The following is a 111,279-nucleotide window of genomic DNA, read 5'->3' on the forward strand; positions in this document are numbered from 1 at the left end:
ACGAGGGAAGACGGTGTCGGCGGCAATGGCCGCAGACGGCGCGGCTCCGGGCAAGCGAAGCGCGCAGGCCCGGATCGCGGGACGGGGCCGGAGGTGTCAGGGATGGAAGCCGGCAGGGCGAGATGCCGAAGGTGGCTCGATGCGTAACACGAGAGCCCGACCCCGCCTCATGTCATGAAGCAGGGGGACACACGATTCCGGCAGAGGTGAGACGGGGAGGGATAGCTTGACTGGTGGCCGGTATTACGCAGACGATATGCCCCCCCATAACGGAAAATAACGGGATCACATGCCACGGACCACAAAAAAAAACAGCGTCATCAGGGGATTTGCGGTCAGGCCCAAACCGAAAGTTGAGAAACCCTCGCTGAAAGAGCGATCCGAGACCTTGAACACCATGGCGTCACTGGTTTACAAGGTTGCCGCGGCGATCGGGGCAGGTATCGTTTTTATCTATCTGTTTGAAATAGGATTTTTTCCGACCGGCCTGACTGCTGCGGAAGTGGTTTTCTTTATTTTTGTGGCGTTGGGTTTTGGCCTGGTCTATCCGATCCTGCTGGGTTTTGGTGCCGGGGCGGCAATATGGCTGTTCCAGCTGATGGTCTGGCTACGTGATTGTCAGGTGTTCCCGCGGCGGCGCGGAACGGCAGGATGGACGGGCGGACGTATTCCGGGAAACCGTGTAGCCCGGTGGATGCATCGCGTCAGGTTCCGGAGTACGCGCTTTGCACGGCGAGGGTTTCACCCCCGGTACGCCGAACTGCGGGGCAGGGCTTATACACTCATCTCGCTTCCGCTCTGCGCGGTTTTCGCTTCGCTGACGATACTGGTCGGGCCGGGGTCCGTGAAGCGGTTGATGATCGGCCTTTTCGTTGGCGGGCTGGTTGCGCTTACGCTTTCTGATAGCGGCAGGAGAAAGAGGTCGGGGCGTTCGGCAAAGAATCGCTACTGGACTTCTCCCTGGTCTCGCCTGCTGCTGGCCCTGGTGTTGCCGCTGGCTTTGCTGGGCAGCCTTCACAGTGGAATGGAGATCGTTCATCTGGTGTTCCAGCAACTGGGGATCCGGATACTGAATGTCAGTGTGGAAGTGCCGGCCAGTGAACTGGATTCGATGGAACGGATCTCCGATGCACTGAATCGCCCGCTCCTGGATTGCCATCGTTCGGGCAAGGAGGACCGGCTCCTGATCCATCATGCCAATGTGCTCTGGACCGGCATCGGCAGTGTCACTGACCTGTCGTTTGAGGTAGGCCATCCGGCATCTGCCGGATGGTTCGCGCCGGACCCGAAACCATCGCAGCAGGCGACGCTGCGGCTCGATACCAGTTCGCTCCGTATTCTTGATGCACGGCCCCCACTGAATCCGTGCTTTGACCTGCCGAATGACATGTTGTTTGGAACGGCCGAGTATGACCTTACGCCTGAGGCTCAGGCCAGACTGAAAGCCCTTGTGTCGCAGATACAGGACGATGGTCGGGTGGCAAAGATTGTCGTGCGGGGCCACAGCGATGCACGCCGTATCGATGGCAAGATGGCGCGTGACGTGGGCGATAACCAGCGGTTGTCGGAGCGACGCGCACAGGCCGTGGCCGATGCGTTGGGCAAACTGCTCGCAATGCCAGACGTCAGTATCGCCGCTGAGGGAGCCGGCAGTCGCGAACCGAAGGTTAACTGCCCGGTCGGTCTGGCGACAACGCCTTATGAAGCGCAGCAGTGTAACGCGCCCAATCGCCGTGTCGAGATTCGTGTCACCTATGCGCCGGGTTCGGCACAGCCCGCCGCTCAGGCGCCGCGGGTCTCGCCGTAACCTGCGGCCGCGGTGACAAGCCGGTCGTCGGGGCAGGCAGTCCGAAGCGGTTCGACGCGAAACACGGGCGCCCGACCTTGCCCCATGTCATGAGGCATGGGGACTTCATAATGCCGGTGATCACGTTTGATGGTGCCGGCGTGGGATTGCGTTCGTGTATCGGGATTGGATAGCTGGCTGGCCGGTGCGATCACGTGTCAATGCAACGGGCGAGCTGCTTGACGCTCTCTACGCAGGATGATTCAGTAACCGGCACGATCGAAACAGTTTGACGTATCAGGAATCGGGGTATCGAGAAAATGGATAAAGAAAAACTTGAAAAAATAAAAAAAGAGACGCAGTTCATACACAAAAAGTATGTTGCACACGTCGCCGACCGGGTAATCCAGCGTGTCGTTGATTTTATAAATCAGACGATGTACAAGGCGATCGGTAAGACGATGAGTTTTAGTTGGGCTGATAAACCCTATTTCAGGGCCTATGCGCATCGTGAGACGCCGGAGCATCATCATGTTGTGATCAGCTATGGTTTTGCGATTGAACTGTATCGTGATGCGTTTGTGCTCAGTAAATTTGCGCACCTTCACTTCTGCGAGCCCAAATATGAAGGCATTTTCGGAAAATCAAGTGCTGACCGGGAGGGGGTGTTGCCGCCCGGCGTCAACGAGCATCAATGCAAGATGCTGATGTTTGAGACGACCCTGGAGTGGGTGTTTTTTCATGAGTTGGCCCATCTTGCCCAGGGGCATCTTGAGATAAGGGAGCAGCGGGCGCCAACTGGCCATACGGATATGGTTGAAGAAATGCTGGCCGATGGCAGCGAGCCATTACAGGGCGTCGCCGCGCTGATCTCCCATGTGACGGAAATCGCCGCGGATGTCGAAGGCTTTACGACCTACATTCAATATCGTTATCTGGCGACCAGCGGAAAAATTCCATACGCTGTCGTTTACATGATGGTCTGTGGATTGACCTGTCTGTTCAATCGGTTCTTCGGTCCGTCAGGGGACGATTTCGATCCGGTGCCGCGTGGTTCGCATCCTAATCCAGCCCTGAGATGGGAGCTTCTGTTACCGACCATCTATGGATATTTTCTGGATGACCGGGTGAAGGGCAGAATTCCAGCCTGGGAGTACAGTCGGGAAGAATTGATCGTTCAACTGACTGAGGCAAGTATGCTCGCAAACATGTACTGGCATATTCGTTATCTGGAAGAACGGGGTGGCCTTCCGAATTTCATGCGGGCGGCAAGCATGGACAGTCCGGCGGTTCGATCGTATTTGCGGGAAGTTGTTGCGACCCTGGATGAAATAACGCCGGACATCGAGCGACGTTATATTTTCCCCATACGACCATCGCTTCCCGTCTTTACCCCGGAATGGCGGGAACGGTTGAGTGAGACATGAGCTCGATGCCCAGTGATGGAGCGGCGCGGAAATGTTGTCTGACGGTGCCTCGATCAGGGGAGGATAAGGGCGTTGGGCGCGATTCGGGCAACCGGCTGGCCGGCAGGCTGGGCGGGCGCAGCTGCCGGCGCGGGTCGGGGCTGGGCTGGCGGGAACGGGTAGACTGGTGGCTGGGCGGTCGCGAGGCGGGCAGGTGTTGCCGGATCCAGAACCTGATGGAGTCCGGAACGGCCGTTGCCCAGCGGCGCCATGAAGGGGGCGATGTGCGGCCATCCTCGTAAGTCCAGCCGGGCGTAGTAGCGGAAGATCCAGTAGGCGATGCTGTCCGCGAGCTGGATAAGCCGCGTCGACCGGGAGTCGACAAACATAGGGACTTCGGCGAAGTTACGGAGTCGGCCTCCGGCGTGTCCGACCTGCTTGAATGTTCGGTGCAGCGCCTGCATGTCCTTTTCTTCGACCGCCCGTTTTTGATCCAGCACAAACAGGCCGCGTTGGGCGTCGTGGCGGTTGCGCTGAAATTTGAGTGCCAGATAGTCGTCGAACTTGGACGCCAGAATTTCGTAGCAGTAGGGAAGGATGTCCGCCGTGCGCAGCATCTGGCTCTGTTCGACGACGGCCGCGAAAACGTTCAGCTTCGGGCGGATGCCTGTGAGCACGCCGATGACGTCGGCCGCGGCCTGGGAGCGTTCCTCGGCACTGAATTGTCCCCAGCCTTCCTTGCCGGAGAACATGGGGGAGGCATGGAGCTCGAGATAGGTGCCGGCACGCTGCTCGAAGGGGGCGGCGATGGCATCCAGTGCCTGTTCGAGCCAGTGCGTCTGACGCTCGAAGACCGAAACCCCGGCCAGCACAAAGAAGGGCGTGTTCAGGTCGCCTGGCGAACCCGATTCGTCCAGATACGTCAGGTACATGCATTTTCCCCGTAGCAGAAATGAAAACGGGCTGCCGAAGCAGCCCGTCGTATCTGGTAAGCCAGGTGGAACAATCGTCCAGCGTGTCGCAACTTCACGGCACTCCCGACTCGGCAGCAATCATACCAGAAATCTCCCGGAAGGCAATCCGCCCGCGCTGCCTGATTGACGCTCGTCCTGCCGGGAGGCGGGTTCCGATTTTTCCTGCACGGGCCGGATAGGTGGGGCATCGCACCGGAGGTCGTGGTGCTCGTGACGTTGAGGCCGCCCGTCCGGCCGGAAATTCGCGCAGTCATAAGTGACTTGAGGCGGAATTTTATGACCAATCAGGCAGTGAGTCTCGCGTCGATATTATCGGAATCCAGCCAGGCTCGACGGACCGTGGCCGGAGGTTGATAGCGATGCGCGCTATGGGGCCGACACTCCTTGTAGAACTGTCGCCAGCGTTCGATGAGCACCTTGGCCTCGGCTCGGCTGCGGAACCATTCCTGGTTCAGCAATTCGTCACGCAGCTTGCCGTTGAAGCTCTCGACGAACCCGTTTGCCACGGACTGCCGGGCGCAATGAAGGCCGGACCGATGGCAGCATCTCGCAGCCAACGCATGACCTTGGCAGCGGTAAATTCGGCGCCGTTGTCCGACCGAACGAACGCTGGCTTGCCGTACGGCCGCATCAGTCGCGACAGTGTCAGGATGACATCCTGCGATCTCAGGCTGGCGCCGACCTCGATCGCCAGGCACTCGCGGGTGTATTCATCGATCACGCTAAGCATCTTTAACGCCCGTCCGTCTACCGACTGGTCATGCACGAAGTCGTAGCCCCATACCGAATTGGGTTGTGTCGCACCGGGCAGGCGAATGTCGTTTCCGCAACGACGACGGCGAGGACGCCGCCGCGGAATGTTGAGTTGCAAGGCTCGCCACATTCGCCGCACGCGCGATTCGCCCATCGCCAGCCAAGCCGACATTCGCCGGTAGCCGAAGCGCGGCACTTCCTGGGCAGCCGCTATCAGTCGCTCGCCCAGGCTGCGATCCTTCTCCGGTTGCTTGAGCGTATAGGTTGCTACCCGGCGACTCAACCCGAGATAGCAACATGCCTTGCGTTGCGATAGCTCCCGCCGAGTCAGGACTTCCAGCGCTTCGCGCCGGCCCGTTGGGGTGCTCATTTTTTTCGGCTGAATTCCTTCAGGCCGTCGATGAACAGCAATTGCTCAGCAATCAGGCGCTTGAGCCGCTCGTTCTCCGACTCCAGATCCTTGAGCCGGCGGGCGTCGGCCACATCTATGCCCCTGAACTTGTTGCGCTAACGATAGAACGTCTGTTCCGAGGTGTTGTGGCGCTTGCACAGATCCTTCACCGGCTCGTCCCGCCTCTCGGCCTCGCGCAAGATTTGGATGATTTGCTCGTCGGTAAATCGCTTCTTCATCGAGTTCTCCTTGCCTCTAGGATAAAAGAGAACTCACTTGCCAGATGGCTACAAGAAACGTCTCAGGTCAGGGCGTGCATGGCCGTATATCGGGCTCTGGATATACGGAAGGATATACATTTTTCTTCCGGATTGCCTGAATCATCTTCGGATCGCTTTGGAAGAAAACCCCTGTAAACAAGCGGCATACAGCCATTTCTACGGACGCTACCGGACCCCCTCGGACAACAATTACGTTATCAGGTGGCGATTTTCATGGTCTTCGTGCATCCGTGCTGGTCGATTGTGTCCTGATGATGAGCGCGCGGCCGGCGCCGCCCGCGATGGCCCGCATCGCATTGCGTCGGACGGTTATGCGGGGCGCTCTCGTGATCGAATGCGATCTTAGCGCATGGGCGCGGATCGCTCTGTCTACCGGATAAAATCGAAGGTAGGTAGCCGGCCACGGGATATCGTAGGCAACCGGCCGCGGGAAATCGATTCGAAGATAAAGGAGTGCGAGAGATGGACAAGAAGGGCTTCACCACAAGCGTCGTTCATGGCGACAGAATCGCGGGTACCGAGCACGGCGGCGTTCGCCAGCCGATTCATACGTCCGTGCAGTACGGTTTCGAGCGTGTGGAGGATCTGATCGGCGTGTTCCAAGGCACGAAAAAAGGCGGTTTCAACTACGCGCGCCAGGGTACGCCCACCACCGCGGCGCTCGAGCGCAAGATCACGAACCTGGAAGAGGGGATCGGCACGATCTGCTTCGCCACCGGAATGGCCGCCATCACGGCGACGTTTCTCACGCTCTTGCGCGCAGGAGATCATCTTGTCTCGAGCCGTTACGTGTTCGGCAACACCAATAGTTTGTTCGGCACATTGCGTAGGCTCGGTATCGAGGTCACGACCGTCGATGCATGCGACGCCGAGAACGTGAAAAACGCGATTCAACCGAATACGCGGATGGTGTTCGTCGAAACCATCGCGAATCCGGGCACACAGATCCCCGACTTACAACGTATCGGAGACGTATGCCGCGAGCACGGCATCGCGTATGTCGTCGACAACACGATTACTTCTCCGGCATTGTTCAAGCCGAAGGCGGTGGGTGCGAGCCTCGTGATCAATTCGCTGACCAAGACGATCGCGGGCCATGGCGCTGCGCTCGGCGGAGCGGTGACCGACACGGGGCTCTTCGATTGGAGCGCGTATCCGAACATCGCGGACGAATACCGGCGTTCCGCGGCGAAGGAACAGGGGCTCTTGCAGATTCGTAAGAAGGGCCTGCGGGATATGGGCGCGGCGCTGTCTTCCGAACAGGCTCATTCGATTGCGATGGGGATGGAAACGCTTGCTTTGCGCGTGAAGCAAAGCAGCGACAACGCGTTGGCGCTCGCGCAGTTTCTGGAGGGGCACAAAGCGATCGGCAAGGTCTGGTATCCGGGTCTTAAGAGCCATCCGCAATACGACATCGCGCAAGCGCTGTTCAAGGGTGCGTCGTGGTTGTTGTCGTTCGAATTGCTTGACGCGCAGCGCATGATCGAAGTCGTCAACGCGTTGGAACTGCCGATCAAGGCAACCGGGCTTGGCGACACGCGTACGTTGATCATTCCCGTTGCGCCGACGATCTTCTTTGAAGCCGGCGCGCAAACGCGCAAGGCGATGGGCATCTCCGACGGCATGCTGCGGCTGTCGGCAGGGATCGAAGACATCGACGACCTCATTGCAGACTTCTCGCAAGCGCTGAAGCTGGCGGTGTGACGCGCCGGGATGCGGCTAGGTGCGGTTCATCGTCGCTCTCCATTGACACATATCAACGGCATACCGACGCAACCGGGGAAGATGGAACCTCGGAATCAGGTGTGAGCGTTTCGCGACGGCGGCGCGAAAGCGGAACGCGACCGCTCCGGATCGAGGCGCAGCCTTTCCGGGCGAGGGAGGGCAATGATGCGGGCGAAATTTCGAATTGGATTGGCGACATTCGCGATATTTTTCGCCATTCTCGGCATTTTTGCAGCCATTCACGGCCTCTTTTTCGAACAAGCCCGGATCGTTCGTTATGGTGCCGCGGCCGTCACCCTCGGCGTAGCGGCGTTTGTGCTGCTGCTCAATCCGCGAACGGGCGTCGATGGCGACTCGAAGACGGATCGACGTAAATGAAAGGGATTCTGCGGCTCGCCTTCAAGCTGCTCGTCAATGACAACGCAAAGTTTACCGCGTTGTTGGTCGGCATCACATTTGCGGTCTTTTTGATGATCGAGATGACTTCCCTGTTTGCCGGCATTCTTAACAAGGCGTCGGCGACGGTGACGAACATCGGTGCGAAGGTATGGGTCATGGACCCGGCCGTGCAAACGGTGGCGAATAGCATCGCCATGCCCGACTATGTCATCGACGCGGTGCGCAGCATCGATGGCGTGAAGTATGCGGTGCCGCTCTATTCGGGATCGGCGCTGCTCAAGTTGAAAGACGGCACTTATCAAGCAGCGACCGTGATCGGCTTAGACGACGCTACCCTGTATGGCTGGCCGAACATGTTAGAGGGGCGCATAGAGGACATCTTTGCGGAGAACGGGTTTATCGCGATCCGCGATTCGGAGTTTCGTAAGCTCGAGAACCCCAAACTCGGGACCGATTTCGAACTGAACGATCACCGCGCGATTGTCGTCGGTATCGCTAGCGTGCCCAGTAGCGGCTTGTTCGGCACGCCGACGCTCTACACGACTTATCACAGGGCAGTTCAGTACATCCCGTCCACGCGATTCACTACCTCATACATCCTCGTCGAGCCGAAATCCGTGGCGGATATCGCTCGAATCAAGCAGCAAGTTCATGCGCTGGGCTACGTCGCCTATACGCGTGCGGAATTTATCCAGCGCATCTCGGATTTCTACAAATACCAGACGGGACTCGGTACCAACATTCTCTTGATGACCGTGATCAGCTTCGTGGTCGGTCTGTCGATTTCGGGGCAGACGTTTTATACGTTCATCATCGAAAACTTGGACAAATTCGGTGCGCTCAAGGCGATTGGAGCGAAGAGTCATGAACTCGTCGCGATGATTCTGTTTCAAGCGACGTTCACTGCATTGGCCGGATATGGAATAGGCATCGGCTTATGCGTGGGCTCGATCAGTCTTGCAAGGCTGCGCGTTCCGGATTATGCCGCACTCGTTACCTACCGAAATTTAGCGACAGCTTTCGCGATGGTGGTCGTCATTTCGGCGGTGTCGAGCTACCTGGGTGTGCGCCGTGTCTTGCGCATCGAGCCCTTTGACATTTTCAGGGGCTAGCGATGACGGACGTCGCTATCGATGCGAAATCGCTCAATAAGGCGTTCGGCGAGGGCGATGGGCGTACGGTCGCGCTCAAGGACGTGTCGCTTCAAGCGAAATTCGGCGAGCTGTTGATGATCGTCGGGCCGTCCGGCAGCGGCAAGACGACGTTGCTGAGCGTCATTTCGGGCGTGCTGCGGCCCGACAGCGGCGACGTGACGGTGGCTGGCACTGATCTTTGGAGTCAGGCCGGCGACTCGATTGCGGAATTTAGATTGAATCATATCGGCTTCGTGTTTCAGGACTATCACCTTTTTCCGCGCTTGACGACCGCGGAAAACGTGGCCATTCCGCTCATTCTCAAGCGTTGGGACTGGGGGGACGCACTGAATGAGGCGCTCAAATACCTCGAGATCGTGGGGCTCAAGAGCCGGGCGGAGCTCGCTCCTGTCAAACTTTCTGGCGGCGAGCAGCAGCGGGTCGCCATTGCCCGCGCGATGGTGAGCCAGCCAGACATACTGATTCTCGATGAGCCGACTGCGTCGCTCGATGGCGATACTGGGCGAGCCATTATCGACTTCGTCGCACGTCAAGTGCTGAACGACAGACGTTGCATCGTAATCGTCACCCACGACGCGCGAATCTTCGACTACGCAGACCGCGTTGTGCATATGGAAGACGGGCAGTTGAAGTGCATCGATCAGGGAGGTGCGCAATGAAGTATCGACTGCTATTTCTGCTCGCCATTGCAGGTTTCCTTGCGGGGATTGGGGCCGCGTATGTCTCTGGCGTTCAGCCGCCGACGCGCCCGCCCGTTTTCGACCCCGCGTCCAATCCCTATGCTCACGGCGTATATGCGGAAGGAATTGTGGAGAGCGACCAGGCAAGCGGAGAAAACATCAATCTCTATCCCGATGTCGCGGGACCCGTCACACGGATTCTCGTTCGCGAAGGCGAGGCGGTGAAGGCAGGGGCGGTGCTGCTCACGATCGACGACTCGATTCAGCAAGCCACGGCGTCGCAACTCGAAGCACAGGCCGAGGCTGCGGCAACGATGCTCGACGAATTGAAGGCCCAACCGCGGCGCGAGACGCTTGAGGTCGTACAAGCCCAGGTTGGGGCGGCGGCCGCCAGCCTCAAGATGGCGCAGGACCAATACGACAAGCAGGAGCGCGCTTATGCGATCGACTCAAAGGCGGTCAGCAAGGATGTGCTCGATAACTTGCGCAACAATGTGAAGGTCGCGCGGGCGAATCTCGAAGTGGTGACGCGTCAATTTCAACTGACTCGCGCGGGTGCGTGGAATTACGACATTCGTAATCAAGAGCGGCAAGCGCAAGCGCTCGCGAAGGCGGCGGCGGCGTCCAATGCACTGCTGTCGAAGTACACGATCCGCGCTCCGGCCGACGGCGTGGTGCTCTCGATCAACGCCGCTCTCGGCTCATACGTCTCGCCGCAAGGCGTATATGAAAGCTATGCGCAAGGTCAAGCGCCGATGCTGGTCATGGGCTCAGCCAATACGCGACTCGCCGTGCGCTGCTATGTGGACGAGATACTCATTCACCGCTTGCCCGACGTTAAGACATTTAAAGCGCGTATGTTCGTGCGCGGTACGAACATCGAATTGCCGCTCGAATTCAGCCGTATCCAACCTTACGTGTCGCCCAAGATCCAGCTTTCCGATCAGCGCACGGAGCGTGTCGACGTGCGCGTACTGCCGATGATCTTCCGGATCGCACAGTTGCACGGCACTCGCCTTTACCCAGGGCAGTTGGTCGATGTCTACATTTCGACCGAGTGACCGCAGGCAGCGGTTTGTACCTTGCGTGATCGTTGCGATGGTTGCTGCGTTAGCGGTCGATTGCGCGTTGACGAGTTGCGCGGTTGGGCCGGATTTCGTCGCACCGACGGCACCGAATGTCGCTCAATTTGTCCACGGAAAACCCACGCAAGACTTGATTGGGGCCGAGCGCGGATCGCAAAGATTCGACGCCGGGGGAGCGCTCCCCACGGATTGGTGGACGCTATTCGGTTCGCGTGCCATTGATACGGCGGTTTCTGAGGCACTGGTGGGAAACGCGACGCTGGAAGAGGCGCAGGCCTCGCTCCGGCAGAGCGAGGACGCCATGCGGGCGGGCGCGGGCGTGTTCTTTCCTCAGATCGATGCCGGATTCGGTGGCTCGCGCGAAAAATACTCGCCCTTGCGGGTCGGTCAAGATTTGCCGCCGACGATCTTCAACCTATTTACGTTGACCGCGTCGGTCAGCTACGTGCTCGACCTCTGGGGTGGGGAGCGCCGACTCGTCGAAGGGCTGCGCGCGGAGACTGACGTGGCCCGATATTCGCTGCTGGCGACCTATTTGACGCTGACGACCAACGTGGTGAACGCTATGATCGCTCGCGCGGCTTATACCGACGAAATCGCTGCGATGCGCGAGACGATCGATCTCGTGCGCGAGCAAGTTCGGATCGCTACCACGCAAGCAGAGGCGGGGACAGCGGCCTATTCGGCCGTGCTGACGCTCGAGAGCGAGTTGGCGACGATGGAAGCGTCCTTGCCTTCGCTCGTACAAAAGCGCGTGCAGACGGAGGATTTGCTCGCGACGCTTGCGGGCCAGTACCCCGCCGATTGGCACGGCGATACGGTGAGCCTATCCGATATCGCGGTGCCGGAAGACTTGCCTCGCGCGGTGCCCTCGGAACTCGTACGCCGCCGGCCCGATATCCTGCGAGCCGAGGCGGCGTTGCATACCGCGAGTGCGAACGTAGGCGTAGCGACGGCCAATCTGTTTCCTAGTCTGACGTTGTCCGCAACAGGCGGTTACGGCAATTCATCGATGGCGGCGCTGTTGCGCGCGGGCGGACAAACCTGGAGCTTCGGCGCCAGTATCACCGCGCCGATCTTTCATGGCGGTTCGCTTTGGTATCAGCGGAAAGCCGCACTCGCCGCGCTCGACGCATCTCGCTCGGCTTACCGGCAGATCGTCCTCGCGGCATTCGCGCAAGTCGCCGATACGTTGCGGGCGCTCGAGCACGATGCGGCAACGCTCGATGCGCAAGCGCGCGCACTTGCCTCCGCGAGGGAAGCCCTACGGCTTATACGGGTGAATTACGAGGCCGGCACGGTCGACTACGTACAGATCCTGCTTGCGGACCAGCAATATCATCAGGCGAAGATTGCCTATTTGCAGGACGTTGCGCAGCGCTTGCAAGATACCATTGCGCTTTATGCCGCCCTCGGCGGAGGTTGGGGGACGGCGGATTGACCGTCGGCGAGATCGGCCCATCCAAGCGGTGCAAACATATGTCCGCCCGCAAGCTCCACGGTCTGGACGACGCTCAGGAGCGTCGAGCCTGCCATGATTTTGAGCGGTGGGCCGCCGGCATAACTCTCGGTGCGCAGCCAAGGAAACTTACCTGTGTTGACATCGAGCGCGCTACAGACAATGCGGTCGATGCCTTCGTTCGGGGTGAATAGCGGCCCGTCATAGGCGAGCACGAGGATTTGATCGGGAAAATCGCAATAGGGGTTGCCGGCATACGTTTGGTAAGGGGCGGCTTCCCATCGATCTCCCCATTGCCTCTCGAGCGGGATGTTCGTGAAGAAGGCCCAGGGCGCACGCACGAAACAGAGTCTATACCGGTCGCGTACGCCCTCGAGATTGGTGATCAGTCCCATTGCGGTAGCCTCGGTTCATGTTCGCGATTACGCGAGGTTCATAGGCCAATTCAAGACTAGATGTTTCGTTCGATCGACGGTTGACGCGCAAACCGAGGCGCCGATGGCGGCGCCATTGATATGTATCAAGGGCCTCTCGACCATTCATTTTAGTCTGCCAGCATCGGCCGATGAGGGCTGGAATCGTTGGGAACGCGTATGAATCAGCCACCCGTAATCGAGACGCACGAGCTGTCGCGCAGCTTCGGTCCGTTGACCGCCGTGGACAAATTGACGATTGCGGTTGCGCCGGGCGAAATCGTCGGGTTGCTCGGACGCAACGGTGCGGGTAAATCAACCATCATCAAGATGCTGACCACGTTGCTGCGGCCTACGTCGGGGAGGGCGACCGTCGGAGGTTTCGATATCGTGCGCGAGGCTGCATCGGTGCGGCGCTGCATCGGGTATGTGCCGCAGGCCCTCTCGGCGGACGGCGATCTGACAGGATATGAGAACTTGCTCGTATTCGCGAAGCTTTACGACATTGCGCGCCACGAGCGGGATGGTCGCATTCGCGAGGCGCTTGCAATGATGGGGTTGACGGACTTCGGCGATAAGCTTGTGAAGACCTATTCCGGCGGTATGATCCGGCGGCTCGAAATCGCTCAGTCGACACTGCACCGGCCACGCGTGTTGTTTCTCGACGAGCCGACGGTCGGCCTCGATCCCGTGGCGCGCCTCTCGGTATGGGAGCAAGTGCGCCGGCTTCAAGTCCAGGCCGGCAGCGCGATTTTACTGACGACTCACTATCTGGAGGAGGCTCAGGCGCTTTGTCGGCGCGTCGCTATTTTGTGCAGGGGCCGTGTGGCTGCAATCGGGACCCCCGATGAATTGAAGGCTGCCGTCGGCTTGGACGCAACCTTCGAAGATGTATTCGAGCGGTTCACAAGCGGGGAAGCGGTATTGCCAGGAGCCTACGATGAGACCTCCCAGACCCGACGCGCCGCCCAGCGCCTCGGTTGAGCTGCCGCGCGCGCACTGGTCCTCGTTGAAGACGCGCTTGCCTGCGCTCATGTCATTTGTTCCGAAGACGTTTGCGATCGCCGATATGGAAGTGCGTAAGCTGCGGCACGATCCGACTGAACTCGCGACCCGCGCGATCCAACCGGCATTGTGGTTATTGATATTCGGGCAGGTGATGGGGCGCGCTCGTGCGATCGATACGGCCGGGCAACCATACCTCGATTTCCTGATGCCCGGCATCCTTGCGCAGAGCGTGCTTTTCATCGCTATCTTCAACGGCATTTCGATCATCTGGGAACGAGATTTGGGCATCGTCCACAAGTTTCTGGCGAGTCCTACGCCGCGCGTATCGCTCGTGCTTGGGAAAGCGCTCGGCGGCGGTGTGCGCGCATTGATCCAGGCGGCCGTCGTGCTCGCGTTGTCGGCTACGATCGGGGTGCACATGCGAATCGGTCTCTTAGCGCTCGGTGGGCTTGTCGTTTTCGTCGCACTGGGAGCGGGCGTGTTTTCGAGCTTCTCACTCATCATTGCGTGCCTCGTCAAGACGCGCGAGCGCTTCATGGGCGTCGGCCAATTGTTGACGATGCCGTTGTTTTTTGCGAGCAACGCGATCTATCCGACCTCGATGATGCCTCGAACGCTTCAAATCATCTCGCACTTGAATCCGTTGACGTATGAAGTCGACGCGTTGCGCGTGCTGCTGTTGCCCGGGTTCGGCGCAACCGCGCACCTGGGGATCGCGATCGACCTCGCCGTGCTGATTGGTACGTTCTCTGTCCTAGTGGCACTGAGCGCCCGTCTGTATCCGCACATTGCCGAATGAGCGTGGGCATCGTCGTCGATGACAGTATTGTTTGACACCCCTGCGAAACTCCCATATAATTTATTTCTCTGACGCGGGGTGGAGCAGTCTGGCAGCTCGTCGGGCTCATAACCCGAAGGTCGTAGGTTCAAATCCTACCCCCGCAACCAATACGAAAACCCGTCCTCTGTGGCGGGTTTTTGCTTTTGCGGCGCTTGAATGTCGCGTCTCTCGTTGGTGGTCGACATCCGCTGCGCATCTTTGCGTTCCGCACCCCTGTCTGTTCTTCCAGTGCGCGAGTCCGTCAAGGGAAAAAGAGGACGGGGTTGTAATAAGCTGGGTTATTGCCCAATACCTTTCCTTCATAGCGCATGCGAAGGGCTCGGTCCGCCCATCCGGCCGGTAGGTTGTCGCGCTTAGCGATGTCGTCCCATTCGTCGAATAGGCGGGTCAACACCTCGGGCAAACGAATACTGGAGTTGACGGGCCCGTCGAAGCCGATCACCGGCTTGTTGATCGCACGCGCGAAACGTTGTGCAAATGACGCTGCGCCATTTTCTCCGCTATGGCATGCGATTAGACGTACCACGGCGTGGCCCGACACGTCGCCGATGCGTGCGGCCAAGGCTTCGGGACCGATGAGGATCATGGAGTCGCCATTGGTGAACGCAAGATAGGGTTCGTCGCCTTCGACTATGCCGTGGGCTACGATGTTGAACTCGTCTCCCAGCTCGCCGAAGCTGCCCTCGAATGTATAAATCTGCGCTCGCCTGCCGTCAATTTCCCAGTGCAAGCGGGTGGCGTCGAAGGCTACGCGTGGCTTCGGGGATTGCCAGACGGCGTGTCTCACCTGCTCAAACACGGCATCGCCCGGAAGCAGGCCATGTGCGTTTAAGTGAGTCGCCATTTCGTTGTCGTCCGCAAGGGCATCGAAGTTTTTGACCACGGCTTTTGTTGCCAATTTCGTGAGGCTTGCCACGGCGGCTATCGAGGCGCTGATGCCCACGTGTCCCGATGGATCGGTGTAATTCGTAGGATCTCCCTCGCAGTAGAGGTACGGATGGAAGCCGCCGGCCCCGAACGGGCTCATCGTATCGGGCTGATTGAAGCGCATCAGCGCTGGTAGATACCAGCGGTATCCGTTGCCGAGAGGATACGCGCAGGAGATGCCATCTCCGGAGGAGGCAGCGAAGCCCAATGACATCTCGCCCATGATTGCGTGCCGGTGGAGGTCGGCCTCAGCGTACATGACCCACCGATCCGTCGCGCTGGAAGACTTCATAGGTTACGGAATTCCGACCTTCCGATACTTGAAATGAGTACTGTGTTTTTGTACAGTATCGTTCATATTGAGCACGAGCGCGCCCACTTTTCCCCTATCCATTCCCGCTCCAGCAGGTGCGGCGGCCGCGCTCGCCCGCAAAATCGTTCACTGCGATTGCGATTGCTTCTACGCGTCGGTCGAGATGCGCGACGATCCGAGCCTGCGGGGCAGGCCGCTCGCGGTCGGCGGCCGGCCTGAACATCGCGGCGTAATCGCAACGTGCAACTACGAGGCGCGCCGCTATGGCGTGCATTCGGCAATGTCCTCGGCGCTGGCGATGCGCAAATGCCCCGAGCTCTTGATCATGCCGCCGTCGATGGAGAAATACCGTGTCGCCTCGCGGCAAATCATGGCGATTTACCGCGACTACACGCCGATCGTCGAGCCGCTTTCGCTCGACGAAGCCTATCTCGACGTCAGCGCGGCCACGCGCTGCAAGGGCAGCGCAACATTGATGGCCGCCGAGATTCGCGAGCGCGTGCGTGAGACGGTGGGCGTGACGGTTTCGGCCGGTGTCGCCCCGAATAAGTTCGTGGCCAAGATCGCCTCCGATTGGAACAAGCCGGATGGCCTGTTTGTCGTCCGCCCGCACGAGGTCGACGCGTTCGTGGCGGCATTGCCCGTGCACAAAATCTTCGGGGTGGGGAAGGTGACCGCCGCGAAGCTTAAGCAACTCGGGATCGAAACGTGCCAGGATCTGCGTGAGTGGTCGCTCGTCGAGTTGCATCGGCGCTTCGGCGCATTCGGCCGCAGGCTCTACGATTTATCGCGCGGCATCGATCACCGCGCGGTGCAGCCCGACCAAGAGCGCAAGTCGGTCAGCGTCGAGACGACCTACGTGACCGACCTGCAAACGCTCGATGACTGCGCGGCGCAAATCCGCCAACTCGCCGAGCAACTGGACGCCCGCATCGAACGCGCCGGCGCCGGTGCGGCCATTCGCAAGCTCTACGTCAAAATCCGGTTTGCCGATTTTCAACGAACGACGGTGGAGTGCGTGGCCGGGGCGACCCATGTGCCGACGTTTCTTGCGCTGCTCGAAAAAGGCTTCGCTCGCCGTGCCCATCCGGTCCGCTTGCTGGGCGTCGGCGTACGCCTCGAGGAGGACGATGCCTTGATGTCGGGGCAGTTTAGGCTCTTCGACGAAGAAGACCCGCAAGACGGCGGCGCTCGCTAGAATCGGCGATCGACAACATGCATCGCGGCGCATGCCGCCACGGCCGGTATCGAGCGCCGGCATTCTTCCGAGGAGCCTAAATGGATCTCATCATCCGCCGTGCGGCGTTGACCACCCATGAAGTGGGGCGCGACGCCCTCGTCGACATCGCGATCGATGCGGGACGTATCGTTGCTGTCGAGCCGAATCTTGCCGCGGCGGGAGGGCAAGAGTTCGATGCCGCCGGCGCGCTCGTCGTCCCGCCTTTCGTCGATGCGCATTTCCACCTCGATGCCACGCTTTCCTACGGTCTACCGCGTGTGAACGCGTCGGGTACGTTGTTGGAAGGGATCGCGCTGTGGGGCGAGTTAAAGCCCACGCTGACGCAGGAGGCGTTGATCGAACGCGCCTTGCAATACTGCGATTGGGCCGTTGCGCGCGGGCTGCTCGCGATTCGCACGCATGTCGACGTTTGCGATCCGCGCTTGCTGGCGGTCGAGGCCTTGCTCGAGGTCAAGCGTCGAGTCGCGCCTTATCTCGACCTGCAATTGGTCGCGTTTCCACAGGACGGGTTATTGCGTTCGGCAGGGGCGTTCGAGAACTTGCGGCGGGCGGTGGCGATGGGCGTCGACGTCGTAGGCGGCATTCCCCATTTCGAACGCACGATGGCGGACGGCGCGGAATCGATTCGACTGCTCTGCGAATTCGCCGCCGAAAAAGGGCTGCCGGTCGACATGCATTGCGACGAATCGGACGATCCGCTTTCCCGCCATATCGAAACGCTTTGCAAGGAGGCGCATCGTCTCGGTCTCGGTGGGCGTGTGGCCGGGTCGCATCTGACGTCGATGCATTCGATGGACAACTACTACGTGAGCAAGCTGTTGTCGCTGATGCGCGAGTCGGGCGTGGCCGCGATCGCCAATCCGCTCATCAACATCACGCTGCAAGGGCGGGCCGATACCTACCCGAAACGGCGCGGCATGACGCGCGTGCCGGAAATGCTGGCGGCCGGCATCGATGTGGCGTTCGGCCACGATTGCGCGATGGATCCGTGGTACAGCCTCGGTTGCGGCGACATGCTCGAAGTGGCGCATATGGGGCTGCACGTCGCTCAAATGACGGGCGTCGAGGCAATGCGCGCGGCATTCGATGCCGTCACGGTGAACGCGGCACGGATTATCGGTTTGGAGGATTACGGCATCGCACCGGGCTGCCGCGGCGACTGTGTCGTGCTCGACGCGCGCGATCCGATCGAGGCGATCCGATTGCGCGCGTCGCGCTTAGCGGTCGTGCGTCGCGGCCAGATCGTTGCGCGCATGCCGGCGGCGCGCGCGACGCTATCGTTGCCGGGACGCCCGCCCGAAGTGGATTTCAAGCTGCGCCGCTAACGCTAACGCTGCGGCGCAGCGCCGCGTCAACTCGCCGGCGTTTCGGCCATGCCGTTATGGCGCAGCAGCGCATCGATCGTCGGCGTGCGGCCTCGGAACGCCTTGAACGATTCCATCGCCGGACGGCTGCCGCCCACTTCTAGAATCTCGCGGCGATAGCGCGTACCCGTCTCGGCATCGAGAACGCTGCCTTGCGCCGCCTGGGCGGCATCTTCGAACGCTGCGTACGCATCGGCCGACAGCACTTCAGCCCATTTATAACTGTAGTAGCCGGCGGCATAGCCGCCCGCGAAGATATGGCTGAACGTGTTGGGCCACCGCGAGAAGCTCGCTTGCGGAATCACGTGATAGCGCTCGTTGATTTCGCGCGCGAGTTCGTTCGCGCTTTGCGCGCCTTGCGGGTCGAAGCTCGTGTGCAACCGCATGTCGTACATCGAGAAGACGATCTGCCGCAGCGTCGCCAGGCCGCTTTGGAAGTTCTTGGCGGCGATCATTTTGTCGAAGAGGGCACGCGGCAGCTTCTCGCCGGTATCCACGTGCGACGACATATCGGCAAGCACGTCCCACTCCCAGCAGAAGTTTTCGAGGAATTGCGACGGCAATTCGACGGCATCCCACTCCACGCCGTTGATGCCCGAGACGCCGAGTTCGTCCACGCGGGTGAGCATGTGATGCAAGCCGTGTCCGAATTCGTGGAACAGCGTGATGACCTCGTCGTGCGTGAAGCAGGCGCTCTTGCCGCCGACGGGCGCGGAGAAATTGCAGGTCAGGTAGGCAACCGGCGTTTGCAGACTGCCGTCGCTACGCTTGTGCCGCGAACGGGCATCGTCCATCCACGCGCCGCCTCGCTTCCCTTCTCGCGCATACAGATCGAGATAGAACTGCGCGCGCAGTGTGCCCGCTTCGTCTTCGACACGGAAAAAGCGGACGTCGGGATGCCAGATGGACGCTTCGTCGCGACGGATTTTCACGCCGAACAGCGTCTGCGCGACCTTGAAGAGCCCGTCGGTCACGGCTTGTTCGGGGAAGTATTGCTTGACCTCGTTTTCGGAGAACGCGTAGCGGTTTTCGCGCAGGCGCTCGCCCGCGAACGCGACATCCCACGGTTCGAGCTGGCTCAGGCCGAGCTCCTCGGCCGCGAATGCGCGCAGCTCCGCCCAATCCTTTTCGGCGTAGGGCCGGGCGCGTTTAGCCAAATCCTCGAGAAACGTGGAGACCTGATCGGGCGTATCGGCCATTTTCGGCACGAGCGAGACTTCGCCGAAATTGCGGTACCCGAGCATGCGCGCTTCTTCTTGGCGCAGCTTCAAGAGTTCGGCGACGTTCCCGGTGTTGTCCCATTCGGGCTTGCCGCCGCCGTACGTGCCGCCCAGTTCCGAGGCGCGCGTGACGTAAGCGCGATACATGGCCTCGCGCATCGGGCGATGCGTCGCGTACTGCATCACAGGGAAATACGACGGGAAATGCAGCGTGAATTTCCAGCCTTCGATGCCGGCTTCTTGCGCTGCCTCGCGCGCGGCTTGGACGACGTCCTCGGGCAGCCCGGCCAGTTCGCTTTCCGTTTTCGCGACGTAGGCGTAGGCGTTCGTTGCATCGAGCACGTGGTCGGAGAACGCCTTGGCAAGCGCTGCCTGGCGTTCCTGCAATTCGGAGAAGCGCGGCTTTTGATCCTCGGGCAGCTCGGCGCCGGACAAGCGGAAGTCGCGCAGCGCGTTTTGCAGAATCTTTTTGCGTTCATCGCTGAGTCCGGCATAAGCAGGGCTCGCGACGATCGCCTTGTACTTCTCGAACAGCGCCAGGTTTTGGCCGACGCTCGACCAGAACTCGGTTACGCGCGGCAAATTCTCGCCGTAGGCAGTGCGCAATTCGGGCGTATCGGCGACAGCGTTCAAATGGCCGACGATGCCCCAGGCGCGCGAAAGGGGCTCGGTCGCGGCCTCGGTGGCTTCGACGACATCGCGCCAATCGGCCGGCGTGGCCGGATCGGTTGCATGGTCGATCGCGGCTTGGGCCTGCTCCAGCAGGATGTCGAGCGCCGGCGTGATGTGTTCGGGGCGGATCTCGCCGAAACGCGGCAGGCCGGAAAAATCGAGCAGCGGATTGTCGTCTTGGACACGTTTGTCGGTAGAGCGGGACGAATCGGACGTATGAGAAGCCATAGCGCTGTTCCTGTCTGTTGGTGTCGCTGTCGAGAGGGCGAGGGCGCCCCCTATACCGTCATTATTAGGGCGCGGCACGCCGATTCCAATCGACGGTCCGCATTTTCGTTCTTTTCTTTCTCGCGCCCCGCAGCCGCCGTGCCGCTTAGCCGCCGTTCGCGTCGCGTTCGGCCGCTTCGATCGTATTGACGAGCAACATCGTGATCGTCATCGGGCCGACGCCGCCGGGTACCGGCGTGATATGGCCGGCCACGGCCGAGACGCCGGCGAAATCCACGTCGCCGCACAGCTTGCCTGCGTCGTCGCGATTCATGCCGACGTCGATCACGGTCGCACCCGGTTTGACCATATCGGCCGTGAGCAAGTTGCGGCGGCCGGTGGCAGCGACGACGATATCGGCTGCGCGCGTATGCGCGGCGAGATCGCGGGTTTTGCTGTGGCAGACCGTGACCGTGGCGCCCGCATCGATCAGCATCATCGCCATCGGCTTGCCGACGATGTTCGAACGGCCGATCACGACGGCGTTCGCGCCTTGCAAGGCGATGCCGTAGGCGTCGAACATCTTCATGACGCCGTACGGCGTGCAAGGCCGAAACAGCGGCTTGCCCGTCATCAACGCCCCAGCGTTCGCGACGTGAAAGCCGTCGACGTCTTTCTCGGGCGCGATCGCCTCGATCACCTTGTGGCTATCGATATGCGCGGGCAGCGGCAATTGAACGAGGATGCCGTGAATGCGCGGATCGCGATTGAGCGCGTCGATTCGCGCGAGCAAATCGGCTTCGGAAAGCGTGGCCGGATAGCGGTCGTACGACGAGTAAAGGCCGTTGTCCTCGCATGCCTTCACTTTGTTGCGCACGTAGACTTCGCTGGCCGGGTTGTCGCCGACGAGCACCACGGCAAGCCCCGGCTGGTGTCCACGCGCGGCAAGCGCGGCGGCACGCGCGGCGACGTCGGCGCGAAGAGTCTTGGAAAGGGCGAGGCCGTCGATCAGTTTGGCTGTCATGGTGGTCGGTCGAGAATGAGACGATGAAATGCGGCGGTCGCGCGAAGTGCAGGGCATGGCGCGTCGAGTCGAGCGATGAGCGATCGAGCCGGCGGCGTGCATGCGCCGTTCGCTCCGGCGGCGAGGCGGTAGGCGAAGCCGCGACGAGCGGGCGCGTGATCCACGCGCGCGACAAAAGCGTAATTATAGCGTCGGATGCAAGGCCGGCGCGGGGAGGCGGCCCGGACGGGAGAGACCGGGCGAGGGCGGGGCGACGGCAGGCGCCAAGCGCGGGCGCTTGCCGCCGATGTTATGCCTGATTGGCGGGCTTGTTCGACAACGCGAGGCGCAGCAGGTCGGCCACCGTGTTGACGTTGAGCTTTTCCATGATGTTGGCGCGGTGCGCTTCGACCGTCTTGATGCTGATGCCGAGGTCGTCGGCGATCTGCTTGTTCAAGCGGCCCGCGATGATGCGTTCGAGCACCTGATGCTCGCGCGCCGTCAGCTTGCCCAAGCGCTCGGCCGCCGCGCGCTGCTGCTGCACCGTGCTGCTTTCGCTGCGCGCCTTGTCGAGCATGCGCTCGACGAGCTTGCGCAATTCGGCTTCGTCGAACGGCTTCTCGATGAAATCCATCGCGCCTTTCTTCATCGTCGAGACGGCCATCGGCACATCGCCGTGACCCGTGACGAAGATGATCGGCAACGAGGCGTTTTCTGCGATAAGGCGCTCTTGCAACTCGAGCCCGCTCATGCCGGACATCCGTACGTCGAGGATGAGGCACGCGATCTGTCCGGCGTGCTGCGCGGGCTGATAAGCCTCGAGGAATTGCTCGGCGCTCGAGAAGCACTGCACCCGATAGCCGTTCGCTTCCAAAAGCCAGCGCAGCGAATCTCGGACGGCTTCGTCATCGTCGACCACGAAGACGGTTTCTTGACTGGTGACTGGGCTGCTCATAGCTCTCCCGTAACGGTTTGTGGTCTCGGCGCCTCGACCGTGCCGCCGTGGCCCGGATCGCTAGGTTCGCCGATCGGCAGACTACAGTGAAACGTGGCGCCTGTGATCTTGCCGTCGCTATCGACGTTGTTGACAACCCACAGACGACCCCGATGCGATTCGATAATCGAGCGGCAAATGTTAAGGCCCATGCCCATGCCGTCCGACTTGGTGCTGTAAAACGGTTCGAACAGCCGTTCGATCGCCGCTTCGTCCACGCCCGGACCTTGGTCGATGACGCTAATGCAGACGAAGCCCGAATCGAGCCGTACCAGCACGCGGATCATCGGATCGACGGCGTTCGGACGCGCCTCGTGCATGGCTTCGGCCGCGTTCTTGAGCAAGTTGACGAGCACTTGCTCGATCAGTACCGGATCGACGTAGATGACGGGCAGGCGCGAGCGCACTTCGGTCAGGATCCGGATCCGCCGCTTTCTGACTTCGATCTCGGCCAAGCCCACGGCATCGGCCACGATGTCCGATACGCGCGCGGCTTGCCGCTTCGGCTCGCTGCGCTTCACGAATTCGCGGATGCGCTTGATGATCATGCCGGCGCGTACCGCTTGCTGGGCCGTTTTTTCGAGGACGGGGAGCAGCGTGTCGGGCGTCGTGCGTCCGGCCTTCACGAGCGCGACGGTACCCGAACAATAGTTGTTGATCGCGGCGAGCGGTTGGTTCAATTCGTGCGCCAGCGACGACGCCATTTCGCCCATCGTCATCAAGCGGCTCGTGAAGTGCAGCTTTTCTTCTTGCTGGCGCGCGAGCTCCTGCGCCTGCTTGCGCGTGGTGATGTCGGTCGCGATTTGCATCTGCGCGAGGTGGCCGTCGACCCATTGGATGTACTGGCGGCGCACCTCGAACCACTTCTGGATGCTCTGTACGTAGATTTCCTGGGCGTCGGCGGCGCTTTCGGTCAGCGCGGCGGCCGGCAACCCGGCGTAGGCATCGACCATGTCGATCGAGTCGGACGACGCTTGCGCGCTGTCGAAGCCGCCGCCCGCCAGCTCCAAGTGGCCGTCCGGGCGAATGCCGAATAGGTGGCGGTAGTAGCGGTTCGCGAACAGCAATTCCGCTTCGTCGGCCGCGAGCACGGAGACGGCGGCGTCGAGGCTCTCCAGCACGGTCGTGAAGCGCTCGTGCGCGGCGGCGAGTTCCTCGCGCGCGCGCTTGGGCTCGGTGATGTCGGTCATCGACGACATCCAACCCGTTTGGCGCCCCGAACTGTCGATGAGCGGAGAGACATATAGCCGCGCGTGAAACAGCGAGCCGTCTTTACGCCGCACACGCAATTCGAACCCCGAGGAGGGCGCCTTGCCGCGCAACGTCATATCGAGCTGGCGTTGCATCTCGGGATACGAATCCCGAGGCCAGTACGGGAACGGCGCCGTTTTGCCGACGAGATCGCTCTCGTCCCAGCCCGTCATGCGGCAAAACGCCGGGTTCACGTGCGTGATGCGCCCATGCATGTCGAGCACCCGCATGCCGATCAGGACCGAATTTTCCATGGCCCGGCGGAAGAACGCCTCGGCGTACAGTGCTTGCTGCGCCTCGAAGCGTTGGCGTGTGTGCTTCCACAAGCTCCAAAGGCTCCACAGGACGAAGCACGAGAGCCCCGCGACGAGCCACACGAGCGTGTTGTTCGTGAAATTCGTGACCTGCGGAAACGCATAGACGCGCACGGTAACGCCCTGACCGGGCGGATCGAGCGGCAGGTCGTAGAAGATGTCGCGCGGCAGGCGCGGACGCGTCGAGGTGGTCGCCAGTTCGCGATTGTTCGCGTCGGTGATCGAGATCTTGTACTTGGCCGACAGCTCGGGCGGGATGTCGTGCTTGAGGATCCCTTCGATGGAGAAGACGGCCGCGATCGAGCCGAGGAACTCGCGGTCGCGATAGATCGGCGTTTGGAGCGTGAGGTAGCCGTTGCCGACGTCGTCGTAGATGAGCGGCGAATACACCTGGCGCCGCGTGCTGCGCGCATCGGCGAACGCGGCCCTGACCGCCTCGTCCATCTGAGCGTCGGTCAGCCGCGCGAAGCGTTGCCCCGCGAGCGGCAACGGGGTATCCGGCCAGCGGGGCGACTTCTGAACCGTATACCAGTTCAGATAAAGGATTTCGGGGTGCGCTTGCATGATGTCGGACGTCGACATCTCGAATCCGTGCTGATCGGAATGGCCGGCCGCGATGTCGCGAGCGAGCGCTTGCAATTGCTCTTGCGCGCCCGTCATCGACAGGCGGATTTGTTGCTGCGCCCACGCCACGTTGCGATAAAGCGTGTCTTCTTGCTGCTGCTGCTCTCGCCTGTTCAAGCTCCACAGGATGAGGCTCATCACCACCAAGAACACCAAGATGGAAAGTAAAGGCGTGAGCAAATACGAATTGGACCACCACGGTCCGTGGTGCCAGCGTGACGGCGCCGAGTCCGCCCGATTTCCGGACGGCCGCGCCGAACGTGCGAAAAGCCGATCGGTCAACATGGCTCGAATTGTAGCGCAGCGCGCCACGGCCAATTGGCGTAAAACAGGGGTATTCCAGCCTCGTTTGACGCAACTGAGCTCAGATTTATGCACGATCGCCGTCAGTTTTAGGTGCGTCGCAGCAATATTCCGCATTATGAGAAATGATCTCGTCATTCGAAAAATTGTTTGCTAAGGCACCGCAAGCCTCTTTACAATCGCCGACAGTTGCCGCGGTCCGACCCGGTCTGCGTCGTCCATTCGTCATGCATTCCCCAAATCCAGGAGACAAGAATGTCCGCTGTGCCCGACGAAGTCATGAAATATGTCGCCGCCGATAAAGACGACGACCCCCAGGAAACCGGCGAATGGCTCGACGCGCTCGAAGGGGTCATTTCTGCCGTCGGTCCGGACCGTGCGCATTACTTGATCGAAAAGCAGATCGAGTTCGCGCGCGTGCACGGCGAACACCTGCCGTTCTCCGCTAAGACGCCGTACATCAATACGATCCCGGTTTCGCGCCAGGCGAAGATCCCGGGCGATCAAGACCTCGAGCACCGCATTCGCTCGTACACGCGCTGGAACGCGATCGCGATGGTGCTGCGCGCCGGCAAGCACACGAACGTCGGCGGCCATATCGCCTCGTTCGCGTCGGCCGCCACGCTCTACGACGTCGGCTTCAACCACTTTTGGCACGCACCGTCGCCCGAGCACGGCGGCGATCTCGTCTTCGTGCAAGGGCACTCGTCGCCCGGCATCTATTCGCGCGCGTTCTTGCTCGGCCGCCTCACGGAAAACCAGCTCGACAACTTCCGCCAGGAAGTCGGCGGCGAGGGCATCTCGTCGTATCCGCACCCGTGGCTGATGCCCGATTTCTGGCAATTCCCGACCGTCTCGATGGGTCTCGGCCCGATCATGGCGATCTACCAAGCCCGCTTCATGAAGTACATGCAAGCGCGCGGCATCGCCAAGACGGACGGCCGTAAGGTCTGGGCCTTCCTCGGCGACGGCGAAACGGACGAACCGGAATCGCTCGGCGCGATCGGTATGGCGGGCCGCGAGCGGCTGAACAACCTCGTGTTCGTCATCAACTGCAACTTGCAGCGTCTCGATGGTCCGGTGCGCGGTAACGGCAAGATCATTCAAGAGCTCGAATCGGAGTTCCGCGGCGCGGGCTGGAACGTCATCAAGGTCGTCTGGGGCAGCCGCTGGGACGCGCTGTTCGCACGCGACAAGACGGGCGTGCTGATGCGCCGCATGATGGAAGTGGTCGACGGCGAGTACCAAACGTACAAGTCCGAATCGGGCGCGTTCGTCCGCGAGCATTTCTTCAACACGCCTGAATTGAAGGCGCTCGTTGCCGACTGGTCCGACGAAGACATTTGGAACCTGAACCGCGGCGGCCACGATCCGCATAAGATTTACGCGGCCTTCCATGAAGCCCAGCACGCCAAGGATCAGCCCACCGTCATCCTCGCGAAGACGATCAAGGGCTACGGCATGGGCGAGGCCGGCCAAGCGATGAACATCACCCACCAGCAAAAGAAGATGCAGGTGGATCAGCTCAAGGTGTTCCGCGATCAATTCCGCCTGCCGATTTCCGACGAAGATCTCGTCAATGTGCCGTACCTCAAGTTCGAGGAAGGTTCGAAGGAACTCGAGTACATGCGTGCTCGCCGCCAAGAGCTCGGCGGCTATCTGCCGGCGCGCCGCGAGAAGGCCGAATCGCTGCCGGTGCCGGATCTGGCCGCGTTCGAGCCGCTCTTGAAGGGCACGGGCGAAGGCCGCGAGATTTCGACGACGATGGCGTTCGTGCGGATCTTGAACATCCTGCTCAAGGACAAGGCGCTCGGTAAGCGCGTCGTGCCGATCGTCCCCGACGAATCGCGTACGTTCGGCATGGAAGGACTCTTCCGTCAAATCGGTATCTGGAATCAGGACGGCCAAAAGTACGTGCCGGAAGATTCGGACCAACTGATGTTCTACCGCGAATCGGAGACGGGCCAGATTCTGCAAGAAGGCATCAACGAAGCCGGCGGCATGTGCGACTGGATCGCGGCCGCGACGTCGTACTCGACGCACGGCGAGATCATGGTGCCGTTCTACATCTTCTATTCGATGTTCGGCCTGCAACGTATCGGCGACCTCGTTTGGGCGGCCGGCGATATGCGTTCGCGCGGCTTCCTGCTCGGCGGTACGGCGGGACGCACGACGCTGAACGGCGAAGGGTTGCAGCACGAAGACGGCCACTCGCTGCTGTGGGCGCAATCGGTGCCGAACTGCTTGAGCTACGACCCGACGTTCGGCTACGAACTCGCCGTGATCATGCAAGACGGTCTGCGCCGCATGGTCCAGAACCAGGAAGACGTGTTCTATTACATCACCGTGATGAACGAGAACTACGAGCACCCGGCGATCCCGCAGGGCGAGCACGTGGCCGAGCACATCATCAAGGGGATGTACTCGCTCAAGAAGGCGGATGCCGCGGCGAAGGGTCCGCGCGTTCAGCTGATGGGCGCGGGCACGATCCTGAACGAAGTGATCGCGGCCGCCGATCTGCTCAAGAATGACTGGAACGTCGATGCCGATCTCTGGAGCGTACCGAGCTTCACCGAACTCGCTCGCGAAGGCCAGGACATCGCGCGCTGGAATCTGCTCCATCCGACCGAGCCCCGCAAGCTCTCGCACGTGGAGACGCTGCTTAAGGATGCGAAGGGTCCCGTCATCGCCTCGACCGACTACGTGCGTGCGCTCGCCGACCAGATCCGCGGCTACGTGCCGGGTCGCTACGTCGTGCTCGGCACGGACGGCTTCGGCCGTTCGGACACGCGCGAGAAGCTGCGCCACTTCTTCGAGGTCGATCGTTACTGGGTCACCGTTGCCGCACTGAACGCGCTGGCCGACGAGGGCACGATCGAGCGTAAGGTCGTCGCCGACGCGCTCGAGAAATACAGTCTCGATCCCAACAAACCCAACCCGATGACCGTTTAAGGCAAGGCCTTCGCGTGAGGTCATGCGCGCCCGCCGCTTCATCCACGGCGGGCGCGCCTTGCGTGTGCCCTGGAGACACGAACAATGAGTGAAGCGATCGAAGTCAAGGTGCCGGACATCGGCGACTACAAAGACGTGCCCGTCATCGAAATTCTCGTGAAGGCCGGCGACAGCGTCGAAAAAGAACAATCCCTCGTCACGCTCGAATCGGACAAGGCGACGATGGACGTGCCGAGCCCGCAGGCGGGCAAGGTCAAGGAAGTGAAGGTCAAGCAGGGCGACTCGGTGTCGGAGGGCACGCTGATCGTGTTGCTCGAGCCGGTCGGCGCAAGCGCGCAAGCGGCCAAGCCGGCGCAGGCGAACGGCGCGGCGGCACCGGCCGCCGCGAGCGCGCCCGCGCAGCAAGCCGCACCGGCGGCAGCCCCGGCCGCGGGCGGCGCCGTGCAGGAAGTGAAGGTTCCCGATATCGGCGACTATAAAGACGTCCCGGTGATCGAAGTCGCCGTCAAGGTCGGCGATCGCGTGGAGAAGGAGCAGTCGCTCGTCACGCTCGAATCGGACAAGGCGACGATGGACGTGCCGAGCCCCGTGGCCGGTGTCGTCAAGGAAGTGAAGGTCAAGGTGGGCGACGCCGTGTCCGAAGGCACGCTGATCGTACTCGTCGAGGCGCAAGGCGCGGCGGCCGCTCCCGCCGCGGCGCCGGCAGCGCCGGCCAAGCCGGTGGAGGCCCCGGCCGACGCACCGCGCGATGCGACGACGCATCCCGTCCCGGCTCAGCCGTCCGCATTGGCGCAAGCGCCCGTGATTCCGGCCGGCGAAGGCGGCGCGCGCCGTCCGAGCCATGCTTCGCCTTCGGTGCGCAAGTTCGCGCGCGAACTCGGCGTGGACGTGGCGCAGGTGCAGGGTACGGGTCCGAAGGGTCGTATTACGCAAGAAGACGTCACCGCGTTCGTAAAGGGCGTGATGACGGGGCAGCGCGCGATCGCCGGCGCAGCGCCGGCCGGCGCTGCGGGGACGGGCGGCGAGCTCAACTTGCTGCCGTGGCCGAAGATCGATTTCACCAAGTTCGGTCCGGTCGATCCGAAGCCGCTGTCGCGCATCAAGAAGATCTCGGGCGCGAATCTGCATCGCAACTGGGTGATGATCCCGCACGTCACGAACAACGACGAAGCCGACATCACCGAGCTCGAAGCGCTGCGCGTGCAACTGAACAAGGAAAACGAGAAGGCCGGCGTGAAGGTCACGATGCTCGCATTCGTGATCAAGGCCGTCGTCTCGGCACTGAAGAAGTTCCCGACCTTCAATGCGAGCTTGGACGGCGACAACCTCGTGTTCAAGCAGTACTTCCACGTCGGTTTCGCCGCCGATACGCCGAACGGTCTCGTCGTTCCGGTGATCCGCGATGCGGACAAGAAGGGCCTCATCGAGATCGCCAAGGAGATGGCCGAGCTGTCGAAGCTGGCGCGCGACGGCAAGCTCAAGCCCGACCAGATGCAAGGCGGTTGCTTCTCGATCTCCTCGCTCGGCGGTATCGGCGGCACGAACTTCACGCCGATCATCAATGCGCCTGAAGTGGCGATCCTCGGCTTGTCGCGCGGCGCGATGAAGCCGGTGTGGGACGGCAAGCAGTTCGTGCCGCGCCTCACGCTGCCGCTTTCGCTCTCGTACGATCACCGCGTGATCGACGGTGCGGAAGCCGCGCGCTTCAACGCTTATCTCGGAGCGCTGCTCGCCGATTTCCGGCGCGTGATCCTTTGATCGTCGACAACAAGAAGGGGACGTGAATGAGTCTCGTTGAAGTGAAGGTGCCGGATATCGGCGATTTCAAAGATGTCGACGTCATCGAAGTCAACATCAAGCCGGGCGACGTCATCGAGAAAGAGCAGTCGTTGCTGACGCTCGAATCGGACAAGGCGTCGATGGAAGTGCCGAGCGATGTCGCCGGCACGGTCAAGGAAGTGAAGATCAAGGCCGGCGATAAGGTCTCGCAAGGCACGGTCGTGGCGTTGGTCGAGGCGTCCGCCGCCGCGCCGGTGCCTGCGCCTGCCAAGAGCGCGCCCGCGCCGCAACCGGCCGCCGCCCAGGCTCCGGCGGCAGCCGCGCCGCAAGCGGGCAGCTTCTCGGGTGCGGCCGATATCGAATGCGACATGCTCGTGCTCGGCGCCGGCCCCGGCGGCTACTCGGCCGCATTCCGCGCGGCCGACCTCGGCATGAAGACTGTCCTCGTCGAACGCTATTCGACGCTGGGCGGCGTGTGCTTGAACGTCGGCTGCATTCCGTCGAAGGCGCTGCTGCATACCGCGTTGATCACCGACGAAGTGGCGGCGCTGGCCGCGCACGGCATTACGTTCGGCAAGCCGCAGATCGATCTGGATAAGCTGCGCGACTTCAAGTCGGGCGTGGTCAAGAAGTTGACGACGGGCCTGGCCGGCATGGCCAAGGCGCGTAAGGTCGAGGTCGTGACCGGTGTCGGCGCGTTCGTCGATCCGTATCACATGGAAGTGCAGGGCGAGGGCGGCAAGAAGATCGTGAGGTTCAAGCAAGCGATCATCGCAGCCGGCTCGCAGGCGGTGAAGCTGCCGTTCATGCCCGAGGATCCGCGCGTCGTCGATTCCACCGGTGCGCTCGAGTTGCGCCAAGTGCCCCAGCGCATGCTGGTGGTGGGCGGCGGCATCATCGGCCTCGAAATGGCGACGGTGTACGCCACGCTCGGCGCGAAGATCGACGTCGTCGAAATGCTCGACGGCCTCATGATGGGCGCCGACCGCGATCTCGTGAAGGTTTGGCAAAAGTACAGCGCCAAGCACTTCGCAAACGTCATGCTGCGCACTAAGACGGCCTCGGCCGAAGCGAAATCGGACGGCATCTACGTCAAGTTCGAAGGCGAGCAGGCGCCGGCCGAACCGCAACGTTACGATCTCGTGCTCGTGGCCGTCGGCCGCAGCCCGAACGGCAAGCGGATCGGTGCCGATAAGGCGGGCGTGGCGGTGACCGATCGCGGTTTCATCGAAGTCGACAAGCAGATGCGTACCAACGTGCCGCATATCTTCGCGATCGGCGACGTCGTCGGTCAGCCGATGCTCGCGCATAAAGCGGTGCACGAAGGCCACGTGGCCGCCGAAGCGGCGCATGGCGAGAAGGCCTATTTCGACGCGTTGCAGATTCCTTCGGTCGCCTACACCGACCCGGAAGTGGCTTGGGCCGGCAAGACCGAAGATCAGTGCAAGGCCGAAGGCATCAAGTACGGCAAGGCCGTGTTCCCGTGGGCAGCCTCGGGGCGTGCGATCGCCAACGGCCGCGACGAGGGCTTCACGAAACTGATCTTCGATGAGGAAACGCATCGCGTGATCGGCGGCGGCATCGTCGGTCTGAACGCAGGCGATTTGATCAGCGAAGTGTGTCTGGCGATCGAAATGGGCGCGGACGCGACCGACATCGGCCGCACGATCCATCCGCACCCGACGCTCGGCGAGTCGATCGGCATGGCGGCGGAGTTGTACGAGGGTGTCTGTACCGATCTGCCGCCGCAACGCAAGAAATGAGGTCTGCGTGAGCCGGGTGCGCCGCTGAGCTTGCGAGCCTAGCGGCGCACGTCGATCGCGATCGAGGCGTCTTCGCGTAACAGGCGCGTCGTTCGGTGACGGCAAATACAAAAATGGCGCGCTCCCTTTCAGGAGCGCGCCATTTTTTACGTCGGCGCGGAGCGGGGCCGAGTGTGTATTACGCTACCGTCTTCTTCGTCGATGCGGCGCGCGAAGCTTGCGAGGCGGCTTGTTGGGCAGCCTTTTGCGCGGCCGTAGCAGCGGCGTTGAAGTTGCTTTCGGCGATTTCGACGGCTTGCTTCGTTGCCTTGTGAACCGTTTCGTACGTCGTGTTCGCGGCCGTGATCGCCGACTTCATGACGGCGACAGCCGTTTCCGAACCGGCCGGCGCGTTCTTCGCGACGTTCTCGACGAGCGCTTGCACCTTACGGTTTTGCTCTTCGTACTGGGCTTCGGCAACGCGCGCGAACTCGGCTTGCGTAGCCGAGGCGATTTCGTACAGATGACGACCGTACGAGAGCACCTTCTCGGCGACCGGCTGCGTCAGGCTGGCTTGCAGCGCGACGAACTCTTGCGCATCCTTGACCGACAGCGCACGTTGTGCGTTTTCCTGGCTTTCCGCGAGCGTCGACTTCACGACTTGCAAGTTCAGTTCGACGAGCTTTTCGATGCCTTCGAACGCCTTGTTCGTGAGACCGAACAGCGCTTCGAGGTTCGCTTTCTGTGCTGCGGCAAATTGCTCAGGTGTCAGCAGAGTCATGTTTTCGCTCCTGAATATCGGCCTGTTCCGGCAGACCGAAGTGGTGGAATGGCTAAACTTGCGAGGCGCTTCTTAAGATCAAACGTGTTTTGTGCGTCGCAACAACGGTTCCCATTTTAGGACGACCTGCACAAATGTCAAGCACATTTTGTGCATCGCACCATCTCGAGAATTTGTCGATAAAACAATGCGTTGCAGGCCTTAAGGGACAGCTCTAAGGAACCGTTCCCAAGGCCCTCGTTGCGCCATCGGAAGCCCGTTCGGAGGGCTTTTCGCGGATTTCGGCCGCGTGTGTTCGCCACCGCGCGGTCACATGGCGGAAAACGCTGTAAACCAAACGCAGGGCTGGCGCGTTATGCGGAAATCATCGCGCCGCACCAGGGACGCGCACGCCGTGAAGCGGTGCTGTGCCTGAGACTTGGTGCGAACCAATTCGCTAAAGTTCGGACAAACATCGCCGTTATGCGGTTATGGCCCCACAGGCGAAGCCGCGCTCGCGCAAGAATTGTGCATGTCAGGCGCTTCCCCAATTTACAAAGTGGATCAAGGACGGCCGATAAGTGCTTAATATTGCGAATTTTTCGCGGCTTTACTACACTTGCGGACAACCGTACGCCACTCCTGCTTCAGAACTTCATGAAAATCGCTCTGTTTTCGTCGCTCAATGTGATTAGAGGCGTGGCGCTCGGCACGATCGTGTCCGGCCTCGCCATGGCGACGGTTGCGACCCCGATCGACGCTTTCGCCGCCGGCGACGCCGCTTCGGTTCACCATCCCGTCCATAAAAAGCACGCCAAGAAAGAGGCGCATGCTGCCGCGACCGCGGCCGACGGCACCGCCAAAACCGCTGCCGCCGACGTGCGCACGAAGGGCGGCCGGCACGAGCGCGTGCGTTACACGCTGCGCGGACATGGACGTCATGCCGTCGTCCATCGCGTCGCGTTCGAGCCGCGCTCCCCCACGTCCGGGCAGGCCTTTGGGCTGCAAGAAACGCCCGAGGGCGTCGCGCTGCGCTCCAATGTCGCGTTTGTCGTCGATCAAAATACGTCCGAGGTGCTGTTCGACAAGAACTCGACCTCCGTCGTGCCGATCGCATCGATCTCGAAGCTGATGACGGCGATGGTCGTCCTCGATTCGAAGGAGGCGTTGACCGAGCAAATCGAGGTGACGGACGAGGATCGCGATTTCATCAAGCACACGACGTCGCGGCTGCGCGTCGGCTCGGTACTCTCGCGCGAGGATATGTTGCACATCGCGTTGATGGCGTCGGAGAACCGCGCGGCGGCGGCGCTGTCGCGCTACTACCCGGGCGGGCGGCCCGCATTCATCGCGGCGATGAATGCGAAAGCCAAGGCGCTGGGTATGAACGATACGCACTTCGAAAGCCCGACGGGGCTGACGAGCGAGAACGTTTCGACGGCACGCGATCTGGTAAAGATGATCGACGCCGCCTACCAATATCCGATGATCCGCAAGTTCTCGACGGATCGCAGCTACGACGTCTATCCGGGTAGGGGCGTGCTGGCGTACAACAGCACCAATGCGCTCGTCCGTAACCCCACGTGGGACATCGGGCTGCAAAAGACGGGCTTCATCAACGAAGCCGGCGAGTGCCTCGTGATGCAGGCTACGATCCACGGCCGTCCGATGGTGATGGTGCTGCTCGACTCCACGGGCAAGTACTCGCGGTTTGCCGATGCCACGCGTCTGCGTAAATGGCTCGACGACTTCGGCGGTCAGCGCATTACCAGCGCGGATGCCGGTGGGCGCGGCACCTGAAAATCGAAGCGTGTGGGGCGCACCTGATACGAGGACGCCCGCGAACGCCAACCTGAGCCTTGCCGAAGATGCCGTCCAGTTCACCGCTGGACGGCATTTTCACTTCCGGGGCAGAAATGGTTGTGCATTTCCCTCGCGATGCCGGCCAAAGGTCGTTCGACTAGCGTTGCGCCGAAGTGAGCTGAACGGTTTCCGAAACCCAGCGCCGCGCATGGTCCGGCCAAAATTCCTCGGGACCGTATAGGCTGCGCTCCCCATCGAATATCCACCCATGCTGCGAATGGAGGTCTCGGCCGCCGGCAAGGAATGTCTCGGCATCCAGCGGATCGCCGGGATAGTTTTGAACGAAGAGCTTTTTGCATTCGACCGCATCGAATTCTTTCCGCCAGTGATGCTGAGTCGGATGCTGGATGACGGTGTGTTCGTTACGCCATAGTCCTCGCGCGATTTCGGCGTCGCTGTCGCGATTCACATATTCGAGGCGCGGCGTGTGCACCGCGACGCCGAAGGCGCCCAATGCGGCGGCGAGTGCCAATTCGTCACATAGATCGCCGGGCCAGTGCACGTGGTCCTCGCGTGCAAGTTCGCCCATTTTCCATTCGTCGATAATGCGGATCCACGCGTCGAGCCAAGGAATGCAGCTTTCATCGGCCATGACCGTACCCGAGTTGTACCGAATCCAGAATTTCTGCTCGGGCCAGCGGATCGACACCAGCGGCGCCCGCCACGATGGCGGAATCGGAGCCACGATCCGGCACTCGACGTCCACATAAAGAACGGTTCCGAAATCTTCTACCCCTTTGCGAATGATTCTCGGGTGATTGCACCATGCCTCCAACAAGCTCGAATAATCTTCGTCAATCTCGTAAAGGTGGCTCGGGTAGCCGAATCGTTCGCAATCGGCGCGTAGATTGTGGAACATCGCCTTGTAGGGTCCGGATGCCCAGGCAATACATGTAAATTTTGGGGGGGAAGATTTTTTCATTCAAAGATTGCCGTATTGGAGATATAGGAAATAGGCTAATTTGAAGAATTCTTGCGATTAGTATTGATTCGAGGAAAATTTTTAGTCAATGCGCGTTCGGACCATGGCTGGCTCAATTACATGCGTGGGTTGTGCAAAGTGCCAAATAGTAGGATGGAGGCGTTGGATTTCTCATTTTATGCACGAGGTTTTGGGTATTCTTGAAGCGCCAAACAGGCATGCGAGCAAACACTGAGACCGGAGATGTCGATGAACATACGGGCCACTGCGACGGCGCGTGCCTACGCTTGGGGCATTCATGTCCTGACCGCCAGCGGCGTGATTTTCGGGCTTATGGCGATTCTTGCCGTTGAAGACCGCAATTGGCACGGTGCCATGCTTTGGCTATTCATTGCCTTGATCGTCGATGGCATTGACGGCCCGATCGCTCGAAAGATCAACGTGCAATCCGCGTTGCCCCGATTCGACGGCGGCACGCTCGATCTACTGGTCGATTACTTTACCTTCGTCATCGTGCCTGCCTTGCTGCTTTATCATTCGGCCTTGCTGCCGGCAACGGTACGGTTCGCCGCAGCGGCAACCATCTTAATGTCGGCTTTGCATCATTACTGCAATCGAGATATCAAGACGGAGGACGGGTATTTCGTAGGTTTCCCGGCGTTCTGGAACGTCGCGGTGTTTTATTTCTATCGATTTCCGCAGACACCTTCGATTACGGCTGCCACGGTGTTTCTATTGTGTGCACTGACCTTAGCGCCGATCAAAGTGGTGCATCCCATACGTGTCAAAAAATTCCGTGCGTTGAACGTGGCCGTCGCGCTGCTTTGGCTGGCCTTTGCGGGTATCGCGCTCGCGCTGCCGGATTTGAACGAGAGCTGGCTGTTGCTCGGAAACATACTGCCGCTTACTTACTTCGCGTGGATTAGCATTCGCCGTACCGTCGCCGGACCGGATTGGAGGGGCATAGAAACGAGCGCAGAGCATGCCGGCACAAAGCATGGCGTCTGATTCGATCGCGGCGGTGGAAGCCGATCTTCATAGGCAACGGCGCGGAAATAACTTTCCAACGACGATACGTTTGGCGGTGATCGGAGCCGGTTTCATGTCCCGCCGGCGGGTCCGGGCGTTCCTTGCCACCGGACGCGTGCAGCTTGTCGGCATTGCTGCGCGCCGCTTGTCCAGTGCTCAAACGCTAGGGGCCGAATTCGATTGCGGCGCCTGCTATGAGGACCCGCTTCGCCTTCGCGAATGCGCGCCCGATGCCGTGTTGATCGAAGTCCCGCACAGCGCGCAGGATGCATTGGCCTGTTGGACGATCGAACAAGGATGGCCGACGTTGATCGGAGGCCCCCTGTCCGGCTCCGTACATAACGGCGAACGGATTTTGCAACTCGCGCAGGCCAACAACGTTTTGGTCGAACTGGGTTTCGAGGCGCGCTACAAGGCCGTATGGGAAACCGCTCGCGAATGGATTCTCGCCGGCCGCATCGGCCGGCCGATCGCGATTCAATCGATCGCCTTGTGGGACGGGCATCCGGGCAGTTGGTATTACGACGAGGCGGCAAGCGGCGGCATGCCGTTGACTCATATGAGCTATGCGTTCGTCAATCCCTTGCGCTGGCTCTTTGGAAATCCGCTGCGCGTATCGGCATTTGCCAACCGTATCCGGCATACCGCGCTTCATCACGTCCGCGAAGAAACGTGCGTCGCCAATCTCTTGTTTCCGCACGAGATCGTCTGCTCGATGCTCGCGGGTTACGTGAAACCGGGCGGCGCCGAGTCCTGGCAGATCTCGATCGTCGGCAGTGAGGGCTTACTCGAGTTGCGTCCTACGGAAATGGATAACGGCAGCCTCTGTCTTTATCGCGGCAGCGAGGTCGAGGATCTGCACTTCGTCGATGCCCAAGACGCATTCGTTGCGCAAGCCAACGCCTTTCTTGACTCGATCGAAGGTAATCCGCGTTGCCGAAATCATCCCGATGACGCGTTGAACGACTTGCGCGTAACGTCGGCGATTGCAGACTCGGCGCGTGAGCATCGAACGATCGAGTTGTTTCGCCAAGCGGTGTCCTTGCCGTCCGCAAACGGCATACCGGCGTGAGTCGGCCGAAGCCGGCGCGAGGATCCCCGGCCGGCCCTCAGTGCGCCGTGGATTTGCGCTGGGCCTCGGCTGCTGCGGCGGCTTCCGGGTGATAGCCGAGCGACTCGGAGATGACGAGCGCCGTTTGGCTCAATTGCCCGAGCCACGAGTCTTGCAGCCGATCCGCCGGCGCCGATAACGACAAGCCGGCGACGAGCTTGCCGGTATCGTCGTAGATCCCCGCGGCAATACACCGCACCCCGAGTTCCAGTTCCTCGTTATCGCGGGCGCAAGCTTGCTGGCGGACCTGGCTCAATTCGCGTTCGAGCCGCGAGATATCGGTGATGCTGTTTTGGGTGTGCCCCGATAGGCCGGTGCGCATGGCATAGGCGCGCACGCGCGCCGCTTCGTCCGCGGCGAGGAACAGTTTGCCGACCGAGGTCAGGTGCAACGGCGCCCGTCCGCCGATCGCCCGCACGACCTGCATGCCCGAGCGTTCGGAGTAGGCGCGCTCGATATAAACGATCTCATCGCCTTGCCTGACCGAGAGATTGACCGTCTGTCCCGTCGCACGGTGCAACTCGCGCATCGGCGCCAGCGCGGCGTCGCGCACGGACAGGCGCGCTTTGACGAGGTTGCCTAGCTCGAGCAGCCGCATGCCTAGCCGGTAGGTGCCCGGGTCGGACCGATCGACCAACCGGCAGGTGACCATGTCGTTGAGAATGCGGTGGGCCGTCGACGGGTGCAGCTCGGTGCGAAGCGCGAGCTCCTTCAGGCTGACCGGGTCGGTGTGGGCAGCCAGGGCGTCGAGCAGGCGCATCATGCGTTCGATCACCTGGATCGACGTCTTGGAGTCCTGATTCGTCTCGCTCATTGGAAATCGATTGACGCGGCAATTAATGATGAACCCATTGTATCTCGTATTGTGAAAAAAGCGAACGCCGTTCGAATGCGTCCTCGGATCGCCGGTGCGCACTTTTTTCGACTTTTCGCGCCGCCAAGCGACGCAAACGTCGGATAATCCCCCTCATTTCGTTCACTTGTGGCCACCATGCGAGTCGGACTGTTCGTTACGTGTCTCATTGACCTGATGCGCCCGGAGGTCGGGTTTTCGGTCATCAAGCTGCTGGAGCAGGCCGGCTTCGAGGTTATCGTGCCGCCGGCTCAGACCTGTTGCGGGCAGCCGGCCTACAACTCGGGCGAGCGTCGTATCGCTCGCGACCTCGCCGAAAAGATGCTCCGCGAGTTCGAGCAATTCGACTACGTCGTGGTTCCCTCCGGTTCGTGCGGCGGCATGATCGTCGCGCATTACGGCGACTTGCTGCGCGACGATCCCGAGCTGATGGGCCGCTACGAGCGGCTCCGTGCAAAAGTCTATGAATTGACCGATTTCCTCGTCAATGTCGCGAAGGTGGAGTTGGCGCCCGGCTCGTTCGAGGGACCCGTCACTTACCACGATTCGTGCTCGGGCTTGCGCGAACTCGGGGTGAAAACGCAGCCGCGCGCCTTGCTCGCGCAGCGCGGCGTGGCGGTGACGGAAATGAAGGACTGCGAGCACTGCTGCGGCTTCGGCGGCACCTTCGCCGTCAAGTACGGCAACATTTCCACGGCGATCGTCGACGAAAAATGCGCCAACGTCCAGGCGAGCGGTACGGGCTGCGTCGTGCTGGGCGACCTCGGCTGCATGCTCAACATCGAAGGACGATTGCGCCGCTCGGGCGACACGTCCACGCGCGTACTGCACATCGCGCAAGTATTGGCCGGCGACGCCGAACGCTAAGCTGCGCCCATTCGAATCGAACCGATCGAGCCCCCTATGCAAGTTCAATCGATGCACTTCAAAGCGCGTGCGAAGGACAGTCTCAGCAATCCGCGCTTGCAGCAGAACCTGAAGAAGCTGTCGACGAAGTTCGTGTCGGCCCGGGCGACGGCGATGCACGCGATCGACTTTCCGACGACGCGCTCGGAACTGAAAGCGCGCCGTAACCGCGCACTCGAGAATCTCGACGTCTGGCTCGAGACGTTCGAGCGAGAAGCGTCCCGTCGCGGGACGACGGTTTTGTATGCGGAAACGACGAGCGACGCGGCGCGGCTCGTGGCCGAGATCGCGCGCAAGCACGACGTGAAGAAGGTCATCAAGACCAAGTCGATGGTGTCCGAGGAGATGCGGCTGAACGCGGTGCTCGGCGAAATGGGCGTGCAATCGATCGAGACGGATCTCGGGGAATACATTCTTCAGATCAACGACAACGAGCCGCCGAGCCACATCATCGCGCCCGTCGTTCATAAAGATAAAGAGGAAATCGCGGATCTGTTCGCGGCGACGCACGGCCGTGCGCGGCTCACGGAAATCCCCGACATGACGCGTGAAGCGCGCGAAGTTCTGCGTCCACACTTCTTGTCCGCCGACATGGGCGTGACGGGCGGCAATTTCCTCGTCGCCGAGACCGGCTCGGTCGCGCTCGTCACGAACGAGGGCAACGAAGGGATGTGCACGGTGATGCCGCGCGTGCATGTGGCCGTCACGGGTATCGAAAAGGTGCTGCCGACGCTGGAAGATCTGGCTTTGGCGATGCGGTTGTTGCCGCGCAGCGCGACAGGGCAGGTGACGGCCAACTACTTTTCTTTGCTGACCGGGCCGCGCGGTGAGGGCGATCTCGACGGACCCGAGCATATGTACGTCGTCCTGGTCGACGGCGGGCGCACGGGGCTCATCGGCGGAGCCTTTCAGGAGATGCTGCGTTGCATTCGATGCGGCGCGTGCATGAATCATTGCCCGGTCTATCAAAAGGTGGGCGGCCATGCTTATGGCTGGGTCTATCCCGGGCCGATGGGATCGGTCCTGACACCGAGCTATGTCGGGCTAGACAAGGCGCTCGATCTACCGCAGGCGGCGACGTTATGCGGCGAATGCAACGCCGTGTGTCCCGTGGGCATTCCGATCTCGGATCTGTTGCGTAAATTGCGCGAGAAGCAGGTGGAGCGGCGTTTGCGGCCCTTTTCCGAGCGCGCGGCGCTGGCGGTCTGGGGCTTCGTTGCCATGCGGCCGACCCTTTACGCACTCGTCGCAAAGTTGGCGGTGCGGGTACTCGAGCGCGCGGGCGGAAGCCGCCGGTCGATCGCGCATCTGCCGTTCGGACAAGGGTGGACGGCCACGCGGGAAATGCCGGCGCCGGTGGGACGTACGTTCCGCGAGCTTTACGCCGCGCAGCGCAGTCACCAAGGCTGAGAGAGACGGTCCGGCTGCGGGGCGCTTCATTGTTTATCGGAACGCAACGCTGAATTCGCTATTCCCGTCTTTGTCTCGATAGATTGTCTTTATAGAATACGTGCCATGGATGAGTGCGGGTGCGCGATCGGCGCGGACCCGCATCGAAAAGGGGCACGGATATGAGAACGACAAGATCGGGCTATCTTTCGCAGTATTGGCCGCTCGCACTGGCGATCGCATTGGCCGTGCTCGCCGTCTTGCGCGCGTATGGCGGCGCCGGTGCCGCGCGCGAGCCGTTGGCCGCGGAACAGGTCACGGCCGAACTCGCGCGCACCGTGTCATACGGCCTGATCGACGCGGCGCCGGCTCCGACGGCGTCGTCAGTGCGCCAACGCGTCGCGCCCCCGGCCGCTTCGCAAGCGTTGTGAGCGAGTCCTCCCCGATATAATGTCGCATTCGGCCCATGCGGCCTGGCGTCGCGGCGCCCATGCTGTGGAATCGATGAACACCGTCTCTATTTGCTTCGTTTGCCTCGGAAATATCTGTCGGTCGCCGACGGCCGAGGCCGTGATGCGAGCGCAGGTCGAAGCCGTCGGGCTGGCCGATCGTATTCTGATCGATTCGGCCGGTACGGGCGATTGGCACGTCGGCAAGGCGCCCGACGAGCGAGCGCAGCAGGCGGGGCGTGCGCGTGGCTACGACTTGGCGCCGTTGCGTGCTCGGCAAGTCGCGGCCGCCGATTTCGAACGCTTCGATCTACTGTTGGCGATGGACGAAGCCAACGTCCGCAATGTGCTGCGGCTGTGTCCGCCGACGCGCCGCGAGCGCGTGCGTCTGTTGATGGAATTTGCTCCGGCCGGCGCCGCACGCGAGGTGGCCGATCCGTATTTCGGCGGCGAGGAAGGATTCGAACAAGTCCTCGATCAGGTCGAGGCGGCGTGCGCAGGGCTGCTCGCCCATTTGCGCACGCGGCTCGCGTAGACGTAGGCCGCTGCCATGTTCGGTCCGGCACCAATACCCTGGCCCATAAAGGGGAGATACTTGACTAAAAACGTCATGTATTTATACTTGACCAAAATCGTCGAGAATTCTGGTTTTCCGTCCCTATGAGACTCACCACTAAAGGCCGTTTCGCCGTTACGGCGATGATCGACCTGGCCCTGCGCCAGGAGCAAGGTCCGGTGACGCTCGCCGGCATCAGCCAGCGTCAGCGGATCTCGTTGTCCTACCTCGAACAGCTGTTCGGGAAGTTGCGTCGCCACGAGATCGTCGAATCGGTGCGCGGGCCGGGGGGCGGTTACAACCTCGCTCGCCGTGCGCAGGAAGTGACGGTGGCCGACATCATCATCGCCGTCGACGAACCGCTCGATGCCACGCAATGCGGCGGCAAGGGTTCGTGCGAGGGCACGAAGCAGCACGACGGCCATTGTATGACGCATGAACTGTGGTCGACGTTGAACCAAAAAATGGTCGAGTACCTCGATTCCGTCTCGCTGCAAGATTTGGTCGATCAGCAGCGCGCGCGGGAAGGGTCGCCCGCGGTGTTGCGCGATAGACGCACCGAGAGTGCGGCCGTCGAGGCGGCGCGGGTCGTGCCGAAAGGACCGAATTCCGTATTCAATATCGCGAGTTCGTGAGCCGGCAACCGACGCAACGAACATAGAGCCATAACGATTTCCCCCGGAGCCATTGATGAGTAACGAGATGCCCCACCTGCCCATTTACATGGACTACAGCGCGACGACGCCGGTCGATCCGCGCGTGGTGGACAAAATGATTCCGTACCTGCGCGAGCAGTTCGGTAACCCCGCCTCGCGTAGCCACTCGTACGGTTGGGATGCCGAGCGGGCGGTCGAGCAAGCGCGCGAGGACGTCGCCGCGCTCGTGAACGCGGATCCGCGCGAGATCATCTGGACTTCGGGCGCGACGGAATCGGACAATCTGGCCATCAAGGGCGCCGCGCACTTCTACAAGAGCAAGGGTAAGCACGTCATCACCGTGAAGACGGAGCACAAAGCCGTGCTCGATACGTGCCGCGAGCTCGAACGCGAAGGCTTCGAGGTGACGTACCTCGACGTCAAAAGCGACGGCCTGATCGACCTCGACGTCTTCAAAGCCGCATTGCGGCCCGACACGATTCTCGTTTCCGTGATGTCGGTGAACAACGAGATCGGTGTCATTCAGGACATCGAAACGATCGGCGAGATTTGCCGCGAGAAGGGTATCGTCTTTCACGTGGACGCCGCGCAAGCCACGGGCAAGATCGAGATCGATTTGAGTCGTTTGAAGGTCGACTTGATGTCGTTCTCGGCGCACAAGACGTATGGCCCGAAGGGCATCGGCGCGCTTTACGTGCGTCGCAAGCCGCGCGTGCGGATCGAAGCGCAGATGCACGGCGGCGGTCACGAGCGCGGGATGCGTTCGGGTACGTTGGCAACGCATCAAATCGTCGGCATGGGCGAAGCATTCCGGATCGCCCGCGAGGAAATGGCGACGGAAAACGAACGCATTCGCATGTTGCGCGACCGCTTGCTGCGCGGCCTGACCCAGATGGAAGAGGTGTACGTCAACGGCGACATGGAGCGCCGCGTGCCGCACAACCTGAATATCAGCTTCAATTTCGTCGAAGGCGAATCGTTGATCATGGCGATTAAGGATGTGGCCGTGTCGTCGGGCTCCGCCTGCACGTCGGCTTCGCTCGAGCCCTCGTATGTGCTGCGTGCGCTGGGTCGCAACGACGAACTCGCGCATAGCTCGATCCGCTTCACGGTCGGCCGCTTCACGACGGAACAAGACGTCGATTACGTCATCAACCTGCTCAAGAACAAGATCGCCAAGCTGCGCGACTTGTCACCGCTGTGGGAAATGCATCAGGACGGCATCGATCTGTCGACGATCAAGTGGGCCGCGCACTGAGCGCTTGTGAACGCACACGCCAAACGAATCCAGGAGTTTGATCATGTCTTACAGCAACAAAGTTCTCGATCATTACGAAAACCCGCGTAACGTCGGCTCGTTCGCGAAGGACGACGACACGGTCGGCACCGGCATGGTGGGCGCGCCCGCCTGCGGCGACGTCATGAAGTTGCAGATTCGCGTGGGCGCCGACGGCGTCATCGAAGATGCGAAGTTCAAGACCTACGGCTGCGGCTCGGCCATCGCATCGAGCTCGCTCGTCACCGAATGGGTGAAGGGCAAGACGCTCGACGAGGCGCTGTCGATCAAGAATACGCAGATCGCCGAAGAGCTTGCGTTGCCGCCGGTCAAGATCCACTGCTCGATCCTCGCGGAAGACGCGATCAAGGCGGCGGTGGCCGATTACAAGCAGCGTCACGGCAGCGCGCAAGCGGCCGACGAGGCCAAGCAGCAAGTCGCGTAAGCGCACCCACGCATCATGGCGATCACTTTGACCGAAAAAGCCGCGCAGCACGTGCAGAAGTATCTTGTCCGTCGCGGCAAGGGGCTCGGGCTGCGCCTCGGCGTACGCACGACGGGCTGCTCCGGCCTCGCTTACAAGCTCGAGTACGTGGATGAGCTCGAACCCGAAGATCAGGTTTTCGAGTGCAACGGCGTGAAGGTCGTCGTCGATCCGAAGAGTCTCGCTTATATCGACGGCACCGAACTCGACTTCGCGCGCGAAGGGTTGAACGAAGGCTTCAAGTTCAACAACCCGAACGTCAAGGACGAATGCGGTTGCGGCGAGTCGTTCCGCGTATGACGCATAGGCGCCCAGCGTTCGGGCGAGAAGGCGGCGCAGGCCGCCTTTTTGTTTCTAGGCGACGCGCGTAGTGCCGCTTGCGGGCATGCTTTCAGCCCGAACGCGGCACGCTATTTCGGCGATTGACCCCATGTCCTCGATCCAAGACAGCCACTTCGATTTGTTTCATCTGCCGGCGCGTTTCGCGCTCGATTTGCAGGCGCTCGAACACGCGTATCGGACGGTGCAGGCCCAAGTCCATCCGGACCGCTTTGCCGCGGCCGGGGATGCGCAAAAACGCATCGCGATGCAGTGGGCAACGCGCGCGAACGAGGCGTACCAGACGCTGCGCGATCCGCTCAAGCGTGCAACGTATTTGCTTTCGCTGCGCGCGATCGATGTCGGTGCATCGGAAAACACGGCGATGGAGCCGGCCTTCCTAATGCAACAGATGGAGTGGCGCGAACGCGTGGAAGACGCGGCCGGCGCCCGAAACGTCGGCGAGCTGATGGCCTTGCTCGAGGAGTTGCGTGAGGACGAGCGCGTGCGCTTCGAGCGGCTTGGCGTACTGCTCGATACGGGCGCCGATCAACCGGCCGCCGAAGCCGTGCGGCAGTTGATGTTCCTCGAGCGGCTGGCCGGCGAGATCGCCCACCAAATCGAGCGGCTCGAACACTAAAGCCGGCTCGGTGGCGCGTGAAGCGCCCCGCGGCGCCGGTCTCGCGACACTGACGCAGGACGCCGAACTCGTGGCGGCAGGATAATAGACGTTCTCGTCGCAGTGGCGGCGAGGAACGAACTCATATAGATCAGAATGGCCCTACTGCAAATCTCCGAACCCGGCATGGCGCCCGCGCCGCACCAACGGCGGCTGGCCGTCGGCATCGACCTCGGTACGACGAATTCGCTCGTTGCCGCCGTTCGCAATAGCATTCCGGAGGCGCTGCCGGACGAGGAAGGCCGTGTGCTGCTGCCGTCCGTGGTCCGCTATCTGGAGCGCGGCGGCCGGCGTATCGGCCACGTGGCGAAAGAAGAGGCGGTACTCGACCCGCGCAACACGATCGTCTCGGTCAAGCGGTTCATGGGCCGGGGCAAGAGCGAAGTGGAGGGGGCCGAGAACGCGCCGTACGAATTCATCGATGCGCCGGGAATGGTGCAGATTCGGACGATCGATGGCGTGAAGAGCCCCGTCGAAGTATCGGCCGAGATTCTCGCCACGTTGCGGCAACGCGCCGAGGATTCGCTCGGCGATGAACTCGTCGGTGCAGTCATCACCGTGCCGGCCTACTTCGACGAAGCGCAGCGTCAGGCCACGAAGGACGCCGCTCGGCTTGCGGGCTTGAACGTCTTGCGGCTACTGAACGAGCCGACGGCGGCCGCGATTGCCTATGGCCTCGATCACGGCGCCGAGGGGCTCTATGCCGTCTACGATCTCGGCGGCGGCACGTTCGATTTGTCGATCCTGAAGTTGACGAAGGGCGTGTTCGAAGTACTCGCGGCGGGCGGCGATTCCGCGCTCGGCGGCGACGACTTCGACCACGTCTTGTATCGGCACGTCTTGGCCGAGGCCGGTTTGGCGCCGCAAGGGCTCGCCCCCGAGGACGTGCGGCTCTTGCTCGATCGCGTCCGCGGCGCGAAAGAGGCGCTGTCCGCCGCGCCGCAAGTCACGGTGGAAGCCTCGCTCTCCGACGGCACGCCGATTGCGGTGGAGGTTACGCAGGCGCGATTCGCGGAGCTCGTCCGCTCGCTCGTCGAACGCACCCTGGTGCCGACCAAGAAAGCGCTACGCGATGCGAAGATCGCCGCGAGCGACGTGAAGGGCGTCGTACTCGTCGGCGGCGCGACGCGTATGCCGGTCATACGCGAGGCCGTCCAAGCGTTTTTCGGGCAGCCGCCGCTGACCAATCTGAACCCGGATCAGGTCGTCGCGCTCGGCGCGGCGATTCAGGCCGATCTGCTGGCCGGCAATCGCACGGGCGACGATTGGCTACTGCTCGACGTGATCCCGCTCTCGCTCGGCGTCGAGACGATGGGCGGTCTGGTCGAAAAAATCATCCCGCGCAACTCCACGATTCCGGTCGCCCGCGCGCAAGAGTTCACGACGTTCAAAGACGGCCAAACGGCGATGGCGATCCACGTTGTCCAAGGCGAGCGCGAGCTCGTCTCCGACTGCCGGTCGCTTGCGCGCTTCGAGCTGCGCGGCATTCCGCCGATGACGGCCGGGGCCGCGCGCATTCGTGTGACCTATCAGGTGGATGCGGACGGGTTGCTGTCGGTTTTCGCGCGGGAGCAGCATTCGGGCGTCGAGGCATCCGTGGTCGTCAAGCCGTCGTATGGCCTCGCCGACGACGATATCGCCCGCATGCTCGAGGACAGTTTCCGCACGGCCGAAGTCGATATGCGCGCACGCGCATTGCGCGAGGCGCAGGTGGAAGCCGAGCGTTTGGTCGAGGCGACGCAGGCGGCACTCGTGGCCGACGGCGAATTGCTGGACGAACAAGAGCGCGCGCAAGTCGAACGCTCGCTCGAGCAATTGCGCGCGACGGCGCAAGGCTCGGATGCCGATGCGATCGAAGCGGCAACGAAAGCGCTCGCCGCCGAGACGGACGAGTTTGCCGCGCGCCGGATGAACAAGAGCATCCGTCAAGCGCTGACGGGCCGCAAGCTCGACGAAATCTAGCCCGGCGGCGCGCCGCTCTACAATGACAAGGCGAGCAGCGACGCTCGCCCCCTCGCACCATACAGTCAGAACGGAATTTCCTATGCCTCAAATCGTTGTCCTGCCTCACGTCGAACTGTGCCCGGAGGGGGCGGTGTTCGAGGCCACGCCGGGTGAAAGCATTTGCGATGCGTTGCTCGAACATGGGATCGAGATCGAGCACGCATGCGAAAAGTCTTGCGCTTGCACCACATGTCATGTGATCGTGCGTGAAGGCTTTCAAGCGCTCGAACCGTCGGAGGAGGACGAGGACGATCTGCTCGATAAAGCATGGGGCCTCGAGCCCACTTCGCGGCTATCGTGCCAAGCGCGCGTGCCTGAAGGCAAGGATCTCGTCGTCGAGATCCCGCGCTATACGATCAACCACGCGAAAGAGAATCATTAAGCGCTAGGATTGTCAGTACGAGTTTGGCAGTCGTTAGTTGTCAGTCAATAGGACTCTAGAGGAGGAGCAGCCATGAAGTGGACCGACGTACAAGAAATCGCAATGGCCCTCACCGACAAACATCCCGAGATCGATCCGCAGCAGATTCGTTTCACCGATCTTCATCGCTGGGTCATGGAGCTCGACGGCTTCAGCGACGATCCGAACCGCTCGAGCGAGAAGATATTGGAGGCGATCCAATTGGCTTGGATCGAAGACGCCGCCGAATGATGCATCGTTCGGCCGCGTGGGGCGGGTGAACACCCGCCCCGCATGAGCGCAAAAGGCGACCCGTTTATGAACAGGTCGCTTTTTTTACGTCCGGCTAAGGGAGGCGATGCGGCAGCCGGTGCGGCACGTTACGTTCCGGCCAACTAACCGGCCACAAGCGTGCCGCGCTCGATGTGCACGCGTTCGCCTTGTTGGAACGGCGGCGCTTGACGGTACGTGAAGTAGCGCAAGTGTCCGTTTTCCATCCGTACGCGGACTTGGTAGTCGGTTTCGCTACGCAAGTGCTTCTCGACCGAATTGCCGGCGAAGCCGCCGCCAACGGCGCCCAGTACCGTCATCGCCGTCCGGCCCGTGCCGCGTCCGAACTGATTGCCTAGGAGGCCGCCGGCCACTGCGCCGCCGACGGCGCCGATGCCGGTGCCGTGCCCTTCACGGCGAACCGTGACGATCGATTCGACGGTCCCGCAGCTCGCGCAATACGCCGACTGTCCGCTCGGCTGTTGGGATTGGGCGTAGGGCTGCTGGGCGAGCTGTTGCCCCGCCGGCACGCTCTGGCCCGGCGGCTGCTGTGCATAGGACGGTTGTCCGGGCTGGCCGGAATAGGGTACTTGGCCCGGTGCGCGCGGTGCGGCCTGCGCCTGCGTCGGGCTCGGCGGGGCGTTCTGCGCCACCTGCTGCTGATTCGGTGCGGCGGCCGGTGCGGCCGAATCGACGACGGGTTGCGATGCGACCTGCGCCGTTTGCGATTGATCGTTTTGAACGCTCGAACTCGACGCTTTCGGGAATACGCCGGTGATCGCGGCAGTGGCGGCGAGACTTGCGACGATGACGGTGCCCGCGGCGACCGCGATCAGCGGGTGCAGGCGGCGTGGCGATGTGGTCGGGTTGTTCATGACGTACCTCCGTCCAGACTGAAAGAGGCCTGTTCCTTGTGCGTGACGACAACGATAGTGTCCGTCATCGGATAGCTGTCGTCGTTTCAATTTGTAACGCGCAGCGCGTGCCGGAAACAAACGCTTCGGGCATCGACCCGGTGTCGATCCGTGCTGCCGCGCTGTTACAAGGGCCGGATCGAATGAAAAAAAGCCGTCCGCAACGGGGTTGCGGGCGGCTTTTACCGATCGTTACAAACTCGTTGTCGCGTCGACGCCTCAGTCCTCGCGGCGCAGATGCGGGAAGAGGATGACGTCGCGAATGCTCGGGCTGTCGGTCAGCAGCATGACGAGACGATCGATACCGATCCCGCAGCCGCCTGTCGGCGGCATGCCGTATTCGAGCGCACGGATGTAGTCGGCGTCGTAGTACATAGCTTCCTCGTCGCCGGCGTCTTTTTGCTCGACTTGCTTCTTGAAGCGTGCGGCCTGATCTTCCGGATCGTTCAACTCCGAGAAGCCGTTAGCGATTTCGCGGCCCGTGATGAACAACTCGAAGCGCTCCGTGATGCCTTCCACCGAATCGGACGCGCGCGCGAGCGGCGAGACTTCGACGGGGTAATCGATGATGTAGGTCGGCTCCCAAAGCTGGGATTCGGCCGTTTCCTCGAATAGGGCCAACTGCAACGCACCGACGCCCGCGTTCAAGAACGTGGGTTGCGTCGTATCGACGCCGAAGCGCTTCAGTTCGGTACGCAAGAATGCGGCATCGGCCAGTTGCGCGTCGGTGTAGTCGGGCGCGTACTTGCGGATCGCTTGCGTGATCGTCAGGCGATGGAACGGCTTGGACAGATCGAGCTCACGGCCTTGATAGACGATGTTGGCCGTACCGAGCGCATCGATCGCGGCTTGGCGGATCAATTGCTCGGTGAAGTCCATGAGCCACGTGTAATTCGTGTACGCGGCGTAGAACTCCATCATCGTGAACTCGGGGTTGTGCCGCGGCGACACGCCCTCGTTACGGAAATTGCGGTTGATCTCGAACACGCGCTCGAAGCCGCCGACGACCAAGCGCTTCAGATAGAGTTCGGGGGCGATACGCAGGAACATCTGCATATCGAGCGCGTTGTGGTGCGTCGTGAACGGCTTGGCCGCCGCGCCGCCCGGGATCGGGTGCAGCATCGGCGTTTCGACTTCCATGAATTCGGCGTCCGACATGAACTTGCGGATCGACGAAATCGCCTTCGTGCGCGCGACGAACGTGTTGCGCGCCTCCGGCGTGACGATCAGATCGACGTAACGCTGGCGATAGCGCGTCTCTTGATCGGAGAGGCCGTGGAACTTGTCGGGGAGCGGGCGCAGCGACTTCGACAACAAGCGCAATTCCGTGCAACGAACCGACAGCTCGCCCTTGTTCGTGCGAAAGAGCACGCCGCGGGCCGCGACGATATCGCCGAGATCCCACTTCTTGAACGCTTCGTACGTTTGTTCGCCGACGTCGGCCGGCGTCACGAAAAATTGAATTTGGCCCGAGCCGTCCCGCACCGTCGCGAAACTTGCCTTGCCCATCACGCGCTTGAGCATCATGCGGCCCGCGATGGCCACGTTCAGCGCCGTCGCTTCGAGCGCGTCTTTATCCGCCTGCTCGTACTGCGCTTGGAGTTCGCCCGCATGATGCGTCGGGCGGAAATCGTTCGGGTAGGCGATGCCCGCGTCGCGCAGCGCGCGCAGCTTCTCGCGCCGCTCGGCGATGATCTTGTTCTCGTCGACGGCTGCGTCGACGGTGGGGAGAGTCGATTCGGTCATGGTGTATCCGCTGCGCTTAAACGCCTTGCTTCAGGCTCGCGCTGATGAATTCGTCGAGGTCGCCATCGAGCACGGCCTTCGTGTTGCTGATTTCGACGTTGGTGCGCAAATCCTTCACGCGGCTCTGATCGAGCACGTAGGAACGAATTTGATGGCCCCAGCCCACGTCGGTCTTGCTCGACTCGAGCTTGTCTTGCTCGGCCTGGCGTTTGCGCATCTCGGCTTCGTACAAGCGCGATTTGAGCATCGCCATCGCTTCGGCGCGGTTGCGGTGCTGCGAGCGGTCGTTTTGGCACTGCACGACGATGCCCGACGGCATGTGCGTGATCCGCACGGCCGAATCGGTCTTGTTGATGTGCTGACCGCCGGCGCCCGATGCGCGGTACGTGTCGATACGCAAATCGGCCGGATTGATGTCGACTTCGATCGAATCGTCGATTTCGGGGTAGACGAACACCGACGAGAACGACGTATGCCGGCCGCCCGACGAATCGAACGGCGACTTGCGCACGAGCCGGTGAATGCCCGTTTCCGTGCGCAAAAAGCCGTAGGCGTATTCGCCTTCGACTTTGATCGTCGCGTTCTTGATGCCCGCGACGTCGCCTTCGGATTCTTCGAGCACTTCCGTCTTGAAGCCCTTGCGCTCGCAATAGCGCAGATACTGGCGCAGCAGCATCGACGCCCAGTCGCAGGCCTCCGTGCCGCCCGCGCCGGCTTGAATGTCGATGAATGCGTTGTTCGGGTCGGCCGGGTTCGCGAACATCCGGCGGAATTCGAGATCGGCGACGCGCGCTTCGATCTTTTGCGCATCGTCCTCGCAGGCGAGGAGCGTGTCGTCGTCGCCTTCCTCACGCGCCATGTCGAACAAATCCTGCGCGTCGCGCAGATCCGTGTCGAGAGCGGAGAGGGTCAGAACGACGCCTTCGAGCATCTTCTTTTCCCGGCCGAGGGCCTGGGCGTGCTTCGAGTCGTTCCAGACGTTCGGGTCTTCGAGTTCCTTGTTGACTTCAGCTAGACGCGCGAATTTGGCGTCGTAGTCAAAGATACCCCCGTAGCTCGCCTGCGCGTCGGCGCAGGTCTGCCAGAGAGCCTTCGATCGCGTTGAGGCGTTCGGCTTCCATGTCGATCTTTTTTGCGTCGTAAAAAGGAGAAATTATAGCCGATCGGCGGGCATCTTCGGCGCGTTCGGCACGGCGCGCGAGCCGTCGAGCCTTGAGGAATCGAGAAAGGAGCCGCAACGGCCCGGCATCGGGACTCGTATTGGAACTGCTCCGGGAGCTGGAATCGAAACTGAAATTGGCCCGATTATTAATCTAGTTTCATTTCTTGGGAATCGATAAATTATAATTCATTGAGTTTGCTCTAACATCGCCGTGCGCTTTCTAATCATTTCGTCTTTTGAGGGCGGGATTTTCGAGCGCTTCCGGCACTCAACGCAAATCTGTTTGACCAGTTGAATGCCTTTCGCTTTTTCATTCAGGCGTGGAGGGACGATGAGTGACTTGAAAGAATTATTGGCAAAAGGGGCTGTTAGGCCGGCCGACGAGGTTGCGGCTCCGTTCTTGTATATCGACGAGGCGATCGATAAAACAGGCGTACGCTTCGAAATTCCGCCTATCCCCGCCGGCTTCTTTCCGGCGGGGGCGAAAACCATGCAATGCTGCATGATGTTGCGTGTTCCTAACGGATCGTTCAGCGGGCTGGATGTCGCGGAAGGGGACGGCCCGCTTTTTGATGTCGAGAAAGATAAGGCCACGCAAGTCACGACCGCCGGCAAAGCATTTGAAAATGCGTTGTACGGGGCGGGAAATCAGGGCATGCACGAGGGTGTCGTCGATATCTATTACGGTTTCTTCGATACCGCAGAAGGCGGCGTCCTTTATTCGACGCCGACGCACGTCGAGGTGCATTTCCCGGCGAGTGGAAGCGCCGGTGGTTGATATCGCCAGCACCTGAACTTGCGAAACGGATGCCGCCAATAAAACGCAAAGCGTTTCAGTTTTCCATCGCATGTTCGACGATCAGTTGCACCCGTACCACGCCGTTCCAGCTATCGGCCGCTAGCCGATAGGCGACGTGCGCACGTGCCGGCAGCGATTCCGTGTGATTGAACCAGATCGCCTGGAAGCGCTGCCGCCCGCGGGCCAGTTGCAGCTTCAGATGCTTGTCCTTCACCAGCGACTGCGAGACGACGTCGAATTCGCCCGAGAACGTCGGGGCCGGGAAGCCCTGGCCCCAGACGGCCGCGTCGATCAATTCGACCACTTGCGGCGTGAAATAAGCGTCCTCCAACTCGCCGTCCGTCATCACGACGCGCGCGAGCGCATCGTCGTCGAGCCACTCTCGCGCCACCGTTTCGAACGCTGCGGCGAAGCGCGGGACGTCACCGGTCGCAAGCGTCAGGCCCGCAGCCATGGCGTGGCCGCCGAACTTGACGATAAGTTCGGGCTCGCGCTTGGCAATCAGATCGAGCGCATCGCGCAGGTGAAAGCCGGGAATCGAGCGGCCCGAGCCTTTCACGCAATCGCCACGTTCGTCGGCGAGCGCGAAGGTAAACGAGGGGCGGTGATACTTTTCCTTCAGCCGGCCGGCGACGATACCGATGACCCCCTGGTGCCAGCTTTCGTTGAAGAGCGTGATCGTTGCCCGGCCTTCGGGATCGAGCGCGGAAATTTCCTCGAGGGCCTGCTGTTGCATACCGGCTTCGATCTCGCGGCGCTCGCGGTTCATCGCGTCGAGTTGCTGAGCGAGTTCCCAAGCGCGGCCTACATCGTCGGTCGTCAAACATTCGATGCCCAGCGACATGTCCGACAGCCGTCCTGCGGCGTTTAGGCGCGGGCCCAGGGCGAAGCCGAGATCGAACCCGGAAGCGTTGCGCGCATCGCGGCCGGCGGCACGGAATAGGGCGGCAATGCCGGGCTGCATCCGCCCGCGGCGGATCCGCGAAAGCCCTTGCGCGACGAGCACGCGGTTATTGCCGTCAAGCTTGACCACATCCGCCACGGTGCCGAGCGCGACGAGATCGAGCAGACCGTCGAGCCGGGGTTCGGCCATCCCTTGGGCGAACGCGCCGCTGTCGCGCAGCCGCGCCCGCAATGCGAGCAGCACGTAGAACATGACGCCCACGCCGGCGATGCATTTGCTCGGAAACGCGCAGCCCGGTTGGTTCGGATTGACGATCGCGCGGGCGGCGGGCAGCGTATCGCCGGGTAAATGGTGGTCGGTGACGAGTACGTCGATGCCGCGCGCGTTGGCCTCCGCAACGCCATCGACGCTGGCGATACCGTTATCGACTGTGATAAGCAGGTCTGGTTTGCGTTCGGCAGCCAGGGCCACGATTTCCGGCGTGAGCCCGTAGCCATATTCGAAACGGTTCGGCACGAGGTAGTCGACTTGCGCGCCGAACATGCGCAGGCCGCGCACGGCGACGGCGCAGGCCGTGGCGCCGTCGCAGTCGTAGTCGGCCACCACAAGCAGGCGTTTGCGTTGTGCGATAGCGTCGGCCAACAATCGTGCGGCGTCCTCCGTGCCTTTCAATTGCGCGGGCGGCACGAGGCGCGTGAGCGCGGTTTCGATCTCGTCGGGCTGACGCACGCCGCGTGCGGCGTAAAGCCGGGCCAGGATCGGGTGTAGGCCGTGGCGGATCAGCGCGGTTTCATCGGCGGGCGAGCACGTGCGGGTGACGATTCGAGTCATGCGAGCAAGGAGTCGAAAAAAGACGAGCGGCGAAGCAGGCCGGATGGCTTCAGGCGATAGCGGCGGGCAGGGGCATGGCCGCCCCGCAAGGGGGCGACGGCGAGGCGCACCTGCCGCGTCACTCGAACAGCGACGGCAGAACGCGCCGACGCCAGAATTTGCGCAAATCGCTGCGCGTCGCGGCGAGCGTGACCGAGCCGGTATCGCCCGCCAGCGTCAACGTGAGTGCGCCGATTTGGCCCGCATCGAGCGCTTCTAGCGCGGGGGCGAACCACTCGTGCTCGAGCACGCCGAGCGCGGATTGCCAGGCGGCCCAATCCTGCGCGATGAAAGGCGCCGTGAACGGGCTTAGCTCGACGAGCGTCGTGCCGGGGCCAAGGGGCGGCATCGCCTTGAACGAGGCGGGCGCCGTGGCGTTTTCGACGGCGGCGGCCAGCGCCAGCCCGCGCGTGGCGGGCGCATCGGAGAGGACGCGCGCGAACGGGCTGCGTACCGGCTGCGCCGTTCCTTGTGCGTGAAGCCAAATGGAATTGACGGCGGGCAAGCCGCGCGCCTCGCGCGTCTCGTTGACCGGATGCTGGAACCAACCCATCTGGACTTCGTTTTGCAGCTTCATCCACATGCGCGAGCGTTGCCCGGAATGGGCATCGTGCGGCAGCCAGATCTCGATGCTGCGGCCGCTGGCGCGTAGCGGCGAGGCGCCCGCGAGCTTGCCGAGCGCGTCGCCCGAGAGGTACCACCGGCGCGCGCTAGGCGCCTCGATACGCACGCCCAGTTCCTCGATCAACGGCCGGGCCACGGCGAGCAGGGAGGCGGCGTCGTCATCGGTCAAATCGAGCGCCGATGGATCGATGAGCACGAGGTGGTCATGCGCAATGCGTACGTGCACGGGTTCGACGCAAGCCCACTCGTCGGTGCCCGGCATGCCGCCGTCGGCGAGTAGCATATAGGGCGCGAGCGGCGCCTCGTCGGCCGCGCTCGATTCGACGGCGCCGAACTGGCGGGCCACCCAGCGCTCGTGCGGCAGCGTGCGCTGGAAGTCTTCGCCCGTCACGCGCTCGACGAGCGAGGCGCGCGCAAGCAGTTTATCGAGCGCCGGGCTGCGCAACTCGTGCAGCGCGCTTGAGGCATTGGCCGCCGCGGGCAGCGCGAACGGCAACAGGAGATGAAGACGGTTGGAATGCATGATGGTGCGCATTGTATGGCAAACCTACGCACCATTGCGGATCAAGGACTTACAGACGGGCGTGTAGCAGGCGGTACAGGTTGGTGGTACAGCAAGTACAGAGGAAAGATAGTAGCACGCAGTCGATGACGTGGGCCGTGGTACCGTTGCGTGATACACTAGTACTCTTTCTACATCCTGCGAGATCACCGTGGCGGTTTTCAAGCGTACTACCAGTGCAGAGAAACATGCGCAAGCAGCAGAAAAGGCCGGAGCGAAAGCGAAAGCCCTAGAAGCCAAAGCTGCCGAAGCACAGCGCAAAATAGAGCGCCTGGAAACCGAGCACTTCGCTATCGCGGAAGGGGTGCGCGACGGCAAAGAACAGCAAGCGGCAATCCGTCAGGGCGTGAAGGCGGCCGTAGAGACTGTCCCGATGCCCGTCCGGTTGGAGGTTAGTCAAGTCAAGGCGCTAAAGATCCTGGCCGCGATGCAGGGGACTACCGCGAGCGCAATCATACGTGGTTGCATCCACGACGAGCTAATCGAAATGTACGGTCACTTGCCGGGATTCGCCGCCGCGTTGGAGGCTGCTGGGGTGCGCGGACTGTAAAACGTTAAAGGGCGCGAGCCCTTTAATTTTCCCTTGCATGTAGAAAGAGTTCGTAGGTAATATTCGGTTCGTTGTAGAAAGAGTTCGTATGTATCACATCCCGGCGCGGCGGCTAGGATCGGGAAACGACTTTTGTACCAAGCGACATGGTCACGGCCTACCAGTCCGGCGCGTAAGTCCTAGCAATAGGCGAAAACGGAATAAAGAGTCGGGGGCTCGGAGAGGAGTCCCATTCGAAAGGATGGGAAATCAATGAGCGGACGGATGGGGCAGGGAAATAGGCTTAGCGTTCGTCGGGATATCAAACCGCATGCCGACAGGCCCGGGGAGGTGTCCGAAAGCGAACTTCGGTTCGTCAAGGCGATTCCGTCGAGTCGCTTGGATCAACCGAGCAGACTACAACGAGGACAGACCATGCACTTACAACACGCAGCACACATCCGCCTCGCACTCGCTACAGTGGCGTTTTCAAACACTGGTCGCGACGAGGATCACTCGACATTGAATGAACAAAACGCAGCTCAGTGGGCTCGGAATGGCCGCGAGTATTTGCGCCGCGCTCCCGAGGCGTCGATAGATCCGTGCGCGATCGGGGCCGCGAATCTTTCTCGCCTCCGATATCGGATTCTCGCCCTTGCGCGAATGCTCGATGAGGCGGAGGAGCAATACACGCGCTTGGACGCCGCTCTATACGCTGGCTGACAGTTCGTTATTGCTTCAACCACGCATCCGAAGAATAGCTAATCTACAAAGCGAAACTCCGGCTAGAGCGATGAGGAAGCTTACGATAAACATCGTCGTGACGAGGATGGTCGCATTGCCATATATTCCGACTTTGTTGCATAAGTCGAAAAGCGGCTGAAATGCTGCCCAGCCCCGGCCGTACAGAAACCAGTCGTTAATCGCTGGAGTGTTAGCGAGGCCGAGGTAAATCGGAAGCGTTAGCAACACGGCCAACACTACGACTATTATACGATTCTTCATTGAACCGTGACCGTCCCGTAGTAGTCGACATTCGTCCCTGGAATCTTCGCCGTCTTCTGCTTTAGCAACCAGTTCCGCAAGACGTAAAAATTATCGACGCTTGGTAGGGTGATGCAACCCTCGCTTATGCCCCAGTAGCCAACCGGGTGCAAGCGGAAGTTTGCACGGCGAACACCGTTCACGACGAGGGAGTCTCCCACGGGAGGAGTCATGGTGTAGAGCGCAAACCAGTCCGCTCGATGAGTCCCGCTCACCGTGTCCTCGATCTTTTCTATTTCCTGGCCGTGGCGCCCTCCCGACTGGCGCGCAACAATGTAGTACTTCCCCTTCGGTATGGGACCATCCTTCGGTACGGCCGTGGATTCCGGGTTATTGATGTATCTGCCGTTGCCTGAAAACGCCAGTATGCTGCCGAGATCGAGGCAATCGAGCGTTGAAAGACGCTTCCCGTTCAATCGGAAAAAGCATGCTGCGGGCATATACACTCCGAGAGATGTGTGGCCGACGATTATGCCACAATGGGTTATATAGCGATTATATTTGCATGCCTGGGAGCTGTTTTACTTACGCTAATAGATAGAAGGCTGACCATGACACACGGCGAGATGCGGGCGCTGATTCACAACCAGATGGCGGAGACCGCCCGCCTGAGTGCGCAGCAGGTGGAGATGAGGAGTGGGGCGCTCACTCAACGAGTTATGTATAACCCGTTCACCTATGCTGCGGGGCTTTCCCTCTTGGTGCCCCTGCTGGCCAAGTACGTTATCCCTTGGATGCTCCGGTAGGAAGCTGACCGGCCTTCGCGCTATTTCTTGAGATTGGGGCGTAACTTCGCCAGCACTGAGGTTCGCTCTTGATCGAGTTCGGCCTGTGTCCGCTCCCTTGGGGCGGGCTTGCCGAGCCGTGTGCGGAACTCATCAAGAGGTAAGCGGGGGCCTAAACCAGCCGCCGCAAGGCCGATCTGCTCGTCAAAGTCATCACCAAATATCTGTCTGAGCCGTGCGAACCGGAGCTTTGCTCGGCGCTGTCGCTCAACTTCCGGGTCGATAACACGTCGCACGGGGCGGGCAGCGTAAGCGTACTTGCCGAGGATTTTCGGTTCGTCGAACTTACCGGAAACGGCATATCCGCCCGTGGCGAAGTTGTCGCGCACCTCAACACACGCCAGCTTGTACTCGGTCTTAGTGCGTGCCCACTCGCCGAACCTTGCGGACGCGTCGGCCAAGCCTATATAACCCGCACCATACACTTCCGATCCGGGCAATAGCAGCGGATGAAGGTGTCGGTAAGTCTGCCGCTTCACGACGCGATCTATCGTGGGTTGGGACACGCCGAACAACTGCGCCAACATGACGGAGCCAAAGCGCGGGCTTCGGGGAATGTGTACCGCGCGGATGACCAGTACGTCCTGGTCCGTCAGCTTCCGCTCGTTCGTAAGGTCAAAGGTTTTCGACATCCATCGATTCTACCCAATGCCGATATAACGCGGAAGGCATTTATGGGTATGGGTTTGGCGGCCGTTTGGTGGAATGTTGTCTGCATTGGGGAGAGAACGATCACTCGAACTGCTCACAGCATTTCGCAATCTAAAACACTACACAGACCAGATGGAGCAGAAACCATCCGTGCGGTAGCGTTGCCCGACGAACGCCCGGTCCCCTTTTCTTGCGTTGCAAAGAAAGCTACGAGACCTCCCGCAGCTACCCTATTCGGCGCACCCCCGCGCCGTCCCACGCAGCCTGTCGCTTACTCCATTCGAGCGAGTAGCGGGAGGCTGTGATTCTTTGGTCTACCTTTAAGGAGTACTAACTAATGCATAAAGGGAAAATTCCCGATAAGCCGTACGAGTCGTCTCGCGTCTTGAGCACGAAGGTAACTCCGCACTTTCATAGGCAGCTACGGCAAATTGCAGCAGATAAAGATGCGACAGTGGGCGCCGTGGTTAAGGCCGCAATTGAGCAGTACGTACAGGCCAACGCGCACTGATGACAAATCAAACGACCGTAAAGGTCACAGCGGATGCCTCCGGGTACACCGCAGAGCTAGACAAGGGCCGCCGATCCGCCGAAGCGTTTATGCAGACGCAGGAGAAAGCAGCCGAGCGGGTACGCGTTGCACAGCAAGCTATCGCAGAGGCCGCACAGAACGGCTCTAACGCATCCGCGAAGGCAATCAGCAACTTCGTTTCGCAATTGGCGCGGACGGCGGACCAAGCCGGTAAGACCCGTGCCGAACTTCTACAGATGAGGGCCGCGCAGCTAGGTATCGCTGATTCGGTGTCCGGCTATGTTCAGCAGCTTGACGAGGCGAGTAAGCATACGCACGAATTCAGCCTAAACAGTTCCGCAGCGCGCCGAGAAATGCTCGTGCTCGCTCACGAGGCATCCCAAGGCAATTGGACGCGCTTCGCGGGCTCCATGGGAGTACTCGCGGAGCGCACCGACGCGCTTACCCTCCTGCTAAGTCCCTTGGGTCTCGGGCTTGGAGCTACTGCTGCCGCCGCCGCATTGGTGGCCGTTGAGATAGCGAAAGGTCACGAGCAGGTAGAGGCGTTCAATCGCGCGATCAGCAGCACTAACGGCTATGTCGGCCTAAGTGCCGCGCAGATGGCTGAAATGTCTAACGGTCTCGTCTTGACTACCGCGCATCTAAGCAGTGTGCGAGAGGCAATGGCCCAAGTCGCCGCGACCGGCGCATTCACTGCTGACGATTTGCAGCTTGCTACGCGCGCCGCGCTTGCTATGTCGTCCGACATTGGCATTGGGACGGACAAAGCCGCCGAGTCGCTGTCTCGCGTTCAGGAGAACGTCCTTGAATGGGTGCAGAAGTACCAGCAAGCGCACCACGCGTTCAGCGCGGCACAGGTCGAAGAGATCGACAACTTCGTTAAGCAAGGTGACACCGCGCGGGCTGTTAAGGCCGTCATGCAGGACCTTTCCTCCGCGCACGAGAAGATGGCAGCGGATGCCGAAAAGAGCGTCGGCTATCTGGCGTGGCTTTGGAATGCTGCCGCGTATTCCATCGATTTTTACAAAAGCAAGCTCCAAAACCTAGGAGTGCCTGACAGTGTAGACAAGCAAGTCGGCGACCAGTTTGCTCGCGTCGAGGCCGCGCAGCGCAACCTCAAGCAACAGCAGTCGATGGGCGCGATGGGTAACATTTCGTCAGCTCAGCAAGCGCTCGACATTGAAATGCAAAAGCTCAACGTCTTGAGACAGCAGCAAGGCGAGGTCAACAAGCTACAGCGCGCACGTGAAGCCGCCGCGAAGGCAGGCGACGCTACGGTAGATTTAGGCTCGTACCTCCGCTCGGACAAGTACGCGAATCCCAGTGAGAAGCACCAGCACGAGCTAGACGCGGAAGGCAAAGCGTTCAGTCAAGCGACGGCGACCCTCGATAAGAACTCAGCCGACTATCAAGCGGCCCTCAAGCGCCACTACGCAAACGTCAAGCAGATCGCCGACGAGTACGCTAAGAGGACCGCACCGAAGACCAACGAAGGCGGCCTAAATGCGACGCTCGCAGCGATTCAAGGCGCTAACCAGCTTATCGAGGCGGAGGAGCGTCGGGCACAGGCAACGCTAAAGGCTCAGCATCAATCAGGCTTGGTCGATACGGAAACGTACCTATCCCGCTTGCGCGATTTACAAGCCCGAGCACTCGATCAAGAGATCGCGAACGCGCAACGACGCGCGGAGCTTGCAGGTCAGAAGAAGGACCCCGTAGCAGAACAACAGGCGCTTACCGAGTACAAGAAGCTAGTTGCTGATAGGTTAGCCGTCGAGCAGAGCTATACGCAGTCGCTCTCGGAGTACCAGGCGAAGCGGACGGCAAACGTACAGAAGTTCAGTGTCCAAGAAGCCGCAGCGCTACAGAAGCAGCAGCAAGGATACGGGGACCTCGATGCAACGCGCTATATGACGGCCTTGGCAAAGTCGGAGTACGAATCCCGAGGACAGCTTGTCGAGCAGTACATGCAAAAGGTAGCCTCGCTCAAAGAGCATTACGAGATGGACCCAGCCTCCGATAAAAAGGAGTACGCAGCCAAGCTCCAGAGCGCTCAAGCGTCGTACGACCAGCAGCTAGCCGCCTTGCAGACGTATTTGACGCGCGAACAGGCTGTCAGGGAAAGTTTCTCGGACCAGATGCACCTAGCCGTCTCTAAGCTCGCGGGCGACGGTCAAACGACCGCGCAAATGCTCTCCTCTGCGTTCACAACTGCATGGCAGGACTCGGCGAATGCTTTGGACAAGTTCATCACTACGGGTAAAGGGAGCTTCGAGGAATTTACCGCAAGCATTCTCGCGGACCTTGCGAAGATCGCAGTACATCAAGCCGAGATGCAGCTATTCCAGACGATCGGTACGTCCTTTTTCAGCGAGGGCGGCTCGGTTGGGCACTACGCGAGCGGTGGCCCGATTGCGGGCCCCGGGACCGGCACTAGCGACAGTATCCCGGCCATGTTGTCGAACGGGGAATTCGTTGTTCGTGCGTCGCAAGCCTCCAAGTATCGAAGCCTGCTCGAATCGATCAATAGCGGCACTACCTCGCATTTTGCTAATGGCGGTCTCGTCGGGCCTTCGGCGGCCTCGTCCAACGGCGGCGTAGCGCCGGTAAGTGTCGTCGTGCACAACAACGGCGGCGGAGGCATGTCTGATCAGGATGCAAAGGACCTTCATACGCTCGTGCAGGCGTTCGTAGATAGGCGAATCGATCAGAAAATGCGCGGCCAGGGGAGCTACAGTTATCAAATTAAATATGGAATGATTTAATGCCGGTAGGTATGCAAGTTTTCGATGCATCGGGAAACATCATCCTCGATGAAACCTATCGAGTACTCCGCATTATTGGGAGCCGTTATCTCGATGGCACTAGCTCGTCCCTGTCTGACTCACGTTTCGCTCAAGGAGGCTTTTTCGCATTTCAGCCGGATATAACGTGCGGCGATGGATATATGTCTGGGGGCGTGATCGTCCCGCAGTGCTCGTTTAGCGGGTCCACGTTATTTTGGTATTACGCACCAAAAAATAGCACGCAGTACGACACGTACCAAACGGGAACACTTTTCTACGGTGCCAGTTAAGCCGCAAACATCATCGTAGGCGCGTCCATCGCAGGCCGGGCTGGACGCGCCGGTTACCTACGCCAGTCTCAATTATCAATTTATTTAAGATTCCGTTGAAAAATAAATTTCATATATCGATAATTAAATCGTTAAGTGCTAATAAGCAATACAGCCCTGGGCTGGAGGAGAATTTCACGTCAGCCCCGGAGGGCGATGCCCCTCCAATGGTGGGAGAATGCTGCTTCCGGTATATTAAATCAACAGAAGCCGGGCGGCAAAGGACAGTGCGATGACGGCCGGTCTCCAAATTTGGGGGGCGGACGGCGCGCTCATATTAGACGCGACCCATCGGGCCGCCCGCGTGATAGGAATGGTCCAGATAACTGGAGGGGTCAACTTTAGCTTTTCCGATTCCCGCTTGAATTCCGATAATGTTTATTGGGCATTTCAGCGCGATAAGACTTTTCACCTACGCGCAGGGTACGGCGGCATCATAAGCCCAACATTCAGTTTCTCCGGTAACACACTGACATGGACGTACGCCGCGATGAACAATCCAAGTTATGACGAGTATGCCGCTGGCCTCCTGGTCATCGGTGCGTATTGACGGATAGGCCAAGATATCCCGTGCTACATGCGACAAAGTAACGATAACAACACCTGTCCCGGCTGTGGCGAGCGCTTTCGCTCCTCGCGTGCTTTCGATAAGCATCGAACCGGGACGTTCGGATCAACAGACCTGTATGGAAACTACGTACCCGCGCAGCGTCGATGCAAAACACCTGATGAGATGCTGGCCGAGGGAATGCAACGAAACGCACGAGGTCTTTGGATCACGAAATCCTTTGGGATGCCGCTCCGTTTGCACCCAGGAGCCGCCCGCAAGGACGAGGTAATAGGCAGGTAGCCGGGCGAATGCGAGGCTATGGCGGCCTCGCGCGTTACGCGCACGCGCGCACAACGGTTAAAGAATGGAGAAAATACGAAATGGGGTATGTCAAAGAATGTGAAGCCACCGCACATCAACGTGTCGCCGAAGCAGAGATGCGTATTCGAGAAGTGGGCACGCCAGGTATGCAACGCGCCGCCGAAGTGAAGATGCTGGAGGCAGCAGAGGAGTTAGACCGTATTCAACTTGCCGGATGCAGCCTCTTTCCTGGCCACCGTGGCCGATTCGTTAAATGCACCTCTTGCGGAAACCCGTTTCACGACGAGGGCAGCTACCTCGCCCATTGGCGCTACGGTCCCACCGGTCGGCTTGGCTGCGAACGAACCGCATCTATCCTCAAGGTTATGGGCTTCGTATCCGATGAGTACCGGTATCCCGGCGAGAGCTGGCCTGAGTACGTTCTCCGGCATCCCGACCGGCAAACGCGCTAACCGCCCTTGGTTTCGCGCGTCTTCAGAAAATTTTTGGACTTAGCGATTTCGTAAGGCTGACCAGTCGGATTCCGGTCGATGAGCCTTCGCAATTTGACCCACCCGCCCCCCTCAGTAGCCACCCGCGGGGCCGCCGTATCGGCTCACCACGCCTCTGCGCGGCCTCCGCCAATTCCGGGGCATACCGGAAGCCGACGAACGCCGCAGACGGCCTTATGCAACATGCACCGATCAACCGCTTACCAACAAGGAGCCAACATATTGAGTGAATGTAGGAAACACCCGCAATGGCAACCGCAGGGCCTGGAATGGCGGTGTCCGCACTGCGTAGCCAGTAAGCCCGCTCCGAAGGCCAAGGCTACGGCTACACGCTACAGCGGTAATCGAGAGAAACGTATCCTGGGCCGGGAATGGATGGATACGATTCAACGTATCAGAGCACGAGACGGCTACCAATGCCGCACTTGTGGTATCGCTGTTCGAACCGGACAAGTCGACCATGTCAAGCCCGTTGACCAAGGCGGGAGCAACGACGATAGCAACCTGCAATTGCTCTGCGATAGCTGTCACGTCGATAAGACCAACTGGGACAATGGTTTCAAGGTAAAGCGTCGTGTCGGCGTAGATGGTATTCCCGAAGGATGGAAGTAACATAGCATTGCTCTACGACAAAGAAGACTCCGAGCGCACCACGTATGCGTATCGGCCAACACCACGATATGTACCTTGGGGACCTGATACGACGCTCGTCCAAGTTCCTCTACCGTTGCTCAAGGCCGCAGGATGGAAGAAGATCAGAGAACGACCATTGCGGCTATCGGTTAAATCATATCTCGATATAGAAACCGGTGAAATCATTAAGAAGCGTGAAATGTTCAAGCGGCGGCTTCCAGTACCGCAGAACACAAGCTTGCGCTTTATCGAGCAGCTTTCGATAATCAATAACCAACTGAGCAAGAGAGCACGAGATTTGTGTATCTTTCTGCTTAGGATGCAGAATAGTCGAGGCTCATTCGTGTTACCACTCAGCGAGCTTATCGACGGATACATTAACCGAAACGGACCCGTATCACGTATGGCTAGGGCGCGGAAACAGCACTACGACTTGATCGGCGAGATAGCAGCAGCGGGAATCATCGCCCAGGAGCAGGCACTAGGTAGCTTGTTCCAGAAGCATGCCCCTGTGACCGCACAGGATGTGCTAGAGGAATCGGCGATCTACTATGCGTGGCCCGGTATCTTTCGCGGTAAGAGCGTATGGGCGTCCTGAGTCTTCGACTCGCAAAGTGTATAGTATTACAAGCAAATTGCCGGAAACCCTTGTCGGGCTTGAAAAGCGACTCTCGAAAGTTGGCTTTCTAGGCCAGCTTTTCGCGGGTTGTAACTTGCGTCTTTGGATGGGAAACGACTATGAGTGACGAGGTCATCAACAAGGCAGCGGCCGGTGCTCTTGCAACCGCAATGGCGGTCGTTGTGGGTCTTACTACTATATCCGCCGCTACCCCGAGCGCAGGTCCCTTAGATGCATCACTATTTAAGGCGGTGCAGCTATTTGCATGGGCGTCGGCGTTACTCGGAGGATTCCTGCTACTCGACGGCGTACATGCAATCTTGACTAGAGCAGGCAAGTCATTGAGCAAAACCGGTAACTTTCTGCGTTTTCTATGGCTTGCTGGCGGCACTGTGTGTTGGCTACAAGGAGCCATCGCTGTGTTAGCGCATTTCCATATCCCTGGTTGGGAGACAGTGCTAATTCAGGCGGCATTCATTGTAGCGACCGGGGTCGCACAACGGGAACTGTGGTCCGTGTTGTCGCGCCTCAAATCGCCGAAATAGGCGACGAGGATTTGTACGGGTATCCCGTCTCTTTTTGTTGGGAATTCTTGGCGTTACCGCGCCTGCGAACGTCGTGGCCCATATGATCGGATACCACCGGCTTTCGCGGTTGATCTTAGCGGCCTCGGCGTTTAGTTTCATCGGCTCAGCCAAGAACTTGCCGATCTCTGCCTCAGTCTTGAGAAGGTCCACTTTAAGTCCCTCCGATTCGATCCGCTAGCGCAGGGGGTGCTCGGCTAGCCACTGGTCAATGCAGGTTAAGAGCGCAGTAACCGCCTCCGATACCCCTTCATCTATCTGTTTCAATTTGCAGGCATAGTCTTGCAGATTAACTAGTTGGGCCTCAAGGACAGCATCTCGGTTAGGTAATCCGTAGGCTCTAGCCAAGCTCTTATACTCGGCAAGCATCGCGTTATTGAGAAGAAACGAGTTTATCAGTCCCCTTGCTTGCACATATGTTCCTACGACCAAGCTACGTAGCTGTGGGTCGTCGATCTTCCCGACCATATGTGCGCTATTGTTATAGATTGAAAATCCGTCAGTCGATACCGGGTATATCATATTGAAATATTTCCCCGGAGCAAGAGCGGTCACGGCAGGATGAATTTCTATGCAGTAACCGGCCCAAGTGGCTCGCACCTCATCCCGGATTGCTTCGACAAAAGCGCGCGTCTCCGCCACGTCGGCCGCTTTCTTGTCTTCGTACTGCTTGGCGTAAATCCATACCGCTGCAATGATGGCCAGTAGGGATCCGACGCCTTGTACCCAGGCGGCAATGTCGGATGCGGTATTTATCGGTCTAGACATAAATGCGGCGAACAGGACGACTAAGACCAATGCCCCTAATGGCGCTTGCCAACCGTTTTTCATATGGTCTCCATCTCTCTATCTGTTTCCCCGGACGCAGGCGCATAAGGCCTCATCGGCCATATGCCGATATAGTACAGTCCTCTGCTACGCTGTCCGTCATGCTCATCGACAAGGAACGGAGATGGACGATCACATGCGGCGACGTATTCAGAAAGCGCTTCGAAGTGGCAAGCTACCGAACATGCGCAAGCCGGTATTCACCTCCGGCTACGTGCCCCCGGCGACAGGCGTCGCCCATGCACGGCTCGTCGGATACTTCGAGCTTGGCACGCATGAAGAGGAGTTCGAAGGGATGACGCGCGACCGTGAGAAGGTCGCTCTAGTTTTCGAACTCAGCGGATTGGGCTACGGGCCACGGATTGACGGAGCTATAGCAATCCCGCAGCGCCTCACGGTCCAAGAGACGCTGAATATGGGCCCGAACTCGTCATTTTTCCAGTTGTTCGGCGTGATGAATTACGCGGGCAAGGCTACCCACATGGCCGAATTGCTTGGCGAGGCGTTCATCGTCGAGGTATTCCACAAGAAGAGCAAGGACGGTAAGAAGGTCTATGCGAACTTGAAAGGCCCGAACGGCTACAACGTCAAAGGAACGACGGTACAGGACCCGCTCAGCGGTAAGCCCATCGTGATCGACGTTCAGTCCGCGATTACCGAGCTTAAAGCGTTCATTTGGGACATTGCCGATAAGGAAATGTGGGACAGCATCTACATTCCCGGCGAGTGGGAGGAACGAAAGGACGAGAAGACCGGCGAGGTGATCTTGGAGGCTCGTACGAAAAACGTGATCCAGCAAAAGCTCATGAGCGCGAAGAATTGGCTCGGATCACCGGCGCATAGGGCGATCACGCCAATCGGATAACCAAACCGTCCCGACTATCAATTATGGCGCTACGCTATCTCACGATAAAGAAGTTTGCGTCCGAATCAGGCTACACCGAGCACGCCATTTATACGAAGATCAGCCGGGGAATCTGGCCCGAGGGCTCCGTATGGCTAACTGCTCCAGATGGTCGCAAGCTCATCGACGTGCTTGGCTATGAGGCGTGGGTGGCAGGTGGCCTCAGTCGACCGGGCCCGGTCTCCAGCAAGACAAGGACCGAGTAGCAGAAGTGTCAACTAACGGGAGTAGTCCATGACCGAGCAAGAAGCAATCGAGATGGCGGTTAAAGCCCTCGCAATCTACGCGGCGCGGCACCCCCGTCCGCCCCATGTCAACATTACCCAAGCCGCCGAGATGCTTGGGCGCAGCCGTCCAACAGTTAGGCGCATGCTGCTCGATAGTAAAGTTCGGCTTAATGCTGCGGGTTTGATTCCCATTGAAGCTGTAGACCGGCTACTAGTATCCAGAACATAGTTCAAACGGTTAGTTGAATCAGCCGGGCAGCACTGCGCCTGAAATCCGTATGTTAGCGATCGCTTTGACGAGAGGGGCGAGCGGATAGAACTCTGCCCCGTAGCCGCTCGACGCCGAACCGTCGCTATGGCCCGTCAGTGCGTCCGACACGTCGCGGTCAACCCCGCCCGCACGACAGGCGTCTTTGAACGTGTGGCGGAAACTGTGGAAGGTCATACGCGGGTCCGTGACCTTGCAGACGCGGCGCAGGTACTCGCTAAACCATTTGGCCCATGTAGGGGACACGCGTCCGTGTCGATCCGCTTTTAGGTCGAACAGTCGCGGCTTGTCCTCCTGCGACCGTGCGAAATCAACGAAACCCAAGCGGATCAACTCAGCATGTAGGGGAATGCGGCGAACGCTACCCGCATTCTTCACGCGCTGCCCGCGCTCCGCGTCTTGAACGAACCGGACGCACCAATGCCCGGATTCCTTGAAAACATCGTCCGGCGCAAGCTGGCATAGCTCCTCGACACGCGCCCCAGTGAATGCCGCAAGCAGCGGTACCCAATAGGCCGCCTCACCGGCTCCCCTGATAGGCCGCAGACCTTCCGTATAGATCGGGCTTGAGAAGATCGTGGTAAGCGTTGCTGCATCGAACGAAATGCGTGCCTTCTCGGCGCGCTTGACCACGACCGACACTCGGGGCAGCGGTACGGGTACGAGCGCGTTCTCGTAAGCGAACTTCATCAACGTGGAGAACTGATCCATGTAACGCTTTACGCTCGATGCAGCTAACCCGGATTCTAGGAGCTTGTCTTTGAGGGTTACGGCGTGCAGCCGTGTTATCGAGGCGACGGGGATGCGTCCTACGTGCTCGTAAAACCTGCTTGCAACTAGGTTCATTTGCTCGACCGCGCCGCCCGTTGGTTTGCGCTCTCCGGCCCATTTATGCACCAGGGCCGCGAGGTGTCCCGCGGACACGGTTCCAGGAGCCGATCGCGCCTCGCGGTGCTGCGGCGTTCGGGCCTGCGGTATGGTTTGCGGCGCGACGGCTCGGGCTACCAAGACGCCATTCGCGAACGCGCGAGCATGTTTGAGCCTCTGCTTATGGTGCCTATCATCGGCTCCTACAGGCCACAACACGGCAACTCGCTCGCCGTCACATGTGGCGAGGTCGTACGGAGCAGGGCGGACAGGATTCAGCTTGACAGTGCGGCCGGTTGGCACGCTTTCCGAGGTGCGGGGATCGGCGATGTATTCCTTGACTTCGACTACTTGGGGAGCGCTTGGAGGCGGCGACCGGAGCGCAGCGAATTCGCGATCTAGCTGCACGCTTTCCTCACGAACCCGCTGACGGGCCTCTGTCGGATCGGACGTACCAAGGGCTTTAACTATTTCTCTGCGGCCGTAGTGGGCTTGCAGGTCGATAGGGACCTTGCGGCGAATGTAGTATCGAGAGCCGCGCCGTAGGAGATGGTTCGTCATGGTGTCATCCTCGGTGGATGTAACACCAGCTACCGCGCCCCGCAAACCCTTATCCAACAAGGTTTTCCCCGGAAATCAAAGGGTTAAGTGTACCATGTTGGTTTATGGCAAACTGCGCGCTTGATCGGCGCCGCATCCCCCGCGCGAGCGCGCTCGCTTGCGCGGCACGCGCATTGCGGGCCGATCGGCGCGCCGCTCACGCCGGCGGTGCATGTGGTGGCGGCAAAAAATTGAAGGATTCGCTTGAAACTCCCTTACGAATGGCAAATCGGTTGGCGCTATACGCGCGCCGGCAAGCGCACGACAGGTAATGGCTTCATTTCGTTCATCGCGCTCGTGTCGATGTCGGGCATCGCACTCGGCGTCGCAGCGTTGATCGTCGTGCTTTCCGTCATGAACGGCTTTCAGAAAGAGGTGCGCGACCGCATGCTGTCGGTGCTCGCGCACGTCGAAATCTTTTCGCCTACCGGCTCGATGCCCGATTGGCAGCGCACGGCTCTCGAAGCACGCCGCAATCCCGCGGTGATCGGCGCGGCGCCCTATGTCGACGCACAAGCATTGCTCACGCGGCAGGATGCCGTGAGCGGCGTGGCGTTGCGCGGCGTCGAGCCTTCTCTCGAGCCCCAAGTGTCGGACATCGGCAAGGATATGAAAGCCGGCCGCTTGACCGATCTCACCCCGGGGCAGTTCAACATCGCGCTCGGGGTGGATTTGGCCGCGAACCTCGGCGTGTCGATCGGCGACAAGATCACGCTCGTCGCGCCCGAAGGCTCGCTCACGCCGGCCGGCATGCTGCCGCGGTTGAAGCAGTTCACGGTATCCGGCGTGTTCCAATCGGGACACTACGAATACGACAGCTCGCTCGCGCTGATCAACATTCACGACGCCGAAGTGCTATTTCGTACGGCGGCGCCCACGGGCGTGAGACTACGGCTCAAGGACATGCAAGAGGCGCCGCGCGTGGCGCGCGAGCTCTCGCGGACGCTATCGGGCGATCTTTATATTCGCGACTGGACGCAGCAGAACAAAACCTGGTTCTCGGCCGTCAAGATCGAAAAGCGGATGATGTTCGTCATTCTCACGCTGATCATTGCCGTGGCCGCGTTCAACCTCGTTTCGTCGCTCGTCATGACGGTGACGAATAAGCAGGCCGATATCGCGATTCTACGTACGCTCGGCGCGCAGCCTGGATCGATCATGAAGATTTTCTTTGTGCAAGGGATCACGATCGGCTTCGTCGGGACGGCGACGGGCCTGGCGCTCGGCTGTCTCATCGCATGGAGCATTCCATGGCTCGTGCCGATGATCGAGCATCTGCTCGGCGTGCAGTTCCTGCCGCCGTCGGTCTATTTCATCAACGAATTGCCCTCCGAGTTGGTGGCGGCCGACGTGGCGAGAATCGGCGTCATCGCCTTCGTCTTGTCGGCACTGGCCACGCTCTATCCCAGCTGGCGCGGCGCAAAGGTACGTCCGGCGGAGGCGCTGCGCTATGAGTAACGGTAACGAATTCATGACCGAACAGCGGCGCGCCGCGTCGAGCGCGCAAGCGTCTGCGCAGTATGTGCTGGAGGCGAAAGGCGTCTCGAAGGCGTTCGTACAGGGCGGCCTGAACGTGCCGGTGCTCAATCGCGCGGAGCTTGGCGTGCGGCGGGGCGAGAAGCTCGCGATCGTCGGTGCCTCGGGGTCGGGCAAGAGCACGCTGCTGCATGTGCTGGGCGGCCTCGATGAACCGAGCGCCGGTAGCGTGTCCGTGCTCGGGCGGCCGTTTACCGAACTGGCCGAACGCGAACGCAACGATCTGCGCAATCGTGCGCTGGGCTTCGTCTACCAGTTCCATCATTTGCTTGCCGAATTCAGCGCGCTCGACAACGTCGCGATGCCGTTGCGCATTCGCCGGCTCACGCAGGAGGCGGCGCGCCACGAGGCGCTTGCGATGCTCGAGCGCGTGGGCCTTGCGCATCGCGCGAAGCATCGTCCAGGCGAGCTCTCGGGCGGCGAACGGCAACGCGTTGCGATCGCTCGCGCGCTCGTGACGAAGCCGGCGTGCGTGCTGGCCGACGAGCCTACGGGCAATCTCGACGGCGCGACGGCCGATAACGTCTTCAATTTGATGCTCGAGTTGTCCGCCACGCTCGAGACGAGCTTCGTTATCGTGACGCACGATGTCGATTTGGCCGCACGCTGCGATCGCATTTTGCGGTTGCGCGACGGCGTGCTGCACGAAGAGCCGTCGGTACCCGTCTAACCCGCCAAACTCCAACGCCCCGATAGCCGCCATGTGGATCGATACGCACTGTCATCTGGACGCCGGCGAGTTCGACGGCGATCGCGAAGCAGTCGCGTTGGCGGCGGAGGCGAGCGGCGTCGCGCGCATCGTCATCCCGGCGGTGTCGCGCGCGAACTTTTCGGTCGTCCGGGCGCTCGCGCATCGAACCTCGGGCGGGGTCTATGCGCTCGGCATCCACCCGCTGTTCACCCGGCAAGCGAGCGAAACCGATCTCGATGTACTGCGTCGCGAGATCGAAGCGAGTCTTGCCGATCCGCGTTTCGTCGGCATTGGCGAAATCGGGCTCGACTACTTCGTGCCCGAGCTGGACGATACCCGCCAGCGCTATTTCTACGACGAGCAACTGAAGCTCGCGCGTGAATTCGAATTGCCCGTCATTTGCCACGTGCGCAAGTCGCAGGACCTCGTACTCAAGGGCTTGCGCCGGTACGCGGTGAAAGGCGGCATCGCGCATGCGTTCAACGGCAGCTTTCAGCAGGCCGGCGCTTTCATCGACCAAGGCATGCGGCTCGGGTTCGGCGGCAACGTCACGTTCGAACGTTCGCGCCAAATTCGGCGGCTGGCCGCGCAATTGCCGCTCGAGGCGCTCGTCGTCGAAACCGACGCGCCCGATATTTCGCCGTCTTGGCTCTATAAGCAGCGCAATACCCCCGATCAAGTGCCGCGCATCGGCGCCGTCATCGCCGAGCTGCGCGGCATGGCGATCGACGAGCTCGCGGTAGGCACAATGGCTAACGCTCACGGCGCGCTGCCCCGTCTCGCGCTCGCTTGCGCATAATCGACCTTCGTTTGCGCCGTTTCATGCACTGAACCGCGGGCCGCCGCTCGCGGCCGAATTCGCACGCCGGCGCGCCGATCGAAGGAGGGCGAATGCGGGCGATGCTGATCGGTTTCGCGCTCGGCGTCGTGCTGCTGCAACAGTGTGCGGCGCTGCCGGGGCGATGGCAATGGACTGGACTCGGTGCGCTGTTAGCGGCGGCTTGCGGCATCGCGTTCGTCGCGCGGGGCGCACGGAGCAGGCATGCGACAAGCGTGGCGCTTACCGTCGCCGCCTTCGTCGTGGGGTATGGGTACGCCGCGGTGCGTGCTCAAATGCGGATGGCCGAAGCGCTGCCGAGTTCGTGGGAACTCCGTGACCTTGCGGTGACCGGGCACGTGCACGGTTTGCCTATGCAAGATGCGGTGAGCGCTAGATTTTTGTTCGCCCTCGACAGTGCCGACATTCGACGTACGACGCGCATCGAGCGGTTTCCCTCGATCGTCCAACTGCATTGGGCCCGCGGCCGCGGGCGCGGTTTGCCGCAACTGAAGCCGGGCGACCGATGGCGGCTTACAGTCCGCCTCAAACGTCCCCATGGTTACGCGAACTTCGGCGGCTTCGACACCGAAGCCGCATGGCTCGCGCGCGGGGTGCGGGCAACGGGCAATGTCGTTGCCACCGCCACCGCACAGCGGCTGCCGGACGCGGAGGGCGGCATCGGCACGGCCGTCGATCGCGTGCGCTTCGCGCTACGCGAACGGATCGCGCATACGCTCGCGGATGCCGCCCATCGCGGCATCGTGACGGCCCTCGCGATCGGCACGCAGGATGCGATCTCGCCAGCCGATCGGCTCGCATTGCGTCGCACGGGGACGAGCCATTTAGTCGCGGTTTCGGGGTTGCATATCGGGTTCGTGGCAGGCTTGTGCGCGACGCTTGCCGCCTGGATCTGGCGTCGTTCGTGTGGGTTCGGCGCGTCGCTCGCTCGCCGCGGGGCGCGCGAATGGCCGCTCGTCGCGCCCGCGCCGATCGTCGCGGCCGTGGCTGCGGTGGCGAGCGCGGTGGGCTATGCCGCGCTCGCCGGCTTCAACGTACCGGCGCAACGGGCGCTCTGGATGCTCGTCGTCGTAACGACCGCGTGTTTGCTCGGGCGGAGCCTCGCATCGTCGCTCGTGTTGGCCTGGGCCGCGGTACTCGTGCTGATCGTCGATCCGTGGGCCGTGACGGCGGCCGGGTTTTGGCTCTCGTTCGGCGCCGTCGCCTGTATCGCATTCGCCATCCGGGGCCGGTTGCGGATGCGCGACGAAGCGCCAGCGTTCGACGACGTCGCCCCGGCCCAGCGTGCGACCGATCCGGCGTGGCAAGCGCCGCTCGAGTCCGCTCACCGCGCCGGCCGTTCGAGGTGGCGGCGCCGATTCGCTACCGTGCGCGCGAGATGCGCCGAGGCTGTTTGCGCTCAATGGGCCGTGACCATCGGCTTGGCGCCGCTCACGGCATATTGGTTCTCCCAAGTGTCGCTCGTTGGGCCGCTCGCCAACGCGGTGGCGGTGCCGTGGGTCAGCGTGCTCGTCGTGCCTGTCGTCCTTGTCGCGCTCGTTTTGCCGGCGCCGCTCGACGCGCTGGCCTACGAGTTCGCCCATACCTTATTGGCGCCGCTCATGCGCGGTTTGCACGTGCTTGCCCAATCGCCGTGGGCCGATCGACATCCGCCGCAGCCGTCGCTTTGGGCGGTCGGCTCGGCGCTCGTGGGCGTCGCGCTCGCATCGATGCCGCGCGGCTGGCCGCTGCGGTGGGCGGCACCGCTCGCGTGGCTGCCGCTCGCGGTGCCGCCGCCGCCGAGCATCGCGCAAGGCGCATTTCGGCTCACGGCGCTCGACGTCGGACAAGGCGCGGCGATCCTCGTCGAAACGCGGCGCCGCAGGTTGCTCTTCGATGCTGGCCCGGGCCCCGAATCGACGAACGCCGGTGCGCGCATCGTCGTTCCGCATCTGCGGGCGAGCGGCGTCGCGCGGCTCGACACGCTCATGGTCAGTCACGGCGATGCCGATCATGCGGGCGGCGTCGCCGCCGTACTCGAGTCGTCCGACGTGGTGCAAGTCGCGGGTGGGCTGCCGGCCGAGCACCGCGTATGGGATGCGGCGCTCGAGGCCCGCGCCGAACGCCTGCGATGCGCGGCGGGCCAGCGCTGGCGCTGGGACGGCGTCGAATTCGAGGTGCTTTGGCCCGATCCGGGCCCATTGCCGCGGCGCTCGAACGAGCAATCGTGCGTGCTGAAAGTGAGTGCGCACGGCACGAGCGCTTTGCTGACGGGCGACATCGGCGCGCCGTCCGAACGCGCATTGGTTAGTCGCTCGCCCGAGGCGTTGCGCGCAGACGTGTTGCTCGTCGCCCATCATGGCAGCAAGAGTTCGTCGACCGAGCCTTTCCTCGATTCGGTCGATCCGCGCGTGGCCGTATTTCAGGTAGGCTAGCTGAACACCTACTTTCCTGTGCTTCCCGCGAGGCCTTATGCGACAAGGCTTTGCGGACTTTCTTCATTCACCTCCTTCGGGTTCTGTGCCCAAATTGTGACCGTCGCGGCGTGCTCTGCCAGATGGTCCGGCGCCAGGTGCGCGTACCGCAAAACGTGCTCATACTTTGACCAACCGCCTAGCTCCATCAAACGATTTAGCGGCGTGCCGCTTTGCACATGCCAGCTCGCCCAGGTATGCCGCACGTCGTGAAATCGGAAGTGCTCGAGTTCGGCCCGCGCGACGGCGCGATTCCACTGTGCCAAATCCCATCTAATGATCGGCTTGCCTCGGCGCGAGAAGACCCGCGTTTGATGCTTGCCGATCTGCCTACGGATAACCTCGACCGCCTCGTCGTTCAGTGGAATACCGATCGATTTGCGCGCCTTCGCCTGGTCCGGGTGAATCCATGCGCGGCGCTTGATGAGGTCAACCTGTGACCATTCGAGGTCGAGCAGGTTGGATTGCCGCAGCCCAGTCGCAAAGGCCAGCGTCGTTACGTCGCGCATCCACGGCGAGTGGATTGCCTGTAAAAGCCGCTGCGCTTCCTCCCGGGTGATCCACCTGATGCGCTTATTGTCGACGGCCAGATTGGGCAGCTTCGGCGCGCTGGCGATCCACCCCCACTCGTCGGCGGCCATGTTGAACATCGACCGGATTGTGCTCAGGTAGAGATTCTTCGTGGCCCGGCTGACTGGCGAGACTTCGCGTTTCTTGCGTTGGTTCACTTGCGGCAGTGCTTCGTAGATTTCATCGCGTGTTATCGAGGCTAGATCGCGGCCCGAAAATTTCTCTCTGAAATGCCGCATATGTAACCTCTTGTTCCTGAAATCAGGCTGTTCCGCCTTCTCATTCATGAACCGTACTACCGCCTCGCCGAACGTTCGCTTGGGCTTTTCGCCCATTTTCGAGACGCGCCACAAGTCGTGTTTCAGCTTGTCGTGATACTCCTGAGCCTCCTTTCGGTTGGTCGTCCCAGTAGTCTGTCTAACTCGGCCTCCACCTGGCGCGCGGATGTCGACATGCCAGATGTCCGAGCCTTTACGCTTACGGATTGACATTTGTTGCCCTCCTGTTCCGTCCGCGCCGGTCGGTCGGAATTGTACTCTGTCGCCGATTTGAGCTTTTCCAGCCAGATCCGCCATTGCGACCCGACCCGGAAGAAGCCCATTTCTTCCTTGTGTGCGTAGATGGTGGAATAGGACACGCCTAGTAGGGCGGCCGCTTCCTTCAGGCTTAGGGCGCGCTCGGTCATTGCTTGATCCTTTTGAATTCAACTACCCATACGAACGGATTAGCGTCCCAGCCGTGGCCGCGCGCGGCGTTCAGGCTGTCCCAAAGCTCGCGGTACTTCGCGACGCAACCCTCGACCGGATCGACTCGCCACGCGGCGCGGCGCGGATCACGAATGCCCTCGGCGATCGCATCTTCCCAATCGATTGCCTGCAACCGCTCGATGCGCACGCCAGTCACTTCGAGCGTGATGCGCGAGGCCCAGCGCGGCATGAACATCGCGGGCCGATATTTGCCGATCCATGGCGCATCGACCGAGATGTCATCGAACACCGCCCAATCGTTATCGTCGTTGCAGGCATGGCCGCCGGCCTCATACATGACCGTCATCGTGCGCACGGGCAGATCACGCGGCGCGGTGCCGTTCCACTTTTGCGAGACGCGCCACGGCTCTCGACCCCAAAGGCGATCGCCGGCGTAGCCATATGGGCTCAGACCGTTCTCAGGCTTTGCCACAAACTCAGGCGTGAACACTCCGGGCTGGAGCCATTCGAGCGCCGTTCCTCGCACGACGCGCCGCGTCTGCGTCTTACGGCCTTCTACGACGGCGAGCGCCATTTCGACATTGAAAGGGATAGGCCGCTCCTTCATCGCCCCCTCCCCATCATCGCGAGCTCGACGCGCGTGCGAATCAGCGCGTCATAGCCGAGCATTGTCGAGCGCAGGTCGGGCGGGTATGCCGGGCCGGCGACGCTCGTCGTCAGTTTGACCGGCGCGCGGCGGATGATTCGAGCCCAGCAGTACGTGCGATCTTCCTGCCGGATGCGCTCGATCTGACCAGCTTTGCGCAGGCGGCATAGGAGGTCCTGCATGTATTGCTTCGGCACTTTGAACGCAGCTGCGAGGTCGGGGGACGTATAGAGCCGGTCGGGCTCCATATGCTCGAGCACGTGATCAATCGACGCGTGCGGGTATTTGATGGGCATCATGACGAGGACCCCTCCTTCTTAGCGATAGCACGGATGTGCGTCGGCGCAAAGACGGGCACCAAATTCCATACCAGTGTCCCTTTTGTGAGCGATCTGCTCCCGTCGCAGTGCTGACAATTAATCGTCACGTCACGCGAGTCCGGGCCGCTGTCGCTTTGCGTTATCTCTTCGCCCGATCCCTCACAACGAGGGCAAACTGCATCGCAATCCTGTGGGTCGGTCGATCGTGCAACGTCCTGCGCGCCGTCGGCAGGCTCATATGTCGCTGCGAAGATATCGGGCTTGCAGGGGTAGTGCTCGCCTTTAATGCCAGTGATGATCCAATCCCCGGGATTCACCACGTGGCCGCCTTCGAGCGTTTTGACCCAGCCACAGAGCTGCCATGGAACTCCCGGCGTAATGCCTGCGGCTTGCTCTAAGGTCGCGGGACGCACGGCCGGATGATCGCCATGCTGCCGCCATTGCGTGGCCTCGATGACAACCGGCTTCTTACGGTACTGGCTCATCTCTATCCTCATTTGAAAAAGTCGCGCTGCCGCTCACCGCCGGTTTCTGCGAGGTGCGTCGGACAGAAATGCACGTCGCCTCCGATCTGATGCGCGTGCGCCGCGCACAGGTGCCGATCGCAGGTCTTGCCGCCCTTCACGCGGTGATCGCATTGAAAGCCGCTCGGCGCGTTGCAGCCGGGTACCGAGCACCGCGGCGCGCGGCGCTTGCTCGTGCATACGATTCCCGTGATGCCGTCGCGCGTGCGAAAGGGCGTGCAGGGCATCGCTATCGCGCCAGTTCAAGAAATGCGTGGAGCGCGAGCACTTGCGCATCGCTCAGATCCACGACGTTGTCGTTGGCGCGGATGGTCAGATTTCCCGCGGCCCATTGGATGATTTGCAGCGCTCCGACACATAGCGAAGCCGACACAGTCGCGTCATTGCCCGCGATCTTCGGCGGCCTCGGCACGCGCTTCGGCTGTTCGATTGGCTTTTCGGTAGACGGCTCGGCCGGCGCGGGTTGCCTGCTTTCTCCCGCCTTGAGCATCGTGCCATCGCGCACGATGCGGCCATCTTTCAGCGCCGTTTTCAGGTACGTGCTGACGTGGTCGCGCCTGATACCAAGCATTTCCGCGACGCGTGCCGCGTCCGATGGGCCGTTTTGGCGAAGAAATGCAATAGCTCGGTCGACCTTCGTTCCGGTCGCGCCGAGTTCCGCGCCGACCTCTCGCAACTCATTGACGACGCTGACCTTGCCGAACGCTGACGCCGGGGGCGCTGACGGAAATCCGCCCGCGCTTTTCTGCTGGCTGGGTTGATCGTCGTCCAGATCGGGCGCCCCTGGATCGGCGCTCGGAAAAAGGTTGGCAGCAGTCGCCATGAGAATCTCCAAAAAGCTGGCCGTCGTGCTGACCGGCCATCAAGGACCGCGCGCCTAATCCGAGGGCCAACGACGCGCGGCTGAGAGGTGGTTACGCTTCTTCCGGTTCGCCTTCGATGGGATCGCCGTCGGGATTGCTTTGCTCTTGGGCGATGCGCTTGTTGTATTCATCGGCGGGTGAGCCGGGCTGTGCATTCGGGAACGGCCAAGCGGCCTCGGGCGGCAAGCCGCGCGATTTCTTCGTGCTTACCTTGGCGTCGCTATTGACCTTCCCGCGCGCTAGATCGCTGCCTGCGAACGGGTCTTCTCGCGGCTCGTTGCCGCTTTGCTCGCGTTCGTCGCCCTCGTCACCATCGGTGGATTGGCTATCGCCCTCGGCATCGCCGCCCGACTGCTGCGACATACCCGGCAAGTTCTGTTGATCGCCCGTGTCGGGCGGCTGGATCGAAACCGGCACGTCTGTTTGCAGCAGCTCGTCGATCTTTCCCTTCTCGTGCGCCGTCGGGTGGACGATCGCCTTGCATTTGACGAGCACGATCGCGAGGTCCTTGGGAAGCACCTGGAACGCGCTGACCTTGGCATCGTCAAGCACAATGTGCGACCGCTCCGTGTTGCCGGTATGCAGCGTGAGCACCCAGCCGGTGAGTTCGCCCGGCACGTCGATCCATTGCTGCCACCATGAGAACCGCAATTGCGAGATGCCGTCGGTCACGCTCGACGTATCGATCTCGGTCTGCCCCGCCTTGTTCACGCTGGCCGATGTGGGCTTGCGATAGAACGAGTCGCGCAGGCCCTCGACCATGCGATCGAGGACGGTATTCGACATCGCGAACTCGAAGATGATCGAGTGCGCCGGGCGCTTCTTTTTCTTGCCATGCTTCTCCATGATGGGCGTCACCGAAGTGATTTTCGCCATCGCTTTTTCGATCTGGACATACATGCGGGTTCTCCTAGGGAGGGGCGGCACTTACTTCGGCAACCGGCCGTCGATATCGCGAATACGCGCGACGAGGCGGTCGGGCACGTGGATGACTTCTACGTCGTTCTCGATCGCGCGTATCGCCGGGCGCAGTGATTCGCGGTCAATCGGGTCGAGCGTTTCAAGATGCGGCGCGATGCGTGCGAGCGCTTGGCGCAGGGGGCAGTCAATGGTCACGCGGCCACCTTCGCGCGATGAGCCAAAATGCCGAAGTAGACCGCTTTGCAAGCTGCTAAATCGACCGCTGCGTTGTGCGCGCCCTCGAGCTTCGTGCCAGTGAAGAACTCGTAGGCCTCGCCGAGATTTGGCGACTTGGGCTTGTTGAACCCGGCGGCGATCATCTTGGGCGTCGGCGCAAGGTTGAGGATGCCGATGCTGTTCGCTTGCGTGCAAAACACTTCTCCCGCTTTCCAGTCTTCGTGGAATCCGTGATCGCCGCCGAACAATCGAGATGCTTCGATACGCACGAGACGCTGATCGAACGACTCGTTATGCGCAACGCGCAACTCGGCCGCGCTCCACATGAGAATGAAGGTATTGAGCGCGCTCGAGATCGGGTGGCCGAAGCGCTGCGCGAGCTCGTTCGTGATGCCGGTTAGCTTCTCGAGTTCGGCCGGGATCGTCCAGCCTTCCGGCTCGATCAGAACGTCCATGAATGCCAGCGTGCGGCCGCTATCCGCGTCGCACAGCTCGGCCGCGAGTTGCGTGATATGCGGCTGGCCCGGATGGTTGGACGGCTCGCGCCACAAGGGCAAGCCGTTCGTCTCGGTGTCGTAGAAGAGAATGGGTTTCATCGCTTAGGCTCCGAGCAAAGCTTCTTTCCGGTCTTGGAATGCCTGCTCGAGCTTCACGTATTGATCCTTGGGAAGATCGCGGCCGCTATCGAGCGCGAGCGCGGCAAGCTCCACGTCATTGGCCTTCTGAATCTGCGCAAGCAAATCGTCATACGCCGGTAGTGTGTTCTCGGCCTGCTGCGCACGTTGGTCGGTAATCTCTCCGGTTGACTGGTCGACAGCGCTCGATTCGTCGTCGACGGTCGTGAATTGGCCGTCGATGATGGCGCCGTTATCTTGCGAGAGGCCCGCTTCGGCGCGCTCGTCCAGACCCACAGCCATTTGGATTTCGATGCTCACGGGCAAGAACTTGAACAGGCGGCGCACTACCGTCTTGAGCGCCATTGCCGAATAGTCCGTTTTCCAGGGGCCGTTATCGGATGCCTTGCTCCGAGCGCGGATTGCATCGATCTCGGCGCGGCTCATTACATCGAATTGGATGCCACCATCTTTGAGCTTCGCTACTGCGTAGACGAATTGCAGCTTGGCGGGGTCGGCCCGGTTCGCGTTGTTCCAGTCCGGCTCATGCTCGATGTGCGGATCAAGCCCGAGGCGACAATCGAACTTGTCGCCCTCGTAGACGGCGCGGGCGTCGATGCTGATGATTTGCCCCGAGCGTCGCGCGAGATCGATCATGCCGCGGTAGCCGATGATGAGTTGCGCCTCGGTATAGGCAGTTTTCCATTGATTTCCGTCCTTCACCCGCTTGTCGTACGGGAGGATATAGGCGTGCCCGAGTGCGTTGCCCGGCTCGAGCCCGAGTTGCGCGCACTGGATGACGGCACCGAAAAACGAAACCGGCGTGCACTCGGCCAACTTCGGGGTCTTGCGAATCTCGGTCGTGACAATGCGCGCCAAGCGCTCGGGCGTCATGTGACGCGGGAGTGCCGCTTTGATCTGCGCCTGCATGCTCGGGCTCGCCAGCAGCGCAGCGACGCGATCGACGGGATTCTTTTTTTCTTCGACCTTACCGGTCGCAACTTGCTTCAAAGCGGCGGTACTCATGCTCTTTTGACTCCGTTCGGGATGTGAATTGGGTGTGGTTGGCGCGTGTGCTATTTCAACTTCAGGCGCAGCACGCGGATTTCCTTCGTTCGGCTGTACTTGGCCCAAAGCTCGGGCGCGTCTTCCTTGAGGAGCTTTTGATCGACGCGCGTGTCGTCCTGGTTCTTCCAGGTCGCGATCGTGGCGCCGCCGTAGGTGAGCACGGCATTGGGTTGCATGAACGCCGTGATGCGATACGAAAGCTCTTCCTCTTGGTCCTTGAACAACTTGAGTTTGTGTTTCGTTTCTGCCAACTTCGAAACCGCCTCGCGGATCTCGGGCGTGGCTTCGATGCTGCCGCCGTTCGACTTCGCGTAGATCGCGCGGCAGTCGTCGAAATCGATCGGATCAGGCGGAAGATCGGCAAGCACGCACTCGTTCCAGAACTGCACGGCCCGCGCGCGGATGGCGTCGATCGTCTCGTCGTCTCGGTCGACGAAATAGATGAGGAGGTCGTCCATGCCGATCAGCGTCGCCACGATGCAGCGGCGCCGGCCCGTGATGCCCAAGCCATGCATGAACTGAGCGGCATAGTCGATTGGCACTTCATCTGTGCCTTCTTCGCCCCATTTCTTCGCTGCGAACGGGTGCACGGTCTTGCAGTCGCCGTTGATGTGCTCGCCATCGAGCATCAATTCGAAGTCGATTTCGCAGGCCAGAAACGGATGCATCGCATCGGTGTAGCGCTTGTTGCGGCAGATCAACTCGACCTCGTGCCCTTCGTCGCGCAGGCGATCGAGCAGCATATCGAGCACGACCGGTTCGAGGCGATGACCTCGATCGAACCGCTTTTGCTGCGCGGCCGACACTTCCTCGACGGGCGCCCGGCCAGTCTTTGAGAGCCAGAGTTCGTAGGGCGTTTTCCACGGGCTCACACCCAGGATCGCGGCAACGTCGCTGCCGCCGATGAATGTCGATCGATCGATTTCGGTGGGTGCGATCAGTTCAGTGCTCATGTTCTCAGTCCTCAAAACTGATCGTCGACGGGAACGCCGGCGAGTTGCAGCGTCTGATCCGCTTGCTTGAGCAGCGCTTCATTGCTGGCATCTTCGATTGCGGATCGCGCAGCCTGCGCATTGCGACGAGCGGTTTCCACCACTTCGGCCGCGATCACGCCGAGGATTCGATGAATGGTGCCGGGCGAAAGCTCCAGTTCCTGGCTTCCACCGGGCCCGGAGATCGACAACGTGCCGACGAGTTCGCCGCGACGATCTTCGTAGCTCTCGGCGCGGCGCATGTTCAGTGCAGTAACTTTCACGAGGAAAACCCTCCTATGTGAGTGATGACCGGCGGCATGACGTTGTCGCCGAGGTGGCTGATTGCGATCTCGCAGGCGAAGCACACAGCGATCGCGATCAGGAAAGCGAGAAGCGGATGCTTCGCGTAAAACAGATCAAGGCGCGTGCAGAGACGCCGCAGAAGGGCGCTCATTTCGACAGCCCCATAAGTGCACACCAGCCGATGACAGCGCCCAGCGCTAAGACCCAAACGCGCGCGGTGTCTCGGAACTTCGCGTTCTTCAGCAGCGGGTTATCGTTGCGGGCCCGGCGCAGCCCTTCGCGCGAGAGCGTCACGACGACGCCCGGTTCGTGATAGCGGCGCATGTCAGATCCCCTTGACCACGTCCGCCACATCGCGGCCCGTCGCCTTGGCCACAGCCGCCGCGCACATCGCCTGCACGCCCGATTGCAGCCCCGGTGTCTTGAGCACTTCTTGGAGGGCGAGAAGCATGTCGGGGGAGGCCGACGCGAGCGTGAGGTTGGCTTCGCCGACTCGATCCCATGCGTAAGCGCCGAACTCGTCGTATTCGACATCGACCTCTATGGCGTCGGAATTGATCGAATCGAACAGCGCTTGGCCGTTCGCATCGTAGACCGCATAGGATTTGAATCCCGAGTGCGCATCCGGTCCGTCGCCGTACATCCCATCGTTGTCGACCGTGTCGACTTCCCAGGGACCGGGACTCGGTTTGCAGAGCTTTGCCACATCAACCCCCGATAAGCGCCGCAACGAGGCGGCCGTGTTCAATGAAAGGCGCGATCGCGAGAGCGGCTGTGATGACGCCGAGCACCGTCGTGCGGATCGCCCAGCGCAAATCGATCAGGCGCAGGTCGCGCTGCGTGAGGTCACTCATCGCGTCCTCGCTCGTGGCCCGCTCCGTAGATAAACGCGAACAGCAGACCCAGGAAAACGAGCCACACGATGGCGTCGATGGCGAGCGGGCTCATGGTCAATAGCCCGCGATGACGAACGTGCGGTGCGGCTTGGCCGCTTGCTCGCGCGCCGCACCCTCGATGCGCACCATGACTTCCTCGGCTTCGAGGTCCGCTTCGGCCGCGAGCTCGTCGCGCACGATGTTCATGACCAGATCGCCGAAGGCTTCGGCCGACTCGCGCCACGCCGCACGCAGAGCCGCACCGTGCACGGCCTGCGTCACGCTGTGCAGCCCGGCCACGAGCTCGTCATGCGTGAGCGTCGCCAACTTCTCTTTCAAGCGCGCCGCAGCGATCGCGGCCTTGTGCTCTTCGCGCGTCTCGGCGCGTTCTTGCGCGTCGTCGCGCGTCGCTTGCGAGCGCTCGGCGATGAACGCCGCAGCGTCATCGGTACGGGAAGGGATGAGGGTGGGTTGCATGGTCTGCCTCCGTGCGTCGGTGGGTGACGCTGTGAGGCACAGTGTAGAAACCTAAACCATAAGAGTCAAGTGTTCTAAACCATTAGGCGAAAAAAATCCCCGCAGAAGCGGGGAGGGCGTGTCAGATTCGGCGGTCAGTCGGTGCGGCCGACGAGCCAAGAGGTGTTTCGTTTGATGTCTTCGATGTCGTTTTGTGCTCGAGCCATGCGGCCGAGAAGGTCTTGGACCTTACGGTCGGCGCCCTCGACGCGGCTCGTCAAGTAAAGGATCAGCAGCAATTGCCAGTGGCCGGCTATCCAATGCCAGGCGCCTGCGACAGCGCTCCAGCCGATCGCGAGGAATCCGAGAATGGTCTCCATCCGCATGCTCCGTGGCTTTAAGGCTGCTTGCAGGCGATCAGCATCGATCGCGAGATGGTCGTGCCGCCCATGAATCCCGGCGCGCCGGCGCCGACGATCGCGCCGCTCTCGCTGCCGCCGGCTAAGACGTCGTAGCCCGCGGGGCCGCAAATCTTCCCAGCTTTGTTGTAGCAAGCTCCCCAAGTGCGGGCGAGGCCCGAGCAGTTGAGTGTGTAGGCGCGGCGCCCGTCCGGTGCGTAGGTGCTTGACGAACTGGCGCACGCAGAGACGGCCGCGGCGCCAACAACCGCAAGAAGAATTGCTCTCATCTTTTCCCCCGGGGCGGCGGCTTGACCGGCTCTGAGGCCGCTAAAAGTGCCGCCTGAAGCATCATTTTTACGTGCTCAAGCTGCCGCTTTGCATCGCAAGTGCGGCATAGATCCATCTCGGTTGACGTGGTCGGTTCCGATACGAGCTTAAGCGTTTTTGTCTGCTTCGCGTTCATCATGGTCCAAAGACCCCCGTTTAGTCATGGATAGGTTAGAGGGCGGCCCGCAAGGTGGGGCAGTCCCTCTGTTCCAAATATCTCCATGCTCGGGAGTCGCATCGCTCATTTGCTCGCCTTCTTCTGTGTCTGAGCCACTGGAACAGCCTGAAGCACGTATCCGGCCCCGGCTATTGTCATCTCTCGTATTGCACCGCCTTCATGGTCGGCCTGTATCAGCTTTTCGATCAGTGCACGCATCTCTTCTGAGACGCCCAATAGCTCGTCCGCCAACAATTTAGCGCGTTCGGCGCGTACCGATTCGATGGAAAGAACCTCATTTCCTGGGTTCTTCGGCGAATTGATAACAGTTCCAGAATCGATTTTCTGCACGTCTCGGACCAGCTTTGGCGGTTCTCCCATCACGAGCCATGCAGCTCGATAGCCGAGATCGCGTTCAATCCGCACGGCGTACTGCATCTTCATCGACTTGATCTTGCCGTCCAACCACTGGTTGACGGTGCCCTTGGTGACGCCAGCGATGCGCCCGAGCGCCGGCTGATCCAGATCCGGGTGCTCACGAAAAATCAACTCGACGCGTTCGCTCAGTGTGTTCATGTGCAGGAATCTAAACTTCGTTCGGTTTAGAGTGCTTCTCTTTTGTCGTTTAGAGTTCTATACTCACGCTCAGACCCATTTGGAGCGGACGTATGAATCTCACCAAGCAGCAGGCCGTCGCGATCTTCGGCACCGCGAAAGCCCTCGCCGACGCCCTCGGGCTGACGAAGGGTGCGATCTCGCAATGGCCGAATGAACTCGACACGCAGCGCACCGCCGCCGTGATCGGCGCCGCCGTCCAGTCCGGTAAGCAGCTTCCGCCGGGCGTCATCCCCGAGCAGGCCGCCGCATGAACCGCCGATCTCATCGTGCTCGGCAACCGGGCCGAGCGGTGTGCGACGCCGATCACGCTGCGTTGTGCTGCGTGCGCGTCGTCGAACACATCGATCGAGCGGTGCGCCTAGCCGACGACCTGAACTTTATTTGTGCCGCGCAGCAATCGCATTCAATGCGCATTGCCGAGGATTGCCGACTATGAAACCAAACATCGAACAGGCGCTTCGTGACGTGCTCACGGGACCTGAGAGAAAGCGTGCGGCCGACGTAATCGGCTGGGACGCGTCCGAGGTCAGCCGCTTCTTGAGCGGTCAGCGCGGCGTGATGATCGGAGAGATCGACAAGGCGATCGACGTCGCGGGATATGCGCTCGTGAGCCGTCCGTATCTCGACGCGATCGCAACGCTGTGCAAGGTCGGCGCCGCGTGCGAATGCGCACGTCAAGGCGCAGGCGAGTGCGGACTTCGATAGGGGGCGGCCATGCTCGAGCTATTTATCGACGCGTGGATGGCGCTCGTGATCGCGGCGGCCTTCGGCTTGCCGTTCTTGGTGCGGTGGTGAGATGTGGCCGGCGCCTATTACAACGAACTCGACGAATACTGTGCGCGATGGCTGCGAAACCTCATCGCGGCCGGTCACATTGCGCCTGGTGACGTCGACGAGCGAGACATCCGCGACGTCCACCCCGACGATCTGCGCGGATATACGCAATGCCACTTCTTCGCCGGTATCGGCGTCTGGTCGGCCGCGCTTCGCCGCGCCGGATGGCCCGACGATCGACCTGTTTGGACGGGTTCCTGTCCGTGCCAACCTTTCTCCGCGGCAGGCAAAGGACTTGGGTTTGCTGACGAGCGGCACCTATGGCCGTCATGGCATTGGCTCATCGGCGAGTGCCGCCCTCCAGTCATCTTTGGAGAGCAGGTTGCGAGCGCGGCTGTCGACGTTTGGGTCGATCTTGTACAGGCTGACGTGGAAGGGCTGGACTACGCCTATGGGTGTGTCCCGTTCCCGTCTGCGAGCGTCGACGCCCCGCACATCCGAGATCGCAATTTCTGGATGGCCCACGCCAACGAGCGCGCTGGCCGACAAGGCCGTACGCACCTTCGAGGACGGCTTGATCGAGGCGATGCGCAATCACGGGCCGGACTTGGCGGCGGCGGCGTGCCTGGCTGGCTGGCCCACGACCACGACCACGGACGCGCTGCGCAAGCCGTCGTTCGACTTCACGACGGCCAATATTTCGCTCAATCACGCGGCGGTGTTGGCGGGTTGGACGACGCCCAGCGCGAGCGATTCGACTCGTTGCGGGCTGGGCATTACGGCGGCCATGACCGGCAGTTCTTTGGCGCAGCTCGCGAAGGAAGCGCAAGGCCCGGCGCGACTAACGGCTTTTGGCGAGCTGCTGACTGGCTCCTCTGCCGCGATGGAAAGTGGCGGCCAGTTGAACCCGGCACATTCCCGCTGGCTCATGGGACTCCCGCCCGAGTGGGACGACTGCGCGCCTACGGAAACGCGATCAACCTCGAGCAAGCGGCCGAGTTCATCAGCGCCGCGCGCGAAGCGATAGAGGTGGCCGCATGATCGATACGCTTCCGCAACCCCTAACGCCGGCCGATTGCGATTGCAGCGGCGCACCCGTGCCGTTCGACATACTCGTCGAGTTGGTCATGTCCACTTTCGGCCTCTCAAACGAGGCTGCTATTGAGGCGGTGCGCTCGCTTTCCGCCGATCTTCCATTTCCGATTTCAGAGACTGGCCGTGCGTGAATACGGGAAGGTAGCCCCTACCTTTTGGACCGGTGACACCGGCAAGGAAATCCGCAAAGGGGGTTCGGAAGGGGTCATCGTGGCCCTTTACCTGATGAGTTCCCCGCACTCAAACATGCTCGGCCTGTACTACCAGCCGCTTTTGTATATGGCTCATGAAACTGGCTTGGGCATCGAAGGGGCATCTAAGGGGCTTCGAATCTGCATCGAAGCGGGTTTCTGCGACTTCGACGAAGCGACCGAAATGGTATGGGTGTTCGAGATGGCATCGTTCCAGATAGCCAATGAACTAAAGGCCGCTGACCGTCGTTGCATCGGCATCCAGAAGGATTACGACGCTCTGCCCAAGTGCGCATTCCTGGGCGCTTTCTTCGATCGGTACTGCGGTGCGTTTCATCTTAAAAAGCGTCGCTCTCACGAAGGGGCATCACAACCCCCTTCTAAGCCCCATCGAAGCCAGGAGCAGGAGCAGGAGCAGGAGCAGGAGCAGGAGCAGGAGCAGGAGCATAAAACCGACTCAGTAGAGCAGTCAGGCGTAAGCGTTAACGCGCAAGCCGCGCCTCCTGTGGATAACTCAGCGGTGCCTCGGGCGCCGGGCGACTCTACTCCCGTTTCGAGAGCGATCGAGATCGCCGTCTACCTGCGACAGCGCGGAGTCGTAGGTGCGAACAGCGCAAACCCGTACATCTCCGGTTGGGGCGACGACGCACGCGTGACGAACGAGATCCTCGACGCAGCTATCTCGAAAGCCAGGGTAAGCCTTGACGGCAAGCCGCTCGGGCCGAACTACCTCGCCACAATCGTCCCTGATCTGCTCAACCCGAAGCCGGCCAAACCGGCGGCAAAGCGTTTCGACGATTGGGATCGCACGCAGGATGGCATCAAGCGCAAAGCGCGGGAACTCGGCTTCGGCGATGGACGGCAAAACGAGACATGGGACTCGCTCAAGGCGCGTTGCTGGGACGAGATCAAGCGCCGTGAGCGCGAGGGAGCGACAGCATGATCGACGCCGGCGAATGGGGATATTGCGCGGCTCACGGATGCCCGCTGTTCGGCTCCCTGGGCGGATCACCGTGGTACTGCTTCTGCCACCACGGGCGGCCGAACGGTGCGAATGACGCGATCACGCAATGCCTGCGCAACAGCGAGGCGACCGTCGTCGCGCTCACGAAGGCCATCCGTGCGGACAGCATCTCCGGCGCCAAGTCCGAGGCAACCGCGATCGCGCTACGCGAACTGAAAGCCCATCCCATGGCCGGCGAACTCTCGTTCAACCGCAGCAAGGACGGCAACGCCCGCGCATGGCTTCTCAGGCTCGAGCGGCACCTGCTCGATGCAACGGCCGAATTCGGAAGGCAGCAGGGCCTTTCCGGCATGGTTCCGACGGCGCCAATCATCGGTCCTACGCATGCGCTCGACCACTACCAGGAGCGCGCCGAATGACCACTACCACGCGCGCGAGCGCTTTGGAGCTAAAGCAATGACCGTTCTGAACCCGAATCACCCCGTCATGCGGGCGACCGAAGACCTGTGGCGCAAGCTCGCTGCGATCCTGCTGCTTCGCTCGGGCGACGATGAGGTCGTCATCACGAGCGCGGACGTGCAGCGTCTCGCGGGCCTTTTCCCGGGGGATGAGCCGACGATCGTCGTTTGCGATAAGCCTGACGGCTTGCATTTGTCGATCGTGCCGCGTGCGCACGCCGAGGTGATGGCGCGCGCTGCGGGAGGGTTGCCGCAATGACATTCCGCTTTGGCGATAGCACGTTTTTCCACGCCGACCGGCACGGCTTCTTCTTTCGCATCCGGGGCAAAGGCCTGTCATTCGACATTCATCGGCGCGTCTATTTTTCGGAGCGTTACGGCTCTCGTCGGGTGCATCGCCTGGGGCCGTTTTCGATCGAGGTGCTGCGATGATCGTCGTGACCTTGCCTTATCCGATCTCGGCTCGTTTCGGGATGCTCACCGTGCTATCGCGAGCCGACAACGATCGGTTTGGCCGAACGCAATGGAATGTGCACTGCGACTGCGGCGTGGAGAAGGTCGTAGCGCTATTTCGCATGACAAGCGGGCACACGAAATCATGCGGTTGCATTCGGGGGCGCGATCGATTCCGGCATGGCATGAAGGGTACGCCGACGCACAACAGTTGGTGCGCGATGAAGCAGCGCTGCTTTTACCCAAAGAGCGATGGCTACGCGGACTACGGTGGCCGCGGCATAACCGTCTGCGAGCGCTGGATGACGTTTGAAAACTTCCGCGCCGACATGGGCGAGCGACCCGATGGTATGACGATCGAACGCAACGACACCAACGGCAACTATGAGCCCGGCAACTGCCGTTGGGCGCCAATGCCCGAGCAGAATCGCAATCGGCGCAGCACGATCCTCATCGAGCGCAATGGAGTGACGAAATGCGTCAAGGACTGGTGCGACGAGCTCGGGCTGAATGTCGACCGCGTGTATGGACGCATCCGGCGAGGCAGCACGCCGTCGGAGGCGCTTCGATGAAGCCAATCATCGTCACCTTGCCGCCCCCAGTCAGCGCGAATTTGTACTGGCGCACGCGAGTCGTGAAAGGCGTAGCGATGACCTACGTCTCCGCGGAGGCGAAGGCGTTTAAGCAGGAGGTGGGTTGGCGTCTTCGGGCCGCCGGATGCATACGGCCGATCGTGGGGCGTGTCGCTGTCACCCTGACGCTCTACCCGCATCGCCCGCTCGATTGGGAGAAGCGCGTTCGGAAGCTTGGGGCGGCCTGGGATGACGGCGTGCGCTCGATCGACCTCGACAATGCGATCAAGGTCACGCTCGACGCGCTCAAGGGCATCGCGTTCGAAGACGACGTTTGGGTGCGTCGGATCAGCGCCGAGCGTGCGGAGCCCGACGGCGAGGCCCGCATCGTCGTGCGCATCGAGGCGATCAAGACCGAGCAGCCGCAAGCGGCGCTCTTTGTGGAGGTGTGATGAAGCGAATCACGAAAGCCATGGTCGAGCGCGGTGGTCACCGCTACTGCTGTGTGTGCAAGTTGCTCGGCCCGCGCGTCAAAGCGCACTGGACCCACGAGGGCCGCGAGTACTGCGACGATCATAAGCCGAGTCCGACGCCGGTACCGGCCACGCGGCCGAACAAACCGAGCGAGGTGCCCGCATGAACGTCCTCCAACTCGCCGGCATGCTCCCACGCGATCCCGAGTTCCGCGCCTTCGTCGCGCAATGGATGGTCCCGCCGCAACCGGTCGACGTCGATAAGGCCGCCGAATTCATCCGCACGGTGTGCGAGATCGAATCGCGCCGCGAGTTGGCCACCGACACCGAAGCGCAGCAGCGCTTTCACAAGTTCCTGCGCCGGCCGTTCCTGGCATGGCGCGATAGGCAGCACCAACCAACCGGAGAAACGGCATGAACATGGCAACCCAAGCAGCGCCGCGCAACGACGACGAGACGATTGAGCAAGAGATCGTGCGCAAGGGCAAGACGGCGCTCCGCGTGACGCCGCAGGCCGTCGAGGCGGCGATCGCCGAGGAGCGCTATTTCACCGCTGCGCAGGGCGCCGCGATGGCATGGGAGCAGGGTCCCATTGGAAGTCAGGGAGCACCTGACGAGCTCGGGCCGTTGGCCCTGCTTACGTTCTGCGTCCTTGTGCTTCGTAACGGCTTCACCGTGACCGGCGAAAGCGCGTGCGCGAGCCCCGAGAACTTCGACTCCGAGATCGGCCGCAAGATCGCGCGGCAGAACGCCGTCGCGAAGATTTGGCCGCTCGAAGGCTACCTGCTCAAGCAGCGATTGCGCGAGCACGACTTCCGCGAAGTCAACGAATAACCCGTGAGCGCAGCAGCGAGGGGCAGCGGACGTTGCGCGTAAGACCCCTTGAAAGCGGGACAAACGCGCCGGTTTATGCAACGAACCGGCCTTTTTATGCAACACCGAGCACTGCGCTACGCCGATGCGTACTCGGCCGCTGGCTCCTGCGCTACGGGCGGACTTACCGGGGGAATGCCATGCGCCGCCGCAAAATCTTAGCGCCGCTCTCGCTTGAGAGCCTTTCGACAACCCTCACGCCGGGCCGCGCCTACACGATCGAGGCGCTATGCCTCATCTTCGATGCCTCGCCGGCCGCGATTCAGGCGACGCTCGACACCGCATGCGCAAGCGGGGCCGTATGTGCCTCGCGCGAGGTCCGCGGCTTTCGTCGCACCTACTGGACGCCGGTCGCACCCGATCCGCGCGTCGCCACGCGGCGATGGCAGGCGGGCGACATGCGCGGAGTCATGACCGGCTACGACCTCATGAGCAACGCCCGCTTGGCCATGGCCGCTCGCCGCTAGGTTTCCCGCTGCTTACCATCTTCGGCATCCACCCGAAGGAGGCGAGCCGTGCTCTCGCGTGAGGAAATCGAGCGATTGATGCGTGAAGGTGCCGCGGCATTTGAGGACGGCATGAAGCGCGACGACTGCCCCTATCCGATCTCGAGCGCGGCTTTCTCGACCTGGACGCGTGGCTACCAAAACGCGGCCTTCGGCGCCGCACTTTCACGGAGCAAATGATGCGCAAAAGCATTTTGATGGCCATCCTCGGTGCGGCGCTGCCGACGTACATGTCCGATCCGACGATGCCCGCCGTCGCGTCACCGATCCCGACCGGCGATGCCTCCGGCGGCGGAAATTCGACGGAAAATGCGGGTATTTCCGCCGCGCCCGTCCCTGACGCAGATCACACGCCCGAGCAACGCGCGGCGGCATGGGAGGCGATGGGAAACGTTGCTGGTGGTACCTCATCGGGCGAACAGTCGACGGCGGCCGCCTCTGCCGAAGGTGCGCAAGCTGGGGTAAGCGCGGGTGAAGCGGGAAACGCGGGCGCCTCGCAGGCATCGCAATCTGCCTCGTCATCGTCCTCGCAGGATTCGGCCGCGGGCGCGGTTGGTGGTGACGCCCCAAACGCTGTCTTGGGTGCGGCCGCCCCCTCGCCGAGCGCCGAGGGCTCTGCCATGAGTGCCGCTGGCGCCGCTACTTCGTCGCTCATCGCCGGAAATTCCGCCGCTGAGTTACCGCTGCACGTGCGCCTCGCACAACACCTCGAAGCGATCTATCAGCTCGCGAAAGAGGACGTCGAAAAGCCGGTGCGCTCGCTCTCGCAAGAGGCGGTCGAGCTCAAGGCGCACATCGCCGACACGCTGCACAAGCTACACAATGGCATCGCCGTCTCGGAAGGCGTGCTCGTGCAGAAGCTCGAAGCGATCCTTCGCCTGCTGTAACGAATGCCATGACGACGGCGAGCAAAACCGCGAAGCGCAAGGCCCCTGCGAAGAAGGTCTACTTCTCGCAGGGGCTTTTCGATCGCATTTGCGCGCTGCTCGCCGATGGCAAGAGCGTGCGCGGCGTCTGCAAGGGCGCCCGTATGCCCGATCGCGTGACGTTCCTCGGATGGACGCATCGCACGCCTGAGCTACGTCAGCAATACGAAGAAGCCTGCGCCGCCGGCGAGGATGCGATTTGCGACGACATCCAGTACATCGCCGATACGGTGCGCGACGCGAAGCGCGCCGCGGTGCAGATCGACGCGCGCAAGTGGAAACTCAAAATCATGAATCGCCGCAAATATGGCGATCACGTGCGCAACGAGCATAGCGGTCCGAACGGCGGCCCGATCGAGACGAAGCAGCAGATCGTGCGGCTGCGCATGACGCCCGTCGAGGAACTGCCGGAATGAACGACGAGCGCGACCACTTTGACGAGCGCCTTGGGGATAGCCGTGGACGGCGCCGCTGAGATCGAACTGCCGTTCAACTGGACGCCGCGCACCTATCAGGGCCGTCTCTGGAACTACCTACTTCGCGGCGGTAAGCGCGCGATCGACATCGCGCATCGGCGCTGGGGCAAAGACGAGGTCGCGCTGCATTGGACGGCCGTCGCGGCCCACGATCGCGTCGCGAGCTACTGGCACATGCTGCCGCAGGCTTCGCAGGCCCGCAAAGCCATTTGGGACGCCATCAACCCGCATACGGGCAAGCGCCGGATCGATGAAGCCTTTCCGCTCGAGCTGCGCAAGCGCACGCGCGAGCAGGACATGTTCATTGAGTTCAAGGCGGGCTCGACGTGGCAGGTCCTAGGCTCCGACAACTTCAATTCGCTCGTGGGATCCCCGCCGGCGGGCATCGTGATGTCGGAGTGGGCGCTGTGTAACCCGGCTGCATGGGCGTATCTCAAGCCGATTCTCGACGAAAACGGCGGCTGGGCGATGTTCATCACGACGCCCCGCGGGAAGAACCACGCATATGCGATGCACAAGATGGCTCTGGCCAATCCGAAATGGTTCGCAGAGGTATCCAATGTCCTGAAAACGGGCCGTTTCTCGAAGGCCGAGCTTGAGGAGCAACGCGCCGAGTACATCGCCATGTATGGCGAGGACCAGGGCAATGCGATGTTCGAGCAAGAGCTTATGTGCAGCTTCGAAGCAGCCATCCTCGGCGCTTACTACGGGCTAGAACTGGCCCAGGCCGAGCGCGACGGTCGCATTTGCAGCGTGCCGCACGATCCATCGCTCCCCGTCTTCACCGCATGGGACCTCGGGCACAGCGATGACACGTCGATCTGGTTCTTTCAGGTCCATTGGGGCGAAATCCGGGTTATCGATCACTACCGCGCGTCAGGAAAGGACGTGCAGCACTACGCCGAAGCGCTTCTCGGACGCACGATCCGCGTCGACGAGCGCGGCGAGAAGGGCGAGCCGAAGAAATGGCACTTCGATGCCCTGATTCCCGAACATGCTCACCGCATGGCCTATCGCTACGGCCGACATTGGGGCCCGCACGATGCGAGGCCGAAGACGCTGGCCGGCAATGGCCGCTCGATCGTGCAGCAGCTCAACGATTTCGGCATCAAGATGGCGATCGTGCCGCAGCTCGGCTTGCAAGACGGCATCATGGCCGCGCGCGCGACACTCAAGCATTGCTGGTTCGACGAGGTGCGGTGCGAGTTCGGCATTGAATCGTTGAAGAACTACCGTCGCGTGTGGGATAGCGACAAAAAGATGTTCGACGACAAGCCCGAGCACGACTGGACCTCTCACGCGGCCGACGCCTTTCGCTATCTCTCCCTGATCTGGCGCAACCCCGAGGCTGAAAAGCCCGTCGAGAAGCCCCGGTATCTACACGACCTCACCGCAAACGAGGTTTTCTGGCCCGCGCAGGGCACTCACCAACCCGAAATGGAGCGGATATGAACCCGGCAGCACCGGCCTATACCTACAAGCAAATCACCGCGAGCGGCAACGTCTGCGCGAACGATGGAATCCTCGGCGGAATCTTCGTGAGTTCGGCGAGCAATACGCCCACGATCACGGTCTACGACGATGCCGCGACGGGCACGAGCAAGAAGATCGTCGACACATTCACGCCCTCGGTAGGGTGGAATCCGATGCCCTTCGCTTTCTCCAACGGACTGAACGTCGTCGTTAGCGGCACCGTTTCGGCCACCGTTGGCTACGTGATGGGGTAAGCGGCTATGAGCCAAGTCATGGACGGGCAGGCCCAGGGCGATACCGCACAGCCGGGCGACACGGCGGTCATGCGGTGGGTGAAGGAAATCGAACTCTACGAGCAAAAGGCCGGGGAGTGGGAGAAGGCCGCGCAAAAGATCCTTCGCCGCTACAAAGACGAGCGCAACAATTCGCGGGAGACGAAGCAAGCGCGCTACAACATCCTGTGGTCGAACGTTCAGACGCTCTTGCCAGCGCTGTATTCTCGTAACCCCAAGCCGGACTTTCAGCGCCGATTTCTAGATGCCGATCCGGTCGGGCGCGTCGTATGCGAAGTGCTCGAGCGCGCGACGACGTTCACGCTCGATAAGGAAAATTTCTACCTAGTCATGCGTCAATGCGTGACCGATCGGCTTTTGCCAGGCCGCGGCACGCTCTGGATTCGCTACGTGCCGCACTTCGTCGAAAGCGACATGGCCATGATCGGCACGGAGCCCTCGCCGCAACGCGCCGAGCTTGCCGACCAGGGCGCGGAAGTCGACGACGACGCGAATGCGAGCGAGACGCCCGAAAATGTCCCGCAAACTGCGTCTTCGGGTGAGCCGATTCAGGAACTCGACTACGAGGAGATCGACGTTGATTACGTGCACTGGAGCGACTTCGGGCACGTGATCGCGCGCACCTGGCAAGAGGTGCCGGCCGTGTGGCGCATCGTCTATCTGACCCGCAAGAAGTGCATCGAGCGCTTCGGGCGCGATATCGGCAACGCGATTCCACTCGACTACAAGCCCGAGGACCTGCGCGGCCAGGAAGTGACGGAGTACCAGAAGAAGGCGCGCATCTACGAGATTTGGGACAAGGAATCGAAGCGCGTCATTTGGGTAAGCAAGTCGTATCTCGCAGGCGTCCTCGACGAGCGCGATGACATGCTTGGACTATGCGACTTCTTCCCGTGTCCGCGGCCGATGACGCCGAACATGGCGAACGACAGCATTATTCCGGTGCCCGACTTCAAGATTTACCAGGATCAAGCGCTCCAGCTCGACGACCTCACGTCGCGGATCAAGCTGCTGTCAGATGCCATCCGAGCGGCAGGCGTCTACGACTCGAGCGTCCCGGGCTTGCAGGGCATTCTCTCCGGCGGCTATGACAATCGCCTCGTGCCGGTCGATGCCTGGGCCGCGTTCGCCGAAAAGGGTGGACTCAAGGGCGCGCTCGAACTGCTACCGATGCAAGAGATCGCCGAAACGTTGCTCACGCTCTATGACGCTCGCGAGAAGGTCAAGCAGGACCTCTACGAGATCACCGGCATGGCCGATATCATCCGCGGCGCCAGCGACCCGAGCGAGACCGCGACGGCCCAAACGATCAAGAGCAACTTCGCCTCGATCCGCCTCGAGGATATGCAGGCTGAGGTGCAGCGCTTCGCGCGCGACGCCGTAGTCATGATCGCCGAAGTACTTGCGAATCACTTCGACATTGACACGCTCGCCGAGATCTCCGGCTATGCGCTCATGACAGCCGACGAGAAGAGCATCGCAGCACAGATCAAGGCGCTCGGCGGCGATCTGCCCGATGATATGCAAAAGCCCTTCCTAGAGCCGACCTGGGAAGAGGTTGACCATTTATTGCGCAACGCGAATATGCGCCATTTCCGCCTGGACATCGAGACCGACTCGACGCTCAAGATGGACCAGATGCAGGAAAAGGACGATCGCACTGAGTTCCTGACCGCTGTAGGCAACTTCATGAAGTCGGCCGAAGGCGCGGACCCCGCAATGATGCCGCTACTCGGCCAGTTGCTCATGTTCGCCGTGCGCGCGTTCCCGGTGGGCAAGCAAATGGAGGCTTGCCTGCAAGAGACGGTCGACGCACTGGAGAAGCGCGCGAAGCTAGCGCAATCCAATCCGCAGCCGAACCCCGAGCAGGTCAAGGCGCAGACGCAAATCACGATCGCGAACGCCAAAAATCAATCCGACCTTCAGCAAAACCTCGCGGAGATCGCCGCGCGCGAGCGGGCCGATCAGGCCGATCGAGCAGCGCAAGCGCAAGCGGGAGCCGCGGAACGCCATGCGCAGATGGTGGCCGATAGCGTGCGCATGCAAATGGAAGGGCGCCTCGAACAGATGAAGGCGGCCCAAGACGCGGCCCTAGAACGCCAGCGCATGAGCATGGAGGGGACGCTCAAGATCATCCTGGCGCGCCTGGATGCCGCGACGAAGCTCGAAGCGGCCGAGATCGCGGCCGGCGCGACCGTCGGCGCGGCGCAGATCAGCGCTGCTAATGCCGCAACTAGCACGGAGTAACGACGATGCCGATTTACGTGATGCAATGCGCCGCAGGCTGCGGCCACGAGCACGATATTTTCCGTTCAATCGCGGAGCGCGACCGCGACTTACCGCTGTGCTGCGGCACGACGATGGTGCGCAAGATTGTCGCGACGATGGTCGCGCCCGATATTGGCCCGTATCAGGCCGTGGCCGTGGACGTGGCCACCGGCAAGCCGCCCGTCATCAACAGCCGAAGCGCCCATCGGGACTTTCTCAAGCGTAACGGTTATGTCGAGGTCGGCAATGAGCCGATCGGCCGCAAGAAGGGGGAAGTGCGCGGCGATTTCGATGTGCGCGGCGAACTGACCCGGGCGACGCGCGAAGTATTGAGGAAGCAATCATGATCGGCGCATTCAAACCTCGCCTTATGGCGCTCCTCGAGCAAACACGGCAACAAGCGGCGGTGCGCGCTATGCAGCAGGCACAGCAGCAGGGCGCGCAGCCGCCCGGCGCGCCTCCTCCGGGTGTTCCCGCAGCGCCGCAGGTCGGCCCGCAAGCCGGCGCGCCGCATCCGCCCATGCCCGGCGCAATGCCGCCGCATGTTGGCTGATCGTTGCCGCGAAATTTCCCGCTGCCTAGCATCCTCTGCATGTAAATCTGCGGGGTGCGCAAATGAGCGTCGAAGGCGGTGGGCAATCGGTTGATGCAGGCGAAGGCAGTGACAGCAACGCGTCGGAGCTTTCGCTGCGCGAGGAGATCGCTAAGAACCTGGCCGAAATCAAGGGCGATTCGGGCGACGACAAGGGCGCGACGGCAAGCGCGAGCGCCGCGCCGTCGGCCAAGCCGGGAACCGAGAAGACACCGACGGCCGGCGCCGAGGGCGCGAATAAGCCGACGCCGAAGACGGGCGCCGACGGCGCGTCGAGCACCACTCCGACGTCTCCCGAGCAAAAGGCCAAAGCCCCGCAGTCATGGAGCGCTGCCGACCGCGCCCATTGGGAGAAGATGCCCCCCGAGGCGCAAGCGATCGTCGCGCGCCGCGAAGAGGAAGTGCATCGCCGTATCACGGAACTCGGCCAGGAAGCCTCGTTCGGCAAGCGCATGAATGAGGTCGTGACGCCCTATATGGCGATCATCCGATCCGAAGGCGGCACGCCCGAGGGCGCCTTCCGGGATCTTCTCAACACCGCCTATGTGCTGCGCACTGCGGGCCCCGAGCAAAAGCTCGCGCTATTCCGCCAGATCGCCACGCAATACGGCGTCGATTTATCCGCGGCTGCTCAAGCTGCCCCTCAAGTTGACCCTCACGTGCAAGCACTCCGGCAGGAGCTTGCGCAGGTAAAGGGTCATTTGGTGGGCCAGGAGCAGGCGCAACATCAGCAAGTACAGGTACAGGCCCAGCAGGTTATCGACGCGTTCGCTGCCGATCCGAAGAACGAGTTCTACGAGCAGGTAAAGCCCATGATGGGCCAGTTACTTGTCGCGGGACAGGCAACGGACATGCAGGACGCGTATGAAAAGGCATGTTGGGCCATACCTAGCGTTCGCTCCACGCTTATGCAACGGGAACAGTCCGCGGCAGATGCGAAGCGAGCAGCCGAGGCGAAAGCCAAAGCTGATGCGAAGCGCCGCGCAGGCGGCTCGGTAAGCGGCTCGCCGGGGTCCCCCGTGGCCACTGCGACCACCGTCGACCCGAACCTCTCATTGCGCGATCAGATCCGTGCCGCTTACCGCGACGCGGTCAATCCTTCGTAATCTCGTCGGGAGCCTCCAATCATGGGCCTGCAAAACCCCAGTAGCACCCTGACGGAAATCGTGACGACGACCCTGCGCAATCGCACCGGGAAGTTGGCCGACAACGTCACCAAGAACAACGCTTTGCTCTATCGGCTGCGCCGCAAGGGCAACGTCAAGACCGTCTCCGGCGGTCGCACGATCGTCCAAGAACTTGAATACGCCGAGAACGGCACGTTCAAGCGCTACAGCGGTTACGAGGCGCTGAACATCTCGCCGTCCGACGTCTTCACGGGCGCCGAGTTCAACTATGCCCAGGCGGCCGTCGCCGTCTCGATTTCGGGCCTCGAAGAACTCCAAAACAATGGCGAGGAAGCGATCATCGACCTGCTCGAATCGCGCATCAAGAACGCCGAAAAGACGCTCACGAACAACATCGCGCTCGACTGCTACTCGGACGGCACCGCCGATGGCGGGCGGCAGATTGGCGGCCTCTCACTACTCGTGTCGCAGACGCCCTCGACCGGCGTCGTCGGTGGCATCGATGCGTCGACGTCAATTGGCGCGTTCTGGCGCAATACGAAGTTCAGCTCGACGACGGATGGGGGCGCTGCGGCGACCTCGGCCAATATCCAGTCGTACATGAACCGCGTGTACGTCCAACAGGTTCGCGGCACCGACAAGCCCGATCTCATCATCGCCGACAACAACTACTGGCGCCTGTATCTCGAATCGCTTCAGGCCATCCAGCGGATCACGTCGAACGAGATGGGCGAAGCGGGCTTCGATTCGCTGAAGTACATGAGCAGCGACGTCGTTCTCGATGGCGGCTTCGGCGGCGGTGCGCCGACGAACACGATGCAATTCCTGAATACGGATTACATCTATTTCCGTCCTCATACGAACCGCAACTTCGCCCCCATCGGTGACGATCGATTCGCGGTCAATCAAGACGCGATGGTCAAGCTCGTCGGCTTCGCCGGCAACATGACCGTATCGAATCGACGCCTTCAGGCGATCCTGTTCAATTAAGGAGGGGTCATGGGCTTCACTTCTTACGATCCGATCATCGGTACCGTCAAGTTGACGGATATCGATACCGATGGTCCGGGGCCGCTGAGCCCCAAGTCGTCGCGCCAATCATTCTCGTTCGAGATGATGCGCGGCTATGACGTCAACCTGGGCGGCGGCGAATTCGTCTATGCGCAAGCGGGGGCGACGCTCGCGGCCGGCGCCGTGGTTCAGTTCAACCAGTCCCAAAACGCCTCCAATCAAATGGTCAATTCGGCCAACCCGTGGGCGGGCACCGCGAACAGCGGCGACGTGCTCGGCGTGGCCGTCTCGGCCATGAGCGCAAGCCAGTGGGGCTGGTTTCAGGTCAGCGGTAACGCGATCGTCAATGTGTCGGGCGCGCCGGCCGTCGGCAACCCCGCGTATTGGGAGGCCGCCGGCGTCGTCAGCCCTACCGCAGTCGCGGGCAAGCAGATGATCGGCGCGAAGTTCGCAACGGCCGCCGGCGCAACGCTCGGTTCGGGCTCGTCGGCGATCACGCTGAGCGGCACGCAAGCGGTCATGCTCATCGACCGCCCGAACGCTCAGACGCAAATCACCTAAGCCGCTTTCGCGGCTTGTCACTCGACGGGGCGCTCCGGCGCCCCTCTTTTCGGAGATTCACCATCATGGATTTCGCGCAGGCACGCATCATCGAGCAGGGAAACAGTCTTCACGTCGTGCACGGCGACGACAGCAAGCTTTATGTCGAATTCAGGATGGAGCCCGTTCACCAGGGTGCTGAATCCGAGAAGCAAGGGCGCCCGATTTACAAGGACACGCCCTATATCGAGATCAATTTCCCGGGCGATCGCACAAAGAAAATCTATCGTCCGGTCAAGATGGAAACCGACCATCAAAGCCCCTCGGACCCGGTCCGTTTCCCGCGCCAGTGGGCTGCGTTCATGGAGCAACGCACGCAGGTTCAAGAGGGCACCCCCATCGAACAGTGGGGCCCGCTCACGCGCTCGCAGGCGATGGAACTCAAAGGGATGCATATCCATACCGTCGAGCAGCTTGCCGGGATCTCCGACCAAAATCTCACCTGGCTCGGCGCGCGCGAGCTGCGCGACAAGGCCGAGGCGTGGCTGAAACAGGCCAGCAGCGGCAAGGAAGTGCTGCGCCTCGAGGCCGAGAACGCGCAACTCAAGGAAGACCTCGCGATGAAATCCGAGCAAATTCGCGACCTGAACGAGCGCTTCGAGGCTATGAGTGCCCGTCTCGACTCGGCGGGTATGCCGCCGGCCACGTCGAAGAAGCAACGCACCCAGCCCGAATAAGCGGAGAGCGCCATGACGCAGCCCATGACCGCGGCGAATCAAAAGACGCTGCTACAGATCGTTCAAGAGGTCATGGGCGATTTCGGTTTGCCCAAGCCCACGACGGTAATCGGCAATACCGACAAGACGGTGTCGCAGCTTCTCATCCATGCCACTCGCATCGGCGAGGAGTTGACCGCCAAAGGCTCGATCAATGACGGATGGCCTGTGCTCCGAAAGGAATACACGTTCAATCTCGTCGGATATGGCGGCTTCACGGGCAATACGACGTCCGGCAGCAACGTCATTACCGGGATGCCGTCGACGACCAATATCGCGGTCGGCATGATCGGCACGGGCACTGCGATTCCTTACGGCGCGACTGTAACGGGCGTAACGTCCAACAGCGTCACGCTGAACCAGAACGCCACATCGACCTCGTCGGGCATCAATTTTTCCTTCGGCCAAGAAAGCTATCCGATCCCGGCCGACTGCGACCATTTCATCCAGCAAACAGGGTGGGACAGATCGTTTCGCTGGCAGCTCGTCGGGCCGCTGTCGCCGCAGGAATGGCAGGTGCTCAAATCAGGTATCAGCCCGACAGGCCCGCGCATGCGTTTTCGCATCATGGGCGGCCAGATCTATTTCAACCCGGTGCCGGCATCGCTCGACAGCATCGTCCTCGAGTACTACTCGAACGGATGGTGCCAGTCGGCTACTAGCGTCGCGCAAACCGCATGGGCCGCCGATACCGACACTGCCGTGTTGCAGGACCGCCTGTTCATCCTCGGGATGATCGCGCGCTTCCTGACCCGCAAAGGCTTCGATTCCAGCGCGGCGCAGCGCGAATATGAGGACGCCGTGGACGCCGCGGTCGGACGCGCTGGCGGCTCGCGCGTCTTGCCGCTCAATGCGCGTGCGGAGCCGCCGATCTTGCTCGGCTCGAACAATATTCCTGACACCGGCTTTGGATCCTAACGATGCGTGCGCCAGTCAACCGCGCCGCGCGCGTCGAAATACAGTCGATTCCGCCTTCAGTGGGCGGCCTCAATACGCTCGATGCCGTCGCCAATATGCCGGCGACCGATGCCGTCATTCTCGACAACTTTTTCCCGGGGACCGCCGATGTTCCGCTGCGCCTGGGCTATCACGTTTGGGGCTCAGGCATTACGGGTAACGTCGAGACACTGGCGCCGTATACCTCGGGGACGCAAAAGAAGCTCTTCGCGATAGCGGGGGGGAACGTCTATGACGTTACGAGCAATGGCGCGGTGGGCGCGCCCGTAATGACAGGGCTAACGAATTCGCGGTGGCAATGGGTAAATTTCAGCAATGCCGGCGCCGAATTCCTCGTCATGGTCAACGGGATCGATCCCCCGCTGTTATACAACGGCACGACCTGGCAGCAGATCACGCAAAGCTCGACGCCGATCGCCATCACGGGCGTCAATCCGAGCACGTTCGCGCATGTGAGCGTCTTCGCACAGCGGCTTTGGTTCACGCAAGTCAATACGATGCAGTCGTGGTATCTGCCTGTCGGCCAGGTCGGCGGGGCGGCCGTGCTCTTCGATATCGGCGCGCAAACGATGCTCGGCGGCTATCTGATGGGCTCGTGTACGTGGAACCTCGACAACACCGCGGGCCTGAATCCGTACATCATCTTCGTCACTTCGACCGGTGAGGCGGTGGCATATCAGGGCTCGGACCCGTCGCAGAGCTCGAGCTTCTCGATCGCCGGACGCTTTCGCATCGGCGCGCCAACAGGGCGCCGCTTCTTCGAGAAGGTCGGCTCCGATCTCTATTTCATCGGCGCAGACGGCCTGACGCCATTTAGCAAAGCGCTCCTGACGGATCGATCGGAGCGCGGGATCACCCTCACGGAGAAGATCAGTCCCTCGGTCAATGCCGACGTGCAGGCATACGGGAGCAATTTCGGGTGGCAAGTCGTGCTCTACCCGGACGGCAATAAGCTCATCGTGAACGTGCCGGAGCAAGAGGATGGCACCTCTCACCAGTACGTGATGAATACGATCACGAAGGCATGGTGCCGCTTTACCGGCTGGAATGCCTTTTGTTTCGCGTACTTCAATAACGCCCTGTGGATGGGCGGCTTGAACTTCGTCGCGCAAGCGGACGTCGGCAACGACGATGGCGGCCTCGCAATCAATGCCGATATCAAGCCGGCCTTCAACTATTTCGGCATGCGCGGTCAGGAGAAGTATTTCAAGATGATGCGCCCCGTCTTCTTGACGAACGCGCAGTTCTCACCTCTCATCGATCTGTCGGTCGACTTCAGCAATGTGGTGCCGAGTTCGTCGCCATCGTTCACGAGCGGAAATGTCACGCCGTGGGATACGACTCCCTGGGATGCCGTTCCGTGGGGCGGTAGTCAAACCGTTCAGACCGACTGGGAAAGTATTGACGGTATCGGGTATGCGGCAACGTATCGGATGCGCACGCAAACGAAGGGCATGCAGTACTCCATCCAATCGGTCGACTTCATGTTCGAGCCGAAACGCACGCCTTCCCTCTGATTTTCCCGCTGCCTAGAATCGCTCCTGACCATCTCCATGCACGTCGGCCCGGCTGGGCCGCTGTAAAAGGTGCGCACAGCTTAACGCGCGCCTTTTCACGTGCGATCCGCAGTGCGCACCAGGGACACCCTGATGAAGCGCATAGTGTGGAACGAACCCGAACGCGTCGCCCGATTCGTCGCCGCTCTGACTGGCGAGGATGAGTATCGCGCCTCGGTCGCGATCGGCCTCGAGTGCGACGGCGAGCTCGTCGCTGGCGTGGTTTATCAGCTCTATACAGGCCCGGGCGGCTCCCTGCTGATGCACGTCGCATCCGACGGCACTCGTCGCTGGATGACGCGGGCCTATCTCTCCGCATGCTTTCGCTATCCGTTCGTGCAAATGCGTTGCCGCCGCGTAACGGGGCTCGTGCGCACCGATAACCTCGAGGCGCAACGCTTCGACGAACACCTCGGGTTCAAACGCGAAGGGCTGCTGCGTCAGGGCTGCACTGATGGAACCGACATGATCGTCTACGGCATGCTCGCAAGCGAGTGCCGATTCCTTGAAGGAAAACACCATGCGGCACTTGCTCGACCTGCCTGATCTGCCGGCGCTCGCCTTTCGTAAGGCGTTCGGCAAAAATCGACCGGCCACGCTCGAGGGCGGCAAGGGAGGGGGCGGCGCGCCGAGCCCGCCCGATCCCTATACAGTCGCGGGCGCGACTACGCAAACGAACGAGAACACGGCGGCCTATAACAAGACGCTGAACCTCAATAATTATTCGAATCCGTTCGGCTCGCAAAACTCGCAAGTGGTCGGCACCGACCCGTCGACGGGCGCGCCCATCTATCAAACGTCGATCAATGCAAGCGGCGGCCTGCAAAATCTCATCAATCAGTCGATGGGGAGCGCTGGTCAGGCCACGGGCTATGTCAACAATTCGCTATTCGGCCTGGGCGGAGTCAACAATCAGTTGGCGGGTGTGAATGCCTCGATCGACCCGAATGCCGCGCAAACCGCTGGCCAGAACGGCCAGAACGCAGCGTATGCGGCGCAGACGCAGTACCTCGACCCGCGCTTCTCGCAGGAACAGACGAGCCTCGAATCGCAGCTCGCGAACCAGGGCCTCACGTCCGGGTCGCAAGCCTACGACAACGCGATGAAGAACTTCAACTTGTCGAAGAATCAGGCCTATAGCGACGCAGCGAATCAATCGGTGCTCACCGGGCAGCAGATCGGCTCTCAGATGCTCAACAACGAGTTGTCGACGGCCGGCGAGAAAGCGAACATCCTGGGACAGCAAGGCGCGACATACGGCCAACAGGCATCGCTCGCTCAGTTGCCATATTCGCAACTCGGCTCGCTGGCGGCACTCGTGCCCGGCAATACCGGCACCGCCCAATCGGCCGCGCAACCCGCGAACATTGCCCAAGCGTTCCAGAATCAGTACCAGGGGCAGCTCGATCAGTACAACGCGCGCACGGGTGCATCCAATTCGATGATGGGCGGCCTGTTCGGTCTCGGGAGCGCCGGCATGCTCGCCTATGCGATGTCAGATCGGCGCACGAAGACGGATATCGAAGCGGTCGGGGCATCGACGGCCGACGGCTTGCCGCTCTATCGATTCCGGTATCACTGGGATGCGCCGCACGTGCGCCATATCGGCGTAATGGCGGACGAGGCGCGCATGGTGCGCCCGGATGCGGTCGCAATCCACCCGAGCGGCTTCGACATGGTCGATTACACCAAACTCGCGGAGGCTCGCCATGCTGGGTGATATCGGCGATTTCGTTAGCGCGACCGCCCAAGAGATCGGCCACCACCCGTTGCAGGCGGCCGGGGCGGCTCTCGGCGTGCCCGGCTATGACCCGTTCTTCGGTGGCCTCTTCAACAATCATCCGGGCGGTGCGCTCCTGAGCCCTACGGGGAATTTCACGTCGAGCGCATGGGGCGATATGTACAAGGATAACCCGAATAGCACGGGTGCCTTGGACGCCTTCCACCGCGTAAATTCTGTCGCCGACGTCGTCGCGCCCATGATCGCGGGCGGCTACGCATCGGGCGCATTGGGCGGCACGGGGGGATCCTCGGGCTTTGCGAACGTGTTCGGAAATTCGGGCACCGATGCGCTCGGCCCGAGCAGCATTCAGGGAAGCGGGCCGCTCTTCGGCCTTGGCTCCGGCATGGGCGGTAGCACCTTGACGGGTACCGCGGCGCCCGAGATGGCTAGCGCCAGCCCGTATGCCGCATCGTTCGGCGGCTCTTCGATGGCTTATCCGTTCACGATGCCGACGAGTGATATGTCGCCGTGGCTGCGCATGGGCTCGCAACTCTTGCAGCAGCAGAGCCAGCAAGCGCAGCAGCGCGCACAGCAGTCGTCGAACCAACCTAACGGTATGCAGGGCTATGCTAATCCGCAGGCCGTGCTTCTTCCGTCCACCCCGGCGCCGACGATCAATCAGCAAATGATCGGCCGAATGATGCTCGCCAATGCTGCGGGCGCGATGGGAGGGTATTGATATGGCCGGTCCCGCCATGGGCTTAAACGTCCTCGCCAATCCGCTGCTCGCGACGCTCGATCCCGATCAGCAGCAAAGCCTCATGCAGTTGCAGCAGCAGCAAGCCATCGGGCAGGCGATGCTCGGTCAGGGCTTGCAGCCGCTCGATACGAGCAACCGCCAGGTGGGTGGCATGGGCTATCAAATCAGTCCGCTCGAAGGCGTCTCCAAGCTGCTCAATGCTTACCTCGGCAACAAGCTGATGATGGGCTCGCTCGGACAGCAAGCCCAGCTCATGAGCGGTATGTATAGGGGCGCCTTCGGCGGTTCGCCGCAGCCGGGCGCAGCATCGTCCCCAACCGGCGATTCGGGCGGCACGTTCTCCATGCCGCAGCCCGCGGGCGCCGACACAGCGACGCTGCAAGGGCCCAGCGCGGGGATGGGGATCGGCCAGCCGACGCCTGTTCAACTTGGGCAAGCGATGGTGGCGCAGACGCCCCAGGCTGCGGGATCGGGCGCTGGTCCGATGACGCTGCCCGGCTATACGCCGCAGGATTCCATGCTCCTCTATGCGATGCTTGGCCCGCAGGAATACGGAAAACTGCTCGAGGCGCGCACGGCGCCCACTGACGCGACCCGGATGGCATGGGCGGCGGGCGTCGATCCGCGCACTGCCAATGCAGGCGCGCTCTTCAAGAATAACTTCGTTGCACCGATTACCGGCACCGGGATCTTTCGCGATCCGCAGACGATGCAGCCCACGGCGTTCAATCCTGCGGTACCTGACGGCGCCACGCCACTCTTCGATGCGTCCGGCAACGTTGCGGCCGTGCAACCGTTGCAAGGCGCCGCTGGCGTCGCTTCAACGATGGCAGCAGCCAAGACGGCGGGCGAGGGTAGCCAATTGCCCTATGCCGGCGTCGATGCGGCCGGAAACCCGGTACCGGTTACGAATCGGACTGCTGCCGCGAATCAAGGCAGCACGCCGGCGGCCGCGCCAACGCTTCCCGGCATCTTCGCCCAGCAGGAATCGAGCGGCGGCAAGACGGCGCCTGACAACCCGTATCAGATCCAGCAGGCGACTTTTAATCGATTTGCGCAGCCTGGCGAATCGTGGGGGAACCCGGCCGATCGGAGCGCCGTCGCGCAGCGCGTTCTCGCGTCCTATGACCAGAAGTACGGCGGCGATCTCGGTCGCATCGCAACGGCCTATTTCTCTGGCGAGGGTAACGTCGCGCCCGCTGGCAGTCCCACGCCGTTCATCAAGAACACAGCCGATGCGAGTGGCAAGACTGTCGCGTCGTATGTCGGCGATATCCTCGGCCGCGCCGGAGGTTCGGGATTTGGGGGCGCCCCCGGTGGTCCCATCTACGCATCGGCGCCGCTCGGCGCGGGCGCGAAGGCCACGGCCGATGCGACGAATCAGTCGAACGAGCTTTCGCAAAAATGGACGGCGCTTGAAACCGCAAATAGCAAAGCGCAAAACACGATCTCATATCTTCAAAACATCAAGACGCTCGCGAGCAACGCCGCTGTCGGGCCGCAATCCGATCGCCTGAACTACATCAATGGCCTGCTCTCCCTCGCGGGCAGCGAGAAAGCCACCGACATGGTGACGGCCAACGACTTGCTCAACAAGTACAGCGGCCAGATCACGGCGGGCTTGAGCGCGAACGGAATGGGCACCGACGCGGCGCGCGCCATTCTGCAATCGGCTTATCCGAGCGCCCATATGAACCTGGGGGCAATCAACGAGGCGGTCGACAACCTCGTGGGCGCCCAGCAAATGACGCAGGCCAAGGCCCGCTTGCTCGCGCCGCTGCGTAATGCGAACGATTCGGCAGGCTATACGAACAAGGAACTCGCGTTCGATCAAAGCGCCGATCCGCGCATCTTCCAGTACGCGAACATTAAGGACCCGTCCGCACGGCAGGCATTCGCGAAGACGCTGATCCAGCAGGATCCTACGATCCCGCAAAAGATCCAGGCGCTCCAGCAGCTCGGGGTATTCAAATGACCGATCTCGCGGCTCAGTTTCTTGCCGATGCCGGAGCCGCTCCGGCGGCCGCATCAAGCGCGCCCGCAGCGGCGCCCACGGGGCTCGCAGCCCAGTTCATTGCCGATGCATCGGCCACGCCCGCGCCGGCCGCTCCTGCGCCTTCTGCTGCGCCCTCGGCGGCGAGCCAGGTTGGCCGCCAAGTCGGGTTGACCGCGCGTGCGGGCGTGACCGGGATTATGGCGCTTCCCTCCATGGTCGGCGACGCGCTCAATGCGGGCGTCAATTTCGGCATTCGTGGAATCAACGATCTCGCCGGCACGCAAATTCCGCAGCTCGCGCCCGTCTCGCAGTCCGTGCAAAACATCGAGACGGATGCGGGCCTTCCGGTGCCGAAGAACGCAACCGAGCGCGTCGTGCAGGATGCCGCTAGCGCCATGGCCGGCGTCTCGCCGTCGGTCGGCATCGGAAAGCTTTTGCTCGGCGCCGCGTCGCCCGTTGCTCAAGCCGTCGGCGCGGGTATGCAAGCGGTGCCCGGCGCCCAAATCGCGGGCGCGGCGGGTGCGGGGGCCGGGAGCGGCACGGCGCGCGAACTCGGCCTCGGGCCCGGCTATCAGATCGGCGCGGCACTTCTTGGGGGCGCGGCTGGTGTCGGCGCCGGCTCGCTTGCGTCGGCCGGCGTGCGCGCCGCGGCGAATCGCATGATGCCGGCGCCTTCGATCCCGCCGGCGGCCGCAGCTTCGCGCGCGGACAGCGCCGTCGAGCGAATGCTCAATGACCTCGGCCCGCAGGCGCGTCAGGCCTACGCACCGATGCAGCAGCCCGAGCCTGTTCCAGTAGGCCCCGCGCTTGGAGCGCCTGCGCCGAGCGATGGAGTGCAGGCGGCCGCGCCTGGGGCGCCGAATGTTCCAGCGCCGACGCAGCCCGCTGCCGCCCAGCCGATGCCCACCGCATCGAGCCAGTTCGGCACGTTTCAGCCGCTCCAGCAGCGCATTGCGCAAGCGATTCAGGAAAACCCGCAGGTAGATCCGGCGGCCGTGATGCGGGCGCAGGACTTTCAAACGCTCGGCATGCAGCCGACGCTCGGACAGATCACACGCGATCCGATTCAGTACGCCCAGGAAATGAACATTCGCGGCGCTCCGACGGGCGCGCCGATCGCAAATCGATTCAATCAGCAAAATGCGCAATTGCAACAGGCGCTGATGGGACTTACCGGCACACCTGCGGATGCCTATCAGGCGGGCGGCGCGATTAAGGGGGCACTCCAGTCGATCGATAATCAGATGGGGCAGCAGGTCAGCGACGCCTATGCGGCCGCGCGCGCCTCGAGCGGCAAGAATCTCGACGTCCCGCTGCAAGGTGTCGCCCAGGATTACGCGCAGGTCTTGAACGATTTCGGCGACAAGGTGCCGAGTGGCGTGCGCAACAATTTCAATCAGCTCGGGCTCATGGGGGGCACGCAGCAGAAGACTTTCTCGATCGAGAATGCCGAAAACCTGCTCAAAGTCATCAACGCCAATCAGAGCAATGATCCGGCGACTAATACAGCGCTCGGGCAACTCCGCAATAGCGTGAAGAACGCGATTCTTTCGGCCGACGACCAGGGCGGAGTATTTGCACCGGCCCGCGCGCTCGCTGCGCAGCGCTTCGCCCTACAGGATCAGATCCCGGCGCTGCAAGCCGCATCCGCCGACACCGTCGCGCCTGATGACTTCGTGAAGCGCTTCGTCGTTGGCGGCAAGACGGACGACGTCTCGGCGATGGCGCAATTGCTCCAGCAACACGCGCCGGATGCCTTCCAGGAGATGCGCAGCCAGATCGGCGCGCAACTCGCCGCGAAGGGCTTCGGCGCCAATCCTGCGGGCGATGCGCGGTTTAATCCGTCGCCTTATATGCAGCAGATGCAGGCTTTCGGCCCGACTAAGCTCGCGGCCTTCTATACGCCCGACGAACTCGCTCAACTGAACGCGATCGGGCGCGTCGGCGCGTATATGAATGCCTTCCCGTCTGCGGCGCCCGTCAATACGTCGAACACCGCCTCGGCGATCGCGTCGCTCGTAGGCGCGGGGGTGAAGAAGATTCCGTATGTGGGGGGCCTAGTCGACAACGCACAAAACCGCATGTTCGTGAATCGAGCCCTAGCCGCACGTCTATCGGATACGGCCGTCCAACAGCCCGGCGGTGCGCCGGCGCAGAGCGCGCTCGGCTCGCTTCTCTTGAACTCGGCGCAGCGAACGCCAAGCGGAAACCCCTGATTTGAGGATCACGTAAATGGCCACACACATGATCGGTGCGAGGGCAGTGATGGAATTTTGCATAGGGGGTCACCATGCCGTTTAACGGTTCGGGGCAGTTCAACTTGATCTACAACTGGCAGAACGACGCTGCCCAGGGTTTAGATATTAGCTCATCGCGCATGCAAGGCCAGGATGCCGATATTGCGTCGGGCCTGTCGAACTGCATTACGAAGGACGGCCAGCAAACGGCAACGGCGAATCTGCCGATGGGCGGCTTCCGGCATACGAATGTAGCGAATGCTCAATATCCCACCGAGTATGCGACGGTTTCCCAAGTGCAAAGTGCCGGGCTGACGTTACTCGGAGGGAGCGCCGGAAGTGCGACCTTTCCGTCACTGGAAATTTCAACGTCATCCGGCTTGACGCTTAGCACCATTTCTGGCGGCAACACAGCCCCCATCAAGTTCGGGGATGGCACCGGCTGGAAACTGCCGTTTCAGATAGCGACGGGGGCTAATGCCGGCAATACGTTCGCGACGATATCTGACCTGGGATCGCTGTCGCTTGACGGAAACGCCTCGTTGAATTCCACCGGATCGACAAGCCCTAGCCTCATTTTGAATGCGAACGGCTATTCACCGTCCATGCGATCGAACTCGGGAAACGCGACGATCCAGTTTCTCAATTCAGCGGGTTCGCTGGTTACGCTGTCTATCGACAACACGGGCAACGTCGTGGCAAACGGCGTTGTCAGCGGGTCAAATATCACGGGCAGTTCTGACGAGCGTCTTAAGGAAGATTGGCGCCCGATGGCGCGCGACTTTCTGGAGCGCATGGCCGGCGTGCTGCATGGCACCTTTTCATGGAAGAAAGACCGGATCAGGAGCGCGGGCGTCGGCGCGGCGTCGCTGCGCGAGGTGTTCCCAGAGGCGGTGCATGAGGATGCGGAAGGCATGCTCTCGGTCGCATATGGCCACGCCGCACTCGTCACGGTGCTCGAGCTTATCCCGTGCGTATTGCGCTTGCTTGAAGAGCACGGAGAAACGCCGTGACGCTTCCAGCCTCGTTCCCGTTTTCCATGTCCGATGTCGCGACCGAACTCGGCCTTACATTGCCGCTGTCGATAAATCACCCTTGGGTGATCGCGCTGGCATTCAAAAGCGCACTGCCTGTCAGTTTTAGCGACCTACTCGGCCAGTCCGGCCATTTCGACGGAAATGTCACCGGAAATGGGGGCGGCGGCACCAGTTCGGCTCCATTTCCGACCGGATCTAAATTCTTTGGCGGCACGCTTTCGGTGATAACCGATCAGTCCGGTTCGATCACGCTCAGTTTTCTCATTCCGCCTGGCGGCGTCTATCCGAACTGGACAGGAAATATCAAAGTGGTGAATGTGACCGCGGGCCTTAGCGTCGTGCTCACAAAATCAAATCTAAGCACTTGGGTCGGGACCGGAAGTGCGAGCCTGGTCCCGCCGAACGGCACCGCTAATCACCTGACGGTTTATCCGTCAACCTAACGGGGAAAATATGCATAAAGAAATGGTCGCGGCGGCCACGAACGGCACAGCGAGTGCGGTCGGCGTAACAAGCTCGTGGTGGCTCTGGCTCATCGATCCCAATTCGGCGCATATCGTGACGCTGCTCACGGTCATCCTCATCCTGTCGCAGCTCGTATGGGGATGGCGCAAGTTTTTCAGCGAGGCCCGCAATGACTAGCTTCGACGACGCTTTCGATGCGCTCATCGGCAACGAGGGCGGCTTTGTAGATAACCCGAAGGACCCCGGCGGCGCGACCTGCTGGGGTGTTACCGAGCGCGTCGCGCGTGCGCAGGGCTATGCCGGGCCGATGCGAGA

117 protein-coding genes, 1 tRNA gene and 2 pseudogenes (1 of these 120 cut by a window edge) are annotated in these 111,279 nt (G+C 61.4%); 77 read left to right on the forward strand and 43 right to left on the reverse strand.

Translation table 11 applies throughout. The annotated features are described in order from the left end of the window. Positions 1-289 precede the first annotated feature (289 nt). Together AB1286_RS19655 and AB1286_RS19660 are read left to right on the forward strand one after the other, a co-directional pair. Positions 290-1,807 (forward strand): OmpA family protein, encoded by a 1,518-nt coding sequence (locus tag AB1286_RS19655; RefSeq protein ID WP_430364835.1) that lies wholly within the window; start codon positions 290-292, stop codon positions 1,805-1,807. Positions 1,808-2,106: 299 nt separating this feature from the next. Next, complete coding sequence (locus AB1286_RS19660) at positions 2,107-3,213, forward strand: hypothetical protein (protein WP_430364836.1); 1,107 nt, start codon at positions 2,107-2,109, stop codon at positions 3,211-3,213. A gap of 53 nt (positions 3,214-3,266) precedes the next feature. Here AB1286_RS19660 and AB1286_RS19665 read toward each other — a convergent pair whose 3' ends face one another. Both AB1286_RS19665 and AB1286_RS19670 read right to left on the reverse strand, forming a co-directional pair. Continuing rightward, on the reverse strand, positions 3,267-4,124 hold the full coding sequence (locus AB1286_RS19665; protein ID WP_430364837.1) for a DUF3800 domain-containing protein: 858 nt from the start codon (positions 4,122-4,124) through the stop codon (positions 3,267-3,269). Between the two features lie 326 nt (positions 4,125-4,450). Beyond that, a pseudogene (locus AB1286_RS19670) lies at positions 4,451-5,549 on the reverse strand (IS3 family transposase). A 504-nt stretch (positions 5,550-6,053) separates the two neighbouring features. On the opposite strand from AB1286_RS19670, the gene AB1286_RS19675 reads away from it, so the two are divergent. Beyond that, a complete protein-coding gene (locus AB1286_RS19675) occupies positions 6,054-7,295 on the forward strand; it encodes a cystathionine gamma-synthase family protein (RefSeq protein ID WP_430364838.1) in 1,242 nt (413 codons plus the stop codon). A gap of 95 nt (positions 7,296-7,390) precedes the next feature. Here AB1286_RS19675 and AB1286_RS19680 read toward each other — a convergent pair whose 3' ends face one another. Continuing rightward, a complete protein-coding gene (locus tag AB1286_RS19680; protein ID WP_430365145.1) occupies positions 7,391-7,555 on the reverse strand; it encodes a hypothetical protein in 165 nt (54 codons plus the stop codon). On the opposite strand from AB1286_RS19680, the gene AB1286_RS19685 reads away from it, so the two are divergent. The 5 genes from AB1286_RS19685 to AB1286_RS19705 are packed head-to-tail and all read left to right on the forward strand — an operon-like array spanning position 7,482 to position 12,075. Further along, complete coding sequence (locus AB1286_RS19685; RefSeq protein WP_430364839.1) at positions 7,482-7,694, forward strand: DUF2964 family protein; 213 nt, start codon at positions 7,482-7,484, stop codon at positions 7,692-7,694. The two genes, AB1286_RS19680 and AB1286_RS19685, sit on opposite strands and share 74 nt — an antisense overlap. Further along, positions 7,691-8,827: an ABC transporter permease gene (locus tag AB1286_RS19690; RefSeq protein ID WP_430364840.1), complete on the forward strand. Its 1,137-nt coding sequence runs from the start codon at positions 7,691-7,693 to the stop codon at positions 8,825-8,827. Before AB1286_RS19685 ends, AB1286_RS19690 begins: the two co-directional genes overlap by 4 nt. 2 nt (positions 8,828-8,829) lie before the next feature. Next, complete coding sequence (locus tag AB1286_RS19695; protein ID WP_430364841.1) at positions 8,830-9,528, forward strand: ABC transporter ATP-binding protein; 699 nt, start codon at positions 8,830-8,832, stop codon at positions 9,526-9,528. After that, positions 9,525-10,610: an HlyD family secretion protein gene (locus AB1286_RS19700; protein WP_430364842.1), complete on the forward strand. Its 1,086-nt coding sequence runs from the start codon at positions 9,525-9,527 to the stop codon at positions 10,608-10,610. The genes AB1286_RS19695 and AB1286_RS19700 overlap by 4 nt, the downstream gene beginning before the upstream one ends. Further along, positions 10,588-12,075 (forward strand): efflux transporter outer membrane subunit, encoded by a 1,488-nt coding sequence (locus AB1286_RS19705; RefSeq protein ID WP_430364843.1) that lies wholly within the window; start codon positions 10,588-10,590, stop codon positions 12,073-12,075. Before AB1286_RS19700 ends, AB1286_RS19705 begins: the two co-directional genes overlap by 23 nt. Here AB1286_RS19705 and AB1286_RS19710 read toward each other — a convergent pair. Next, positions 12,036-12,488: a hypothetical protein gene (locus AB1286_RS19710; RefSeq protein ID WP_430364844.1), complete on the reverse strand. Its 453-nt coding sequence runs from the start codon at positions 12,486-12,488 to the stop codon at positions 12,036-12,038. The two genes, AB1286_RS19705 and AB1286_RS19710, sit on opposite strands and share 40 nt — an antisense overlap. 198 nt (positions 12,489-12,686) lie before the next feature. On the opposite strand from AB1286_RS19710, the gene AB1286_RS19715 reads away from it, so the two are divergent. The 3 genes from AB1286_RS19715 (at position 12,687) to AB1286_RS19725 (ending at position 14,462) form a co-directional block, all read left to right on the forward strand. Beyond that, positions 12,687-13,490, forward strand: coding sequence for an ATP-binding cassette domain-containing protein (locus tag AB1286_RS19715; protein ID WP_430364845.1), 804 nt, complete (start codon positions 12,687-12,689; stop codon positions 13,488-13,490). Further along, a complete protein-coding gene (locus tag AB1286_RS19720; RefSeq protein WP_430364846.1) occupies positions 13,447-14,313 on the forward strand; it encodes an ABC transporter permease in 867 nt (288 codons plus the stop codon). Before AB1286_RS19715 ends, AB1286_RS19720 begins: the two co-directional genes overlap by 44 nt. Positions 14,314-14,385: 72 nt before the next feature. Continuing rightward, positions 14,386-14,462, forward strand: a tRNA-Met gene (locus AB1286_RS19725). A 134-nt stretch (positions 14,463-14,596) separates the two neighbouring features. Here AB1286_RS19725 and AB1286_RS19730 read toward each other — a convergent pair. Continuing rightward, a complete protein-coding gene (locus tag AB1286_RS19730) occupies positions 14,597-15,574 on the reverse strand; it encodes an RHS repeat-associated core domain-containing protein (protein ID WP_430364847.1) in 978 nt (325 codons plus the stop codon). Positions 15,575-15,758: 184 nt separating this feature from the next. On the opposite strand from AB1286_RS19730, the gene dinB reads away from it, so the two are divergent. Further along, complete coding sequence (gene dinB, locus AB1286_RS19735) at positions 15,759-16,793, forward strand: DNA polymerase IV (protein ID WP_430364848.1); 1,035 nt, start codon at positions 15,759-15,761, stop codon at positions 16,791-16,793. 80 nt (positions 16,794-16,873) lie between these two features. Further along, on the forward strand, positions 16,874-18,160 hold the full coding sequence (locus tag AB1286_RS19740; RefSeq protein ID WP_430364849.1) for an amidohydrolase family protein: 1,287 nt from the start codon (positions 16,874-16,876) through the stop codon (positions 18,158-18,160). Positions 18,161-18,186: 26 nt separating this feature from the next. Here AB1286_RS19740 and AB1286_RS19745 read toward each other — a convergent pair whose 3' ends face one another. The 4 genes from AB1286_RS19745 to fixL all read right to left on the reverse strand — a co-directional run bounded on the left by AB1286_RS19745 (position 18,187) and on the right by fixL (position 24,769). After that, on the reverse strand, positions 18,187-20,319 hold the full coding sequence (locus tag AB1286_RS19745) for a M3 family metallopeptidase (RefSeq protein ID WP_430364850.1): 2,133 nt from the start codon (positions 20,317-20,319) through the stop codon (positions 18,187-18,189). A gap of 145 nt (positions 20,320-20,464) precedes the next feature. Next, the gene (gene folD, locus AB1286_RS19750; RefSeq protein WP_430364851.1) at positions 20,465-21,322 is read right to left on the reverse strand and encodes a bifunctional methylenetetrahydrofolate dehydrogenase/methenyltetrahydrofolate cyclohydrolase FolD; all 858 of its coding nucleotides are present in this window, start codon (positions 21,320-21,322) and stop codon (positions 20,465-20,467) included. 289 nt (positions 21,323-21,611) lie between these two features. Continuing rightward, positions 21,612-22,256, reverse strand: a complete 645-nt coding sequence (fixJ, locus tag AB1286_RS19755; RefSeq protein WP_102643564.1) for an oxygen response regulator transcription factor FixJ — start codon at positions 22,254-22,256, stop codon at positions 21,612-21,614. Further along, a complete protein-coding gene (gene fixL, locus AB1286_RS19760) occupies positions 22,253-24,769 on the reverse strand; it encodes an oxygen sensor histidine kinase FixL (protein ID WP_430364852.1) in 2,517 nt (838 codons plus the stop codon). The genes fixJ and fixL overlap by 4 nt, the downstream gene beginning before the upstream one ends. A gap of 273 nt (positions 24,770-25,042) precedes the next feature. Between fixL and aceE the strand changes: the two genes are divergently transcribed. The 3 genes from aceE (at position 25,043) to lpdA (ending at position 31,281) form a co-directional block, all read left to right on the forward strand. Beyond that, complete coding sequence (gene aceE, locus AB1286_RS19765; protein WP_430364853.1) at positions 25,043-27,739, forward strand: pyruvate dehydrogenase (acetyl-transferring), homodimeric type; 2,697 nt, start codon at positions 25,043-25,045, stop codon at positions 27,737-27,739. Between the two features lie 84 nt (positions 27,740-27,823). Beyond that, the gene (gene aceF, locus AB1286_RS19770; protein ID WP_430364854.1) at positions 27,824-29,497 is read left to right on the forward strand and encodes a dihydrolipoyllysine-residue acetyltransferase; all 1,674 of its coding nucleotides are present in this window, start codon (positions 27,824-27,826) and stop codon (positions 29,495-29,497) included. A gap of 26 nt (positions 29,498-29,523) precedes the next feature. Continuing rightward, positions 29,524-31,281, forward strand: coding sequence for a dihydrolipoyl dehydrogenase (gene lpdA / locus AB1286_RS19775; RefSeq protein ID WP_430364855.1), 1,758 nt, complete (start codon positions 29,524-29,526; stop codon positions 31,279-31,281). A 178-nt stretch (positions 31,282-31,459) separates the two neighbouring features. On the opposite strand, the gene AB1286_RS19780 is transcribed toward lpdA, so the two are convergent. Further along, a complete protein-coding gene (locus AB1286_RS19780; RefSeq protein ID WP_430364856.1) occupies positions 31,460-32,041 on the reverse strand; it encodes a phasin family protein in 582 nt (193 codons plus the stop codon). Positions 32,042-32,677: 636 nt separating this feature from the next. On the opposite strand from AB1286_RS19780, the gene pbpG reads away from it, so the two are divergent. Then, positions 32,678-33,820 (forward strand): D-alanyl-D-alanine endopeptidase, encoded by a 1,143-nt coding sequence (gene pbpG, locus AB1286_RS19785; RefSeq protein ID WP_430364857.1) that lies wholly within the window; start codon positions 32,678-32,680, stop codon positions 33,818-33,820. Between the two features lie 160 nt (positions 33,821-33,980). On the opposite strand, the gene AB1286_RS19790 is transcribed toward pbpG, so the two are convergent. After that, entirely contained in the window at positions 33,981-34,742 is a 762-nt protein-coding gene (locus tag AB1286_RS19790; RefSeq protein WP_430364858.1) for a hypothetical protein, read from the reverse strand. Between the two features lie 312 nt (positions 34,743-35,054). Here AB1286_RS19790 and AB1286_RS19795 point away from each other — a divergent pair, with 312 nt between their 5' ends. Beyond that, complete coding sequence (locus tag AB1286_RS19795) at positions 35,055-35,813, forward strand: CDP-alcohol phosphatidyltransferase family protein (protein ID WP_430364859.1); 759 nt, start codon at positions 35,055-35,057, stop codon at positions 35,811-35,813. Then, positions 35,803-36,906: a Gfo/Idh/MocA family protein gene (locus AB1286_RS19800; RefSeq protein ID WP_430365129.1), complete on the forward strand. Its 1,104-nt coding sequence runs from the start codon at positions 35,803-35,805 to the stop codon at positions 36,904-36,906. Before AB1286_RS19795 ends, AB1286_RS19800 begins: the two co-directional genes overlap by 11 nt. A 37-nt stretch (positions 36,907-36,943) precedes the next feature. On the opposite strand, the gene AB1286_RS19805 is transcribed toward AB1286_RS19800, so the two are convergent. Beyond that, positions 36,944-37,759, reverse strand: a complete 816-nt coding sequence (locus AB1286_RS19805; RefSeq protein WP_430364860.1) for an IclR family transcriptional regulator — start codon at positions 37,757-37,759, stop codon at positions 36,944-36,946. A gap of 177 nt (positions 37,760-37,936) precedes the next feature. Here AB1286_RS19805 and AB1286_RS19810 point away from each other — a divergent pair, with 177 nt between their 5' ends. The 12 genes from AB1286_RS19810 (at position 37,937) to iscX (ending at position 47,167) form a co-directional block, all read left to right on the forward strand. After that, the gene (locus tag AB1286_RS19810; protein ID WP_430364861.1) at positions 37,937-38,665 is read left to right on the forward strand and encodes a (Fe-S)-binding protein; all 729 of its coding nucleotides are present in this window, start codon (positions 37,937-37,939) and stop codon (positions 38,663-38,665) included. A gap of 36 nt (positions 38,666-38,701) precedes the next feature. Next, positions 38,702-40,114, forward strand: coding sequence for a lactate utilization protein B (locus AB1286_RS19815; RefSeq protein ID WP_430364862.1), 1,413 nt, complete (start codon positions 38,702-38,704; stop codon positions 40,112-40,114). A 161-nt stretch (positions 40,115-40,275) separates the two neighbouring features. After that, positions 40,276-40,524, forward strand: coding sequence for a hypothetical protein (locus AB1286_RS19820; protein ID WP_430364863.1), 249 nt, complete (start codon positions 40,276-40,278; stop codon positions 40,522-40,524). A 73-nt stretch (positions 40,525-40,597) separates the two neighbouring features. Continuing rightward, entirely contained in the window at positions 40,598-41,077 is a 480-nt protein-coding gene (locus AB1286_RS19825; protein WP_430364864.1) for a low molecular weight protein-tyrosine-phosphatase, read from the forward strand. Between the two features lie 125 nt (positions 41,078-41,202). Then, entirely contained in the window at positions 41,203-41,733 is a 531-nt protein-coding gene (gene iscR / locus AB1286_RS19830; protein WP_430364865.1) for a Fe-S cluster assembly transcriptional regulator IscR, read from the forward strand. A 55-nt stretch (positions 41,734-41,788) separates the two neighbouring features. Then, complete coding sequence (locus tag AB1286_RS19835; protein WP_430364866.1) at positions 41,789-43,012, forward strand: IscS subfamily cysteine desulfurase; 1,224 nt, start codon at positions 41,789-41,791, stop codon at positions 43,010-43,012. A gap of 43 nt (positions 43,013-43,055) precedes the next feature. Beyond that, positions 43,056-43,475: a Fe-S cluster assembly scaffold IscU gene (iscU, locus tag AB1286_RS19840; protein WP_102643551.1), complete on the forward strand. Its 420-nt coding sequence runs from the start codon at positions 43,056-43,058 to the stop codon at positions 43,473-43,475. 15 nt (positions 43,476-43,490) lie between these two features. After that, on the forward strand, positions 43,491-43,814 hold the full coding sequence (iscA, locus tag AB1286_RS19845; RefSeq protein ID WP_116135920.1) for an iron-sulfur cluster assembly protein IscA: 324 nt from the start codon (positions 43,491-43,493) through the stop codon (positions 43,812-43,814). Positions 43,815-43,944: 130 nt separating this feature from the next. Continuing rightward, positions 43,945-44,472: a Fe-S protein assembly co-chaperone HscB gene (hscB, locus tag AB1286_RS19850; protein ID WP_430364867.1), complete on the forward strand. Its 528-nt coding sequence runs from the start codon at positions 43,945-43,947 to the stop codon at positions 44,470-44,472. A 135-nt stretch (positions 44,473-44,607) separates the two neighbouring features. After that, positions 44,608-46,473, forward strand: coding sequence for a Fe-S protein assembly chaperone HscA (hscA, locus tag AB1286_RS19855; RefSeq protein ID WP_430364868.1), 1,866 nt, complete (start codon positions 44,608-44,610; stop codon positions 46,471-46,473). 82 nt (positions 46,474-46,555) lie between these two features. Further along, positions 46,556-46,897: an ISC system 2Fe-2S type ferredoxin gene (fdx, locus tag AB1286_RS19860; RefSeq protein WP_430364869.1), complete on the forward strand. Its 342-nt coding sequence runs from the start codon at positions 46,556-46,558 to the stop codon at positions 46,895-46,897. A gap of 72 nt (positions 46,898-46,969) precedes the next feature. Then, positions 46,970-47,167 carry a Fe-S cluster assembly protein IscX gene (gene iscX / locus AB1286_RS19865; RefSeq protein WP_430364870.1) on the forward strand — a complete coding sequence of 66 codons (198 nt, stop codon included), beginning with the start codon at positions 46,970-46,972 and terminating at the stop codon, positions 47,165-47,167. Between the two features lie 143 nt (positions 47,168-47,310). Here the strand turns inward: iscX and AB1286_RS19870 are convergent, their stop codons facing one another. The 3 genes from AB1286_RS19870 to prfB form a co-directional block, all read right to left on the reverse strand. Then, positions 47,311-48,060 carry a glycine zipper 2TM domain-containing protein gene (locus AB1286_RS19870; RefSeq protein ID WP_430364871.1) on the reverse strand — a complete coding sequence of 250 codons (750 nt, stop codon included), beginning with the start codon at positions 48,058-48,060 and terminating at the stop codon, positions 47,311-47,313. Positions 48,061-48,318: 258 nt separating this feature from the next. Continuing rightward, on the reverse strand, positions 48,319-49,845 hold the full coding sequence (gene lysS / locus AB1286_RS19875) for a lysine--tRNA ligase (protein ID WP_430364872.1): 1,527 nt from the start codon (positions 49,843-49,845) through the stop codon (positions 48,319-48,321). A 16-nt stretch (positions 49,846-49,861) separates the two neighbouring features. After that, a protein-coding gene (gene prfB, locus AB1286_RS19880) for a peptide chain release factor 2 (protein ID WP_430364873.1) occupies positions 49,862-50,966 on the reverse strand; the annotation gives its coding sequence in 2 pieces (ribosomal slippage) (positions 49,862-50,884 and positions 50,886-50,966; 1,104 coding nt in all). Positions 50,967-51,338: 372 nt separating this feature from the next. Here prfB and AB1286_RS19885 point away from each other — a divergent pair. Beyond that, positions 51,339-51,785, forward strand: a complete 447-nt coding sequence (locus AB1286_RS19885; RefSeq protein ID WP_430364874.1) for a hypothetical protein — start codon at positions 51,339-51,341, stop codon at positions 51,783-51,785. Positions 51,786-51,840: 55 nt separating this feature from the next. Here the strand turns inward: AB1286_RS19885 and recJ are convergent, their stop codons facing one another. Together recJ and AB1286_RS19895 are read right to left on the reverse strand one after the other, a co-directional pair. Further along, positions 51,841-53,541 (reverse strand): single-stranded-DNA-specific exonuclease RecJ, encoded by a 1,701-nt coding sequence (gene recJ, locus AB1286_RS19890; protein ID WP_430364875.1) that lies wholly within the window; start codon positions 53,539-53,541, stop codon positions 51,841-51,843. A gap of 118 nt (positions 53,542-53,659) precedes the next feature. After that, positions 53,660-54,739 carry a regulator gene (locus AB1286_RS19895; RefSeq protein WP_430364876.1) on the reverse strand — a complete coding sequence of 360 codons (1,080 nt, stop codon included), beginning with the start codon at positions 54,737-54,739 and terminating at the stop codon, positions 53,660-53,662. Between the two features lie 178 nt (positions 54,740-54,917). On the opposite strand from AB1286_RS19895, the gene AB1286_RS19900 reads away from it, so the two are divergent. Beyond that, on the forward strand, positions 54,918-55,316 hold the full coding sequence (locus tag AB1286_RS19900; RefSeq protein ID WP_430364877.1) for a hypothetical protein: 399 nt from the start codon (positions 54,918-54,920) through the stop codon (positions 55,314-55,316). Between the two features lie 980 nt (positions 55,317-56,296). On the opposite strand, the gene AB1286_RS19905 is transcribed toward AB1286_RS19900, so the two are convergent. Continuing rightward, a complete protein-coding gene (locus tag AB1286_RS19905; protein ID WP_430364878.1) occupies positions 56,297-56,779 on the reverse strand; it encodes a DUF2778 domain-containing protein in 483 nt (160 codons plus the stop codon). A 326-nt stretch (positions 56,780-57,105) separates the two neighbouring features. Continuing rightward, positions 57,106-57,756 (reverse strand): hypothetical protein, encoded by a 651-nt coding sequence (locus AB1286_RS19910; RefSeq protein ID WP_430364879.1) that lies wholly within the window; start codon positions 57,754-57,756, stop codon positions 57,106-57,108. A gap of 529 nt (positions 57,757-58,285) precedes the next feature. Between AB1286_RS19910 and AB1286_RS19915 the strand changes: the two genes are divergently transcribed. The 4 genes from AB1286_RS19915 (at position 58,286) to AB1286_RS19930 (ending at position 64,015) form a co-directional block, all read left to right on the forward strand. Continuing rightward, on the forward strand, positions 58,286-61,072 hold the full coding sequence (locus tag AB1286_RS19915; RefSeq protein WP_430364880.1) for a phage tail length tape measure family protein: 2,787 nt from the start codon (positions 58,286-58,288) through the stop codon (positions 61,070-61,072). A 1,280-nt stretch (positions 61,073-62,352) separates the two neighbouring features. Further along, positions 62,353-62,745, forward strand: coding sequence for a hypothetical protein (locus AB1286_RS19920; protein WP_430364881.1), 393 nt, complete (start codon positions 62,353-62,355; stop codon positions 62,743-62,745). 414 nt (positions 62,746-63,159) lie between these two features. Then, positions 63,160-63,396 (forward strand): HNH endonuclease, encoded by a 237-nt coding sequence (locus AB1286_RS19925; protein ID WP_430364882.1) that lies wholly within the window; start codon positions 63,160-63,162, stop codon positions 63,394-63,396. Between the two features lie 7 nt (positions 63,397-63,403). Further along, positions 63,404-64,015, forward strand: coding sequence for a hypothetical protein (locus tag AB1286_RS19930; protein WP_430364883.1), 612 nt, complete (start codon positions 63,404-63,406; stop codon positions 64,013-64,015). 782 nt (positions 64,016-64,797) lie between these two features. Here the strand turns inward: AB1286_RS19930 and AB1286_RS19935 are convergent. After that, positions 64,798-65,451: a hypothetical protein gene (locus tag AB1286_RS19935; protein WP_430364884.1), complete on the reverse strand. Its 654-nt coding sequence runs from the start codon at positions 65,449-65,451 to the stop codon at positions 64,798-64,800. 121 nt (positions 65,452-65,572) lie between these two features. On the opposite strand from AB1286_RS19935, the gene AB1286_RS19940 reads away from it, so the two are divergent. Next, complete coding sequence (locus tag AB1286_RS19940; RefSeq protein WP_430364885.1) at positions 65,573-66,313, forward strand: hypothetical protein; 741 nt, start codon at positions 65,573-65,575, stop codon at positions 66,311-66,313. A 513-nt stretch (positions 66,314-66,826) separates the two neighbouring features. On the opposite strand, the gene AB1286_RS19945 is transcribed toward AB1286_RS19940, so the two are convergent. Both AB1286_RS19945 and AB1286_RS19950 read right to left on the reverse strand, forming a co-directional pair. Then, positions 66,827-67,558, reverse strand: coding sequence for a site-specific integrase (locus tag AB1286_RS19945; protein WP_430365130.1), 732 nt, complete (start codon positions 67,556-67,558; stop codon positions 66,827-66,829). A 543-nt stretch (positions 67,559-68,101) separates the two neighbouring features. Beyond that, positions 68,102-68,275: pseudogene (locus AB1286_RS19950) on the reverse strand (DUF6538 domain-containing protein); the annotation flags it as partial. A gap of 243 nt (positions 68,276-68,518) precedes the next feature. Here AB1286_RS19950 and AB1286_RS19955 point away from each other — a divergent pair. The 4 genes from AB1286_RS19955 (at position 68,519) to AB1286_RS19970 (ending at position 73,793) form a co-directional block, all read left to right on the forward strand. Beyond that, a complete protein-coding gene (locus tag AB1286_RS19955; RefSeq protein ID WP_430364886.1) occupies positions 68,519-69,772 on the forward strand; it encodes a lipoprotein-releasing ABC transporter permease subunit in 1,254 nt (417 codons plus the stop codon). Between the two features lie 13 nt (positions 69,773-69,785). Continuing rightward, positions 69,786-70,520: a lipoprotein-releasing ABC transporter ATP-binding protein LolD gene (gene lolD / locus AB1286_RS19960; protein ID WP_430365131.1), complete on the forward strand. Its 735-nt coding sequence runs from the start codon at positions 69,786-69,788 to the stop codon at positions 70,518-70,520. A gap of 31 nt (positions 70,521-70,551) precedes the next feature. Then, positions 70,552-71,340 (forward strand): TatD family hydrolase, encoded by a 789-nt coding sequence (locus tag AB1286_RS19965; RefSeq protein ID WP_430364887.1) that lies wholly within the window; start codon positions 70,552-70,554, stop codon positions 71,338-71,340. A 92-nt stretch (positions 71,341-71,432) separates the two neighbouring features. Next, positions 71,433-73,793, forward strand: coding sequence for a ComEC/Rec2 family competence protein (locus tag AB1286_RS19970; protein ID WP_430364888.1), 2,361 nt, complete (start codon positions 71,433-71,435; stop codon positions 73,791-73,793). Positions 73,794-73,828: 35 nt separating this feature from the next. On the opposite strand, the gene AB1286_RS19975 is transcribed toward AB1286_RS19970, so the two are convergent. The 21 genes from AB1286_RS19975 to AB1286_RS20075 all read right to left on the reverse strand — a co-directional run bounded on the left by AB1286_RS19975 (position 73,829) and on the right by AB1286_RS20075 (position 84,350). Beyond that, positions 73,829-74,863: a tyrosine-type recombinase/integrase gene (locus tag AB1286_RS19975; RefSeq protein WP_430365132.1), complete on the reverse strand. Its 1,035-nt coding sequence runs from the start codon at positions 74,861-74,863 to the stop codon at positions 73,829-73,831. Beyond that, entirely contained in the window at positions 74,764-75,087 is a 324-nt protein-coding gene (locus AB1286_RS19980; protein ID WP_430364889.1) for an excisionase family DNA-binding protein, read from the reverse strand. Before AB1286_RS19980 ends, AB1286_RS19975 begins: the two co-directional genes overlap by 100 nt. Next, positions 75,084-75,716 (reverse strand): hypothetical protein, encoded by a 633-nt coding sequence (locus tag AB1286_RS19985; protein WP_430364890.1) that lies wholly within the window; start codon positions 75,714-75,716, stop codon positions 75,084-75,086. Before AB1286_RS19985 ends, AB1286_RS19980 begins: the two co-directional genes overlap by 4 nt. Then, on the reverse strand, positions 75,713-76,054 hold the full coding sequence (locus tag AB1286_RS19990; protein WP_430364891.1) for a hypothetical protein: 342 nt from the start codon (positions 76,052-76,054) through the stop codon (positions 75,713-75,715). The genes AB1286_RS19985 and AB1286_RS19990 overlap by 4 nt, the downstream gene beginning before the upstream one ends. Then, complete coding sequence (locus tag AB1286_RS19995) at positions 76,051-76,560, reverse strand: hypothetical protein (RefSeq protein ID WP_430364892.1); 510 nt, start codon at positions 76,558-76,560, stop codon at positions 76,051-76,053. The genes AB1286_RS19990 and AB1286_RS19995 overlap by 4 nt, the downstream gene beginning before the upstream one ends. Positions 76,561-76,568: 8 nt before the next feature. After that, positions 76,569-76,826: a hypothetical protein gene (locus AB1286_RS20000; protein WP_430364893.1), complete on the reverse strand. Its 258-nt coding sequence runs from the start codon at positions 76,824-76,826 to the stop codon at positions 76,569-76,571. A gap of 2 nt (positions 76,827-76,828) precedes the next feature. Next, positions 76,829-77,422, reverse strand: coding sequence for a hypothetical protein (locus AB1286_RS20005; RefSeq protein WP_430364894.1), 594 nt, complete (start codon positions 77,420-77,422; stop codon positions 76,829-76,831). Between the two features lie 91 nt (positions 77,423-77,513). Next, positions 77,514-78,362 (reverse strand): hypothetical protein, encoded by an 849-nt coding sequence (locus AB1286_RS20010; RefSeq protein ID WP_430364895.1) that lies wholly within the window; start codon positions 78,360-78,362, stop codon positions 77,514-77,516. 27 nt (positions 78,363-78,389) lie between these two features. Next, positions 78,390-78,578, reverse strand: a complete 189-nt coding sequence (locus AB1286_RS20015; RefSeq protein WP_430364896.1) for a hypothetical protein — start codon at positions 78,576-78,578, stop codon at positions 78,390-78,392. Further along, on the reverse strand, positions 78,575-79,195 hold the full coding sequence (locus AB1286_RS20020) for a 3'-5' exonuclease (protein WP_430364897.1): 621 nt from the start codon (positions 79,193-79,195) through the stop codon (positions 78,575-78,577). The genes AB1286_RS20015 and AB1286_RS20020 overlap by 4 nt, the downstream gene beginning before the upstream one ends. A gap of 3 nt (positions 79,196-79,198) precedes the next feature. Then, positions 79,199-80,239 (reverse strand): recombination protein RecT, encoded by a 1,041-nt coding sequence (recT, locus tag AB1286_RS20025; RefSeq protein WP_430364898.1) that lies wholly within the window; start codon positions 80,237-80,239, stop codon positions 79,199-79,201. Between the two features lie 50 nt (positions 80,240-80,289). Beyond that, positions 80,290-81,234 (reverse strand): YqaJ viral recombinase family protein, encoded by a 945-nt coding sequence (locus tag AB1286_RS20030; protein ID WP_430364899.1) that lies wholly within the window; start codon positions 81,232-81,234, stop codon positions 80,290-80,292. A gap of 11 nt (positions 81,235-81,245) precedes the next feature. Continuing rightward, complete coding sequence (locus AB1286_RS20035) at positions 81,246-81,536, reverse strand: hypothetical protein (RefSeq protein WP_430364900.1); 291 nt, start codon at positions 81,534-81,536, stop codon at positions 81,246-81,248. Continuing rightward, on the reverse strand, positions 81,533-81,709 hold the full coding sequence (locus AB1286_RS20040) for a hypothetical protein (RefSeq protein WP_430364901.1): 177 nt from the start codon (positions 81,707-81,709) through the stop codon (positions 81,533-81,535). The genes AB1286_RS20035 and AB1286_RS20040 overlap by 4 nt, the downstream gene beginning before the upstream one ends. Further along, positions 81,706-81,882, reverse strand: coding sequence for a hypothetical protein (locus AB1286_RS20045; RefSeq protein WP_430364902.1), 177 nt, complete (start codon positions 81,880-81,882; stop codon positions 81,706-81,708). The genes AB1286_RS20040 and AB1286_RS20045 overlap by 4 nt, the downstream gene beginning before the upstream one ends. A 1-nt stretch (position 81,883) precedes the next feature. Beyond that, the gene (locus AB1286_RS20050; protein ID WP_430364903.1) at positions 81,884-82,264 is read right to left on the reverse strand and encodes a hypothetical protein; all 381 of its coding nucleotides are present in this window, start codon (positions 82,262-82,264) and stop codon (positions 81,884-81,886) included. 1 nt (position 82,265) lies between these two features. Next, positions 82,266-82,412, reverse strand: coding sequence for a hypothetical protein (locus AB1286_RS20055; protein WP_430364904.1), 147 nt, complete (start codon positions 82,410-82,412; stop codon positions 82,266-82,268). Positions 82,413-82,508: 96 nt separating this feature from the next. After that, positions 82,509-82,910 carry a hypothetical protein gene (locus tag AB1286_RS20060; protein WP_430364905.1) on the reverse strand — a complete coding sequence of 134 codons (402 nt, stop codon included), beginning with the start codon at positions 82,908-82,910 and terminating at the stop codon, positions 82,509-82,511. Positions 82,911-83,044: 134 nt separating this feature from the next. Continuing rightward, the gene (locus AB1286_RS20065; RefSeq protein ID WP_430364906.1) at positions 83,045-83,269 is read right to left on the reverse strand and encodes a hypothetical protein; all 225 of its coding nucleotides are present in this window, start codon (positions 83,267-83,269) and stop codon (positions 83,045-83,047) included. Between the two features lie 17 nt (positions 83,270-83,286). Beyond that, positions 83,287-83,577 (reverse strand): hypothetical protein, encoded by a 291-nt coding sequence (locus AB1286_RS20070; RefSeq protein WP_430364907.1) that lies wholly within the window; start codon positions 83,575-83,577, stop codon positions 83,287-83,289. 281 nt (positions 83,578-83,858) lie between these two features. Next, the gene (locus AB1286_RS20075) at positions 83,859-84,350 is read right to left on the reverse strand and encodes a hypothetical protein (protein ID WP_430364908.1); all 492 of its coding nucleotides are present in this window, start codon (positions 84,348-84,350) and stop codon (positions 83,859-83,861) included. 92 nt (positions 84,351-84,442) lie between these two features. On the opposite strand from AB1286_RS20075, the gene AB1286_RS20080 reads away from it, so the two are divergent. The 35 genes from AB1286_RS20080 to AB1286_RS20250 all read left to right on the forward strand — a co-directional run. Next, positions 84,443-84,643: a Cro/CI family transcriptional regulator gene (locus AB1286_RS20080; RefSeq protein ID WP_430364909.1), complete on the forward strand. Its 201-nt coding sequence runs from the start codon at positions 84,443-84,445 to the stop codon at positions 84,641-84,643. 181 nt (positions 84,644-84,824) lie between these two features. Further along, positions 84,825-85,097 carry a DNA-binding protein gene (locus AB1286_RS20085; protein WP_430364910.1) on the forward strand — a complete coding sequence of 91 codons (273 nt, stop codon included), beginning with the start codon at positions 84,825-84,827 and terminating at the stop codon, positions 85,095-85,097. Between the two features lie 93 nt (positions 85,098-85,190). Further along, positions 85,191-86,207, forward strand: coding sequence for a DNA cytosine methyltransferase (locus AB1286_RS20090; RefSeq protein WP_430364911.1), 1,017 nt, complete (start codon positions 85,191-85,193; stop codon positions 86,205-86,207). A 177-nt stretch (positions 86,208-86,384) separates the two neighbouring features. Beyond that, entirely contained in the window at positions 86,385-87,395 is a 1,011-nt protein-coding gene (locus AB1286_RS20095; RefSeq protein ID WP_430364912.1) for a hypothetical protein, read from the forward strand. Next, positions 87,392-87,835 carry a hypothetical protein gene (locus tag AB1286_RS20100; RefSeq protein ID WP_430364913.1) on the forward strand — a complete coding sequence of 148 codons (444 nt, stop codon included), beginning with the start codon at positions 87,392-87,394 and terminating at the stop codon, positions 87,833-87,835. Before AB1286_RS20095 ends, AB1286_RS20100 begins: the two co-directional genes overlap by 4 nt. Positions 87,836-87,872: 37 nt before the next feature. Further along, positions 87,873-88,133, forward strand: a complete 261-nt coding sequence (locus AB1286_RS20105) for a hypothetical protein (protein WP_430364914.1) — start codon at positions 87,873-87,875, stop codon at positions 88,131-88,133. 169 nt (positions 88,134-88,302) lie between these two features. Next, positions 88,303-88,899, forward strand: a complete 597-nt coding sequence (locus AB1286_RS20110) for a hypothetical protein (protein ID WP_430364915.1) — start codon at positions 88,303-88,305, stop codon at positions 88,897-88,899. Continuing rightward, on the forward strand, positions 88,896-89,351 hold the full coding sequence (locus AB1286_RS20115; protein ID WP_430364916.1) for a RusA family crossover junction endodeoxyribonuclease: 456 nt from the start codon (positions 88,896-88,898) through the stop codon (positions 89,349-89,351). The genes AB1286_RS20110 and AB1286_RS20115 overlap by 4 nt, the downstream gene beginning before the upstream one ends. Beyond that, positions 89,351-89,539: a hypothetical protein gene (locus AB1286_RS20120; RefSeq protein WP_430364917.1), complete on the forward strand. Its 189-nt coding sequence runs from the start codon at positions 89,351-89,353 to the stop codon at positions 89,537-89,539. Before AB1286_RS20115 ends, AB1286_RS20120 begins: the two co-directional genes overlap by 1 nt. Then, positions 89,536-89,790 (forward strand): hypothetical protein, encoded by a 255-nt coding sequence (locus tag AB1286_RS20125; protein WP_430364918.1) that lies wholly within the window; start codon positions 89,536-89,538, stop codon positions 89,788-89,790. The genes AB1286_RS20120 and AB1286_RS20125 overlap by 4 nt, the downstream gene beginning before the upstream one ends. Then, positions 89,787-90,206, forward strand: coding sequence for a Gp49 family protein (locus tag AB1286_RS20130; RefSeq protein WP_430364919.1), 420 nt, complete (start codon positions 89,787-89,789; stop codon positions 90,204-90,206). The genes AB1286_RS20125 and AB1286_RS20130 overlap by 4 nt, the downstream gene beginning before the upstream one ends. A gap of 179 nt (positions 90,207-90,385) precedes the next feature. After that, a complete protein-coding gene (locus tag AB1286_RS20135; protein ID WP_430364920.1) occupies positions 90,386-90,712 on the forward strand; it encodes a hypothetical protein in 327 nt (108 codons plus the stop codon). A 48-nt stretch (positions 90,713-90,760) separates the two neighbouring features. Then, positions 90,761-90,931, forward strand: a complete 171-nt coding sequence (locus tag AB1286_RS20140) for a ribosome modulation factor (protein ID WP_430364921.1) — start codon at positions 90,761-90,763, stop codon at positions 90,929-90,931. Then, a complete protein-coding gene (locus tag AB1286_RS20145) occupies positions 90,931-91,638 on the forward strand; it encodes a hypothetical protein (RefSeq protein WP_430364922.1) in 708 nt (235 codons plus the stop codon). The genes AB1286_RS20140 and AB1286_RS20145 overlap by 1 nt, the downstream gene beginning before the upstream one ends. Before the next feature lie 8 nt (positions 91,639-91,646). Next, on the forward strand, positions 91,647-92,093 hold the full coding sequence (locus AB1286_RS20150) for a hypothetical protein (protein ID WP_430364923.1): 447 nt from the start codon (positions 91,647-91,649) through the stop codon (positions 92,091-92,093). A 42-nt stretch (positions 92,094-92,135) separates the two neighbouring features. Beyond that, positions 92,136-93,605, forward strand: coding sequence for a hypothetical protein (locus AB1286_RS20155; protein WP_430364924.1), 1,470 nt, complete (start codon positions 92,136-92,138; stop codon positions 93,603-93,605). Continuing rightward, the gene (locus tag AB1286_RS20160) at positions 93,602-93,880 is read left to right on the forward strand and encodes a hypothetical protein (RefSeq protein WP_430364925.1); all 279 of its coding nucleotides are present in this window, start codon (positions 93,602-93,604) and stop codon (positions 93,878-93,880) included. The genes AB1286_RS20155 and AB1286_RS20160 overlap by 4 nt, the downstream gene beginning before the upstream one ends. Before the next feature lie 6 nt (positions 93,881-93,886). Then, positions 93,887-96,166: a molecular chaperone gene (locus AB1286_RS20165; RefSeq protein WP_430364926.1), complete on the forward strand. Its 2,280-nt coding sequence runs from the start codon at positions 93,887-93,889 to the stop codon at positions 96,164-96,166. Between the two features lie 20 nt (positions 96,167-96,186). After that, positions 96,187-96,534 (forward strand): zinc ribbon domain-containing protein, encoded by a 348-nt coding sequence (locus AB1286_RS20170; RefSeq protein WP_430365133.1) that lies wholly within the window; start codon positions 96,187-96,189, stop codon positions 96,532-96,534. After that, positions 96,531-96,740: a hypothetical protein gene (locus AB1286_RS20175; protein ID WP_430364927.1), complete on the forward strand. Its 210-nt coding sequence runs from the start codon at positions 96,531-96,533 to the stop codon at positions 96,738-96,740. Before AB1286_RS20170 ends, AB1286_RS20175 begins: the two co-directional genes overlap by 4 nt. Before the next feature lie 62 nt (positions 96,741-96,802). Continuing rightward, positions 96,803-97,885 (forward strand): hypothetical protein, encoded by a 1,083-nt coding sequence (locus tag AB1286_RS20180; RefSeq protein WP_430364928.1) that lies wholly within the window; start codon positions 96,803-96,805, stop codon positions 97,883-97,885. A gap of 21 nt (positions 97,886-97,906) precedes the next feature. Further along, positions 97,907-98,896, forward strand: a complete 990-nt coding sequence (locus AB1286_RS20185) for a phage major capsid protein (RefSeq protein WP_430364929.1) — start codon at positions 97,907-97,909, stop codon at positions 98,894-98,896. A 9-nt stretch (positions 98,897-98,905) separates the two neighbouring features. Then, positions 98,906-99,478 carry a hypothetical protein gene (locus tag AB1286_RS20190; protein WP_430364930.1) on the forward strand — a complete coding sequence of 191 codons (573 nt, stop codon included), beginning with the start codon at positions 98,906-98,908 and terminating at the stop codon, positions 99,476-99,478. Positions 99,479-99,543: 65 nt separating this feature from the next. Continuing rightward, positions 99,544-100,194, forward strand: coding sequence for a chromosome partitioning protein ParA (locus AB1286_RS20195; RefSeq protein WP_430364931.1), 651 nt, complete (start codon positions 99,544-99,546; stop codon positions 100,192-100,194). 12 nt (positions 100,195-100,206) lie between these two features. After that, complete coding sequence (locus AB1286_RS20200; protein WP_430364932.1) at positions 100,207-101,151, forward strand: hypothetical protein; 945 nt, start codon at positions 100,207-100,209, stop codon at positions 101,149-101,151. Between the two features lie 2 nt (positions 101,152-101,153). Next, complete coding sequence (locus AB1286_RS20205; RefSeq protein ID WP_430364933.1) at positions 101,154-102,707, forward strand: hypothetical protein; 1,554 nt, start codon at positions 101,154-101,156, stop codon at positions 102,705-102,707. 132 nt (positions 102,708-102,839) lie between these two features. Further along, positions 102,840-103,292 (forward strand): GNAT family N-acetyltransferase, encoded by a 453-nt coding sequence (locus AB1286_RS20210; protein WP_430364934.1) that lies wholly within the window; start codon positions 102,840-102,842, stop codon positions 103,290-103,292. Further along, a complete protein-coding gene (locus tag AB1286_RS20215; RefSeq protein WP_430364935.1) occupies positions 103,267-104,466 on the forward strand; it encodes a tail fiber domain-containing protein in 1,200 nt (399 codons plus the stop codon). The genes AB1286_RS20210 and AB1286_RS20215 overlap by 26 nt, the downstream gene beginning before the upstream one ends. After that, entirely contained in the window at positions 104,456-105,208 is a 753-nt protein-coding gene (locus AB1286_RS20220; RefSeq protein WP_430364936.1) for a hypothetical protein, read from the forward strand. Before AB1286_RS20215 ends, AB1286_RS20220 begins: the two co-directional genes overlap by 11 nt. Position 105,209: 1 nt before the next feature. Next, positions 105,210-107,204 carry a hypothetical protein gene (locus AB1286_RS20225; protein ID WP_430364937.1) on the forward strand — a complete coding sequence of 665 codons (1,995 nt, stop codon included), beginning with the start codon at positions 105,210-105,212 and terminating at the stop codon, positions 107,202-107,204. Then, entirely contained in the window at positions 107,201-109,441 is a 2,241-nt protein-coding gene (locus tag AB1286_RS20230) for a hypothetical protein (RefSeq protein WP_430364938.1), read from the forward strand. The genes AB1286_RS20225 and AB1286_RS20230 overlap by 4 nt, the downstream gene beginning before the upstream one ends. Positions 109,442-109,545: 104 nt before the next feature. Next, complete coding sequence (locus AB1286_RS20235) at positions 109,546-110,475, forward strand: tail fiber domain-containing protein (protein WP_430361331.1); 930 nt, start codon at positions 109,546-109,548, stop codon at positions 110,473-110,475. After that, positions 110,472-110,942 carry a hypothetical protein gene (locus AB1286_RS20240; protein ID WP_430361332.1) on the forward strand — a complete coding sequence of 157 codons (471 nt, stop codon included), beginning with the start codon at positions 110,472-110,474 and terminating at the stop codon, positions 110,940-110,942. The genes AB1286_RS20235 and AB1286_RS20240 overlap by 4 nt, the downstream gene beginning before the upstream one ends. A 10-nt stretch (positions 110,943-110,952) precedes the next feature. After that, positions 110,953-111,141 (forward strand): hypothetical protein, encoded by a 189-nt coding sequence (locus tag AB1286_RS20245; RefSeq protein ID WP_430361333.1) that lies wholly within the window; start codon positions 110,953-110,955, stop codon positions 111,139-111,141. Then, a protein-coding gene (locus AB1286_RS20250) for a glycoside hydrolase family 108 protein (protein WP_430361334.1) crosses the window boundary here: on the forward strand, positions 111,134-111,279 show its beginning. Its footprint extends 337 nt past the window's final position; only the first 146 of its 483 coding nucleotides appear in the window; the start codon lies at positions 111,134-111,136; the stop codon falls past the right edge of the window. Before AB1286_RS20245 ends, AB1286_RS20250 begins: the two co-directional genes overlap by 8 nt.

The organism is Trinickia sp. NRRL B-1857 (assembly GCF_050470685.1).
Lineage (GTDB): Bacteria > Pseudomonadota > Gammaproteobacteria > Burkholderiales > Burkholderiaceae > Trinickia.

What these genes read in the sequence shown, in the direction of transcription:
- AB1286_RS19655 (WP_430364835.1), top strand. Translation starts at nt 290, where the DNA reads ATGCCACGGACCACAAAAAAAAACAGCGTCATCAGGGGATTTGCGGTC.
- AB1286_RS19660 (WP_430364836.1), top strand. Translation starts at nt 2,107, where the DNA reads ATGGATAAAGAAAAACTTGAAAAAATAAAAAAAGAGACGCAGTTCATA.
- AB1286_RS19665 (WP_430364837.1), bottom strand. Translation starts at nt 4,124, where the DNA reads ATGTACCTGACGTATCTGGACGAATCGGGTTCGCCAGGCGACCTGAAC.
- AB1286_RS19675 (WP_430364838.1), top strand. Translation starts at nt 6,054, where the DNA reads ATGGACAAGAAGGGCTTCACCACAAGCGTCGTTCATGGCGACAGAATC.
- AB1286_RS19685 (WP_430364839.1), top strand. Translation starts at nt 7,482, where the DNA reads ATGCGGGCGAAATTTCGAATTGGATTGGCGACATTCGCGATATTTTTC.
- AB1286_RS19680 (WP_430365145.1), bottom strand. Translation starts at nt 7,555, where the DNA reads ATGGCTGCAAAAATGCCGAGAATGGCGAAAAATATCGCGAATGTCGCC.
- AB1286_RS19690 (WP_430364840.1), top strand. Translation starts at nt 7,691, where the DNA reads ATGAAAGGGATTCTGCGGCTCGCCTTCAAGCTGCTCGTCAATGACAAC.
- AB1286_RS19695 (WP_430364841.1), top strand. Translation starts at nt 8,830, where the DNA reads ATGACGGACGTCGCTATCGATGCGAAATCGCTCAATAAGGCGTTCGGC.
- AB1286_RS19700 (WP_430364842.1), top strand. Translation starts at nt 9,525, where the DNA reads ATGAAGTATCGACTGCTATTTCTGCTCGCCATTGCAGGTTTCCTTGCG.
- AB1286_RS19705 (WP_430364843.1), top strand. Translation starts at nt 10,588, where the DNA reads ATGTCTACATTTCGACCGAGTGACCGCAGGCAGCGGTTTGTACCTTGC.
- AB1286_RS19710 (WP_430364844.1), bottom strand. Translation starts at nt 12,488, where the DNA reads ATGGGACTGATCACCAATCTCGAGGGCGTACGCGACCGGTATAGACTC.
- AB1286_RS19715 (WP_430364845.1), top strand. Translation starts at nt 12,687, where the DNA reads ATGAATCAGCCACCCGTAATCGAGACGCACGAGCTGTCGCGCAGCTTC.
- AB1286_RS19720 (WP_430364846.1), top strand. Translation starts at nt 13,447, where the DNA reads ATGAGACCTCCCAGACCCGACGCGCCGCCCAGCGCCTCGGTTGAGCTG.
- AB1286_RS19730 (WP_430364847.1), bottom strand. Translation starts at nt 15,574, where the DNA reads ATGAAGTCTTCCAGCGCGACGGATCGGTGGGTCATGTACGCTGAGGCC.
- dinB (WP_430364848.1), top strand. Translation starts at nt 15,759, where the DNA reads ATGCGCGACGATCCGAGCCTGCGGGGCAGGCCGCTCGCGGTCGGCGGC.
- AB1286_RS19740 (WP_430364849.1), top strand. Translation starts at nt 16,874, where the DNA reads ATGGATCTCATCATCCGCCGTGCGGCGTTGACCACCCATGAAGTGGGG.
- AB1286_RS19745 (WP_430364850.1), bottom strand. Translation starts at nt 20,319, where the DNA reads ATGGCTTCTCATACGTCCGATTCGTCCCGCTCTACCGACAAACGTGTC.
- folD (WP_430364851.1), bottom strand. Translation starts at nt 21,322, where the DNA reads ATGACAGCCAAACTGATCGACGGCCTCGCCCTTTCCAAGACTCTTCGC.
- fixJ (WP_102643564.1), bottom strand. Translation starts at nt 22,256, where the DNA reads ATGAGCAGCCCAGTCACCAGTCAAGAAACCGTCTTCGTGGTCGACGAT.
- fixL (WP_430364852.1), bottom strand. Translation starts at nt 24,769, where the DNA reads ATGTTGACCGATCGGCTTTTCGCACGTTCGGCGCGGCCGTCCGGAAAT.
- aceE (WP_430364853.1), top strand. Translation starts at nt 25,043, where the DNA reads ATGTCCGCTGTGCCCGACGAAGTCATGAAATATGTCGCCGCCGATAAA.
- aceF (WP_430364854.1), top strand. Translation starts at nt 27,824, where the DNA reads ATGAGTGAAGCGATCGAAGTCAAGGTGCCGGACATCGGCGACTACAAA.
- lpdA (WP_430364855.1), top strand. Translation starts at nt 29,524, where the DNA reads ATGAGTCTCGTTGAAGTGAAGGTGCCGGATATCGGCGATTTCAAAGAT.
- AB1286_RS19780 (WP_430364856.1), bottom strand. Translation starts at nt 32,041, where the DNA reads ATGACTCTGCTGACACCTGAGCAATTTGCCGCAGCACAGAAAGCGAAC.
- pbpG (WP_430364857.1), top strand. Translation starts at nt 32,678, where the DNA reads ATGAAAATCGCTCTGTTTTCGTCGCTCAATGTGATTAGAGGCGTGGCG.
- AB1286_RS19790 (WP_430364858.1), bottom strand. Translation starts at nt 34,742, where the DNA reads ATGTTCCACAATCTACGCGCCGATTGCGAACGATTCGGCTACCCGAGC.
- AB1286_RS19795 (WP_430364859.1), top strand. Translation starts at nt 35,055, where the DNA reads ATGAACATACGGGCCACTGCGACGGCGCGTGCCTACGCTTGGGGCATT.
- AB1286_RS19800 (WP_430365129.1), top strand. Translation starts at nt 35,803, where the DNA reads ATGGCGTCTGATTCGATCGCGGCGGTGGAAGCCGATCTTCATAGGCAA.
- AB1286_RS19805 (WP_430364860.1), bottom strand. Translation starts at nt 37,759, where the DNA reads ATGAGCGAGACGAATCAGGACTCCAAGACGTCGATCCAGGTGATCGAA.
- AB1286_RS19810 (WP_430364861.1), top strand. Translation starts at nt 37,937, where the DNA reads ATGCGAGTCGGACTGTTCGTTACGTGTCTCATTGACCTGATGCGCCCG.
- AB1286_RS19815 (WP_430364862.1), top strand. Translation starts at nt 38,702, where the DNA reads ATGCAAGTTCAATCGATGCACTTCAAAGCGCGTGCGAAGGACAGTCTC.
- AB1286_RS19820 (WP_430364863.1), top strand. Translation starts at nt 40,276, where the DNA reads ATGAGAACGACAAGATCGGGCTATCTTTCGCAGTATTGGCCGCTCGCA.
- AB1286_RS19825 (WP_430364864.1), top strand. Translation starts at nt 40,598, where the DNA reads ATGAACACCGTCTCTATTTGCTTCGTTTGCCTCGGAAATATCTGTCGG.
- iscR (WP_430364865.1), top strand. Translation starts at nt 41,203, where the DNA reads ATGAGACTCACCACTAAAGGCCGTTTCGCCGTTACGGCGATGATCGAC.
- AB1286_RS19835 (WP_430364866.1), top strand. Translation starts at nt 41,789, where the DNA reads ATGAGTAACGAGATGCCCCACCTGCCCATTTACATGGACTACAGCGCG.
- iscU (WP_102643551.1), top strand. Translation starts at nt 43,056, where the DNA reads ATGTCTTACAGCAACAAAGTTCTCGATCATTACGAAAACCCGCGTAAC.
- iscA (WP_116135920.1), top strand. Translation starts at nt 43,491, where the DNA reads ATGGCGATCACTTTGACCGAAAAAGCCGCGCAGCACGTGCAGAAGTAT.
- hscB (WP_430364867.1), top strand. Translation starts at nt 43,945, where the DNA reads ATGTCCTCGATCCAAGACAGCCACTTCGATTTGTTTCATCTGCCGGCG.
- hscA (WP_430364868.1), top strand. Translation starts at nt 44,608, where the DNA reads ATGGCCCTACTGCAAATCTCCGAACCCGGCATGGCGCCCGCGCCGCAC.
- fdx (WP_430364869.1), top strand. Translation starts at nt 46,556, where the DNA reads ATGCCTCAAATCGTTGTCCTGCCTCACGTCGAACTGTGCCCGGAGGGG.
- iscX (WP_430364870.1), top strand. Translation starts at nt 46,970, where the DNA reads ATGAAGTGGACCGACGTACAAGAAATCGCAATGGCCCTCACCGACAAA.
- AB1286_RS19870 (WP_430364871.1), bottom strand. Translation starts at nt 48,060, where the DNA reads ATGAACAACCCGACCACATCGCCACGCCGCCTGCACCCGCTGATCGCG.
- lysS (WP_430364872.1), bottom strand. Translation starts at nt 49,845, where the DNA reads ATGACCGAATCGACTCTCCCCACCGTCGACGCAGCCGTCGACGAGAAC.
- AB1286_RS19885 (WP_430364874.1), top strand. Translation starts at nt 51,339, where the DNA reads ATGAGTGACTTGAAAGAATTATTGGCAAAAGGGGCTGTTAGGCCGGCC.
- recJ (WP_430364875.1), bottom strand. Translation starts at nt 53,541, where the DNA reads ATGACTCGAATCGTCACCCGCACGTGCTCGCCCGCCGATGAAACCGCG.
- AB1286_RS19895 (WP_430364876.1), bottom strand. Translation starts at nt 54,739, where the DNA reads ATGCGCACCATCATGCATTCCAACCGTCTTCATCTCCTGTTGCCGTTC.
- AB1286_RS19905 (WP_430364878.1), bottom strand. Translation starts at nt 56,779, where the DNA reads ATGCCCGCAGCATGCTTTTTCCGATTGAACGGGAAGCGTCTTTCAACG.
- AB1286_RS19910 (WP_430364879.1), bottom strand. Translation starts at nt 57,756, where the DNA reads ATGTCGAAAACCTTTGACCTTACGAACGAGCGGAAGCTGACGGACCAG.
- AB1286_RS19915 (WP_430364880.1), top strand. Translation starts at nt 58,286, where the DNA reads ATGACAAATCAAACGACCGTAAAGGTCACAGCGGATGCCTCCGGGTAC.
- AB1286_RS19920 (WP_430364881.1), top strand. Translation starts at nt 62,353, where the DNA reads ATGGGGTATGTCAAAGAATGTGAAGCCACCGCACATCAACGTGTCGCC.
- AB1286_RS19925 (WP_430364882.1), top strand. Translation starts at nt 63,160, where the DNA reads ATGGATACGATTCAACGTATCAGAGCACGAGACGGCTACCAATGCCGC.
- AB1286_RS19935 (WP_430364884.1), bottom strand. Translation starts at nt 65,451, where the DNA reads ATGAAAAACGGTTGGCAAGCGCCATTAGGGGCATTGGTCTTAGTCGTC.
- AB1286_RS19940 (WP_430364885.1), top strand. Translation starts at nt 65,573, where the DNA reads ATGGACGATCACATGCGGCGACGTATTCAGAAAGCGCTTCGAAGTGGC.
- AB1286_RS19945 (WP_430365130.1), bottom strand. Translation starts at nt 67,558, where the DNA reads ATGGATCAGTTCTCCACGTTGATGAAGTTCGCTTACGAGAACGCGCTC.
- lolD (WP_430365131.1), top strand. Translation starts at nt 69,786, where the DNA reads ATGACCGAACAGCGGCGCGCCGCGTCGAGCGCGCAAGCGTCTGCGCAG.
- AB1286_RS19965 (WP_430364887.1), top strand. Translation starts at nt 70,552, where the DNA reads ATGTGGATCGATACGCACTGTCATCTGGACGCCGGCGAGTTCGACGGC.
- AB1286_RS19970 (WP_430364888.1), top strand. Translation starts at nt 71,433, where the DNA reads ATGCGGGCGATGCTGATCGGTTTCGCGCTCGGCGTCGTGCTGCTGCAA.
- AB1286_RS19980 (WP_430364889.1), bottom strand. Translation starts at nt 75,087, where the DNA reads ATGACCGAGCGCGCCCTAAGCCTGAAGGAAGCGGCCGCCCTACTAGGC.
- AB1286_RS19985 (WP_430364890.1), bottom strand. Translation starts at nt 75,716, where the DNA reads ATGAAGGAGCGGCCTATCCCTTTCAATGTCGAAATGGCGCTCGCCGTC.
- AB1286_RS19990 (WP_430364891.1), bottom strand. Translation starts at nt 76,054, where the DNA reads ATGATGCCCATCAAATACCCGCACGCGTCGATTGATCACGTGCTCGAG.
- AB1286_RS19995 (WP_430364892.1), bottom strand. Translation starts at nt 76,560, where the DNA reads ATGAGCCAGTACCGTAAGAAGCCGGTTGTCATCGAGGCCACGCAATGG.
- AB1286_RS20000 (WP_430364893.1), bottom strand. Translation starts at nt 76,826, where the DNA reads ATGCCCTGCACGCCCTTTCGCACGCGCGACGGCATCACGGGAATCGTA.
- AB1286_RS20005 (WP_430364894.1), bottom strand. Translation starts at nt 77,422, where the DNA reads ATGGCGACTGCTGCCAACCTTTTTCCGAGCGCCGATCCAGGGGCGCCC.
- AB1286_RS20010 (WP_430364895.1), bottom strand. Translation starts at nt 78,362, where the DNA reads ATGTATGTCCAGATCGAAAAAGCGATGGCGAAAATCACTTCGGTGACG.
- AB1286_RS20020 (WP_430364897.1), bottom strand. Translation starts at nt 79,195, where the DNA reads ATGAAACCCATTCTCTTCTACGACACCGAGACGAACGGCTTGCCCTTG.
- recT (WP_430364898.1), bottom strand. Translation starts at nt 80,239, where the DNA reads ATGAGTACCGCCGCTTTGAAGCAAGTTGCGACCGGTAAGGTCGAAGAA.
- AB1286_RS20030 (WP_430364899.1), bottom strand. Translation starts at nt 81,234, where the DNA reads ATGAGCACTGAACTGATCGCACCCACCGAAATCGATCGATCGACATTC.
- AB1286_RS20040 (WP_430364901.1), bottom strand. Translation starts at nt 81,709, where the DNA reads ATGAGCGCCCTTCTGCGGCGTCTCTGCACGCGCCTTGATCTGTTTTAC.
- AB1286_RS20045 (WP_430364902.1), bottom strand. Translation starts at nt 81,882, where the DNA reads ATGCGCCGCTATCACGAACCGGGCGTCGTCGTGACGCTCTCGCGCGAA.
- AB1286_RS20055 (WP_430364904.1), bottom strand. Translation starts at nt 82,412, where the DNA reads ATGAGTGACCTCACGCAGCGCGACCTGCGCCTGATCGATTTGCGCTGG.
- AB1286_RS20060 (WP_430364905.1), bottom strand. Translation starts at nt 82,910, where the DNA reads ATGCAACCCACCCTCATCCCTTCCCGTACCGATGACGCTGCGGCGTTC.
- AB1286_RS20065 (WP_430364906.1), bottom strand. Translation starts at nt 83,269, where the DNA reads ATGGAGACCATTCTCGGATTCCTCGCGATCGGCTGGAGCGCTGTCGCA.
- AB1286_RS20070 (WP_430364907.1), bottom strand. Translation starts at nt 83,577, where the DNA reads ATGAGAGCAATTCTTCTTGCGGTTGTTGGCGCCGCGGCCGTCTCTGCG.
- AB1286_RS20075 (WP_430364908.1), bottom strand. Translation starts at nt 84,350, where the DNA reads ATGAACACACTGAGCGAACGCGTCGAGTTGATTTTTCGTGAGCACCCG.
- AB1286_RS20080 (WP_430364909.1), top strand. Translation starts at nt 84,443, where the DNA reads ATGAATCTCACCAAGCAGCAGGCCGTCGCGATCTTCGGCACCGCGAAA.
- AB1286_RS20085 (WP_430364910.1), top strand. Translation starts at nt 84,825, where the DNA reads ATGAAACCAAACATCGAACAGGCGCTTCGTGACGTGCTCACGGGACCT.
- AB1286_RS20100 (WP_430364913.1), top strand. Translation starts at nt 87,392, where the DNA reads ATGATCGACGCCGGCGAATGGGGATATTGCGCGGCTCACGGATGCCCG.
- AB1286_RS20105 (WP_430364914.1), top strand. Translation starts at nt 87,873, where the DNA reads ATGACCGTTCTGAACCCGAATCACCCCGTCATGCGGGCGACCGAAGAC.
- AB1286_RS20110 (WP_430364915.1), top strand. Translation starts at nt 88,303, where the DNA reads ATGATCGTCGTGACCTTGCCTTATCCGATCTCGGCTCGTTTCGGGATG.
- AB1286_RS20115 (WP_430364916.1), top strand. Translation starts at nt 88,896, where the DNA reads ATGAAGCCAATCATCGTCACCTTGCCGCCCCCAGTCAGCGCGAATTTG.
- AB1286_RS20120 (WP_430364917.1), top strand. Translation starts at nt 89,351, where the DNA reads ATGAAGCGAATCACGAAAGCCATGGTCGAGCGCGGTGGTCACCGCTAC.
- AB1286_RS20125 (WP_430364918.1), top strand. Translation starts at nt 89,536, where the DNA reads ATGAACGTCCTCCAACTCGCCGGCATGCTCCCACGCGATCCCGAGTTC.
- AB1286_RS20130 (WP_430364919.1), top strand. Translation starts at nt 89,787, where the DNA reads ATGAACATGGCAACCCAAGCAGCGCCGCGCAACGACGACGAGACGATT.
- AB1286_RS20135 (WP_430364920.1), top strand. Translation starts at nt 90,386, where the DNA reads ATGCGCCGCCGCAAAATCTTAGCGCCGCTCTCGCTTGAGAGCCTTTCG.
- AB1286_RS20145 (WP_430364922.1), top strand. Translation starts at nt 90,931, where the DNA reads ATGCGCAAAAGCATTTTGATGGCCATCCTCGGTGCGGCGCTGCCGACG.
- AB1286_RS20150 (WP_430364923.1), top strand. Translation starts at nt 91,647, where the DNA reads ATGACGACGGCGAGCAAAACCGCGAAGCGCAAGGCCCCTGCGAAGAAG.
- AB1286_RS20160 (WP_430364925.1), top strand. Translation starts at nt 93,602, where the DNA reads ATGAACCCGGCAGCACCGGCCTATACCTACAAGCAAATCACCGCGAGC.
- AB1286_RS20165 (WP_430364926.1), top strand. Translation starts at nt 93,887, where the DNA reads ATGAGCCAAGTCATGGACGGGCAGGCCCAGGGCGATACCGCACAGCCG.
- AB1286_RS20170 (WP_430365133.1), top strand. Translation starts at nt 96,187, where the DNA reads ATGCAATGCGCCGCAGGCTGCGGCCACGAGCACGATATTTTCCGTTCA.
- AB1286_RS20175 (WP_430364927.1), top strand. Translation starts at nt 96,531, where the DNA reads ATGATCGGCGCATTCAAACCTCGCCTTATGGCGCTCCTCGAGCAAACA.
- AB1286_RS20180 (WP_430364928.1), top strand. Translation starts at nt 96,803, where the DNA reads ATGAGCGTCGAAGGCGGTGGGCAATCGGTTGATGCAGGCGAAGGCAGT.
- AB1286_RS20185 (WP_430364929.1), top strand. Translation starts at nt 97,907, where the DNA reads ATGGGCCTGCAAAACCCCAGTAGCACCCTGACGGAAATCGTGACGACG.
- AB1286_RS20190 (WP_430364930.1), top strand. Translation starts at nt 98,906, where the DNA reads ATGGGCTTCACTTCTTACGATCCGATCATCGGTACCGTCAAGTTGACG.
- AB1286_RS20195 (WP_430364931.1), top strand. Translation starts at nt 99,544, where the DNA reads ATGGATTTCGCGCAGGCACGCATCATCGAGCAGGGAAACAGTCTTCAC.
- AB1286_RS20200 (WP_430364932.1), top strand. Translation starts at nt 100,207, where the DNA reads ATGACGCAGCCCATGACCGCGGCGAATCAAAAGACGCTGCTACAGATC.
- AB1286_RS20205 (WP_430364933.1), top strand. Translation starts at nt 101,154, where the DNA reads ATGCGTGCGCCAGTCAACCGCGCCGCGCGCGTCGAAATACAGTCGATT.
- AB1286_RS20210 (WP_430364934.1), top strand. Translation starts at nt 102,840, where the DNA reads ATGAAGCGCATAGTGTGGAACGAACCCGAACGCGTCGCCCGATTCGTC.
- AB1286_RS20215 (WP_430364935.1), top strand. Translation starts at nt 103,267, where the DNA reads ATGCGGCACTTGCTCGACCTGCCTGATCTGCCGGCGCTCGCCTTTCGT.
- AB1286_RS20220 (WP_430364936.1), top strand. Translation starts at nt 104,456, where the DNA reads ATGCTGGGTGATATCGGCGATTTCGTTAGCGCGACCGCCCAAGAGATC.
- AB1286_RS20225 (WP_430364937.1), top strand. Translation starts at nt 105,210, where the DNA reads ATGGCCGGTCCCGCCATGGGCTTAAACGTCCTCGCCAATCCGCTGCTC.
- AB1286_RS20230 (WP_430364938.1), top strand. Translation starts at nt 107,201, where the DNA reads ATGACCGATCTCGCGGCTCAGTTTCTTGCCGATGCCGGAGCCGCTCCG.
- AB1286_RS20245 (WP_430361333.1), top strand. Translation starts at nt 110,953, where the DNA reads ATGCATAAAGAAATGGTCGCGGCGGCCACGAACGGCACAGCGAGTGCG.